Annotated in this window: 94 protein-coding genes and 1 pseudogene (1 of these 95 running past the window's edge); 45 read left to right on the top strand and 50 right to left on the bottom strand. The window is 60.2% G+C overall.

Going from position 1 to position 115343, the window contains the following annotated elements; translation table 11 throughout:
- The 8 genes and pseudogenes from pgsA to Q0936_RS08380 all read right to left on the bottom strand — a co-directional run.
- Positions 1 to 495: the 5' portion of a CDP-diacylglycerol--glycerol-3-phosphate 3-phosphatidyltransferase gene (gene pgsA, locus Q0936_RS08415; protein WP_299295293.1), read on the bottom strand. It extends 165 nt beyond the left edge of the window; 495 of the gene's 660 nt are visible here — the first part of the coding sequence; the start codon lies at positions 493 to 495; its stop codon lies off the left edge, out of view.
- Positions 496 to 552: 57 nt separating this feature from the next.
- A complete protein-coding gene (uvrC, locus tag Q0936_RS08410; RefSeq protein WP_299295295.1) occupies positions 553 to 2439 on the bottom strand; it encodes an excinuclease ABC subunit UvrC in 1887 nt (628 codons plus the stop codon).
- 276 nt (positions 2440 to 2715) lie between these two features.
- A pseudogene (locus Q0936_RS08405) lies at positions 2716 to 3501 on the bottom strand (SDR family oxidoreductase); the annotation flags it as partial.
- A gap of 16 nt (positions 3502 to 3517) precedes the next feature.
- A complete protein-coding gene (locus Q0936_RS08400) occupies positions 3518 to 4480 on the bottom strand; it encodes a calcium/sodium antiporter (RefSeq protein ID WP_299141968.1) in 963 nt (320 codons plus the stop codon).
- A 167-nt stretch (positions 4481 to 4647) separates the two neighbouring features.
- Positions 4648 to 5445, bottom strand: coding sequence for a S49 family peptidase (locus tag Q0936_RS08395; RefSeq protein WP_299295298.1), 798 nt, complete (start codon positions 5443 to 5445; stop codon positions 4648 to 4650).
- 69 nt (positions 5446 to 5514) lie between these two features.
- Positions 5515 to 6276, bottom strand: coding sequence for an ABC transporter permease (locus Q0936_RS08390; protein WP_299141971.1), 762 nt, complete (start codon positions 6274 to 6276; stop codon positions 5515 to 5517).
- Positions 6273 to 7211, bottom strand: coding sequence for an ABC transporter ATP-binding protein (locus Q0936_RS08385; protein ID WP_299295301.1), 939 nt, complete (start codon positions 7209 to 7211; stop codon positions 6273 to 6275). Before Q0936_RS08385 ends, Q0936_RS08390 begins: the two co-directional genes overlap by 4 nt.
- 86 nt (positions 7212 to 7297) lie before the next feature.
- The gene (locus Q0936_RS08380; protein WP_299295303.1) at positions 7298 to 7828 is read right to left on the bottom strand and encodes a CoxG family protein; all 531 of its coding nucleotides are present in this window, start codon (positions 7826 to 7828) and stop codon (positions 7298 to 7300) included.
- Between the two features lie 109 nt (positions 7829 to 7937).
- Here Q0936_RS08380 and Q0936_RS08375 point away from each other — a divergent pair, with 109 nt between their 5' ends.
- Positions 7938 to 8921 carry a DMT family transporter gene (locus Q0936_RS08375; RefSeq protein WP_299295306.1) on the top strand — a complete coding sequence of 328 codons (984 nt, stop codon included), beginning with the start codon at positions 7938 to 7940 and terminating at the stop codon, positions 8919 to 8921.
- Between the two features lie 15 nt (positions 8922 to 8936).
- On the opposite strand, the gene Q0936_RS08370 is transcribed toward Q0936_RS08375, so the two are convergent.
- The gene (locus Q0936_RS08370; protein ID WP_299295308.1) at positions 8937 to 9902 is read right to left on the bottom strand and encodes an NADPH:quinone oxidoreductase family protein; all 966 of its coding nucleotides are present in this window, start codon (positions 9900 to 9902) and stop codon (positions 8937 to 8939) included.
- Positions 9903 to 9917: 15 nt separating this feature from the next.
- Positions 9918 to 10082, bottom strand: coding sequence for a hypothetical protein (locus Q0936_RS08365; protein WP_299295310.1), 165 nt, complete (start codon positions 10080 to 10082; stop codon positions 9918 to 9920).
- Positions 10083 to 10215: 133 nt separating this feature from the next.
- Here Q0936_RS08365 and Q0936_RS08360 point away from each other — a divergent pair, with 133 nt between their 5' ends.
- Positions 10216 to 11934 (top strand): adenylate/guanylate cyclase domain-containing protein, encoded by a 1719-nt coding sequence (locus Q0936_RS08360; protein ID WP_299295312.1) that lies wholly within the window; start codon positions 10216 to 10218, stop codon positions 11932 to 11934.
- A gap of 95 nt (positions 11935 to 12029) precedes the next feature.
- On the opposite strand, the gene nusB is transcribed toward Q0936_RS08360, so the two are convergent.
- From nusB to Q0936_RS08340, 4 genes are all read right to left on the bottom strand, one after another.
- Positions 12030 to 12500, bottom strand: a complete 471-nt coding sequence (gene nusB / locus Q0936_RS08355; protein WP_299141981.1) for a transcription antitermination factor NusB — start codon at positions 12498 to 12500, stop codon at positions 12030 to 12032.
- On the bottom strand, positions 12497 to 13039 hold the full coding sequence (locus Q0936_RS08350) for a 6,7-dimethyl-8-ribityllumazine synthase (protein WP_299141983.1): 543 nt from the start codon (positions 13037 to 13039) through the stop codon (positions 12497 to 12499). The genes nusB and Q0936_RS08350 overlap by 4 nt, the downstream gene beginning before the upstream one ends.
- Positions 13039 to 14160, bottom strand: a complete 1122-nt coding sequence (gene ribB / locus Q0936_RS08345) for a 3,4-dihydroxy-2-butanone-4-phosphate synthase (RefSeq protein WP_299295313.1) — start codon at positions 14158 to 14160, stop codon at positions 13039 to 13041. Before ribB ends, Q0936_RS08350 begins: the two co-directional genes overlap by 1 nt.
- 171 nt (positions 14161 to 14331) lie before the next feature.
- Positions 14332 to 14919, bottom strand: coding sequence for a riboflavin synthase (locus Q0936_RS08340; RefSeq protein ID WP_299294915.1), 588 nt, complete (start codon positions 14917 to 14919; stop codon positions 14332 to 14334).
- Positions 14920 to 15071: 152 nt separating this feature from the next.
- Here Q0936_RS08340 and Q0936_RS08335 point away from each other — a divergent pair, with 152 nt between their 5' ends.
- The 3 genes from Q0936_RS08335 (at position 15072) to Q0936_RS08325 (ending at position 19676) form a co-directional block, all read left to right on the top strand.
- Positions 15072 to 16364, top strand: coding sequence for a capsule biosynthesis protein CapA (locus Q0936_RS08335; RefSeq protein WP_299294913.1), 1293 nt, complete (start codon positions 15072 to 15074; stop codon positions 16362 to 16364).
- Positions 16365 to 16564: 200 nt separating this feature from the next.
- Positions 16565 to 17647 carry a polysaccharide biosynthesis/export family protein gene (locus Q0936_RS08330; protein WP_299142272.1) on the top strand — a complete coding sequence of 361 codons (1083 nt, stop codon included), beginning with the start codon at positions 16565 to 16567 and terminating at the stop codon, positions 17645 to 17647.
- A gap of 16 nt (positions 17648 to 17663) precedes the next feature.
- Positions 17664 to 19676 carry a capsular polysaccharide biosynthesis protein gene (locus Q0936_RS08325; RefSeq protein ID WP_299294911.1) on the top strand — a complete coding sequence of 671 codons (2013 nt, stop codon included), beginning with the start codon at positions 17664 to 17666 and terminating at the stop codon, positions 19674 to 19676.
- On the opposite strand, the gene ribD is transcribed toward Q0936_RS08325, so the two are convergent.
- From ribD to Q0936_RS08260, 13 genes are all read right to left on the bottom strand, one after another.
- A complete protein-coding gene (gene ribD, locus Q0936_RS08320) occupies positions 19673 to 20779 on the bottom strand; it encodes a bifunctional diaminohydroxyphosphoribosylaminopyrimidine deaminase/5-amino-6-(5-phosphoribosylamino)uracil reductase RibD (protein WP_363323275.1) in 1107 nt (368 codons plus the stop codon). The genes Q0936_RS08325 and ribD overlap by 4 nt on opposite strands.
- Positions 20776 to 21243, bottom strand: coding sequence for a transcriptional regulator NrdR (gene nrdR, locus Q0936_RS08315; protein ID WP_299141995.1), 468 nt, complete (start codon positions 21241 to 21243; stop codon positions 20776 to 20778). The genes ribD and nrdR overlap by 4 nt, the downstream gene beginning before the upstream one ends.
- Positions 21244 to 21370: 127 nt before the next feature.
- Positions 21371 to 21808: a hypothetical protein gene (locus Q0936_RS08310; protein ID WP_299294908.1), complete on the bottom strand. Its 438-nt coding sequence runs from the start codon at positions 21806 to 21808 to the stop codon at positions 21371 to 21373.
- Positions 21809 to 21977: 169 nt separating this feature from the next.
- Positions 21978 to 22406: a hypothetical protein gene (locus Q0936_RS08305; RefSeq protein WP_299294906.1), complete on the bottom strand. Its 429-nt coding sequence runs from the start codon at positions 22404 to 22406 to the stop codon at positions 21978 to 21980.
- A gap of 75 nt (positions 22407 to 22481) precedes the next feature.
- Positions 22482 to 22892 (bottom strand): secondary thiamine-phosphate synthase enzyme YjbQ, encoded by a 411-nt coding sequence (locus Q0936_RS08300; RefSeq protein WP_299378023.1) that lies wholly within the window; start codon positions 22890 to 22892, stop codon positions 22482 to 22484.
- Positions 22889 to 23398 carry a YbjN domain-containing protein gene (locus Q0936_RS08295; protein ID WP_299378020.1) on the bottom strand — a complete coding sequence of 170 codons (510 nt, stop codon included), beginning with the start codon at positions 23396 to 23398 and terminating at the stop codon, positions 22889 to 22891. The genes Q0936_RS08300 and Q0936_RS08295 overlap by 4 nt, the downstream gene beginning before the upstream one ends.
- 5 nt (positions 23399 to 23403) lie before the next feature.
- On the bottom strand, positions 23404 to 25389 hold the full coding sequence (gene rpoD, locus Q0936_RS08290; RefSeq protein ID WP_299142007.1) for an RNA polymerase sigma factor RpoD: 1986 nt from the start codon (positions 25387 to 25389) through the stop codon (positions 23404 to 23406).
- A 129-nt stretch (positions 25390 to 25518) separates the two neighbouring features.
- Entirely contained in the window at positions 25519 to 27480 is a 1962-nt protein-coding gene (gene dnaG / locus Q0936_RS08285) for a DNA primase (protein WP_299297652.1), read from the bottom strand.
- A 42-nt stretch (positions 27481 to 27522) separates the two neighbouring features.
- Positions 27523 to 27822, bottom strand: a complete 300-nt coding sequence (locus Q0936_RS08280) for a hypothetical protein (protein WP_299142013.1) — start codon at positions 27820 to 27822, stop codon at positions 27523 to 27525.
- 40 nt (positions 27823 to 27862) lie between these two features.
- Positions 27863 to 28408 (bottom strand): sarcosine oxidase subunit gamma, encoded by a 546-nt coding sequence (locus Q0936_RS08275; protein WP_299297653.1) that lies wholly within the window; start codon positions 28406 to 28408, stop codon positions 27863 to 27865.
- Positions 28401 to 31334, bottom strand: coding sequence for a sarcosine oxidase subunit alpha family protein (locus Q0936_RS08270; protein WP_299297654.1), 2934 nt, complete (start codon positions 31332 to 31334; stop codon positions 28401 to 28403). The genes Q0936_RS08275 and Q0936_RS08270 overlap by 8 nt, the downstream gene beginning before the upstream one ends.
- Positions 31331 to 31594 (bottom strand): sarcosine oxidase subunit delta, encoded by a 264-nt coding sequence (locus Q0936_RS08265; RefSeq protein WP_299142022.1) that lies wholly within the window; start codon positions 31592 to 31594, stop codon positions 31331 to 31333. The genes Q0936_RS08270 and Q0936_RS08265 overlap by 4 nt, the downstream gene beginning before the upstream one ends.
- Positions 31595 to 31675: 81 nt before the next feature.
- On the bottom strand, positions 31676 to 32929 hold the full coding sequence (locus tag Q0936_RS08260) for a sarcosine oxidase subunit beta family protein (RefSeq protein ID WP_299297655.1): 1254 nt from the start codon (positions 32927 to 32929) through the stop codon (positions 31676 to 31678).
- Between the two features lie 219 nt (positions 32930 to 33148).
- Here Q0936_RS08260 and Q0936_RS08255 point away from each other — a divergent pair, with 219 nt between their 5' ends.
- Positions 33149 to 34042 (top strand): SGNH/GDSL hydrolase family protein, encoded by an 894-nt coding sequence (locus tag Q0936_RS08255; RefSeq protein ID WP_299142027.1) that lies wholly within the window; start codon positions 33149 to 33151, stop codon positions 34040 to 34042.
- Positions 34043 to 34102: 60 nt separating this feature from the next.
- Here the strand turns inward: Q0936_RS08255 and Q0936_RS08250 are convergent, their stop codons facing one another.
- Positions 34103 to 35533 carry a Glu/Leu/Phe/Val dehydrogenase gene (locus Q0936_RS08250; RefSeq protein WP_299297656.1) on the bottom strand — a complete coding sequence of 477 codons (1431 nt, stop codon included), beginning with the start codon at positions 35531 to 35533 and terminating at the stop codon, positions 34103 to 34105.
- Positions 35534 to 35919: 386 nt separating this feature from the next.
- Here Q0936_RS08250 and Q0936_RS08245 point away from each other — a divergent pair, with 386 nt between their 5' ends.
- From Q0936_RS08245 to Q0936_RS08235, 3 genes are read left to right on the top strand one after another with little or no spacing between them, the layout of a single operon-like run.
- Positions 35920 to 37242 carry a Tad domain-containing protein gene (locus tag Q0936_RS08245; protein ID WP_299378017.1) on the top strand — a complete coding sequence of 441 codons (1323 nt, stop codon included), beginning with the start codon at positions 35920 to 35922 and terminating at the stop codon, positions 37240 to 37242.
- A complete protein-coding gene (locus tag Q0936_RS08240; protein WP_299142035.1) occupies positions 37239 to 37778 on the top strand; it encodes a TadE family protein in 540 nt (179 codons plus the stop codon). Before Q0936_RS08245 ends, Q0936_RS08240 begins: the two co-directional genes overlap by 4 nt.
- Positions 37775 to 38326, top strand: a complete 552-nt coding sequence (locus Q0936_RS08235) for a TadE/TadG family type IV pilus assembly protein (protein ID WP_299142038.1) — start codon at positions 37775 to 37777, stop codon at positions 38324 to 38326. Before Q0936_RS08240 ends, Q0936_RS08235 begins: the two co-directional genes overlap by 4 nt.
- Positions 38327 to 38328: 2 nt before the next feature.
- On the opposite strand, the gene Q0936_RS08230 is transcribed toward Q0936_RS08235, so the two are convergent.
- The 4 genes from Q0936_RS08230 to Q0936_RS08215 all read right to left on the bottom strand — a co-directional run bounded on the left by Q0936_RS08230 (position 38329) and on the right by Q0936_RS08215 (position 41962).
- Positions 38329 to 38826 (bottom strand): hypothetical protein, encoded by a 498-nt coding sequence (locus Q0936_RS08230; RefSeq protein ID WP_299297658.1) that lies wholly within the window; start codon positions 38824 to 38826, stop codon positions 38329 to 38331.
- 41 nt (positions 38827 to 38867) lie between these two features.
- The gene (locus Q0936_RS08225) at positions 38868 to 39812 is read right to left on the bottom strand and encodes an NAD(P)-dependent oxidoreductase (protein ID WP_299297659.1); all 945 of its coding nucleotides are present in this window, start codon (positions 39810 to 39812) and stop codon (positions 38868 to 38870) included.
- 80 nt (positions 39813 to 39892) lie between these two features.
- Positions 39893 to 40735 (bottom strand): NAD(P)-dependent oxidoreductase, encoded by an 843-nt coding sequence (locus tag Q0936_RS08220; RefSeq protein WP_299297660.1) that lies wholly within the window; start codon positions 40733 to 40735, stop codon positions 39893 to 39895.
- A 15-nt stretch (positions 40736 to 40750) separates the two neighbouring features.
- On the bottom strand, positions 40751 to 41962 hold the full coding sequence (locus tag Q0936_RS08215; RefSeq protein WP_299142050.1) for an FAD-binding oxidoreductase: 1212 nt from the start codon (positions 41960 to 41962) through the stop codon (positions 40751 to 40753).
- Between the two features lie 198 nt (positions 41963 to 42160).
- On the opposite strand from Q0936_RS08215, the gene Q0936_RS08210 reads away from it, so the two are divergent.
- The 15 genes from Q0936_RS08210 to Q0936_RS08140 all read left to right on the top strand — a co-directional run bounded on the left by Q0936_RS08210 (position 42161) and on the right by Q0936_RS08140 (position 65836).
- Complete coding sequence (locus Q0936_RS08210; RefSeq protein WP_299297661.1) at positions 42161 to 42745, top strand: ANTAR domain-containing protein; 585 nt, start codon at positions 42161 to 42163, stop codon at positions 42743 to 42745.
- Entirely contained in the window at positions 42742 to 43920 is a 1179-nt protein-coding gene (locus tag Q0936_RS08205) for a CmpA/NrtA family ABC transporter substrate-binding protein (protein ID WP_299297662.1), read from the top strand. Before Q0936_RS08210 ends, Q0936_RS08205 begins: the two co-directional genes overlap by 4 nt.
- 236 nt (positions 43921 to 44156) lie before the next feature.
- Positions 44157 to 45527 carry a CmpA/NrtA family ABC transporter substrate-binding protein gene (locus Q0936_RS08200; RefSeq protein WP_299142061.1) on the top strand — a complete coding sequence of 457 codons (1371 nt, stop codon included), beginning with the start codon at positions 44157 to 44159 and terminating at the stop codon, positions 45525 to 45527.
- A gap of 168 nt (positions 45528 to 45695) precedes the next feature.
- Complete coding sequence (locus Q0936_RS08195) at positions 45696 to 46775, top strand: ABC transporter permease (RefSeq protein WP_299378014.1); 1080 nt, start codon at positions 45696 to 45698, stop codon at positions 46773 to 46775.
- 5 nt (positions 46776 to 46780) lie between these two features.
- The gene (locus Q0936_RS08190; RefSeq protein ID WP_299297116.1) at positions 46781 to 48493 is read left to right on the top strand and encodes an ABC transporter ATP-binding protein; all 1713 of its coding nucleotides are present in this window, start codon (positions 46781 to 46783) and stop codon (positions 48491 to 48493) included.
- A gap of 5 nt (positions 48494 to 48498) precedes the next feature.
- Positions 48499 to 50931: a nitrite reductase large subunit NirB gene (gene nirB / locus Q0936_RS08185; protein ID WP_299297118.1), complete on the top strand. Its 2433-nt coding sequence runs from the start codon at positions 48499 to 48501 to the stop codon at positions 50929 to 50931.
- Positions 50928 to 51263, top strand: a complete 336-nt coding sequence (gene nirD, locus Q0936_RS08180) for a nitrite reductase small subunit NirD (RefSeq protein ID WP_299142073.1) — start codon at positions 50928 to 50930, stop codon at positions 51261 to 51263. The genes nirB and nirD overlap by 4 nt, the downstream gene beginning before the upstream one ends.
- On the top strand, positions 51260 to 53863 hold the full coding sequence (locus Q0936_RS08175) for a nitrate reductase (protein WP_299378011.1): 2604 nt from the start codon (positions 51260 to 51262) through the stop codon (positions 53861 to 53863). The genes nirD and Q0936_RS08175 overlap by 4 nt, the downstream gene beginning before the upstream one ends.
- A gap of 23 nt (positions 53864 to 53886) precedes the next feature.
- On the top strand, positions 53887 to 55287 hold the full coding sequence (gene cysG, locus Q0936_RS08170; RefSeq protein ID WP_299297010.1) for a siroheme synthase CysG: 1401 nt from the start codon (positions 53887 to 53889) through the stop codon (positions 55285 to 55287).
- Between the two features lie 124 nt (positions 55288 to 55411).
- On the top strand, positions 55412 to 57025 hold the full coding sequence (locus Q0936_RS08165; RefSeq protein WP_299297012.1) for an alpha-amylase family glycosyl hydrolase: 1614 nt from the start codon (positions 55412 to 55414) through the stop codon (positions 57023 to 57025).
- A 127-nt stretch (positions 57026 to 57152) separates the two neighbouring features.
- On the top strand, positions 57153 to 59372 hold the full coding sequence (gene glgB, locus Q0936_RS08160) for a 1,4-alpha-glucan branching protein GlgB (protein WP_299297014.1): 2220 nt from the start codon (positions 57153 to 57155) through the stop codon (positions 59370 to 59372).
- On the top strand, positions 59369 to 60640 hold the full coding sequence (gene glgC / locus Q0936_RS08155; RefSeq protein ID WP_299297016.1) for a glucose-1-phosphate adenylyltransferase: 1272 nt from the start codon (positions 59369 to 59371) through the stop codon (positions 60638 to 60640). The genes glgB and glgC overlap by 4 nt, the downstream gene beginning before the upstream one ends.
- Positions 60641 to 60643: 3 nt before the next feature.
- On the top strand, positions 60644 to 62092 hold the full coding sequence (glgA, locus tag Q0936_RS08150; protein WP_299297018.1) for a glycogen synthase GlgA: 1449 nt from the start codon (positions 60644 to 60646) through the stop codon (positions 62090 to 62092).
- A 28-nt stretch (positions 62093 to 62120) separates the two neighbouring features.
- Positions 62121 to 64214: a glycogen debranching protein GlgX gene (gene glgX, locus Q0936_RS08145; RefSeq protein ID WP_299297020.1), complete on the top strand. Its 2094-nt coding sequence runs from the start codon at positions 62121 to 62123 to the stop codon at positions 64212 to 64214.
- Positions 64211 to 65836 carry an alpha-D-glucose phosphate-specific phosphoglucomutase gene (locus Q0936_RS08140; RefSeq protein WP_299297022.1) on the top strand — a complete coding sequence of 542 codons (1626 nt, stop codon included), beginning with the start codon at positions 64211 to 64213 and terminating at the stop codon, positions 65834 to 65836. The genes glgX and Q0936_RS08140 overlap by 4 nt, the downstream gene beginning before the upstream one ends.
- Before the next feature lie 3 nt (positions 65837 to 65839).
- Here Q0936_RS08140 and Q0936_RS08135 read toward each other — a convergent pair whose 3' ends face one another.
- The 5 genes from Q0936_RS08135 to Q0936_RS08115 all read right to left on the bottom strand — a co-directional run bounded on the left by Q0936_RS08135 (position 65840) and on the right by Q0936_RS08115 (position 72590).
- Entirely contained in the window at positions 65840 to 69010 is a 3171-nt protein-coding gene (locus Q0936_RS08135; protein WP_299297024.1) for a multidrug efflux RND transporter permease subunit, read from the bottom strand.
- Position 69011: 1 nt separating this feature from the next.
- On the bottom strand, positions 69012 to 70139 hold the full coding sequence (locus Q0936_RS08130; protein ID WP_299297027.1) for an efflux RND transporter periplasmic adaptor subunit: 1128 nt from the start codon (positions 70137 to 70139) through the stop codon (positions 69012 to 69014).
- A 113-nt stretch (positions 70140 to 70252) separates the two neighbouring features.
- On the bottom strand, positions 70253 to 70861 hold the full coding sequence (locus tag Q0936_RS08125) for a ferric reductase (protein ID WP_299297030.1): 609 nt from the start codon (positions 70859 to 70861) through the stop codon (positions 70253 to 70255).
- A 17-nt stretch (positions 70862 to 70878) separates the two neighbouring features.
- Entirely contained in the window at positions 70879 to 71361 is a 483-nt protein-coding gene (locus Q0936_RS08120) for a twin-arginine translocation pathway signal (RefSeq protein WP_299297032.1), read from the bottom strand.
- A gap of 200 nt (positions 71362 to 71561) precedes the next feature.
- Positions 71562 to 72590, bottom strand: a complete 1029-nt coding sequence (locus Q0936_RS08115; protein ID WP_299142136.1) for an extracellular solute-binding protein — start codon at positions 72588 to 72590, stop codon at positions 71562 to 71564.
- 303 nt (positions 72591 to 72893) lie between these two features.
- Between Q0936_RS08115 and Q0936_RS08110 the strand changes: the two genes are divergently transcribed.
- Positions 72894 to 75101, top strand: a complete 2208-nt coding sequence (locus Q0936_RS08110; protein WP_299142141.1) for an NADP-dependent isocitrate dehydrogenase — start codon at positions 72894 to 72896, stop codon at positions 75099 to 75101.
- A 71-nt stretch (positions 75102 to 75172) separates the two neighbouring features.
- Here the strand turns inward: Q0936_RS08110 and Q0936_RS08105 are convergent, their stop codons facing one another.
- Positions 75173 to 76261, bottom strand: a complete 1089-nt coding sequence (locus Q0936_RS08105; protein ID WP_299297034.1) for a mandelate racemase/muconate lactonizing enzyme family protein — start codon at positions 76259 to 76261, stop codon at positions 75173 to 75175.
- 179 nt (positions 76262 to 76440) lie between these two features.
- On the bottom strand, positions 76441 to 77328 hold the full coding sequence (locus tag Q0936_RS08100) for a LysR family transcriptional regulator (protein ID WP_299297036.1): 888 nt from the start codon (positions 77326 to 77328) through the stop codon (positions 76441 to 76443).
- Positions 77329 to 77460: 132 nt separating this feature from the next.
- On the opposite strand from Q0936_RS08100, the gene Q0936_RS08095 reads away from it, so the two are divergent.
- Positions 77461 to 78144 carry a type 1 glutamine amidotransferase domain-containing protein gene (locus Q0936_RS08095; RefSeq protein ID WP_299297038.1) on the top strand — a complete coding sequence of 228 codons (684 nt, stop codon included), beginning with the start codon at positions 77461 to 77463 and terminating at the stop codon, positions 78142 to 78144.
- 269 nt (positions 78145 to 78413) lie between these two features.
- Positions 78414 to 79442, top strand: a complete 1029-nt coding sequence (locus Q0936_RS08090; RefSeq protein ID WP_299297041.1) for a helix-turn-helix domain-containing protein — start codon at positions 78414 to 78416, stop codon at positions 79440 to 79442.
- Here Q0936_RS08090 and Q0936_RS08085 read toward each other — a convergent pair.
- Complete coding sequence (locus Q0936_RS08085) at positions 79427 to 80266, bottom strand: DMT family transporter (RefSeq protein WP_299297043.1); 840 nt, start codon at positions 80264 to 80266, stop codon at positions 79427 to 79429. The genes Q0936_RS08090 and Q0936_RS08085 overlap by 16 nt on opposite strands.
- A gap of 137 nt (positions 80267 to 80403) precedes the next feature.
- Between Q0936_RS08085 and Q0936_RS08080 the strand changes: the two genes are divergently transcribed.
- Genes Q0936_RS08080 through Q0936_RS08070 form a run of 3 tightly spaced genes read left to right on the top strand, consistent with a single transcriptional unit; the run spans position 80404 to position 83539 of the window.
- A complete protein-coding gene (locus Q0936_RS08080; RefSeq protein ID WP_299297045.1) occupies positions 80404 to 82773 on the top strand; it encodes an aminomethyltransferase family protein in 2370 nt (789 codons plus the stop codon).
- Positions 82770 to 83147 carry a hypothetical protein gene (locus tag Q0936_RS08075; protein WP_299297047.1) on the top strand — a complete coding sequence of 126 codons (378 nt, stop codon included), beginning with the start codon at positions 82770 to 82772 and terminating at the stop codon, positions 83145 to 83147. The genes Q0936_RS08080 and Q0936_RS08075 overlap by 4 nt, the downstream gene beginning before the upstream one ends.
- On the top strand, positions 83144 to 83539 hold the full coding sequence (locus Q0936_RS08070; protein ID WP_299297050.1) for a hypothetical protein: 396 nt from the start codon (positions 83144 to 83146) through the stop codon (positions 83537 to 83539). Before Q0936_RS08075 ends, Q0936_RS08070 begins: the two co-directional genes overlap by 4 nt.
- Here the strand turns inward: Q0936_RS08070 and Q0936_RS08065 are convergent.
- On the bottom strand, positions 83536 to 84870 hold the full coding sequence (locus Q0936_RS08065) for an NAD(P)/FAD-dependent oxidoreductase (RefSeq protein WP_299297052.1): 1335 nt from the start codon (positions 84868 to 84870) through the stop codon (positions 83536 to 83538). The two genes, Q0936_RS08070 and Q0936_RS08065, sit on opposite strands and share 4 nt — an antisense overlap.
- 160 nt (positions 84871 to 85030) lie before the next feature.
- Between Q0936_RS08065 and Q0936_RS08060 the strand changes: the two genes are divergently transcribed.
- On the top strand, positions 85031 to 85423 hold the full coding sequence (locus Q0936_RS08060) for a hypothetical protein (protein WP_299297054.1): 393 nt from the start codon (positions 85031 to 85033) through the stop codon (positions 85421 to 85423).
- A gap of 162 nt (positions 85424 to 85585) precedes the next feature.
- Here Q0936_RS08060 and glnT read toward each other — a convergent pair whose 3' ends face one another.
- From glnT to Q0936_RS08040, 4 genes are all read right to left on the bottom strand, one after another.
- Positions 85586 to 86920, bottom strand: a complete 1335-nt coding sequence (glnT, locus tag Q0936_RS08055) for a type III glutamate--ammonia ligase (protein WP_299297056.1) — start codon at positions 86918 to 86920, stop codon at positions 85586 to 85588.
- Positions 86921 to 86989: 69 nt separating this feature from the next.
- The gene (locus Q0936_RS08050; RefSeq protein ID WP_299142181.1) at positions 86990 to 88333 is read right to left on the bottom strand and encodes an FMN-binding glutamate synthase family protein; all 1344 of its coding nucleotides are present in this window, start codon (positions 88331 to 88333) and stop codon (positions 86990 to 86992) included.
- 12 nt (positions 88334 to 88345) lie between these two features.
- Complete coding sequence (locus Q0936_RS08045) at positions 88346 to 89023, bottom strand: GXGXG domain-containing protein (protein ID WP_299297058.1); 678 nt, start codon at positions 89021 to 89023, stop codon at positions 88346 to 88348.
- The gene (locus tag Q0936_RS08040) at positions 89024 to 89953 is read right to left on the bottom strand and encodes a glutamine amidotransferase family protein (RefSeq protein WP_299297060.1); all 930 of its coding nucleotides are present in this window, start codon (positions 89951 to 89953) and stop codon (positions 89024 to 89026) included.
- Between the two features lie 204 nt (positions 89954 to 90157).
- Here Q0936_RS08040 and Q0936_RS08035 point away from each other — a divergent pair, with 204 nt between their 5' ends.
- The 7 genes from Q0936_RS08035 to Q0936_RS08005 all read left to right on the top strand — a co-directional run bounded on the left by Q0936_RS08035 (position 90158) and on the right by Q0936_RS08005 (position 96439).
- A complete protein-coding gene (locus tag Q0936_RS08035) occupies positions 90158 to 91561 on the top strand; it encodes an ammonium transporter (protein ID WP_299142185.1) in 1404 nt (467 codons plus the stop codon).
- A 22-nt stretch (positions 91562 to 91583) separates the two neighbouring features.
- Entirely contained in the window at positions 91584 to 91757 is a 174-nt protein-coding gene (locus Q0936_RS08030; protein ID WP_299142187.1) for a hypothetical protein, read from the top strand.
- Between the two features lie 156 nt (positions 91758 to 91913).
- Positions 91914 to 93065 (top strand): aminomethyltransferase family protein, encoded by a 1152-nt coding sequence (locus tag Q0936_RS08025; protein WP_299297062.1) that lies wholly within the window; start codon positions 91914 to 91916, stop codon positions 93063 to 93065.
- 56 nt (positions 93066 to 93121) lie between these two features.
- On the top strand, positions 93122 to 93718 hold the full coding sequence (dmmA, locus tag Q0936_RS08020; protein WP_299297064.1) for a dimethylamine monooxygenase subunit DmmA: 597 nt from the start codon (positions 93122 to 93124) through the stop codon (positions 93716 to 93718).
- Entirely contained in the window at positions 93715 to 94698 is a 984-nt protein-coding gene (locus Q0936_RS08015) for a PDR/VanB family oxidoreductase (protein WP_299297066.1), read from the top strand. Before dmmA ends, Q0936_RS08015 begins: the two co-directional genes overlap by 4 nt.
- Entirely contained in the window at positions 94695 to 95762 is a 1068-nt protein-coding gene (locus Q0936_RS08010) for a DUF3445 domain-containing protein (protein WP_299297068.1), read from the top strand. The genes Q0936_RS08015 and Q0936_RS08010 overlap by 4 nt, the downstream gene beginning before the upstream one ends.
- Before the next feature lie 53 nt (positions 95763 to 95815).
- Entirely contained in the window at positions 95816 to 96439 is a 624-nt protein-coding gene (locus tag Q0936_RS08005) for a PAS domain-containing protein (protein ID WP_299297070.1), read from the top strand.
- Positions 96440 to 96446: 7 nt separating this feature from the next.
- On the opposite strand, the gene Q0936_RS08000 is transcribed toward Q0936_RS08005, so the two are convergent.
- Entirely contained in the window at positions 96447 to 97076 is a 630-nt protein-coding gene (locus Q0936_RS08000) for an XRE family transcriptional regulator (protein ID WP_299142275.1), read from the bottom strand.
- Between the two features lie 126 nt (positions 97077 to 97202).
- Here Q0936_RS08000 and Q0936_RS07995 point away from each other — a divergent pair, with 126 nt between their 5' ends.
- Positions 97203 to 98201: a GlxA family transcriptional regulator gene (locus Q0936_RS07995; RefSeq protein WP_299378007.1), complete on the top strand. Its 999-nt coding sequence runs from the start codon at positions 97203 to 97205 to the stop codon at positions 98199 to 98201.
- On the opposite strand, the gene Q0936_RS07990 is transcribed toward Q0936_RS07995, so the two are convergent.
- Genes Q0936_RS07990 through Q0936_RS07975 form a run of 4 tightly spaced genes read right to left on the bottom strand, consistent with a single transcriptional unit; the run spans position 98198 to position 103278 of the window.
- A complete protein-coding gene (locus Q0936_RS07990; protein WP_299297074.1) occupies positions 98198 to 98764 on the bottom strand; it encodes a sarcosine oxidase subunit gamma in 567 nt (188 codons plus the stop codon). The two genes, Q0936_RS07995 and Q0936_RS07990, sit on opposite strands and share 4 nt — an antisense overlap.
- A complete protein-coding gene (locus Q0936_RS07985; RefSeq protein WP_299297077.1) occupies positions 98757 to 101702 on the bottom strand; it encodes a sarcosine oxidase subunit alpha family protein in 2946 nt (981 codons plus the stop codon). Before Q0936_RS07985 ends, Q0936_RS07990 begins: the two co-directional genes overlap by 8 nt.
- Entirely contained in the window at positions 101699 to 101968 is a 270-nt protein-coding gene (locus Q0936_RS07980) for a sarcosine oxidase subunit delta (RefSeq protein ID WP_299297079.1), read from the bottom strand. Before Q0936_RS07980 ends, Q0936_RS07985 begins: the two co-directional genes overlap by 4 nt.
- Positions 101969 to 102027: 59 nt before the next feature.
- Positions 102028 to 103278: a sarcosine oxidase subunit beta family protein gene (locus Q0936_RS07975; protein WP_299297082.1), complete on the bottom strand. Its 1251-nt coding sequence runs from the start codon at positions 103276 to 103278 to the stop codon at positions 102028 to 102030.
- A 280-nt stretch (positions 103279 to 103558) separates the two neighbouring features.
- Here Q0936_RS07975 and Q0936_RS07970 point away from each other — a divergent pair, with 280 nt between their 5' ends.
- The 6 genes from Q0936_RS07970 (at position 103559) to Q0936_RS07945 (ending at position 114978) form a co-directional block, all read left to right on the top strand.
- Complete coding sequence (locus Q0936_RS07970; protein WP_299297085.1) at positions 103559 to 104500, top strand: ABC transporter substrate-binding protein; 942 nt, start codon at positions 103559 to 103561, stop codon at positions 104498 to 104500.
- A 99-nt stretch (positions 104501 to 104599) separates the two neighbouring features.
- A complete protein-coding gene (locus Q0936_RS07965; RefSeq protein ID WP_299297087.1) occupies positions 104600 to 105616 on the top strand; it encodes a glycine betaine/L-proline ABC transporter ATP-binding protein in 1017 nt (338 codons plus the stop codon).
- Entirely contained in the window at positions 105616 to 107604 is a 1989-nt protein-coding gene (locus Q0936_RS07960; protein WP_299297089.1) for an ABC transporter permease subunit, read from the top strand. The genes Q0936_RS07965 and Q0936_RS07960 overlap by 1 nt, the downstream gene beginning before the upstream one ends.
- A gap of 167 nt (positions 107605 to 107771) precedes the next feature.
- Positions 107772 to 113618, top strand: coding sequence for a GAF domain-containing protein (locus Q0936_RS07955; protein WP_299297092.1), 5847 nt, complete (start codon positions 107772 to 107774; stop codon positions 113616 to 113618).
- On the top strand, positions 113619 to 113954 hold the full coding sequence (locus Q0936_RS07950; protein WP_299297095.1) for an Hpt domain-containing protein: 336 nt from the start codon (positions 113619 to 113621) through the stop codon (positions 113952 to 113954).
- Positions 113947 to 114978, top strand: a complete 1032-nt coding sequence (locus Q0936_RS07945; RefSeq protein WP_299297097.1) for an adenylate/guanylate cyclase domain-containing protein — start codon at positions 113947 to 113949, stop codon at positions 114976 to 114978. The genes Q0936_RS07950 and Q0936_RS07945 overlap by 8 nt, the downstream gene beginning before the upstream one ends.
- Positions 114979 to 115343: the final 365 nt, after the last annotated feature.

Here is a 115343-nt window from a genome sequence, read left to right as displayed (position 1 = left end):
CGCAACGACAATGTCATCATCCATGCCCCAGACGGACATGCCAAAGTAGTGTTCGAACACGCCCTGGGAAAACAGGACCGCGATTGCGACCATCTGGAGCGTGGTTTTCCATTTGGCCAACTGGGTCACTTTGAGCGTGCCGGCGGTATCGCCCAGAAACTCTCTGAGGCCGGACACGAACACTTCGCGGAACAGGATCATGGTTGCGGGCAAGACCAGCCAGGGCGACCAGGACGAAAACCCGATGATGACCATCAACGCGATCACCACCATCGCCTTGTCCGCGATGGGGTCGAGCATCGTGCCCAGTTTCGTCTGTTGGCCCCATGCGCGCGCCAGATAGCCGTCAAACCAGTCGGTGATCGCAGCCCCTACAAACAGAACAACCGCAAAGATGTCGGCATAGGGGCGCGTGAAATAGAGGAACATCACAGCCACCAGCGGCGCCGCAATCAGGCGCAGTGTTGTGAGGATATTCGGAATGTTCCAAATCATGTCACACCTCTAGCGCGTACAGAGCGGAGCAGGAAGGGGGCGCATGTCACGTGCACCTTACTGATCGTGAAAGAAGTCATAGACCTTTTGCGCCAAGCCTTCGGATACGCCGTCCACCGCCTTGAGATCGGCGAGGTTTGCACGGCTGACCGCTTTGGCCGAACCGAAATGCGCCAGCAACGCCCGCTTGCGCGCCGCGCCGACACCTGGAATGTCGTCCAGCGGGTTTTTCATGTTGGATTTAGCCCGTTTCGCCCGGTGGGTGCCAATCGCAAAGCGGTGCGCCTCGTCGCGCATCCGCTGGACAAAGTACAACACCGGATCGTTGTGCCGCAGCGCAAAGGGGCGTTTGCCGACGCGGTGGAACTCTTCCTTGCCCGCGTCACGGTCCACACCTTTGGCGACGCCGACCATTGGAATGTCCTCGACCCCGTGTTCCGCCATGATCTCGGCCACGGCGCTGACCTGCCCCGCACCACCGTCGATCAAAAGCAGATCCGGCCACATGCCCTTTTGCCGGTCAGGGTCTTCGTTCAACAACCGCTTGAAGCGCCGGTGCAGCACCTCTTTCATCATGCCAAAGTCATCGCCCGGCGTCAGATCCTCGCCCTTGATATTGAACTTACGATAGCTGTTTTTGACGAACCCCTCGGGGCCCGCAACGATCATGCCACCAACGGCATTGGTGCCCTGGATGTGGCTGTTGTCATAGACCTCGATCCGGGTGGGCGGTTCGGACAGATCAAAGGCCTCGGCCAGCCCTTTCAGCAACTTGGTCTGTGTGGCGCTTTCCGCCATCTTGCGTGCAAGGCTCTCGCGGGCATTGCGCAGCGCACTGTCCACCAACTCGGCCTTTTCGCCGCGCTGTGGCACCAGCAGTTCAACCTTGCGCCCCAATTTGCCGCTGAGCGCCTCGGCCATCAGATCAGGGTTTTCGATCTCGTTGGACAGGATCAATTGCCGGGGCGGTTCCTTGGTGTCGTAGAATTGCCCTAGGAACGCCTCGAGCACCTCGGCAGCGTCCACATCGGCACCCACACGGGGATAGAAGTCGCGGTTGCCCCAGTTCTGGCCCGCACGGATAAAGAACACCTGAACACAGGCCTGCCCCTGCTCCATATGCAGGGCGACGATGTCCGCCTCGGTCACGCCGCGGGGGTTGATGCCTTGCGCCGTCTGCACTTGTGTCATCGCGCGGATACGGTCGCGCAACGCCGCCGCACGCTCGAACTCCATCGCCTCAGACGCCTCTTGCATCTGCCCGGCAAGCTTGGCCTGAATGTCCGTCGATTTGCCGGACAGGAAGCGTTCGGCATCCTTGACCGTCTGGGCGTAGTCGCTCTCTGAAATCAGCCCGACGCAAGGACCAGAACAGCGTTTGATCTGATACAGCAGGCACGGGCGGGTGCGGCTGTCGAACACACTGTCAGTACAGTTGCGCAGCAAGAACACCTTTTGCAGCTGGTTCAGTGTGCGGTTCACAGCGCCAGCACTGGCAAAGGGGCCGTAGTAGGCGCCCTTCTGTTTCTTGGCGCCGCGGTGTTTCTTGATCTGCGGATAGACGTGATCGCCCGTCACCATAATATTGGGAAAGGACTTGTCATCGCGCAGCAGCACATTGAACTTGGGCTTGAGCTGTTTGATCAAGTTCTGTTCGAGCAGCAACGCTTCGGTCTCGGTCCGCGTCGTCAGGAACATCATTGACGCGGTCATCGAAATCATCCGCGCAATGCGTCCCGAATGCCCCGACGGCCGGGCATAGTTCGACACCCGTGCACGCAGGTTGCGCGCCTTGCCGACGTACAACACCCGACTGTCACGGTCGAGCATGCGGTACACACCCGGCGAGCTGTCGAGCGTGCGCAAATACGACTGAATAACCTCGTGCCCAACTGGCACAGGCTCTTCAATCTGAGGAGGAGTGGGATCGTCTGGGTTCGCCATTTGATTCGTGATTTGGCTGCACTGATTCAGATGAGGGTTCAAGCAAACTTGCATCCACCAAAGCTGTGGATAAGTCTAAGGACAAGTTCTCGGCATGTGGAAAATATCGTTGTTTTTTCGACCCTTCCTTAAGATGCCTAATTTTTAGGCAATACTCCAAGCTATTGTTTTTGCTACCCTTATTTTTACACTTCTTACAAGTGACTGAAAATAAAGACATTTTGGTAACAGTTTTGTAACGGAAGTTAACGCGGTGCAAAACTCACCTTACGTCAGCTATTCGACCCCCACAACGTCAGGTGTTTCCCACGCCAGATGTTGCCCGCCATCGGTGCACAGCAATTGCCCTGTGACACCCGGCGCATCGAGGAAATAACCAAGCGCGCCCACGATGTCTGCGGGATTGGACCCGCGCTGCAATACGGTCGCGGCGCGCTGCTTGGCAAAGTGTTCCGCGCTCTGACGTCCCCCTTGCAGAGTTGGACCTGGGCCAATGGCATTCACGCGAATGGCGGGCGTCAGCGCCCGCGCACTGGTCTGGGTGAGCGCCCACAGACCCATCTTGGCGAGTGTGTAGGTCATGAACTCCGGCGTCAGTTTGCGCACGCGTTGATCGACCATGTTCACAATGAGGCCCGACGCCTTTGGTTCATTCATGTCATCGGTATCTGGCGTCAGCCCCTGGGCGGCCATGGCCTGTGTCAGCACAAAGGGTGCGCGCAGGTTCGAATGCATGTGTTTGTCCCACGTCTCGCGGGTGGCCGTCTCAACCGTGTCATATTCAAAGATCGACGCGTTGTTGATCAGACAGGTGATTGGCCCGCCCAGTGCATCCACAGCACGACCAAACAGCGCCTGCGTGGCGTCCTCGTCCAACAGATCCGCCTGAAGCGCCACGCCACGCCGCCCCTTGGCTTCGATTTGTGCGACGGTCTCCTGTGCGCCCTTGTCGGAACTGGCATAGTGCACGGCCACATCATAGCCCCGTTCCGCCAGATACACTGCCATGGCCTGACCCAAACGGTGCCCTGCCCCTGTCACAAGCGCGCACGTCATCGCACTCTCCCTTTTTGCAAACTCAGCTCAGTACGATAGCCAAATAGGCCACATACAGGACGGTCAAGATCACGCCCCAAATGCGTGTGATGTCGCGCCGCAAATAGACAAACGGCACCAGCAGGATCGACGCGGCCAGCATGACCCACAGATCGAAGGTCAGGAACGATTGGTCGACCGGGATCGGCCCCACCAGGCTGGCAACACCGATGATGGCCAGCAGGTTGAACATGTTCGAGCCGATCACATTGCCCAGTGCCACGTCCGCCTGGCGGCGCAAGGCGGCCATTACTGTCGTGGCAAGTTCCGGCAAGGACGTACCAACAGCCACGAGGGTCAAACCGATGACTGTGTCGCTGACGCCATAGGTTTTGGCGATGACAGTGGCGTTGTCCACCAAAAGGCTCGCCCCAAGCGGAAGGCCGATCAAACCCAGGACAAGAAACACCGCGATCCGCCATCCGGGCAGGTCCGGGTCCACGCCTTCAATGTCTTCTTCGTCCTCGGAAACGTCTGCACAGGCGGCGCGGTGGCCACGTGCCTCCATCGCTTGGTCGAAAAGGACAAAGGCCAGCGCAGCCAGCAAGACAAGCGCTGCAATCCAGTCGAATACACCGCGAAACGCGAGTGCAATGAACAGGATCGAGGCGGCGATCATGTAGTTATAGCTTTTGCGCGTGTCGCATTCAGACGTGTGCATCGTCGCCAGCAGCGCCGGAATGCCCAGCACCAACAGGATGTTCGCCGTGTTGGACCCAACCACATTCCCGATGGCCAGACCTGGCGCGTCGTCCAGGATCGCCTGAACAGCAATCAGCAACTCGGGCGCGGATGTGCCAAATGCCACGATGGTCAGACTGACGATCAAGGCGGGTACACCCAACCGCAAAGACAAGTTGACGGCGCCTTTGACCAATGAGTCTCCCGCCAAAAGCAGGATCAACAGGCCCAGCCCGCTCAGCAGCCATGGCATAAGTTCTGTCATCCAGACTTACCCCGCCCGCAGGCGCACGGCCCTTTGCCGATACGGTGGCGTCCGCAATCGCATTTTGTCTGTTTCAGACGTTTGCCCCCGATCCAATGCAACTTGCCTGCCATGGCAAGCACACCCATGAAAACGAGGAACAAAACGACGATCTTCGACAACATGCGTTACAGTCCAAACTGGGCATAGGCTGCCCGTTCTTCGATGGAACTGATTGTGTCGTCAACCATTTGTGCGCCGAAGCGCGACAAAAACGAGCGACGGACACCGTAACGCCTCAGTTTGACCTTGTCGCCGAACCGCTCTTTCAGCATCGGGCGGATATGGCCGATCCCATCGATCAGTCCCAGCTCTTTTGCCTTTTGCGCCAGCCAGACTTCGCCCGTGAACAGATCGGCCTCGGCGTCCAGTTTGCCGCCACGCCGCGATTGCACGTGGTCGATAAAATTGGTGTGGATGTCGTCCAACAGCCCTTTGAGGCGGTCGACGTCTTCTGGCTTTTCGGGGCGGAACGGGTCGAGCATCGATTTGGATTTACCCGCCGTGTAGACGCGGCGTTCAACACCCTGTTTCGCCAGAAATTCATGCGCGCCGAAACCGGCGGAAATCACACCAATGGACCCCACCACCGAAGACGGGTCGGCATAGATTTCATCGGCCGCCACGGCAAGCCAGTAGCCACCTGATGCGGCAACGTCTTCGACAAAGGCGAGGACAGGCACATCTTTTTCTTCGGCCAGCCTGCGGATACGCGCGCCGATCAACGAAGACTGTACCGGGCTGCCGCCCGGCGAATTGATTTCAAGCGCGACTGCGGCGGGCTTGCCGCGGGCAAACGCCTTTTCGATCACAGGGCCAAGGGCCTGATCGTTCAGCGTGCCGCGCGAGCCACCGGCAATGACCCCTTGCAGCCGAATGACGGCCACAGTGGGATCGGATGACATGAAGGGGATCCAGCGTTTCATTCTAGCCCATGTAGATTGCGTCCCGCACCCAAACAAGGCCAGCGCCGAAACGAGTTGTCTGCCGCAGCGTTACTGGCGGATGCGCCACCCGGATTTGAAGATCCACCAGACCGCGCCGAGGCAGAGCGTCGTGAACCCGGCAATCGCGATGAGCGATGTCAGAATGGGTACATCCGTGAGGCCAAAGAACGCCCAGCGGAACCCGGAAATCAGATAGACCACAGGGTTGAACATTGAAATCGTCTGCCAGACCGGCGGCAACATCGAGATCGAATAAAAGGACCCGCCCAGAAACACCAATGGCGTCACGATCAGCAGCGGCACCAATTGCAGTTGTTCGAAATTGCCTGCCCATATCCCGATGATAAAGCCGAACAACGCAAAACTGATGCAGGTCAGCACAAGGAACAGGATCATCGCCAGCGGGTGCGCAATCTCGATATCCACGAAAAAGAACGAGGTGATCAGAATGATAACGCCGATGAACATCGCCTTTGTCGCGGCCGCGCCGACATACCCCATGACAATTTCCAGAAAGCTCACGGGCGCTGACAACAATTCATAAATCGTGCCGATGAATTTCGGGAAATAGATGCCGAAGGAAGCGTTCGAGATGCTCTGTGTCATCACGGTCAACATGATAAGGCCCGGCACGATGAATGCGCCGTAGCTCACGCCATCCACTTCTTGAATGCGGCTGCCGATGGCGGCGCCAAAGACGACAAAATAGAGGGACGTCGACAAGACCGGAGAAATCAGCGACTGTGCCAATGTTCGGAAAAACCGTGTCATCTCAAATACGTAGATGGCACTGATGGCGGACCAGTTCATACGGTCACCTCTGCGTTTTCATGGACAAGCGAAACAAAAATGTCTTCGAGGCTGGATTGCCGTGTGACCACGTCGCGCAGTTGCAGACCAGCGTTCGCCACATCGGTCAGCAATTTGGTGATGCCTGTGCGCTCTGCATTGACGTCGTAGCTGTAGACCAGCGTCCAACCGTCTTGCGACAAGGCCAGATCATATCCAGCCAACGCCTCTGGGATCGCATCAAGCTGTGTGGTCAGTTGAACATCCAACTGCTTTTGCCCCATGCGCGCCATCAGCTTGTCTTTGTCTTCGACCAACAGGATCTCGCCCTTGTTGATCACGCCGACACGATCCGCGATGGCTTCGGCCTCTTCGATGTAGTGGGTTGTCAGGATCGTTGTGACACCGTCCGCGCGCAGTTGTTCGACGATGTCCCACATGTCCTTGCGCAGCTCAACATCCACACCGGCCGTCGGTTCATCCAGAAACAGCACCCGAGGTTCATGGGCCAGCGCCTTGGCGATCAACACCCGGCGTTTCATGCCGCCGGACAACTCGCGAATTTGGTTGTCGCGCTTGTCCCACAGCGACAGACGTTTGAGGATGTCCTCGACGGCAGCGTCCTTGCGCCCCTTACCAAACAAACCGCGCGAGAAACGAACGGTGTTGATCACGCGCTCAAACGGTTCCAACGCGATTTCCTGTGGCACGAGGCCAATGAGGCTGCGCGCCTGTCGGTAGTCGGTCAGAATGTCGAAACCTGCGACACTGACCGTTCCGGATGTTGGCATGGTGATGCCGCAAACGGTCGAGATCAGCGTCGTCTTCCCGGCCCCGTTTGGCCCCAAAAGCGCGATGATCTCGCCCTCTTCGATATCAAGGGACACGCCCTTGAGCGCCTCGAAACCGCCGGAATAGGCTTTGCGCAGGTTTTGGATACTCAGGATTGGGGGCATTCTGTCTCCGGGACCGGTTTGTCGCTCAGGTAACGCGCCGCGAACACTGTGACCAGCGCACATGCGCACACTGCGTTGTGCAGTGGTCAGTCCTTGCCGGTCAAACGACCCAGCCAGCCCTTCTTGGTGCCTTCGGCCTCAGTCGTTTGATCCGTAGCGTCTTCATCCGTCGCTTCGGGCGTTTCCAGCGTGTCCTGCAAATTGGTAAAGAACTGGTCGGCCATTTTCTTGGCAAAACCGTCAATGATGCGGCTGCCCAATTGCGCCAGCTTGCCGCCTACTTTCGCTTCAACATCATAGCTGAGTTCGGTTCCGCCGTCGCTTTCGGTCATGCGCACTTCTGCACCGCCTTTGGCAAAGCCCGCCGCTCCGCCCTTGCCCTCGCCTGTGATTTTCAGGCTCTGGTTTTCGACCATCTCGGACAGGGTGACCTGGCCTTTGAATGTCGCTTTGACCGGGCCAACCTTTTGGGTCACGGACGCTTCGAAACCATCTTGGGGATTGCCGGTGACGGCGGTTGCGCCGGGCACGCAAGCCTTGAGCACATCGGGGTTCAACAACGCGGCATAGACCTCTTGCGGGGTGGCCGCGATTTGACGGGTGTCTGACATCTGCATCGGTGCGCTTCCTTGGCTCTTTTGCGTGCTGCAATCATAGCCCAGTCCAGAAACCAACACCACGCAGGAAATCGCGTGACAGCAGGCCGTGACGTGCTAGGGCTGTGCCATGACGCAACCACGGCAGAACCTCGCGGGGATGGGCATCTTGTTTGTCCTCATTGGCGTGTTCTGCATCTCGATCAACGATCTGTTGATCAAGCAGTTGTCGGGTGGTTACCCGTTGCATCAGATCGTTTTTGCGCGCTCTGGACTGGGTATTTTGGTCAGTCTCGTCATTGTGCAATTCGAAGGTGGCTGGGGCATATTGCGCACCCGTCACCCATGGCTACACATGATGCGCGGTCTGTTGATCGTGGTGGCCAACATGACCTTTTTCCTCGCGCTGGCGGTTTTGCCACTGGCCGACGCCACGGCACTGTTCTTTGCGGCACCACTCTTCATCACGCTGCTGTCGATCCCCATTCTGGGTGAGCGTGTCGGACCGTTGCGTTTGACGGCTGTTGCGGTGGGTTTTGCGGGGGTGGTGATCATGCAACGTCCCTGGGCAAATGCGAGTGCCTTGGACGTGAACCGTCTTGTACTGCTGCTGCCCGTTTTGTCCGCGCTGACCTATGCCCTGAACCAGTTGATGACGCGCAAACTAGGCGTAGAAAGCAAAGCCAGCGCGATGGCGGTTTATATTCAGGCCACGTTCATTGTCGTGTCGCTTGCGTTCTACGTGGTTGCAGGGGACGGGCGATTTGCCGCGGGCACCAGCAACGGGTCGGTCATTTTCCTGCTGCGCGCATGGGTTTGGCCCGACGACGCGGACATGTGGGTGTTCTTGGGGCTTGGTTTGAATTCCGCCGTGATCGGATATTGCCTCAGCCAGGCATACCGTCTGGCCGACGCGGCGACGATTGCACCGTTCGAATACATCGGACTGCCCTTAGCCGTCATCTGGGGGTTTGTCGTATTCGGTGACCTGCCGGTGGTCGAGGTTTGGATCGGCATCACACTGATCCTTGGCGCAGGCCTGTTCGTGTTCCTTCGGGAACGACAAAAGGCGCGCGACATGCATCGGCGCCCCATACGTGGTCGCAACGGCTAGCCGGTTAGCGGGTCCTCAGGCATCCACCTGGATCACCACCTTGCCTGTCGCTTTGCGCGTCCGCAGCAGATCAAGGCCCGCATTCGCATCAGCCAAGGGCAAGACGTGACTGACGTGGGGTTTGAGCTTGCCTTGCGCATACCAGGCAAAAAGCTGTTCGAAACTGTCGGTCAGAACCTTGGGGTTCACCCGCATATACCCGCCCCAATAGAACCCAAGCACATGCAAGTTCTTGACCAGCAGGTAGTTGGCGGGGATTTGCGGCACAGTGCCCGAGGCAAACCCCAGCGGCAGCAGCCGCGCTTCGGGGTTGCAGGCACGCAGGGCCGCATCAAAAAGCGCGCCACCAACCGGGTCATAGACGACATCGGCCCCGCCCAGCGCCTTGACGTCCGCCTTGAGGTCACATGTCTCACTGTCCAGTAGGTGATCGGCCCCGGCCCCCTTCGCAATCGCGAGCTTTTCGGCCCCGCGTGCGCAAGCAATCACCTCTGCCCCCATCAGCTTGCCCAGTTCCACAGCCGTCAGGCCCACACCGCCAGATGCCCCCAGCACAAGCAACCGCTCGCCGGGTTTCATATGCGCCTTGTAGTCCAGTGCCACATGGCTGGTGCCATAGGCGACCAGGAAGGCGGCGGCGTCGACTTCAGACATTTCGTCCGGGATTGGCACACAGATATTGGCAGGCAGCGCCGCGTATTCACCCAAGCCGCCAAAGCCCGCATAGGCCGCGATGCGCTGACCGGGTTTGAGGTGCGTGACATCCGCACCAACGGCTTGGATGGTGCCGCACATTTCCATCCCGATTGTCGCGGGGAGCTGTGGTTTTTCCTGATAGGTGCCTTTGACGATCAGCGTGTCCCCAAAGTTGAGGCCGCATGTGTGGACGCGCACCAGCACCTCGTCTGCCTTGGCTGTGGGCGTGTCGATCTCGCGCATCTCGAGCGGCTGCCCCAGGGCGGTGACTTGCATGGCGCGCATTTTGGTATCCCTCGTCTACTGGCCCTCGCGGCCGATTTGCCAGACCTGATAACTGATCTGCAAGGCGCCGAACAGGAGGCCATGGAAGAACCACGGGATGAAGAGCACAAGGACCGCGCCGTCGCTAAGCGCAGCGCGCGTGTAGATCCCCGCGATGTCGAGGAGCCAGATGCCCGTCACGAAGGCGACGTTGGAGGGTGTCGAATGTCCGAGTTGAGCCCACTTTGCCGGATACTACACTCTGTACGAAGGTCCGCATTGATGGTGAGTTGCTTGAGATTACATGCTATGCAGGGATTGCAGCTCGCATCGAATGTGTGACGGCGATTTTGGAAAGTTTCAGTTGAGTTCTTCAGAGCAAAAAACAGTCATTCTGGCGGCGGATATCGTGGGATATTCGCGGATGATGGATGAAGATCACAGTGTCGCGTTAGACGCCCTGAGAAACGTCCGCGACTGTATTGTCGAGCCATCCATTGCAGATGGCGGCGGTGTGGTTATCAAACGTCTTGGAGATGGCTGGCTGGCCGCGTTCGATGAATGCTCGGACGCGTGCGCATCGGCATTAAAGATACAAGACCTGTTAGCCGATGATGGTACCCCAGCACTCCGCATCGGGATTCACCATGGACTGGCCAGCTTTGTGGATGAAGATGTCTTTGGGACCGGAGTCAATATCGCGTCGCGGCTCGAGGCGCTCGCAAAACCGGGCGGCGTCGCCATTTCAGATGCTGTGTTCGCAAACCTGTCCAAAGACTTGCAAGTGTCGTTTGAGAATGCGGGAGCGCGGGTACTCAAGAACATTGCAGAGCCCGTGAAGGTCTGGACGTTTGGTGGCATTCCCCCCACCGAGCTAACATCTGGACCAATTTCTATCCAGCTCGAGAATTTCGTCGAAAAGGCATCACTCAACACCCTTGCCCCGGAGATCGCGGAAGCAACCGCAATCGAGCTCGAGAAGTATCGTTGGCTGCATGTCCTTCGACCGGAAAACGAGGGCGCACTTTCGAAGTATATCTTGAACGGTGCACTGCGCCGGTCCGGGGATCGGATACGGCTCACAGTCCATCTTTCCGCTCGACATGACAGGCGGCGGCTTTGGAGCGAGCGGTTTGATCGGATCGTTGTCGATGAGTTCAAGCTAACAGATGAGCTTGGTTTGGCAATTGCTCTGCGGATCAGCGCAGAGATCGACGCACACGAAAAAGTGCAAGCCCAGGTGCGTCCACCAGAACAGTTGAACGCCGGCGAGCTCAGTGCGCGCGCCAATGATCTGATGTCATCAGGCCTATATAACGCATTTCAGGAAGCGGACGCCATGCTCACGCGGGCGGTTGCGCTCGAACCAAGGAATACATCGGCCCATATACAGAAGTCTTTCGTGGGCTACCGCAAGGCCATGAGCGGCGGGTGGCCGGTACATGCAACGCTCGCGGCGGCATTGCAACCTGCCATGGAAGTCGTTCGGATGGACCCCAAAACGCCGGGTGGCTATGTCATGTTGGCCAGTGTGAACGGCATGATGGGCAATACCGAAGCCGCGCTTGAAGCCGCAGCGCAAGTTGAACGCTTGAATCCAAATGCTTGGGGCGCACCGCATGGAAGATCCATAGCGTACACATTTGCGACGCCAGATTGGGCTCGGATGCACGATCCTGAAGCGTTGCTCGCGATCTCGAACGCAGAACGAACATTGGAGCTGGCGCAATCATCCAAGTTTCGATCTGGGCACCTTTTCTTTCTGGGTATTGGTCAGCTGCTGCATGATGCATCAGACCTACAACTTGGCATCTCCACCTTGGAAAGATCAGCAGGTGCTGCTGGTGCCAATTGGTGGCCAAGCTTGTTTCTCGCTTTGGCAAAACTGCGGCGGGGCAAGAGGCAGATTGCGCAACAGCACATCGCAGCTGCGCATACTCTGTTTCCGGCACTTTCAATGTCAGCCATCGCCGACATTTTCGACAGAAGCCGAGTTTGGCGAGTCTGGCAGACGGAACTGGAGCAGTTGCCCGACCTTGGCTTGTCAACCTAAACGATTGATTCACCCGTTGAGCGTAGGTCCCAATCGTCAACAAGCAGCCGTTGGCGCAACCGCAGCGAAAGCCCCCTTTGTCCGCGCAGCCGACCTTAGAACGCCTCTGGCCGCGCCTCGCGCGCCATATGGTCCAGAACGGCGTTCACGAATTTCGGCTCTTTCCCTTCCGGAAAGAACGCCCGCGCGACCTCAACATATTCCACGATCACCACCTTGGGCGGCGTGCCAGTGTCACGGAATTCGGCCCCTGCCGCACGAAACAGCGCGCGCAACGTCGGATCAATCCGCGCAATCGGCCATTTCGCCACCAACGCCCGGTCCGTCATCTGGTCAATCGGCGCCTGATAGTTCACCGCATCATCCATAACCCGTGCAAAGTGATCGGGATCACCTTCGGTCATCTCGTCGCCCTCATAGGACGCACCAAAGCGGTGGTCCATGAACTCGACCTTGATCTGATCAACAGTCTGCGCGGTCTGTTCCATCTGAAACAACGCTTGAACAGCATAGAGCCGTGCGGCCGAGCGCATCTTGCGTTTCTGGTTGCCCGAAAGGGTCGTCATGCGGTGGTGGATCCTGTCTTGGATGCCAGCTGGTATTCGGTGGCCGGTTTGAACCCGACCCCCTTGCTGGAGCGGCCCCACTTACGGCTGAGTGCGATCAGGTGCAAGGCCGCAGCGGCGGCCCCACCACCTTTATTTTGCTTGGCAGGGTCAGCACGGACCTCAGCCTGTTCCGTGTTCTCGACCGTGAGAATGCCGTTGCCGATACAGAGCCCTTGCAACCCCAAAAGCTGGATGGCGCGAGACGAGTCGTTGCACACCGTCTCATAGTGTGTGGTTTCCCCACGGATCACACAGCCAAGCGCAACATAGCCGTCGAAATTCGACAACCGCTCCGCAATGCCGATCGCCGTCGGAATTTCCAGCGCACCCGGCATCTCAACCAAGTCCCAGGTTCCGCCAGCCGCTTCGATCTCGGCCTTGGCGCCCGCCACGAGGTCCGCGGCGATCTGTTTGTAGTAGGGCGAAACAACGATGAGCAGTTTCACGGGGTCGTCAAACTGCGGACGGTCCAGAACGTGGTGGTCAATGGAAGCCATTAAGTCTCTCCGAGAATGGGGCGCGTGCCAACGATTTCGAGGCCGTAGGCGTCGATGCCCATATAGGTGGTGCGCGGGCTGTCTGTCAGGAGGATCAGGCGCGACAGTCCCATATTCGACAACATCTGTGCGCCAAGGCCAGTGTTCTTGACGATCCGGGGTCCCGCCTCTTCGTCGGTAAAGAGCGACTTGCGCGGCTCACGGAACAGACAGACCACACCGCGACCTTCCTTGGCGATCAGCTCCATCGCGCGGGGAAGCTCACCCACCGGTTTGTCACTGAGACCCAGAATGTCCGTCACTTCGGCCAGCGCATGCGTCCGAACCAGGACCGGGTCATCGGTGGTCAAGTCGCCCTTGGACAGCGTCACATGCTCGATGCCATAGGTCTGATCGGTAAAGATGCGCATGTCCCATGCGCCGCCGTGTTGCGAATGCACCGTGCGCCGGTCCGTCTCAACCACCAGGTTGTCGTGGCGCCTACGGTACGTGATGAGATCGGAGATGGTCCCGATTTTCAGCCCATGCGTCTTGGCGTAGTCAACAAGGTCAGGCAAGCGGGCCATCGAACCGTCTGGGTTCATGATCTCGCAAATGACCGAACTCGGGTAGTGCCCGGCCAGACGCGAGACATCGCATCCCGCCTCGGTATGACCCGCCCGCACCAGCACACCACCCTTGCGCGCGCGTAACGGAAACACATGCCCCGGCGTCGCGAGATCAGCAGATGTCGCCTGCGGGTTCACAAGGGTGGAAATCGTCAATGCGCGGTCGCCCGCAGAAATTCCCGTCGACACGCCTTCCCGCGCCTCGACAGACACGGTGAACGCAGTTTCGTGCCGGGACGAATTGTGCATCGCCATCATCGGCAAACCCAATGCGTCGATCCGCTCGGCCGGCAGGGTAACGCAGATCAATCCGCGCCCATGGGTTGCCATGAAATTGACCGCGGCGGCGTCTGCAAAATTCGCCGGGATCACCAGATCACCCTCGTTTTCGCGATCTTCGTGGTCCACGAGAATGAACATACGGCCATTGCGTGCGTCTTCGATAATTTCCTCAATCGGGGAAATCGCAGCAGCCAGATCGGTTTCAACAGGTCCGGGGGTTTCAAAGCTCATGGGACACCTTCGGCAAAACGTGTTTGCCACATAGAGGATCATCCACACCAATACCAGTGGTGGCGCGCGCACACGCCTTGCGCATCACCCCAAGCCGCCGATGGCATTTTGCGAGCACGCAAAACACCCGACGTCAGAAAAACAGTCAGGCCGCAAGGCCTGTCCGCGAGGTCACGCCTGTTCGGCGAGCCGCGCCACGTAGCGTGCCAACGTGTCGATCTCCAGATTGACGGCATCGCCCAATTTGACGTCGCCCCATGTGGTCACGTCCTTGGTGTGCGGGATAAAGTTGATGCCAAACACGGCCCCTTCGACTTCGTTCACAGTCAACGACGTCCCGTTCAATGCGACAGAGCCTTTGGGCGCAATAAACCGCGCCAATGCGTCCGGCGCGCGCAGCTGCACGCGCGTGCTGTCACCTTCATCCTCAACCGATACAACTTCGGCAACGCCATCCACATGGCCTGATACGATGTGACCACCCAACTCGTCGCCTACCCGCAAGGCGCGCTCCAGATTGACCCGTTTGCCCACGACCCACTGTGACAGGTTGGTTTTTGACACGGTCTCGGCGCTGACCTGCACGTCGTACCAATCTGGCCCCAAATCAACCACAGTCAGGCACACACCGTCAGAGGCAATCGACGCACCCATGTCGATCCCGGACGTGTCATACCCGGTCTGGACGCGGACCCGCAGATCACCGTCCTGTCGGAGGTCCGCAATGGTGCCAATGTCGGTAACGATTCCAGTAAACATGGGGCCATCCTTTTGCTGTAAAGTCTGAGGTAGCCCCGCCGTGATCCAAGAGCAAGAGGGGCGCACATTGCGGAATTTTCCCACTTGAGCCATAAATCTGCCCCAGTCAGGTGTTCATCATAGGTCAAGACATGCCGCGTATCAGGAACCAGATGACACTCCATGCTCCCAAATCCAGGGTTTTCCTGTTCTTGCAGGGCCCCCACGGACCGTTTTTCCACCGCCTCGGCGCGATGTTGCGCCGTGCTGGTGCGACGGTGTGGCGCGTCGGTTTCAACGCGGGTGACCGCGCGTTCTGGTTCCACCCACGCAGCTATATCCCCTATCGCGGCAAAGCCGCCGACTGGTCCGACACGTTTACAACGCTGATCGAGACCAAGGGCGTTACAGATATCGTTCTTTATGGAGATGTGCGCCCCATCCACGCCCAAGCCGTCGCCGAAGCCAAACGGCGCGGCATCACCGTCCACGTTTTTGAAGAAGGGTACATGCGCCCCTATTGGGTGACCTACGAACGGGGCGGCACCAACGGCAACTCGCGCCTGATGGACATGGGCGTGGACCAGATGCAGGCGGCCCTGGCCATGTCCGACATGGAAGCGCCTCTGCCACCCGGTCATTGGGGCGACATGCGTCAGCATGTTTTCTACGGCGCGCTCTACCACTGGTTTGTGCTGTTCCGGAACGGCGACTACCGCAACTTTCAACCGCACCGCGCCCTGAGCGTGGCACATGAGTTCAAGCTCTACCTACAGCGCCTGTTGCTGATGCCGTTCCATATGCTGGACCGGATGCAGGCCACCTTGCGCATTCGCTATGGCGGTTTCCCCTACCACTTGGCCATGCTGCAACTCGAGCACGACAGCAGTTTCCAACAACACTCGCCCTTTAACAACATGACCGAGTTTCTTGACCTTGTGATCAAAGGCTTTGCCGAAGGCGCGCCGGGGCACCATCACCTTGTTATCAAGGCGCATCCCCTCGAAGATGGCCGTTCCCCCATCCGCAAAACCATCCGAGCACTCACCCGCGACCACAATCTGCGTGGGCGTGTACACTACGTACGAGGTGGCAAGCTGGCGCAATTGCTCAATGACGCCCGCAGCGCGGTCACCGTGAATTCTACCGCCGCACAACAGGTTCTGTGGCGCGGCATCCCGCTCAAGGTGTTTGGGCGCGCCGTTTTTGCCAAGCCTGAGTTCGTCAGCGATCAGCCCCTGCCCGAGTTCTTCTCCGGCGCATCGCGCCCGGACAATCGCGCCTACAAAGACTACCGGCGCTACCTGTTGGAAACCAGCCAGTTGCCCGGCGGTTTCTACTCCGCGCGTGGTCGTCGCCAACTGCTGCGGCAGGTGGTCGACATGATGCTGTCCCCCGAAGATCCATATGATGCGCTGGCCTCTGGCACCGCGGCCCCACGGCAACAGTTGCGGTTGGTCAAGTAACGACCACTACCCCTATGGCTAGATTTTATCGTCCAAGTCCGGTAGTTTGAGTACAAATCAACGGCGGAAAACCGTCGGAAAAAACAAAAATGCTGCGGAACAATCCGTGGTTTGAGGCAGAACAAGAACAGGTCGAGGAGACCGTAGCAGTGATTTTCCAATCATTCCGCTGGGCGCGTGCTGGCGCGCTGTTGGCCATTTTGGGTATCGTTTCCTCGTGCGGGTTGCCGCAGGTCGGCCCCAGCAAACGCGAGATTTTTTCCGGCTCGGTTCAACAGGAAGGCGACGCATTCATCGTTTCGGTCAACGACCGCGTGACGCGCGCCACGGCTGTGACACCTGCGCTGGGGTTCAGCCAGGAATTCATCAACGCGGGCGTGATCGGTTCCGACACAATCCGGCCGGGCGATGTTTTGGGCCTGACCATCTGGGAAAACGTGGACGACGGCTTGTTGGCCGGAGAGGCGCAAAACTCCACGATCCTCGAAGAGGTCCAGGTGGACGGTGCAGGCTTTATCTTTGTGCCCTATGCTGGCCGCATCCGCGCCGCGGGCAATTCGCCTGACGCCATCCGCCGTATCATCACAGCCAAGCTCGAAGACCAGACCCCCGACCCACAGGTGCAAGTCCGCCGCGTGGCCGGTGACGGCTCGACCGTATCGCTGATTGGGTCGGTCGGCGGACAAGGTGTCTATGCAATCGAACGCCCGACACGCACCCTGTCCACAATGCTGGCACGTGCTGGCGGCGTGACAATCGAACCCGAAATTGCCCAGATCACCGTGATCCGTGGCACAATGCGCAGCCGCATCTGGTTCCAGGACCTCTATGACCACCCAGAACTGGACATCGCGTTGCGCGGCGGTGACCGGATCCTGGTCGAAGAGGACACCCGCGCCTTCACCGCGCTTGGCGCAACCGGGGGCCAGGCACGCGTGCCTTTCGAAAGCCAAACGCTCAGCGCGCTGGAGGCCATCGCACAGGTTGGCGGCCTGCAATCGGCCACCGCTGATCCAACGGGCATCTTTGTGTTCCGCAACGAACCGGCCGAAGTCGCAAATGTGGTCTTGGGCCGGGACGACCTGATTGGCGCGCAACGCCTCGTCTACGTTCTGGACCTCACGCAGCCCAACGGCATGTTCCAGGCGCGTGATTTTGTGATCCGCGATTCCGACACGATCTACGTCACCGAAGCGCCGTACACGCAATTCACCAAAATCATCAGCGCCCTGACCGGGCCGCTGGGATCGGTCAACACCTTGTCCAGCCTCGCGGGCAACTGACCACAGAGGTGGCCGATTGACCCATCATTCCGATCCAGCCGCCGGACCTGAAAAGGCCCGGCGGCTTTACGTTTACAACGGCGGTTTTCTGACCCAATCCCGCGTGCGGCGTATTCTGCAGTTGTCCGGCTACCGGATATCGCTGGGGCGCCCCGGCCCGGATGATCTGGTTGGGGTGTGGGGCAATGCACCCACCGCCCATCGCGGCGAAGCCGTTGCCGAAAAGCGTGACGTTCCCGTTGTCCGGATCGAAGATGCATTGCTGCGGTCCCTGTTTCCCGGTCGCGCCGGTGGGCCACCTCTGGGTCTGATGATCGATCACAAGCGCTCGCATTTTGACCCCTCCGCCCCGTCAGACCTGGAAACCATCCTGTCGACGCACCCTTTGGATGACACGGCGCTGTTGAACAGGGCGCGTGGTGCGATGGCGCGGATAATCGAGGCGCAACTTTCCAAATACAGCGCCTTTGACCCTTCCATACCCGCCCCTGCACCCGGCTATGTGCTTGTCATCGACCAGACCCGCGGCGATGCCGCAGTCACGGCATCCGGCGGCGATCGCAACAGGTTTCTCGAAATGCTGTTCGTCGCGCAGGAAGAACACCCCGGCGCTCGCATCCTGATCAAGACACATCCCGAAACCGCCCAAGGCTATAGGCAAGGCTATTTCGATGCCGCTGACACAAACGATCGGATCAGCCTGATTGACACAGCGATCAGCCCCTGGACACTCATGGAGGGCGCTATCGCCGTCTACACGGTGTCGTCCGGGTTGGGGTTTGAGGCCATCCTCGCAGGACACAAACCGCGCACGTTCGGACAACCCTTTTACGCGGGTTGGGGGCTGACGCAGGACGAATTCCCCGTGCAACGCAGGCAACGTACCCTGACGCGCGCCCAGCTCTTTGCCGGTGCGATGATGCTATATCCCAAGTGGTACGACCCGTTTCGCGATCAGTTGTGCACGCTCGAGACTGCCATCGAAACATTCGCGGCGGACACACGCGCCTGGCGGGACGATCACGCCGGTTGGGTTGCCAGCGGCATGCGGATGTGGAAACGCCGCCCACTGCAACAGGTTTTCGGGCGGCATACACCCATGCAGTTCGATGACAATCCCGCAACAGCGCGCGTCACTGGCCGACCCTGGATGGTTTGGGCGGGAAAGGCCGATGTCGGCCATGACGGTGCCGTAAGGGTCGAGGATGGCTTCCTCAGGTCAAAGGGCCTTGGTGCCGCGTTGGTGCCGCCCTTGTCGCTCGTGACCGACGATCTGGGCATATACTACGATCCGCGCCGTCCAAGCCGGTTGGAAAAGATGATCCAGATGCGCCGTACTTTACGCCCCGATCAGACCCAGCGCGCCGAGGCACTGGTCGCTGCGCTGACGCGCGGCGCGTTGAGCAAGTACAACCTCGGGGGCTCAGTTCCTACCCTGCCAGATGGGCCGCGTGTGTTGGTTGTCGGACAGGTAGAAGATGATGCATCAATTCGAACAGGGGCCGGTACAATTAAGACCAACCGCGATCTGTTGGTCGCGGCGCGCGCGGCACATCCAGATGCCACGGTGATCTACAAGCCCCACCCAGATGTAGAGGCGGGTCTGCGAACCGGGGCCTTTGACGCAAGCGATTTGGCTGATGTTGTCGCCGACACGGCGGACATTTCTGCGCTGCTGGAGCAAGTGGATACATTGTGGACGATGACCTCACTCACAGGTTTTGAGGCGTTGCTGCGTGGCGTGGATGTGGTGACCACCGGCGCTCCGTTTTATGCGGGTTGGGGACTGACCCGCGATCTTGGCCTAGTGCCACCCAGACGGCGGGAGGACATTTCCCACTTGGGTCTGGTCCACGCGACATTGATAGACTACCCGCGCTATTTCGATCCAGTCACGCGCCTGCCCTGCCCGGTTGAAGTGGTCGTTGAACGCTTGGCCGGGGGCAATGTGCCAGGACCCAGTGCCGCAAATCGCGTTCTGTCAAAGCTCCAGGGGCTGTTCGCCAGCCGTGCCCATTTGTGGCGCTAGACCACGTGAGGCCGCGTCCAGACGTGGCAAATATCTGGACCGATCTGCCTTAAATCCAGCAATTTGAACCGCGCCGCCTCCGACAGGTTGCGGAGGCCCAAGGCGCCAATGTTCGGCAACCCTTCGGCACCGATGGTCAGTCCAGCGGTGAATCCAACCAGACGGTCCACAAGATCCGCCTCGATCAGGGAGGCGGCCAGCGCACTGCCGCCTTCACAAAACACGCGCGTCAGCCCGTGGTCACCAAGTTTTTGCAACACGTCACGCGGATCCAGTTGGCTGCCACGGGTCGCACAAGGCAGCAACTGCGCGCCCAGATCGCGCCACGTGTCTTGCAACACCGGATCGGCATCCTGACCGTGACACAGCAAAACGGGCACCTCTGTCGTCGTTCGGGCCAGTACACCCATCAACGGGATATCCAGCCGCCGCGACACGACAACGCGCACGGGCTGCGGCACATCCCCCAACCCACGAACCGTCAGGGATGGATCATCATGGCGCGCAGTGCCACCACCGACCATCACCGCATCATGGCGCGCGCGCATGGCGTGGACGACGCGGCGCGCAGGCGCGTCAGTGATCCATTGGCTTTGGCCCGTTCCCGTGGCGATACGGCCATCAAAGCTACTGGCCAGTTTAAGCGTGACGAGCGGCCGACCAAGATCCGTTCGCAGGAAGAACCCTGCATGATCATCCTGGGCTTCTGTCGCGCAAATGCCGGTTTCTACGGCAATCCCGTTCTGCGTGAGAATGGACACCCCCGCCCCATCGACACGGGAGTCACTGTCCTGAACGGCGACAACAACCCGCGCAACACCTGCCGCAACAAGCGCCTCGGCACATGGGGGCGTTTGCCCGTGATGCGCACAAGGTTCCAGCGTGACATAGACCGTTGCGCCACGCGCCAGCGCGCCGGCCTGTGCCAATGCGACGACCTCGGCATGCGGGCGACCGCCCGGCTGGGTCCAGCCGCGGCCAACAATCCTGTCTTGGTTTACAATCACGCACCCCACAGCGGGGTTAGGCCACGTCAGCCCCTGCCCCCGACGACCGAGGCCAAGAGCAAGGCGCATGTATCTGGTGTCTGACGCTGCCGTCACTCTTCCGAAGGCGTGTCGGGGCGCAATTCCTGAACGAACTTGTCAAAGTCGTCAGCCGCCTGGAAGTTCTTGTACACACTCGCAAAGCGGACATAGGCCACCGTGTCGATCCTGTGCAGCGCTTCCATCACGATTTCACCAATCTGCTTGGATTGGATATCGGTTTCGCCCATGGATTCCAGTCGCCGCACAATGCCCGAGATCATTTGATCAATCCGCTCCGGATCAATGGGGCGTTTCTGCATCGAAATACGGATCGAGCGTTCCAGCTTGTCCCGGTCGAAATCCTCGCGCTTGCCGTTGGACTTGATCACAACGAGATCGCGCAATTGAACCCGCTCATAGGTGGTAAAACGGCCCCCGCACGCCGGGCAAAACCGCCGACGCCGAATGGACACGTGGTCTTCTGCTGGGCGGCTGTCTTTTACCTGAGTGTCGATATTGCCGCAAAACGGACAGCGCATCGCGCATCCCCCTTTGTTCTTTCTGCCTGTATGGGGGTTTTCCCCCTATTCCGCGAAACTATAGGGGGTTGTCTAGGTTTTGGGTAGAGGGGAAATGACACCGCAAGATACGCGGTACCACTTCAGGTTAACGCCGGACCAGAGTGTTCGGTCCAGTGCGCAGCTTTAAATTCGGGAATTGGCTGCACTGCGCATAAGCGTGCGTCATTGAAAACGTCAGGCCAGCCTGCCGGACACTTAACGAAACGCCTCCGAATGCACCCTGGACCGGGGCTGTTGTGAACACGACACCGCGGCGTCCGGGTGTAGATTGTGCCGGGCCACGTGGTGTTTCGATGGCCAACGTGCCACCGCGCGCGCCCAAGACCTTGCGGGCATAGAGACCTGCGGCGCACCACATTTGAGAGTTCCCCGCGCCATCCGCCTCGACGATCTCAAAGGACTGCGGACCAATCTGCGCCGCTGGCAGCGTGTACCGTTGGCGCCTCTCAAAGTCCTGCGCTGGCGCGAGTGTTGGCGCGGTTGCGGCAAAAGCCATTGCGGCGAAAAAAGCATGTTTGAACATCAACCTATCTCCTTTGCCATTTGACATGGGGTGTCACAGCGACTTTCGAAAATCACTTTGGTGCAATCAGGAAATCGATTATAACCCATTGATTTCAGCGTTTTGTTCGGCATCACGTCTCGGCTCACCAGACGCCTTTTCACAGCGCCACACTGCATCGTGCACAGGTTTACAAGCGATTTTCCCGAATATTCACGGTCAAGCGCGGCGTTCCACGGCAGAGCGCGTAGGCATGCGCCATGCTGAATACCTTGCCCGCGCGCCGCACACCTTGGGAAAAGGACGAAAACGCACCGTCCACGGGTTGGGTCGTGAAAATGACACTCTTGCGACCGCGAATACGCTCGGAGTCGCTGCGTCCCTTGAGGATGTAAAGAGACCCACCGCGTTGGCCCAAAGTCTCGCGGGTATACACCCCCGCCGCACACCACAACGCGGTGCCACCTGCCCCATCGTTTTCGACCACTTCGAATGTGTTCGCATCGATGGGAAATATAGGTATGTCAAAACGGTCCCGGCGCACAAATTGCTGTGCCTCACCCAAGGTCGGCAGAGTTACAGCGGCGGCAAGCACAACGGCAGCGATAGGGCGCATCATGTCGGATCTCCTTTGCAACAGACTTAAGGTGCCGGATCACAAAACCCAAATCATGTTTTTGCGTTGTGTTTTTGATCAGGCCAAATGACCGATCACCGTTCGTTTTTTGGGCGCGTCGCGATGTTCGAAAAGATAGATGCCTTGCCACGTCCCTAAAACCGGCTGCCCGTTCATCACCGGGATCGTCAAATTAACGGGCAGCATCGCGGCCTTGATATGCGCGGGCATGTCATCCGGTCCCTCATAGGTATGTGTGAGGTAGTCCATCGACGGGTCCGTCGTGGGTGGCACCAGACCGGCAAAAAAGTTCTGCAAGTCAACCTGCACTTCGGGATCCGCGTTTTCCTGGATGAGAAGCGAACACGACGTGTGCCGGACAAATAGGGTCAGAAGGCCCGTACCAGTTGTCCATGCACAGACGTCTTGGGTAAACTCGTACAGTCCCGGCCCGGTCGTTTGGATTTCGAATGTCTTGAACGCAGTCACAGGACGTCGTCGCCACCACATGTCGCGACTCGGTTTGGCGTTTCATCCGCTTCAAAAACAGCGTCGCGGAAATCGGCCAATGCTTCGCCCCAAAACTCAATTTCTTCGATGAAGTGAGACACTTCGCGTTTTCGATCCACAAAAATGTAGTGGTCAATCACGGGATCGCATTGGGCATTGGAATAGGCGCGCCCGATATATGCGTCAGAATTCCATCGGTTGAGCACGTCAAGCGCGACGCCATTTTCGACGTCGAACCACGCGGTGAGCAGCAGACCGAAACAGTCGCGACCATCGCTGCAACCATAGAATTTCACCGAGAAATAGATGCCGCCGATCCCGGTTTCGATCACCGGTCGATTGCGATCATCCTTGGTCAGTTGCGAACGGAACCCTTCCTGGCGCAATGCAACGGCAACAGCGGCAGGATTGTCGAGCCGCACGATAGGAGACGTGTCCGCCAGAGCAGTGTTGGCCATGACGGCCAACACCAAAGCAGCGGACATCCGCTTCACTGGTCGAGGAAGCTGCGCAACTTGCGGCTGCGGCTCGGATGCTTCAGCTTGCGCAGCGCCTTCGCTTCGATCTGACGGATACGTTCACGCGTCACGCTAAACTGCTGACCCACTTCTTCGAGTGTGTGGTCGGTATTCATGCCAATGCCAAACCGCATACGCAGCACACGTTCCTCACGTGGTGTGAGCGAGGCCAGAACGCGTGTCGTGGTTTCCTTGAGGTTTTCCTGAATGGCGCTGTCCAATGGCAGCACGGCATTCTTGTCCTCGATAAAATCACCAAGCTGGCTGTCTTCCTCATCGCCGATGGGGGTCTCTAGGCTGATCGGCTCTTTGGCGATTTTCATCACCTTGCGAACCTTCTCAAGCGGCATTTGCAGCTTTTCAGCCAGTTCCTCGGGTGTCGGTTCGCGCCCGATCTCGTGCAGCATCTGCCGGCCCGTACGGACCAGTTTGTTGATCGTTTCGATCATGTGCACGGGGATGCGGATGGTACGTGCCTGATCCGCGATGGACCGGGTGATCGCCTGACGGATCCACCATGTGGCGTAGGTCGAGAACTTGTAACCACGGCGGTATTCGAATTTATCGACCGCCTTCATCAGACCGATGTTACCTTCCTGGATCAGGTCGAGGAATTGCAGGCCACGGTTCGTGTATTTCTTGGCAATCGAGATGACGAGGCGCAGGTTGGCTTCGACCATTTCTTTCTTGGCCTGACGGGCTTCTTTCTCGCCTTTCTGGACCTGTTGCACGATGCGGCGGAATTCGGAGATGTCGAGGCCGACATACTGACCAACTTGTGCCATGTCGCTGCGCAGTTCTTCGACCTTCTCGGCAGAGCGTTCGATGAACATCTGCCAGCCGCGACCGGACTTGCCACCCATTTCTTCGAGCCAGCCGGGATCGAGTTCACGACCGCGATATGCGTCCACAAATTCCTTGCGGTTGATACGGGCTTGGTCCGCCAGCTTCACGATTGCGCTGTCGATCTGCATGATGCGGCGGTTGATGCCATAGAGCTGGTCGATCAACGCCTCAATCCGGTTGTTGTGCAGGTGCAGTTCATTGACCAGCAACACGATTTCGGACCGCAGTTTCTGATAGGTGTCTTCATCGCCCGAGCTGAACGAACCGTCTTCGTTCAACGTGGCCGAAATCCGGCTGTCCTGCATTTCGGACAGTGTCGCGTAATCCGATGCAATGATGTCGAGCGTTTCAAGCACCTGAGGCTTGAGCGCCGCTTCCATCGCGGCCAGTGACATGTTGGCCTGATCGTCTTCGTCGTCGTCATCGTCTTTGGCGATGGGGTTGCCGTCCGCGTCCAGTTCCGGACCCGCATCAGCCTTTTCTTCGGTCTTGGCGCTTGCATCCACGACCGGTTCGGAGACTTCTTCGCCCTCTTCACCCATCTGATTGCCGAACGTCGCCTCAAGGTCGATGACGTCGCGCAGCAGGATCTCTTCGCTCAGAAGTTCGTCGCGCCAGATTGTAATCGCCTGAAAGGTCAGCGGGCTTTCGCACAGCCCGGCAATCATCGTGTTGCGGCCAGCCTCGATACGCTTGGCAATCGCAATCTCGCCCTCGCGAGACAGCAGTTCGACGCTGCCCATTTCGCGCAGGTACATCCGTACGGGGTCGTCCGTGCGGTCGAGTTTTTCCTGGCCAGTGGCGCCCAGCGTCAAATCGCGGGTGCCTTCGGTCGTTGTGACCTCGGTCGACCCTTTTTGCTCTTCTTCTTCGGCTTCTTCGTCTTCGATGATGTTGATGCCCATTTCGGACAGCATCGACATCACGTCTTCGATTTGTTCCGAACTGACCTGGTCGGGAGGCAACACAGTATTGAGCTGATCATAGGTGATGTAACCCTTTTCGCGGGCTTCACCGATCATCTTTTTGACGGCGGCCTGACTCATATCGAGCGAATGCTCGTTGTCGTGGTCGTCCGTCTTGGCGTCTTCGTTCGTGTCTTTCGCGGCCATACTGGGCTCCTCTACCGGGGCTCCTTGGCGATTCGCTTGCCCGAATCGCTTCCGAGAATCATTTAGTGCTCTGGGTGATTCGACCACCCCATTACAGTCTTTTTCCTAAGGAATCGCGGCCAAAACGCATCACCGCTCTGGCTTGGCAAATCTGATCTGGTCCATCAAGGCCGCAAACGCATCCCGTTCACTGCGATTGATTCGGGCGCCGTTGTCGCCAGTTTCGTATTCGGCATTGTCCTCTTTGCCACTTCGGGTTGCATCCGATGCAGCAGCAGCAGCCTGGCTGAGCCGCCAGGTCACGCCCTCATCGGCGACCCCTTCAAGGTCTTGGACCGCATCTGCGATCTCGGCATCCAACCCTTTTGCCGCGCTGAGTTTTGCAAGCTCTTCGGCCACGGTCATGCGGGCCATCTCGGCGTTGCCTGGTGTGCGGATGCAAGGGACTATCGCGACATGGCGCGATCCCATGAGGTTATCAAGGGCATCCGGGCCTAGTACGCTCAAAATCTTTTCACGCAACACCTCGCGGCCCGTGTGTCCGTGGCGAAGAATCGTGTCCCGCAGAACGGCATGATCCGGGTCTGCGCAGGTCAAACCCTCGAGACCGGTTTCAAACTCCTCGACCACTTCGGGTGTATTGGCCAACACCGCGAGAATAACCTCTTCTCGCAAACGATCCGTGATCTGATCACCCCCGGATGCCAAAGCGGAGGATTTGGTCGAAGGCATAGGTGTGGGCGGCGCTTGCCAGCCGCGACCAGCTTGCCACGTCCGACCCGTGCCAGCCGCAGGTCCACCGCGCTGAGGCCGAAACAGGTCCCAACGCAAATCCTTGATTTCCTGACCGTAGTGCTGGCGGATTGACGGATCCTGGATCAGCTTGATCTTGTCACGCAGGGCCTTGTCCAGCGCGGCTTTGCGCTCGGGGCTGTCGAACACTTTGCCTTCGGTCTCACGTTGCCACAGCAGGCGCACCATCGGGATCGCCGTATCCAGCAGTTTCTGTAACGCGCCAGCGCCCTGCGCCTTGAGCAGATCATCTGGGTCCTGCCCTTGGGGCATCAACGCAAACCGCAAGGATTTCCCCGCCTCGAGCAGTGGCAGGGCGAGATCGATCAACCGCATCGCCGCGCGCAAGCCTGCTGTGTCACCGTCCAGGGCAATGATCGGTTCGGGCGAAACGCGCCACAGCATGGCAAGCTGGTGCTCGGTGATTGCCGTCCCCAATGGCGCCACAGACGCGCCAAACCCGTGTTCGGCCAGCGCAATGACATCCATATAGCCCTCTGCCACGATCAGAGGCTGCCCCTTGCCCGCCGCAGTCCGTGCGGGGCCGTGGTTGTAAAGACTCCGGCCTTTGTCGAACAGTTCCGTCTCAGGTGAGTTCAGGTATTTCGCATTGTCGTTCGGGTCCATCGCCCGCCCGCCAAACGCAGTGCACCGCCCGCGCGCGTCACGGATCGGGAACATGATGCGCCCGCGAAATGTGTCGTAGGGCTTACCGCCCTTCTGGCTGGGCTTGGCCAAGCCCGCACCAAGGATCAGCTCATCTTCGATGCCCTTGGCCTTGAGAGCATCCCAAAGGCCTTGCCACGTGTCAGGAGCAAAGCCGATTTCCCACCGGTCCTGCGCCGCAGGATCAAGGCCGCGTCGGTCCAGGTAGGCACGCGCATCCGATGCCACAGCCGTCTTGAGTTGCAGGCGAAAATGCTGAACGGCGAGTTCCATTACGTCCGCCAATTGCGTCCGTTTGTCCGCCTTTTCCTGTGCACGGGGGTCACGTTCGGGCATCGGCATGCCCGCCTCCCCCGCCAATATCTCGACCGCTTCAATGAAACTTACGTTTTCAGTCTCGCGCACAAAGGAAATGGCGTCGCCCTTGGCGTGGCATCCAAAGCAATAGTAATAGCCCTTGCGATCATCGACGTGAAAACTTGCGGTTTTTTCATGGTGAAAGGGGCATGGGGCCCACAGATCTCCCTTGCCCTGATTGGACTTGCGTGCATCCCACATGACTTTGCGCCCGACCACCTGTCCCAATGACAGGCGCGTGCGCAATTCGTCCAGGAATCCGGGGGGCAGGCTCATGCCTTTAATATTGGGTCGCGCGCACCGAGAGTCGAGTCCGGCCTACTGCTGAAGGCACAGTTCGGTCCACGCGTCAGCAAGGCTTTCGTTACGAATGATCTTACGCTTTTGCTCGTACACCCACGGGGCGATCAGCGGGATCGCATTGTTGTACTGTTCGGGCCATTCCGGCGATTGCGCGATAATGTGGTCCTGCACTTCACGCTCTGGAACACGGTCAAGCCGCGCTTGCTGAACGGCGGCCACAACATCCGCCTGATAGCCACAGCTTTCCGCAGCGTCCTGCGCAAATGCGGGTGCGGAAATCAGCGACAGGGCAACGGTCAGGGCAAAACGGGTCATGGCAGGCTCCGGAGCAACATGAAGGAATCGATACGAGACTTTACCCCCGCGCCGCGACGCTTGCCATGGCCCTTTCCATATCGTGAAGCATGGTGCCCGCCATTGAACGAAACACCATGATCAGAAAGCTGTCAGCGCCAAGGCGGGTGACGGAACCGTTCATATGCTGAACCTGCGTGCGCGCTGTGTGGCCACGTTTGAAATTGGCAGCCGCCAGATCCACAGGCACCAGCCGTGCCAACACGTCCTCGGCGCCATCCCCCGACAGCTGTACAGTGGTCCACGCATCCGTCTGATCCGTCAGAGCCGCGTGTTCCGCCAGGTCGTGCGATGGCTCCGGCCCGGCAAGCAGCACCATATCCCGCCCGAACCAGATGGCCCGCGCGCCGTCCTTGCCGGTCATCCGCCCGGCTGACGGCCACGCCATGCCATGCGCTGCCTTGAGGGCAGCACCAGCCGCTGGAACACGGCCCGCATATGGCGAGATGGACGTTAGCCACCCGAGGTCCACCTCGGTCATAGTGGTCTGACCAATCGTGCGAGGAACGGCCCCGTAGAGCGGCGTTTGTGCAATCAATTCAGTCACGTGTGCGTCCTCCGTCCGGGTCAAAAAACACAGGCTCACACAGTTCGACCCGTGTTTGGATACCGCGCACGTGGTCGACCATGTTCAAGACCTCTCCCTTGCGGATCAAACCGTCACGTACGAACCCAAGGCCGATGAAGTGGCCCAGCGTCGGGGAAAATCCGACGGATGTCACATATCCCTGATCATGCGCACGCACAGGCTCTGCCCCGTCCGCGTAGATATGCGCGCCAGCAGTCAGTTGTTTGACTGGCCCAATGGGTTTGAGCCCCACCAACTGCGCGCGCCCTTCTTCCACCAGCCCCGGACGCGCGGCCATGGTTTTGCCGATAAAGTCCTTCTTCTGCGACATCATGCGCTCCATACCGATATCACCAGCCGTCACACGGCCATCAATTTCAGCGTGCGTGATGAACCCCTTTTCAAGACGCAGAACATTGAGCGCCTCCATGCCATAAGCGCCGCCGCCCGTCTCTTTGGCACGCGCAACCAGCAGGCGGAACAGGCTGTCGCCATAGCGCGCGGGCACAGCGATTTCATAGGCATGCTCGCCCGAGAACGAGATGCGGAACAATCGCCCTGCCACGCCAAGAACACGTACCGGGCCGCATGACATGAATGGCCAGGTGTCGTTGTCGATGGGGCTGTCCAACAGACCATTCAGCAACGCACGCGACTGCGGGCCAGCCACGGCAAATTGCGCCCATTGCTCTGTCACTGACACAATCCGCACATCCCATTCCGGGTGCAGCGCCTGCGTTGCGAACTCAAGATGACGCATCACCTGACCCGCAGCGGCGGTGGTTGTCGTCATGACGTAATGGTTTGCCGCCAAACGTGCAGTTGTGCCGTCATCCATGACAAAACCGTCTTCGCGCAGCATCAATCCGTAACGCACCCGCCCTTCCTTGAGGGTCGAGAACATGTTGACGTAGACAAAATCCAACAGCTTGGCGGCATCGGGACCCTGAATATCAATCTTGCCCAGGGTCGAGACATCACAGACCCCCACTGCGTCACGCACAAAACCGACCTCACGATCACAGGATTGGCGCCAGTTCTTTTCGCCGTCCTGCGGGAAATAGGACGGCCGATACCAAAGCCCCGCCGCAATCATCGGCGCGCCGGCATCGACAGTTGCAACATGGCTCGTTGTTTTGCGTTCCGGGGCAAAGCCAGCGCCCTGCGCACCAGCCCCAAGTGCCGCCAAGGCGACGGGGCTGTAAGGTGGGCGGAACGTGGTTGTCCCGGTCTCAGGTATCCCGCGACCCGTCGCATCCGCCAAAAGAGCAAGGGCAGTCACGTTGGAGTTCTTGCCTTGATCCGTCGCCATACCTTGCGTGGTGTAGCGTTTCATATGTTCGACAGAGGTAAAGTTCTCCTTTGCGGCCTGTCGCACGTCCTTGACGCTAACATCGTTCTGGAAATCCAGCCACGCACGCCCCTTGCCGGGAACCGCCCAAATCGGCTCAACCACGTATTCTGTATTCTCAGTGTCGGGCAGCGCCACCTCCGGCGCTTTAAGGCCAAGTGCCTCCAGGCTCGTCCTGGCAGCGGCGATGCCTTCGGCAAAACACTGGCTGGTCGAAAACGCACCATTGCAGGCCCCCGCTGTTTCCATGCCCGGTATTGCGCCCGGCGTTGGCACAAAGCTGATCAGATCGGCGTTCCAGCGCGGCCTACCATTCATATGGCACGTCAGATGGATAGTTGGGTTCCAACCACCGGACACGGCGAGACAATCGGTTGCGATCTTTTCCTGCCCAGCGCCGGTTTGTATCGAAATGGCGTTCAGGCCCCCACGACCGGCCGTGCCATTGACGAGGCCGCCAGCAATCAGCTTGTAATCCCCAAAGGCCTTGGCATCCTTGCGGCTGTCGACAACGGCAGCAACGTGGACACCGGCATCCTGCATATCCATCGCCGTTCGGTGCGCGTCATCATTGTTGGCGAAAACGGTCACCGCCTTGCCCGGTGCGACGCCCCAGCGGTTGAGATAGGCACGTACCGCACCTGCCGCCATGATGCCTGGTCTGTCGTTGTTCTCGAATGCGATATGCCGTTCGATGGCGCCTGCGGCGAGCACCGACCGTTTGGCCACGATCCGCCAAAAGGTCTCTTTGACCCCGCCTGCGGGCACTGTGGCCACATGATGCGAGACACGTTCCAGCGCGCCAAAAGTACCACCATCGTACGCGCCGGTTACTGTTGTTCGTCGCATCAAACGCACGTTGTCCATCGCGGCCAATTTCGCCACGATACCAGCCGCCCAGTCCGCGCCGGGTTGCCCCTCAACCTCATGGGTTTCAGCATTCAACCTGCCGCCCATAATGCTGTCTTCATCCGCGAGGATGACCTGAACTCCCGCCTGCGCCGCAGTCCACGCGGCCATCAACCCCGCAGGTCCGGCCCCAATCACCAGAACATCACAAAACGCGTAGGCCTTTTCATAATGGTCGTCATCTTTGTCCTTCGCCAACGCTCCCAACCCAGCCGCTTTACGGATCACAGGCTCGTACAGTTTTTCCCAAAAGGCGCGCGGCCACATGAAGGTCTTGTAGTAAAACCCAGCGCCCAGAAACGGTGCGGCCAGATCGTTCACACTCATCACGTCCAACGCCAAAGAGGGCCACGCATTCTGGCTGCGCGCTTCGAAGCCGTCGTAAATCTCTTGCACCGTGGCGCGCACGTTGGGGTCAGTTGCGGGGCCGGTGCCAATTGTCACCAAGGCATTTGGCTCTTCGGAACTGGCGGTCAGTATCCCGCGCGGACGGTGATATTTGAATGATCGCGCAACCAACCGAATGTCATTGGCAAGCAGTGCAGAGGCCAGTGTATCCCCCGGATGCCCGCGGTAGGTGTTCCCATCAAAGCGGAACGAGACAGATTGCCTCCTGTCGACCAGCCCCCTGTCCTTGACCCTCATCGCTTGACCTCCAACGCCAAAACCGCGCCTTTGACGTCGTGCGATCCAGTGTGCCGCGTCACGACGAGCCATGCACCGCATCCCGCGTCATGACTCCACAGCTCCTCGAGGTCCCCTGCCGGGTTGTCGCGCAAATGCAGATAGTTGTCCCAGGCGGCTTCTCCTGCGTCTTCTGCTGGCCGGCGCAACATCTCTGCCGCCCCCTGATAGTAAAACTCGCGCACGTCCCGTGCGCCGCAGATCGGACAAGGCAGCCGCATCAGAGGTCTCCATTCGGGCGGCCATAGCACCCGGTCAGTTGTCTTGGATATATCGTATCAAGGGTCATCATGATTGCGCCCTCAATGCAGGTTGTGTTGAGAGCCAGTGGACTCTTCGTCCATGATCCCCCGTCCAGTGCGGAAGCGGTCCAGCCGGTGCTGTACTGTTGTGGGATGCGGATTGCCCGTTGCCAGCAGGTGCGCAAAGGTATGGCCGGACGCAGGCGTCGCCTTGAAACCGCCATAGCACCAGCCCGTGTTGACAAAGAGCCCGTCTATGTCCGTTTTGTCCATGATGAACGACCCATCAGGTGACATGTCCATGATGCCCCCCCAACTGCGCAGCATCTTGGCCTTGCCAATCTGGGGCATGAGCGTCATTGCGGCCTCGGCCACGTGCTCAACCAGCGGCAGGTTACCGCGCGCAGCATAGCTGGCATACATGTCCAGATCGCCGCCAAAGACCAACCCACCCTTGTCGGACTGGCTGATATAGAAATGCCCCATTCCATAGGTCACAACGTGATCCAGGCAGGGCTTCAACCCCTCGGTGACAAACGCCTGCAAAACGTGGCTTTCGATAGGCAAGCGCAGGCCCGCCATCGCGGCCACTTGGCTGGAACGGCCTGCGGCGACCATGCCCACTTTCTTGGCGCGAATGGGGCCGCGTGTTGTCTGGACGCCTTTGACAACGCCGCCAACAACATCAATGCTGGTCACCTCGCATTGTTGGATCAAGTCAACGCCGCGCGTGCTCGCCGACCGGGCATAGCCCCAGGCAACGGCGTCATGGCGCGCCGTGCCGCCACGTCGATGATAGAGACCGCCAAAAATTGGAAAACGCGTCTGATCAAAATCGATCATAGGCAGCATCTTACGCACCCCGGCCGCATCCAGCATTTCGGCATCATCGCCCTGACCAACCATCATGTTGCCGCGGCGGACAAACGCATCACGCTGACCGTCGGAATGCACCAGATTGACGATACCACGCTGTGAATGCATCACGTTGTAGTTCAGGTCTTCCTCCAACCCTTCCCACAACTTCAGCGAGTGCGAATAGAATTCCGAATTGCCGGGCAGCATATAGTTGGCGCGCACAATCGTCGTATTCCGCCCAACGTTGCCGCCGCCAAGATACCCTTTTTCCAGAACCGCAACATTTGTCAGCCCATGCACCGACGCCAGGTAGTGCGCCGTGGCAAGGCCATGACCACCACCGCCGATCAGTACGATGTCATACTCCGCCTTGGGTTCCGGGCTGCGCCAATGCGGTCCCCAACCCTTGTTGCCGGTCAAACCTTCCTTCAGGACCCTTAGCCCGGAAAAGCGCATGCGTACCTCCACCCCGTCTGTGCCTCATCGGTCGACACCGTGAAGACGGTCATACCCTTGGACATCCCACGATTTGTATCAAGGAGGTTTGCAACACGGGCCACAGTTTTCGTCATACGCCGGTCAGACAGCGACCGTTTCATGCGATGACGCAAATTTGGCTGTTTTGTGTAGGGCAGATGGGTTTCAATACGGTACCGGAACCAAGAGTACGCATTCATGCTTCTTTCTCTTTTGCGCAAATTTGCATTTGCCTGTCTTTTGCCATCTGCGGCGCTGGCACAATCGGCGGATTTTCAATCCCCGTCGATTGTCATCCTGGGCGACAGCCAAATCCCGTTTGGGTCCGGACCGGTGTTCCTCGACTTTTTCGAGAACATCAAAACACATTGCCCGCCGACGCCTGCGCAAGCGGCCAACCTCGAAGTGCTGGCGGACATGAAGGTGGCCGTGATCGGCGTGAGATCAACGTCCCTGCATTCTTGGACCGCCAAGATGGGCAAGGCGAAAGGTGCCATTTGCGACGTCGACCCCAAATGGAAAGTCAATGCGGGCACGTATGGTTTCATCAACACCACAGGCAACAAGTACAAACAGATCGGCAAGGGCGATGCCTATCAGTTCTGCGAGCGGGACAAATCGGCGTTTCAGGTCATGTTCCGCCCGGACTACTATGCCCCCAAGCTGATCTTGCTGTCATTCCTGGGCAACTCAGCCAAACGCTGGGCATCCAGCCTTGAAAAGGCAATTCAGGACGTGCAGCGGATGAACGAACAACTGCCACCCGGCACGCCATGTATCTTTATGACAACCGCGCCGAGCTATTCGAAAAAGATCACCGACCTGAGGCTCAAGGCGCAGAAGAATGTCAAACGCGCCTTTGCCGAGACAGGCAGCCAGTGCAGTTTTGTCGAAGGTGCGACCCCAGAAACCGTTGCGGCCAATCAGGGCAATCGAAAGTACTTTCGAGTGAACAAGTCGGGCAAGGTCAAAGACCCGTACCATCCGAACGAAAGGGCGGCCAAAACCTTCTTTATGATCGCCATGGATGACATCTGCACCGCAGTCTACGATCAGATCGACGATGCGATGCCCGAATTGGCCAAAAGATAGGCCCGTACGGTTTGCACCGGCACAGGGCCGATGCAAACACGATTTATGTGGCCGGCCGGCTCACAGCCCCTTGGCGCGATAGCTGTCCGCCACCTTGCCAATGGAAACCAGATACGCGGCCGTTCGCAGGTCATCAACGTCGCTGCGTTCGTGCCAGACGGACGCCATTGACTGATAGGCTGTGCGCATCGTGTCATCGAGGCCGGACCGAACCAATTCCAACTCGCCAGCACCGCGAAGGTACTTGTCCTTGAAATCTGGCGTCATGCTCCATGCATCGCCCAAGTGGTGGCTTAGGCGTTCAAGCTCGTCGACAACCAATTGGTGCCGCGCCTCTTCCTGACGACGCTGCATGCGACCAAACCGGATATGGCTGAGGTTCTTGACCCACTCGAAATAGGACACCGTCACCCCGCCTGCATTTGCGTACATGTCCGGGATGATGACCGTGCCTTTGTCCCGCAGGATGGCATCAGCACCCGCGCTGACCGGACCATTCGCAGCCTCGATGATCAAAGGCGCCTTGACGTTTGCGGCGTTGGACAGGTTGATCACACCCTCAAGCGCGGCAGGAATAAGGATATCACAATCCGCTTCCAGCACGCTGTTGCCGTTTTCGACGAAAGTCCCAACTGGGCATCCCGACACACCGCCATGGCCCGCAATCCAGTTGCGCACGGCTTCGACATCCAAACCATCCGGGTCAGTCAGCGCCCCGTCACGTTCGATGATGCCGACGACAGAGCACCCGTCCTCTTCGGCCAGAAACTTGGCCGCGTGATACCCCACGTTGCCCAGGCCCTGAACAACGACGCGCTTGCCGTCCAACGAACCGCTCATGCCCGCCTTGGCAACGCCTTCGCTGTCACGGAAAAACTCGCGCAAGGCATATTGCACACCGCGCCCTGTTGCCTCCGTCCGGCCCTGAATCCCGCCCGCATTGGTCGGCTTCCCAGTAACACAGGCCACACCGTTGATGTCTGTCGTGTTCATGCGTTTGTACTGATCCGCAATCCACGCCATCTCACGCTCGCCCGTTCCCATGTCGGGGGCGGGTACGTTCTGGCTTGGATTGATCAGATCGCGCTTGATCAACTCGTAGGCAAAGCGCCGGGTGATCTGTTCCAATTCGTGATCGTCGTACTCGCGCGGGTCGATGCACAACCCACCCTTTGATCCGCCAAATGGCGCTTCGACCAGAGCGCATTTATAGGTCATCAGTGCCGCCAGCGCCTCAACCTCGTCCTGGTTCACGCCCAAGGCAAATCGAATGCCGCCTTTGACCGGTTCCATATGCTCGGAGTGAACAGACCGATAACCGGTAAAGGTCTGGATCTGCCCCCGAAGCCGAACGCCGAACCGCACGGTATAGGTCGCATTGCACACCCTGATTTTTTCTTCCAGCCCAGGTGGCAGGTCCATCAACGCCACTGCGCGGTTGAACATGATGTCAACACTTTCGCGGAAACTAGGCTCGTTGGGGGTGCTCATCCGGGATCTCCTTCTTCCGGTTCGACTCGCATTGCACGCAGTCTGTGCGCCCAGCCTATGATGGTTCCGTTAATCAGTGCGACTTTTTTGTGCAGATTTTAGAAACTCCACATTCTGACCTCAATAATTAACAGATCGTAAACAGTGGACCAAACGGGGCCGCATTGACGCCAACCGACCTGCAATCACCTTGGAGGTTCCGCCCTTTTGCCCAATTTCGAACACAATCCGCCGCCACACCGACCCTTGGACCAAAAGGCCCCATGGCCCCGGAAACCAACGAACAAACAAGGTGTATCATGCCTAAGAACTCGACATCGAAATTGGCCATCTGGTCGGCGCTGAAACACAGCACTGGCAGATTTGCGCGTGAAGAAACGGGCACAATGACAATGTTCGCCGTCATGATGCTCATGATGATGTTGCTGGTTGGCGGCATCGGCGTCGACCTGATGCGCAACGAAATGGAACGCACCCGTGTGCAGGGCACATTGGACCGCGCCGTTTTGGCCGCCGCCGATCTGGACCAGACGCTGGAACCCAAGGCGGTTGTCGAGGACTACATGGCCAAGTCGGGTCTCGCCGAATACGCAGTGTCCGTCGACCCTGACACGGGCCTCAACTACAAAACCGTTGTCGCACATACCAACGGATCGACGCCGACACAGTTCATGCGCTTGATGGGTGTCCCAACCCTGCCGGTGCCCGTCCGCAGCGCGGCCGAAGAACGTATTTCAAACGTCGAGATTTCGATGGTGTTGGATATCTCTGGCTCAATGGGCTGGAACAACAAGATGGACAACCTGCAAGACGCGGCCAAGACATTTGTCGACACCGTCATCCGGGAGGAAACCGACGACCTCATCTCGATGTCGTTGATCCCCTACACCGCTCAGGTGAACGCGGGCTTCCCGATCTTTGACGAGTTGTCGATCAATGACCTGCACGCCTTTTCCTACTGCGTCGACTTTGAAATCGAAGACTTCGATGTCGCCGGTCTCGACCTCGACGAAGACTATGAGCACATGCAGCACTTTGAAGAAGGCTGGAACTGGTCCAACCCGATTGGAAACCCCGGTTGCCCGCAGCAAAACTACGAAGAGATCATGCCGTTCAGCCAGGATGCGAACAACCTCAAGGCACGCATTGATCAGTATCGCGCACGTGCAAATACGTCGATCCACCTGGGCATGAAATGGGGCGTTGCTATGCTGGACCCCAGCTTCAAACCCATCACTCAGGCGCTTTCGTTGGAAAACCGCATCGACGCGGCCTTTGCCAGCCGACCTGCGGCCTATGACGACGTGGAAACGCTGAAAACAATTGTTCTGATGACCGATGGTCAGAACGTGAACACGACACGTATTCAGCCTGCGTACTACGCAAGCGCAAGCCAGCGTGTGCATTGGTCAAGGTACCCGCTGTACTGGTATCTGAACAACTACGTTTGGAACAACTGGGACAACTGGCGCTACACCAAATACACGTCCGCACAGGCCGATACCATGCTGGGCAACATCTGTGACGCGGCCAAAGCCAAAGGCATCGTGGTGTGGTCTGTCGGCTTCGAAGTGACCAACTTCTCTGCCGGGATCATGGAAGACTGCGCCTCGTCCCCCTCTCACTTCTTCCGGGTGGAAGGTGTCGAGATCAGCGAAGCCTTTGAGGCAATCGCCAAGCAAATCAACCAATTGAGGCTGACCCAATGATACGCAAAGCCACACAGTTCCTGCGCCGTTTCCGCAAAGAAGAAGACGGGCAAATGATGGTCGAATTCGCACTGGCGGTGCCACTGATCTTCACCATGTTCCTGACATCGGTCGAGATGGGCATCTATGCGGTCCGCCAGAACTTCCTTGATCGGGGTCTGGACATGGCAATCCGTGATGTCCGGCTGAACACCGGGGCGAACTATACGCACAAACAGATCAAGGACCGGATTTGCGGCTACGCGGGGTTCCTGACCGATTGCGACGAAGCACTCAAACTGCAGATGACGCCGATCAACCCACGGTCGTTCAGCGGCTTTGCCGGTTCGGCGGAATGTGCCGATGTGTCCTTGCCGGTTACGCCGTCTCTGACATTTGTGCACGGCAGTGAACACCAGCTTATGCTGATGCGGGCCTGCTACATGTTTGAACCAGTCTTTCCGACAACCGGTTTGGGATACGCATTCACCAAAGACGGCACTGGCCGCGTGAAAATGGTCTCGCTCTCCGGATTTGTACAGGAGCCAAGCACATGATCCGCCTGCTCAACCACCTGCGCCGATTTCGGGACGACGAGAAAGGCAGTATCGCGGTCGAGACCGTTCTGATCCTGCCTATCCTGTTCTGGGCCTATCTTTCGATGTTCGCGATCTTTGACGCCTACCGTCAGCACTCGCTGAACCAAAAGGCGGCTTACACGCTTGGCGACATAATCTCTCGCGAGACGACGCCGCTGGACAACTCGTACCTCAACGGCACACGCGAAATGCTGGCCTATTTGACCGCGAACCCAAAGGCCGATGTGGCCATTCGTGTGACCAGCGTGCGGTACGACGCCAACAACAAGGTCTACAAGCGGGATTGGTCCAAGCGGAAAGGCTGGATGCCGACCCTGTCGAACAACGCTGTGAAAGCGCTCAAGGACGACCTGCCCATCATGCCGCACAACGAACGGGTGATGGTTGTGGAAACCTTCGTGAAATACGACCCGCCGTTCAAAACCGGGCTGCAAGAGCGTGAGATCCACAACTTTGTCTTTACGCGGCCGCGCTATGCACCCCGCGTGCTCTGGAGCAACGACTAAGCCTAGTGGACATCCCGATCTGCGATCATGGCCGAAATCATCTCGGCCATGAATTTCGCCTGGTGACCGGGCGTCATACCGCCCACACCGACGCGGCGGCCCATACGCCACCACAAGCCCGGCCGCCACGTGCGTGGTCCGGGTGTATTCAATCGCAACAGGAAGCCGTTTGACGGTTTGAACGCGAACATCCCGCGGTCTATCATCTGGATGTCATCGGTCCGCGCCAAAACAGTGCCGCCGCTGTCGCGCAGCTCCAGCATCGTCAGTTCAAGCGACATCGCCGTGGCTCGGCGCATTTGTTCTGCGATCCAGATCGAAACACCGCCAAGCGCAAAAAGAAACACCTGCCAACCCAGTGCTGGCGGCTGCACAATTGCCACGTAGATGACAAGCAGCGACAAGATCCACAACGACCCGATCCCCAAAATACGGCGGCCGGGCGAGGCTGTGATCGTGGCAAGAACGCGGTGCGGGTCAGACGTATCAATTGGTAACATGCGGTGCCTCTAGCCCGCAGCGTCGCCGCTCACAAGGTCTGTCACCTGCGAACGATGACTTCGGCGCCTTGTTCCTCGGGCTCATCATCTGTCATTTCGGATGGAAAACCCGGTGCAGTGACGTCCAAACCTGTCGCTTCTTCGAGACGTTTGATGATGTTGGGCGACAATTCACGCGGACCAAACCGCGCAATGCCGTCATTGAAAATTTCGATCAACAGGGGATTGAGTTGCAACGGCACCCCTGCCCGGTCTGCCACATCCTGAAACAGCCCGATGTCTTTCGCGACCAAGTCCATGGTGAACGATATGTCCCGGCTGCCATTCAGAATGACCTGGCTTTCAGTCTCATGCACGAAAGACGTGCCAGAACTGATGGCCATGGCCTCATAGGCCACACCCAGATCCATGCCCGCACCCTTGGCAACAGTCAGTGCCTCCGCACAGCTCACCAAGTTCGCCGTCGCGAGGTAGTTTGTCAGAACCTTCAGAACAGACGCACTGCCCAGCTCGCCAGTGTGCAACACGCGCCGGCCCATGGTGGTCAAGAGCGGCAGGATACGATCAAAGGTTGGACGGCCACAGCCCGCAAAGATGCTGATGTTGCCCGTATCTGCACGGTGGCACCCGCCGGATACCGGGCAATCGACAGCAGCCCCGCCCGCATCAATCACCTGTGCGCCGATGCGTTTGACCTCGGCCTCGTCGGTCGTCGACATCTCCATCCAGATCTTGCACGGCCCGATATGCGGCAACATCTCAGCCATCACCGCAGCGGATGCCGCCGGGCTGGGCAAGCAGGTGATCACGGCATCACAGTCCTGCATCAACTGCGCGGGGCTTTGACCGTCACGCGCTCCATCGGCCACTTTTCCAGCGACAAAATCCGCGTTCAGATCGTGGACGGACACGTCATATCCGTTGCGGATCAAACTGCCTGACAGTTTGCCGCCCACATTGCCCAATCCAATAAACCCAACTCTCATGCCATTTCCCCGTCTGAGTGTTGCCGCTCACTCAAACGGCGCGCGTTGGTGACTGTCCGTTCTGTTTGCGACACACATGGTCAAGACGGGTCGTCGTTTTTGTCCTTGTCAAAATTGAACAAACCCATCGCGCTGTTGCCAAGCGGAATACCCGCAAACGGTCCGCCGTGCCGGTAGTGGGACGGGTCCTGCGGATCAAGCGGTTCGGACGACGCATAGATCTCTTCGGCGAACTGTTCGGCGTTGTCCCGCGGCCGATACCCCAAATGGCGTGCCCCCGAGTTATCCACGGGCGCGCGGTCGTTGTCGGACACGCCATAAACGATGGAAAATCCTGTAATCGGCGTATCGATCGCGCGTTTCACCAACAGGATCATATCATCAAAGCTGAGCCAGCTGCCAACGGCGCGAGGATTTGTGACCTTGGCACAGCTCAGGATGCGCAAGCATACGGATTCCAGACCGCGTTTTTCCCAGTACATGCGCCCGAGATCCTCGGCGAAACACTTGGCCAGCCCGTAAAACGTGTCTGGCCGGTGCGGCACGTCGATGCCGATGGCCTCATTCTTGGGATACATGCCAACCGCATGGATGGACGAGGCATAGACCACGCGCCGCACCCCATGTTTATACGCCGCCTCCCAGACATTGTACGCGCCGATGAAGTTTGGGCCCAGCAATTCCTCAAACGGGGCTTCGTCAACCAGCGCGCCGAAATGGATCACCATGTCCGCACCTTCAAGCAGCGGGCCAATTTCGTCCATCTGCCCCACGTCTGCTTTGACATAGGTTTCGTTCGCGGCCAGATCGCCCAGATCATCGACGATATCCGTGCTCACCAATGTATCGCACATCGCCGCCAACGGCCCGCGAAGATGGGCTCCGAGATTGCCAGCAGCACCCGTGAGAACCAGTTTTTTCATGTCGTTTCCTTTCGGTCAGATGACCGCCTTTTCGATAATCGGAGTGCCGGCAGGAATGCGGGCATAGTTGAACGGTGTCAGATCGAGCGTCCGGTAGGCGCCATAGGTCAGCCATTCGGCGGTGCCACGGCCCATCGCAGGCGATTGTTGCAAGCCGTGGCCAGAAAACCCGTTGAGAAAGACAAAATTCTCAACTTCAGTGTGCGAGCCCAAAATCGCGTTATGGTCAAAGGTGTTCATCGCATAGTGGCCACCCCACTCGGACGTCACCTTGATCGCCTCGAATTGGGGGATGCGGGTCGCGAGGGCGGGCCAGATGTGATTTTCCCAAAGGCTGTGATCCATGTCGTAATCATCAAATCCCACAGCCGGGTCGACATCCCCGTGACCACCGGCCTGATAGGTGCCACCGCCAACCTCACGCACGTGGACACCGGATGGGTCAATTGTCAGTGGCAGGTCACGGTCCAGAGGATGCGCCGCCGTGAACATCCATGTGAACCTCTTGCGCGGCTCGACCGGCACGGTGATCCCCGCCATTTTGGCGGTGCGGTCTGCACGCGGACCCGAGGCGTTGACCACCTGCCCGCATGACACGACCTCACCACTGGCCAGCGTGATGCTTTCCACGCGGGATCCGGACGCATTTCGGGTCATCGCGACGACCTCGTTCTGTATGTATTCGACACCGCGTTCCCGCGATTGTCTGTGCCACCAGTCGAACAAAGCCGCCCCGTCAAAATACCCTTCATCCACTGTGTTGATCGCGCCCACAACAATGTCGTCCACGTTGTAAAACGGATAGGCTTCCTTGATCTGCTCCGGCGAAAGCAACCGTGTCGCCGCACCTGCCGCGTTCTGCACCTCGACGCTTTCGCGCAAGGTTTCGGCAAACCCCGCGTTGTCTGCAAAATACATGTACCCGAAATTGTGGATCGACAGGTTTGGCACCCGGTCGTCGCCACCCATGTAAGTCCTGATATTCTTGACAAAATCGGCCGCAAATTGGCTGATCCGCACGTTAAGCTCGGTCGAAAACTGCTGCCGCATGCAGCTGTTGGTGTGTGATGTCGAACAGGCTTCGTAGGTCAAATCGCGTTCAACAACCAGAACGCGACCATCGAAATCGGCGTTGTCGCTCAGAAACCAGGCGGCGGACGCTCCCATGATCGCACCACCAACGATGACAACGTCGTAGGTATCATGTGTAGGTGTTTGAAGTGCCATGTGCGCCGTCCTCTGCGATCTCAATCGTCGCACCTTGGAATACTTCGCGAAAACGCACCAGCCGGTTTTTTACAGTGCGCCCGAAAAACAGGCAGGCCGCCGGTTGCGCAGTCGCCACCGCACAACATCCCCCCGCGATGCCCGGCCCGAGACAACGGGCCATGGCACCTCTTGTGGCGCTGTGATCAGTGTCCGCCCGTGAGCAAAGACATGAAAATCGCCGTCATCGAATCCGACCGTGCGCGGGCCATCGGGATCATCGACGCACTCAAAGAAGACGGCTGGCAGGATGTTGTTGTTCTGGGCGACGTTACGGGGTTGGCCCGCAAGCTGGCCGCGCTGGAACCCGACCTCGTCTTGATCGATCTGGACAATCCCAGCCGCGATGCGCTCGAACAAGTCAGCGCCGCTTCGGACCCGCAGGGCCGTCCGGTTGCCATGTTTGTCGACAGGTCCGACGATGAGATGACCAAGGCCGCCGTTGCCGCCGGTCTCTCGGCCTATGTGGTCGGAGAGTTGCGGCCCGAACGCATCCGCCCCGTGCTCAAAACTGCAATTGCCCGGTTCCAGATGATGAGCCAGATGCGTCTGGAACTCGCCGCTGCCAAACAGGCGCTGGCCGACCGCAAGACGCTGGACCGTGCCAAAGGCATTCTGATGCGCGCCAAGGGATTGGGCGAAGAAGACGCCTATGCGCTGCTGCGCAAAACGGCGATGTCGCAAAACCGCAAGGTCATCGACGTGGCGCAAGCCCTGCTGACAGCATCGGATCTGTTGGGATGACCGGGCGCCCTTTGAATTGCGGGTATGTGCCCCTTGTCGACTGCGCCCCTCTTATCGTTGCGCAGGAATTGCGCTTTGCCGCAGATGAGGGGATCACCCTGAACCTGTTGCGCCAACCCTCATGGGCGGCCCTGCGTGACTTGCTCGCCTTGGGGCATCTGGACGTGGCACATATGTTGTCGCCCATGCCCACCGCCATGTCACTTGGCCTCAGCGGGCCGGCGGCGCAAATCGACGCCCTGATGGTTCTGTCCGCAAACGGCACCGTGATCGGCGTGTCGACGGATATGGCCAATGCGATGCGCGCCACAGGGTGGACAGGCGGCTTTGACAACCCGCGCGCCACGCTGACGCCCTTATTGACCGCACTGGACCGACCTCTGCGCGTTGGCGTCCCATTTCCTTATTCAATGCACAGGCTTCTTTTTGACTATTGGGTCAGGAACGCGCCTGTCGTGGGTGCATCAGACATTCGCATCGTGACGCAGCCCCCACCGCTCATGGCCGAAGCCGTTCAGGCCGGAGAGATCGATGTGTTCTGCGTCGGCGAACCCTGGGGATCTGTCGCTGTGACTGCAGGTGTCGGGGAACTTGTGCTGCCGGGCGCTGCAATCTGGGCCAACGCGCCGGAAAAAGTACTGGCTGCCCGTCGCACTTGGGTCGATGACAACGCAGAAAGCGTCGGCGCGCTGATGCGGGCGGTGGTGCGCGCGGCGCAATGGTTGGATCAACCCGACAACCGGATGCTGGCCATCGAAATCCTGGCCCGAAGCGCACATCTCGATCTGCCAGTGGCCGCCATTGAACACGCGTTGACCGGCCGCTTTGCCACACGCGCAGGCGCAGATCCGGTACATGTGCCGAATTTTGTCCGCTTTCACACCAATGCCACCACGTTTCCATGGCGCAGTCAGGCGGCGTGGATCGGCAGCGAGATCAGCCGCCTGACCGGAATCGACAAAACTCACGCTATCTCAACTGCGCAATCGACCATGCGCCCGGATTGCTATCGCACCCATCTGGGCGCGATGGGGGTCGATATGCCCGGCGCATCGGCAAAAATCGAAGGCGCGCTGACCCATCCAACTGCGGTCGCGTCGACACGCGGGCAGATGATTCTTGGACCGGATGCTTTCTTTGATGGCAAAACCTACGACTTTGCGCCGAAAAACTGATCAATAAATGTGCAGTTGCTGCACCGCGGCAAAAATCTGGCAAAAAGTGCACAAACCCGTTTGGCCCACCAACCTTCAGCACGCTAACTTCATCTCAATAAGCAACGATGCTTTACACCATGCCTCCGCAGATGGGGGCATTTTACAAGAGCAAAGCCGCTCGTTCCGGGTCACGCGTTCCTCCTCCCTCGCGTCCGGATCGGGCGGCTTTTTTATTTGCCGAAAGGACCAACAGGATGACACGTCTCTTTGCTGCTGCCGGAACGCTTGCCGCGCTCATGGGCTCAGCCGCCTATGCCGAATTGCTCGATCTTGAAAAGGACGAGCTGAAGTTCGGCTTTATCAAGCTGACCGATATGGCGCCGCTCGCCATCGCATACGAGAATGGCTACTTCGAAGACGAAGGCCTATTTGTTACTCTCGAAGCACAAGCCAACTGGAAAGTGCTGCTGGATGGTGTGATCGACGGCCAGTTGGACGGCGCGCACATGCTGGCCGGTCAACCGCTGGCGGCGACCATTGGCTACGGCACAGAAGCGCATATCATCACGCCCTTTTCGATGGACCTGAACGGCAACGGCATCACCGTTTCCAATGAGATCTGGGAAGAAATGAAACCCCATGTGCCGCTGATGGATGACGGTCGCCCACAGCACCCGATCAGCGCCACAGCCCTCGCGCCTGTGGTCGAGGACTACAAGGATCAGGGCCTGCCCTTCAACATGGGCATGGTGTTCCCGGTCTCTACCCACAACTACGAAATCCGGTACTGGTTGGCCGCTGGTGGTCTTGAACCAGGTTACTACAGCCCCGAAAACATCAGCGGCCAAATCGGTGCGGATGTCCTGCTGAGCGTCACACCACCCCCACAAATGCCCGCCACAATGGAAGCTGGCACAATATATGGCTACGCCGTGGGTGAGCCATGGAACCAGCAAGCCGTGTTCAAAGGCATCGGTGTGCCGGTCATCACTGACTACGACATGTGGAAGAACAATCCGGAAAAAGTGTTCGGCATCACCAATGAGTTTGCTGAACAGTATCCGAACACCACCACAGCCATCACCAAGGCGCTGATCCGCGCAGCGATCTGGTTGGACGAGAACGACAACGCCAACCGTCCCGAAGCGGTCGAAATCCTCAGCCGGTCGGAATATGTCGGCGCGGATTACGAAGTGATCGCCAACTCCATGACCGGGTTCTTTGAATTCGAAAAAGGGGATCGTCGCCCAGCGCCCGACTTTAACGTGTTCTTCCGCTACAACGCGACCTACCCGTTCTATTCCGACGCCATCTGGTATCTGACCCAGATGCGCCGCTGGGGTCAGATCGCCGAGGCAAAGTCTGACCAATGGTATTTCGACGTGGCGGCCAAGGTCTACAAACCCGAAATCTACCTCGAAGCCGCTCGCATGCTGGTCGACGAAGGCCTCGCTGACCAGGCGGACTTCCCTTGGGACAGCGACGGTTTCAAAGCACCGACACCCGCGGCCGATATCATCGACGGGATTGCCTATGATGGCAAAGCACCCAACGCCTATATCGACAGCCTGCCCATCGGCCTGAAAGCCGACCAGAAGGTGATCGGGAACGCCGTCGAAGGGTGAACCACATAGCGGGTGGGCGGCTTCGCCCACCCCATGCTGCAATGCAGAATTTTCGACGTCTCAAACGCTTCTGCACAGCAAATAGGCACCCAACAGCACAGCGCACGCGATCACGCACATCACATGGGGTGCCCAATGCCCCGCCTGACACTGCCAGGAGACCCTGACATGACTGCCATAGACCCATCCGAGCTGGATGCCGCCGCCCGCGACGCGCGCAAGCAACGGACATTCACCCGCATCAACGCCGCCGACAAATGGTTTCAGGTTCTCGGCCTCAGCTGGCTGACCCCGGTTCTTAAGGCGGCGGCGGGCGACAACCCCAAAGCCCAAGGCAAGGAAATTTGGCGGCTGCTCGGGGTACCACTTTTGGCCATTGCGCTGTTCATGGCATCATGGGCCACGCTGGCGCCAACGGTGCAAACATCCCTGGGCGCGATACCGGGGCCTGCGCAGGTATGGGAGCAGGTCGGCAACCTGCACGCAGATGCCCAACGTGAAAAAGAGAAAGAGGCCGCGTTCTACGTGCGTCAGGATGAGCGCAACGCCAAGCTGATTGCAGATGGTCGCGCTGACCGCGTCAAGGAACGTGTCTATACCGGCAAACCCACCTATTACGACCAAATCTGGACATCAATCCTAACCGTATTCTTCGGGTTCCTGATCGCCTCGATCGTCGCCATCCCGCTGGGAATTGCGGCTGGTCTCAGCCCGATGGTCAACTCTGCCATCAACCCGCTGATCCAGATCTTCAAACCCGTGTCCCCGCTGGCGTGGTTGCCGATTGTGACCATGATCGTTTCGGCCACCTATGCCTCTGACGGCTGGTTCGCCAAGTCGTTTCTGACCTCTGCGATCACGGTGACCTTGTGTTCGCTATGGCCCACGCTGATCAACACGGCCCTTGGTGTGGCGAGCATCGACAAGGATCTGGTGAGCGTGTCGAAGGTGTTGAAAATGAACACCTGGACCAAGATCACCAAACTGGTCCTGCCCTCGGCCCTGCCGCTGATTTTTACCGGCCTGCGTCTGTCGCTTGGTGTGGGCTGGATGGTTCTGATCGCCGCCGAAATGCTGGCGCAGAACCCCGGATTGGGCAAGTTCGTCTGGGATGAATTCCAGAACGGGTCCTCTCAATCCCTCGCCAAGATCATGGTGGCCGTGTTCACCATCGGCATCATCGGCTTCCTGCTGGACCGTCTGATGTACGCCATCCAGTCCATGTTCACCTTCACGAACAACCGGTGATCGCCATGAGCATGCTCGAGTTCAAAAACGTATCAAAGTCCTTCACCGTTGGCACCGAACGCACGGACGTGTTGAATGACATTTCCCTGACCGTGGAGGAGGGCGAATTCCTCGTCCTCCTCGGCTTCTCCGGAACCGGCAAGACCACGTTAATCAACCTGATGGCCGGGCTGGACACGCCCACATCCGGCAGCGTGACGTTCCGCGGCGCACCGATCACTGGTCCGGGCCCCGAACGTGGTGTCATCTTTCAGAGCTATTCGCTGATGCCATGGCTGACTGTGAACGGAAATGTCGGACTGGCGGTCGACACCATCTTTCCCAACCTTTCCAAGGCTGAACGCGCAGAAAAGGTCGCACATTACGTCGAAATGGTGGGGCTGGGACACGCAGCCACCCGCCGCCCCGCCGAGCTGTCAGGGGGGATGCGCCAACGTGTGAACGTGGCCCGTGCGCTGGCGATGAACCCAGAGGTTCTGTTGCTGGACGAACCTCTTTCCGCGCTTGATGCCCTGACCCGCGCGAACCTTGCGGACGAAATCGAACATATCTGGGAAGCGGACAAGAAAACCTGTGTGCTGATCACGAACGATGTGGACGAGGCCATCATCCTCGCCGACCGGATCATTGCCTTGAACCCCGACGGCAGCCTTGGCGACGCGTTCCAGGTCTCTATTCCACGCCCGCGCGACCGGATGGAGATGAACCACAACGAAACGTTCAAGCGCCTGCGTGCGGACGTGACCAAGTACCTGATGGATGTCGGCATCGAGGCCAAGGTCGAAGGCACCAAGCTTTTGCCCGATGTGACGCCCATCCACGGCGTGCCAACGGCGGTGGCCGATGCGCAAAAGGGTATGATCGAAAACCGGTTCCTGGATTTCAGCCAGCTTCACAAAGTGTATCCGACCCCGAAGGGTCCGTTGACCGTGGTCGAAGACTTTGACCTCAAGATCAACCGGGGCGAATTTATCTCGCTCATCGGGCATTCCGGTTGCGGCAAATCAACAGTCCTGACCATGGCCGCGGGCTTGAACGACATTTCAAAGGGCGCGATCAAACTGGATGGCCGCCACGTTGAGGGCGCGGACCCGGAACGCGCCGTCGTGTTCCAGTCGCCAAACCTCTTTCCTTGGCTCTCTGCCAAGGAGAACGTCGCCATTGGCGTCGACAAGGTCTATCCCAAAGCCTCGCGCGCGGAACGGCAGGACGTCGTCGAATACTATCTCGAACGCGTGGGTCTGGCCGATGCGATGGACAAACAAGCGGCCTCTCTGTCCAACGGGATGAAACAAAGGGTCGGCATCGCCCGCGCCTTTGCCCTGTCACCCAAACTTTTGTTGCTGGACGAACCCTTTGGCATGCTCGACAGCCTCACACGGTGGGAGCTGCAAGAGGTCCTGATGGAGGTGTGGAGCCGCACCAAAGTCACCGCCATTTGCGTCACCCACGACGTGGACGAAGCGATCTTGCTGGCCGACCGCGTGGTGATGATGACCAACGGGCCGCAAGCGACCATTGGCAAGATCGTGGATGTCGACCTGCCTCGCCCGCGCACGCGCAAGGCGCTGCTGGAGCATCCGGATTACTACAACTACCGGCAGGACGTGCTCGATTTCCTTGAGGAATACGAACACGGGGCCAAGCCGAAACCACCTGCCAACGGAACAACAAAGCCACCCGCCAATGGCGGCGGCAAAGCGATCGCAGCGGAGTGAAAGAGATGACACAGAACATCATCGTCATTGGGGCCGGCATGGCGTCTGGCCGCGCGCTAGAGCATCTGTTCGACGCAGGCGCGGACGTCAACGTCACCCTGTTCAACGCTGAACCGCGTGGCAACTACAACCGCATCATGCTGTCGCCGGTTCTAGCGGGCGACAAGACGTACCAAGAGATCGTCACCCACGACGCCGATTGGTACGAGGCCAACGGGGTTACGTGCCGCTTTGGTGAACGGGTCGCGTCGGTGGACCGTGCGGCCAAGACCGTCACGGCAGAGAACGGCGATGTCCTGCCCTATGACAAGCTGATCTTTGGCACCGGATCGAACCCCTTCATGATCCCCCTGCCCGGTCACGATCTGGACGGCGTGATTGCTTACCGCGATCTGGAAGACACCGAGTTGATGATGTCGATGGGTCCACACAACAAAGTTGTGGTTATCGGTGGTGGTCTGCTGGGTCTGGAAGCTGCCGCAGGCATGGCCGCGCGCGGCGTAGATGTCACCGTGGTTCACATCATGGGTCACCTGATGGAACGTCAACTGGACGAGGCCGCAGGTTACCTCTTGCGCAAAGCGTTGGTGGACAAGGGCATCACCGTGCTGTGCCAGGCAAATTCCAAGGAAATCCTGGGCAAGGACGGCAGGGTCAAAGCCCTGCTGCTGGACGATGGCACCGAATTGCCTTGCGACCTGCTGGTGATGGCCGTGGGGATCCGCCCGAACATCGCGCTGGCGGTAGATGCGGGGCTGGCAGTCGGCAAAGGTATCCATGTGGATGACCAGATGCTGACGTCTGACGAAAGCATCCTCGCGGTAGGTGAATGCGTCGAACACGATGGCGCAATCTTTGGCCTTGTGGCACCACTCTATGATCAGGCCAAAGTCGCCGCCCAAACGATCATGGGCGAAGAGGCGGCGTTTGTTCAAAAGGAACTCAGCACCAAGCTGAAGGTCACGGGCTGTGACCTGTTCAGCGCGGGCGACTTCACCGACGGCGAGGGGCGCGAAGACATCGTGTTCCGTGATCCGGGGCGCGGCGTCTACCGCAGGCTGGTGATCGAAAACAACGTGATCGTCGGCACTGTCATGTATGGCGACACGGCCGACAGCAACTGGTTCTTCGGCCTGATCCGCGACAAGACCGACATCGCAGACATGCGTGAGACGGTGATCTTTGGTCCTGCCTACCAAGGGGGTGCCCCCGTGGACCCTTTGGCAGCCGTTGCAGCCTTACCGCGTGATGCGGAAATCTGTGGCTGCAACGGCATTTGCAAAGGAACAATCGTCGACGCCATCGAAGGTGGGGCAACCGACCTCGGCGCAGTGCGCGCCGTCACCAAGGCGTCAGCCTCCTGCGGGACGTGCACCGGCTTGGTCGAACAGGTTCTGGCCGTCTCACTCGGCGACGATTTTGTGTTGTCGGGGGCGCAGCCCATTTGCGGCTGCACCGACCTGACGCACGAAGACGTGCGCCGGATGATCAAAAGCCAGGAACTGAAATCCATGGCTGCTGTCTGGCAGGAATGCGCATGGAAAACCGTGGACGGATGCCACGTGTGCCGGCCCGCGCTCAACTACTACCTGATCGCGGATTGGCCGTTGGAGTATCTGGACGACCCGCAATCGCGTTTCATCAACGAACGCAAACACGCCAACATCCAAAAGGACGGCACATTCAGCGTTGTGCCGCGCATGTGGGGTGGGATCACAACGCCCGACGAATTGCGCGCCATTGCCGATGCCGCCGACAAATACGATGTGCCGACCGTTAAGGTCACAGGCGGACAACGGATCGACCTTTTGGGCGTCAAAGGCGAGGATCTGCCCGATATCTGGGCGGATTTGAACGCTGCGGGCATGGTCTCTGGCCACGCGTATTCCAAAGGTCTGCGCACCGTCAAAACCTGCGTCGGGACCGATCACTGCCGCTTTGGCACACAGGACTCGACCGGCCTGGGTATCAAGCTTGAGCAAGCCCTCTGGGGGTCGTGGACCCCGCACAAGCTCAAGTTGGGCGTGTCAGGATGCCCGCGCAACTGCGCCGAAGCGACCTGTAAGGACATCGGGGTTGTCTGCGTGGACAGCGGCTTCCAGATCGGCATCGGCGGCGCCGCCGGGATGGATGTGCGCGAAATCGAACGGTTGATCGATGTCGAAACCGAAGAAGAGACGATGATCGTCATCAAGGCCATGACCCAGCTATACCGCGAAAATGCCCGCTACCTCGACCGCATCTACAAATGGATGAACAAGGTCGGGCTGGACTGGATACGCGAACGCATTGCTGACCCGGCAGAGCGCGCAACCTTGGCTGCACGCTTCGATCTGTCCCAAACCGTCTATCAAAAAGACCCCTGGGCCGAACACGTACAACAAAAAGCTGCGATCTACAGACCCGTCGCCAATCTGGCTCTGGAGGCTGCGGAATGACCGACTGGACCGATATTGCAGCCCTCGACGACATCCCCCAACGCGGCGCGCGGGTGGTCAAGACACGCGATGGATGCGTTGCCGTGTTCCGCACAGCGGCGGACGAAGTGTTCGCCCTCGACAACGCATGCCCGCACAAGGCCGGGCCACTGTCCGAAGGGATCGTGCACGGCGCAGCGGTGACCTGTCCGCTGCACAACTGGGTGATTTCGCTCGAAACCGGTTTGGTTCAGGGCAATGACACCGGACAGGTCGCAACCTACCCCGCGCGGGTCGAAGGTGGTCGCATCCTGCTCGACGCCGCCTTCCTGCGCGCCCGGAGTGCGGCATGACCACTTGCACGACCTGCCCGTATTGCGGCGTGGGGTGCGGCATCCTCGCCGATGCTGACGGCACGATCACAGGCGACCCCGATCACCCTGCAAACTACGGGCGGCTCTGCTCCAAAGGGGCCGCGCTGGGTGAAACGATCGATCTTGATGGGCGGCTGCTTGCCCCGCGCGTGTACGGCTCAGACACCGATTGGGACACCGCCATTGATATGGTGGCTGACAAGTTCCGCACCGCGATCCGCGACCATGGCCCTGATTCCGTTGCGTTTTACGTGTCGGGGCAGTTGCTGACGGAAGACTACTACGTCGCGAACAAGCTGATGAAAGGCTACATCGGATCGGCGAACATCGACACAAACTCGCGGCTTTGCATGGCGTCGTCCGTGGCAGGGCACAAACGCGCCTTTGGCTCCGATACGGTGCCCGGCACATACGAGGACCTCGAACACACCGACCTAATCGTTTTGGTCGGTTCCAACCTGGCGTGGTGCCACCCCGTCCTGCACCAGCGCATCGCAGCGGCCAAGGCTCAGCGCCCATCGCTGCGCGTGGTCAACATCGATCCGCGCCGCACCGTAACCTCCGACCTCGCCGATCTGCACCTTCCCATAGACGCAGACGGCGACGTCGCACTGTTCAACGGGCTGCTGGCCCATCTGGCACTGACCGGACGGATCGACGATGCCTTTGTCGACGCCCATGTCGACGGCGCGCAGGCAGCCATTGCGCAAGCGGCCGACACCGATCTGCGCGCCACAGGCCTCAGCGCCGATCTGCTGCACCAGTTCTACGCCATGTGGGCAGGCACCGAAAAGGTTGTCACCATCTATTCCCAAGGCGTGAACCAATCGACAAGTGGCACGGACAAGGTCAACTCCATCCTGAATTGCCACCTTGCCACGGGCCGGATCGGACGGCCCGGTATGGGGCCGTTCTCTGTCACGGGCCAACCCAACGCGATGGGCGGTCGCGAGGTGGGTGGCCTCGCCAACATGCTGGCCAATCACCTCGACATCGAGAACCCAGAACATCGCGACACAGTCCAGGGGTTCTGGAACAGCCCAACCATCTGCACACAGGCGGGTCTCAAGGCGGTCGACCTCTTTGACGCCTGCGCGGATGGCCGGATCAAGGCGCTGTGGATTATGTCCACCAACCCGGCCGTCAGCCTGCCCGACGCAGGCCGCGTGGCTGAAGCCATCGCAAACGTCCCCTTTACCGTCGTGTCGGACATCATGGCCCATACTGATACTGGCGATCTGGCGGATGTTCTGTTGCCTGCAACGGGCTGGGGCGAAAAGGACGGCACAGTCACCAATTCCGAACGCCGCATGTCCCGCCAACGCGCGTTCTTGCCAGTGCCGGGTATGGCGCGCCCCGACTGGCGCATCATTTGTGATGTTGCGGCGGCCATGGGCTGGGCGGATGGGTTCAACTTTGACAGTCCCGCCGACGTGTTCCGCGAATACGCCCGTCTGTCCCAAGCCGCCGCACCGCACGGGCGGGACTTTGACATTTCGGGCCTGCGTGATGTGTCCGATGCGGACTACGCCAACTGGAAACCCATGCAATGGCCGGTGCCGTCCGACGGCGAACAGGGCGGTCGTTTCTTTGCGGATGGGGCGTTTTTCCACCCGAACGGCAAGGCACGGATGCTGCCGCTCACCGCGCCGCAAACGTCTGCGGGCACGGGCTTTCGACTAAACACGGGGCGCAACCGCGACCAGTGGCACACGATGACCCGCACCGGCAAATCCCAACGTCTGGGCAGCCACCTTGCGGAACCCTATGTCGAAATCCACCCCGATGACGCCCAGAGCCTCGGGCTGGACGTCGCGGATATCGTTGAGCTGCGCAAGGGCGACACGGACCACACCCTGGCCCGCGCTCTGGTCACGACACATGTGGCACCCGGCACGCTCTTTGCGCCCATCCACTGGACCCGCCAGCGCAACGGCAGCGGCCCGATCAATGCGGTGGCCCATGTCGGTGTCGATCCCGTCTCCGGTCAGCCCGCGCTCAAGGGCGGGCACGTGACCGCACGGCGCTACGCCGCCACATGGTACGGCTTTGTCGCCTCCGCAGTCCCGCTTGCCCCGCAATGCGCATATTCTGCGGTGTCCCGCACCGAGACCGGGTGGCGTGCGGAGCTGGCCGGACAAGGCACGATGCCCAGCCCCGAAGACTTGATGCAGCACATTGCAACGGACTTGCAGGGTTCAACCAGTATGCTCGACGATGTGGAGACCGGCATCCGCCGAATGGCATGGTCTGACGATGGGCGCATCACCGGCTTGTTGTTTCTGGCCCCCGCACCTGTGGCAGTGTCCCGTGTCACTGCCATTTCAGCCATCGGGACAGATATCGCGCCACTCGATGCCTTGGCGGGCCGCGCCCGCGCAACCGCAGATGATCCCGGCGCCACCGTGTGCGCCTGCATGGGAGTCGGCGTGAACCACGTCCTGCGCGCAGTCCAAGAGGGTGCCAGCACCGTCGAAGCGATTGGTTGCGCGACCACTGCAGGTACAAATTGCGGTGCTTGCCGACCCGAACTGGCGCGGCTCTTGCCGCCAGCGGTCAAGGCGCTCGCCGCCGAATAGCCATCGAACCCGGAGCCCATGCCATGAAGACCTTTCCAATGTTCTTGACCATGACCGATCGCCGCGTGGTGATCGTGGGCGGCGGCGAACAGGCGACACAGAAATGCCGCCTCATCCTCAAAACCGAAGCGCATATCGATATTCTGGCCGAAACACTGGACGTGGAATTGCAAAGCCTGGCTCAGGCGGGTCGGATAAGCTGGCACAAGGGGCCAATTGGTCCGGCCCGGTTTGCCGGCGCCGCCCTGGTGTTCGTGGCGACAGGATGCCCCGGCATGGATGCTTGCCTGCATATGCTGGCCAAGGCGTCTGGCGCAGTCGTCAACGTGGTGGATCAACCTGATCTCTGCGACGCAATCACGCCCTCCATCGTGGATCGTGACCCGGTTATCGTCGCCATCGGGACCGAGGGCACCGCCCCCGTCCTGGGCCGTCAGATCAAGACCCGGATCGAAGAGATGCTGGAACCCAAACTGGGTGACTTGGCAGCTCTGGCGGGTCGGTTGCGTGGGTTTGCCGCCGACCGTTTGGGGCCACGTGCCCGGCGCGACCTCTGGGCTTGGGTGTTTGGTAACTTGCGGGCCCAACACGCCCAAACCGGCGATGCCGCCGTCGCACGCATCATCAAAACCGCAATCGCGTCGGGTGGCGCCCCCGCAGCCGCCCCCGCCCCGGTCGCACTGGTCGGTGCAGGCCCCGGTTCCAGCGATCTGATCACCCTGCGCGGTGTCAAACGCCTGCAAGAGGCCGACATCATCTTTTACGACCGGCTTGTCGATCCGCAGGTCCTCGAACTGGCCCGCCGCGACGCCGAGCGGGTCTATGTGGGCAAGGCACCGGGATGCCACAGCTGGCCACAGGACAAGATCAACGCCGTTCTCGTCTCTGCCGCGCGCAGGGGACAACGTGTCGTCCGCCTGAAATGCGGCGATCCGGGCGTTTTTGCACGAGGCACCGAAGAGGCCGAAGCCCTGCAAGCCGCCGGTTTGGACTACGAAATTGTACCCGGTGTCACCGCCGCCAGCGGTGCAGCCGCTGCCGTGGGCGGGTTCCTGACAGAACGCGGCAAAACCGACACGCTGGTTCTGACAACGGGCCGACTGGCCGACGATGGTGACACGCCCGACTGGGTGCAGCACATCACCAACCGCAGCAACGTCGCCGTCTACATGGGCGTGCGCGCGGCGGGCCGCATCGTCGAAACCTTGCGCAAGGCCGGGCTGGCCCAGCGCATACACGTCACGGTCGTGGTGAATGCGCAGCGCCCGGACCAGCAGGTCCTGCACTGCCTCGCCACAGCGCTCGAAGCGACACTGGCCGAGGCAGGCGTTGACGCGCCCGCCATCCTGTTCCTGCAACACAACCATGACATCGCCCTGCCGCAGCCCGTCGATATCACCACGGTCACACGCATGGCCGTGTGACACCTCTGGTTTTCGAACTCTGACGGCACCGCAACTGATGTGTTGACCATTCCGAGCTGTGTCTCTAGCGATAGTATCCAAAGCGCTTTAGATTGCGGAAATTGTCGGCTTGGGGGAATACAGAATGCGGGAATGGTGGCGGGATGCGGTAATTTACCAGATCTACCCTCGGTCGTTTCAAGACGACAACGGCGACGGCATCGGCGACCTGATAGGCATCACCCGCAGGTTGGATCACGTGGCCTCGCTTGGCGTGGATGCGATCTGGCTTTCTCCGTTCTTTGCGTCCCCGGACAAGGACATGGGATACGACGTATCCGACTACACCAGCGTCAGCCCGCTGTTCGGCACCATCGAGGATTTCGATGCCCTTGTGACGCGCGCGCACGACCTGGGGCTGAAAGTGATCATCGATCAGGTGCTGTCCCACACGTCGGACCAACACGACTGGTTTCTCGAGAGTAAAAAGGACCGCACAAACCCCAAGGCCGATTGGTATGTCTGGGCCGACCCGCGCCTTGACGGTGGACCACCAAACAACTGGCCTTCGGTCTTTGGCGGCTCTGCATGGATGTTCAGCCCTTTGCGCCGTCAATACTACCTGCACAACTTCCTGACGTCGCAACCCGACTTGAACTTTCACAACCCCGCGGTTGTCGACGCGCTGCTGGGTGAGATGAAATTCTGGTTGGAACGCGGTGTCGACGGCTTCCGCTTGGACACGGTCAATTTCTACGTCCACGATGCCAAGCTGCGCGACAACCCGGCGGCTGAATATGACGACATGCCTGGGCATCCTTACGGGGCCCAAATCCATATGTATTCCAAATCCCGCCCCGAAAACCTGAACGTCTTGCGCCGCTTGCGCGCGCTGACGGATCAATACCCGGACCGGATGATGATCGGCGAAGTTGGCGATGACGGCATCCGTCAGGTCGAACTGATGGCGCAATACACCAGCGGCAGTGACAAGCTGCACATGGCCTATTCCTTCGCCCTGCTCAGCCACGATCACACGCCGGATCATTTCCGCCGCTGCATCCAGGGCTTTATGAACGAGGCACCGGACGGATGGCCGTGCTGGTCGTTCTCCAACCACGATGTTCAGCGTCACGTGACCCGCTGGGCCACCGACCCCACGATGCAGGACACGGTCGCCAAACAGGCGATCAACATGCTGATCTCTTTCCCTGGCACCCTTGGCATCTATCAAGGCGAAGAGGTTGGCCAGACCGAAACCGACATCGAATTTCACGAACTGACCGACCTCGGCTACATCGACTTCTGGCCCGACAATAAAGGGCGCGATGGGTGCCGGACGCCGATGGTGTGGGACGCTGATGCGCCGAATGCCGGTTTCTCGGAAGGTGATCCGTGGCTGCCGGTCAAGCCGCCACAGGCCGCACGCGCCGTGGCCGGGCAAGACGCGCAAAACGACTCCGTTCTCAACACCTACCGCGCTGCACTTGCCTATCGGAAATCGCGTCCAGAATTGCGGCTTGGTAATACCACTTTTCCAACGCTGCCCGACCCGTTGCTCGCGGTCAGCCGTACGTATGAAGGTATCTGCCTGACCGGTGTCTTCAATCTCTCGGACATGGCTCAAACCATCCAACTTGCCGAAGGAGCTAAGGCCACTGGCCCGCTGTCGGGTGAGGTAACGGGCTCGGAACTTATCCTGCCAGCATTCGGTTTTGCCTATGTCGAGACCACCGCCGACACGGCGGCGTTTGCATAAAGGCCCAGTTGCGGGCGTCAAAGAAAGTACGACGCCCGGTGAAAACTGCGCTAGGCTATCAGGTATTGAAAGGTTTGCGGCCCCCAGCATGGGCCGTGACCGAAAGTGAGAAAGATAAAAAGTTGTAATGCCAAGAAGCAAAACGTCCCAAGATGCACTGCGCGCGGCCCCACCTGCTGACGTTATGTCCGCGCTGGTGGCCGGGCAGTTGGCAGAGCCGTTTCAGTATTTGGGTCTGCGCGAACATCCCGACGGCTTTGCCCTGAACGTATTTGTACCCGGCGCGGACGAGGTGACCTGCATCACCGGCAAATCGTCGCGCACTCCGATGGTGCCTGTGGCAGAAGCGCCCGGACTGTTTTCGACCATGCTGCGCAAGGCGCAACCCTACCGCGTCACCGCCCGCAACGGGGAAACAACCTGGACATTCGAGGACCCATACCGCTTTGGCCAGGTGCTGTCGGATGACGACATCTACTACCTCGGCGAGGGGTCCATGCACCGTTTGTGGTCGGCTTTGGGCGCGCACGTCATCACCCACGAAGGCGTGGACGGCGTGCATTTTGCCGTTTGGGCCCCCAATGCCGCACGCGTCGCGCTGGTCGGTGACTTCAACGTCTGGGATGCCCGGCGCCACGGGATGCGGCGTCTCGGCCAGTCGGGGATATGGGAGATCTTTGTCCCCGGCCTTCAGGTGGGCGATGTTTACAAATATGCGATCCATGGCCCCGATGGTCAGGCGCTGCCGCTCAAGGCGGACCCGGTCGGGTTTGGATCAGAGCACCCGCCCCGCACCGGGTCGGTTGTGCGCGATCTCTCCGGCCACACATGGGACGACGCACGCTGGATGGCGGACCGGTCCAACCGTCACGACATCGACACCGCCATCAGCATCTACGAGGTCAACCTCGCCAGTTGGAAACGCGCGCCGGGCAATCGGCCCCTGTCCTATACCGAACTGGCCACGGACCTCGTCGACTATGTGGCCGACATGGGCTTTACGCACATCGAGCTGATGCCCATCACCGAACACCCCTTTGACGGGTCCTGGGGCTATCAGCCCATCGGCATGTACGCCCCAACTATCCGCCACGGCACGCCGGACGAATTTCGCGCGCTGGTCACGGCGGCCCACAACAAGGGCCTGGGCGTCCTGTTGGATTGGGTGCCGGCGCACTTTCCCCTCGACGAACACGGTTTGGCGCAGTTCGACGGCACACATCTCTACGATCACGCAGACCCGCGCGAAGGGTTTCACCAGGACTGGAACACCGCGATCTACAACTTCGGGCGACGCGAGGTCGTCAACTGGATGCGCTCGAACGCACTCTATTGGCTCGAGGAATACCATCTGGACGGTTTGCGCGTCGATGCCGTCGCGTCGATGCTCTATCGCGACTATTCCCGCGCGGATGGCGAATGGGTGCCGAATGCAGACGGCGGGCGCGAGAACTACGAAAACATCGCATTTCTGCGCGACACCAACAGTTTCGTCTATGGCGAACTGCCCGACATCATGACCGTCGCCGAAGAAAGCACTGCCTTTCCCGGTGTGTCACGGCCCGTGTACCTCGGCGGTCTCGGGTTTGGGTTCAAATGGAACATGGGCTGGATGAACGACACCTTGCGGTACATGCAAGAGGACCCGATCAACCGCAAACACCACCATCACCTGATGACCTTTGGCATCCACTATGCCTTTTCCGAGAATTTTGTCCTGCCGATCAGCCACGACGAGGTCGTCCACGGCAAGGGGTCGATGCTGTCCAAGATGCCCGGCAACACATGGGAAAAGTTCGCCAACCTGCGGGCCTACTACGGCTTTATGTGGTCCCACCCCGGCAAGAAACTGCTGTTCATGGGACAGGAATTTGCGCAAGCCGCCGAATGGAACCACAATCAAAGCCTCGATTGGCATCTGCTCGATGATCCGGACCATGCGGGTGTCCAGCGGCTCGTCCGCGACCTGAACCAGCTGTACCGGACCACACCGGCATTGCACCGCAATGACGTCCGACCGGGCGGCTTTGCCTGGCTCGACGGCGGCGATACCGAACATTCGGTCTACGTTTACCAACGCAACGGCGATCCCGACGAACCACGTGTGGTGGTCGCGCTGAACATGACGCCGGTCGAACGCACAGACCACCGCATCGGATTGCCCGGAACCGGATACTGGCGCGAAGCGTTGAACACAGATGCAACCGAATATGGCGGCGGGGGGCGTGGCAATCTGGGAGGCGTGCGCACCGACGACACCGAGTGGATGGGCCAGGCCCAATCTGCGCGGGTCACACTGCCGCCGCTGTCGGCGGTGATACTGATCGAAGGGGAGGACGACACATGAAACCGACACCTAATCACAGGCTGTCAAACCGGGCCATGGCCTTTGTGCTGGCCGGTGGACGCGGCAGCAGGCTCAAGGAGCTGACCGACAACCGCGCCAAACCCGCCGTCTACTTTGGCGGCAAGACACGGATTGTCGATTTCGCCCTCTCGAACGCGCTCAATTCCGGCATCCGGAAAATGGCCATCGCAACCCAATACAAGGCACACAGCCTGATCCGTCACTGCCAACGCGGCTGGGGTTTCCTGCGCGCTGAACGGAACGAATACCTCGACATCCTGCCCGCGTCGCAACGTATGAACGACGAAAAATGGTATCTCGGCACAGCCGACGCCGTCGCCCAGAATATCGACATCGTTGACAGTTACGGCGTTGATTTCATTGTCATCCTGGCAGGCGACCACATCTACAAGATGGACTATGAAATCATGTTGCAACAGCACCTCAACGAAGGTGCTGACGTGACCATCGGGTGCCTGACCGTCCCACGCATGGAAGCCACAGCCTTTGGCGTCATGCACTGTGACACCAAGGACCGGATCACCGATTTCCTGGAAAAGCCCGCCGATCCCCCCTGTATCCCCGGCGACGAAGACCACGCCCTTGCATCGATGGGCATCTACGTCTTCCGTTGGGAGTTCCTGCGCGATCTGCTGCTCAAGGACATGGCTGATCCGAACTCCAGCCACGACTTCGGCAACGACATCATCCCCGAGATCGTCAAAAACGGCAAAGCGGTGGCGCATCGCTTCGAAGACAGCTGTGTGCAGTCGGGCCTCGAAACCGAACCCTATTGGCGTGACGTTGGTACGGTGGATGCGTTCTGGCGCGCCAATATCGACCTGACCAAATTCACCCCGCCTCTGGATCTCTATGACAACAGCTGGCCGATCTGGACATATGCCGAAAGCGTGCCACCCGCCAAATTCGTCCACGACGAAGAGAAAAGGCGCGGCATGGCGGTATCATCTATGGTGTCGGGGGGATGTATCATCTCCGGCTCCGAAATCAGTGAATCGCTCTTGTTCACCGGCGTGCGCAGCCACTCGTTTTCCTCGATGCACCAGGTCGTGGCCCTTCCTTACGTCGAGGTTGGCCGCGAGGCCCGCCTGAGCAAATGTGTCGTCGACCGTGGTTGTGTGATCCCGCCCGGTCTTGTTGTTGGCGAGGACGCCGCCGAAGACGCCAAGTGGTTCCGCCGCACCGATGACGGTGTGGTGTTGATCACGCCTGCAATGCTCGCCGCGCGCGCCGCCGCACTGGACTGACCGATGCGCCACGTCCTGTCCGTGACATCAGAATGCGTGCCGCTGATCAAGACCGGCGGACTGGCAGACGTTGCGGGCGCCTTGCCCGGCGCCCTGTCGGGGCACGGGTGGCATATGCGCACCCTGTTGCCCGCCTACCCCGGCCTTATCAAAAAGGTAGATGCCCGTACGGTCGTCTTTACCTTTAAGGCGCTGATGGGCGGGCCGGCGCGGGTGCTGGCCGGAACGACGGGTGGCATTGATGTTCTGCTGTTGGACGCGCCGCATCTGTTTGACCGACCTGGCGGGCCTTACGGAAACCCAACGGACTTCAGCGACAACCCCGTGCGCTTTGCCGCGTTGTCTTTCGCCGCCGCACAGATCGCGGAGCACGGTCTGACGGATGGATGGCGTCCACAGGTTGTGCATGCACATGATTGGCAGGCCGGACTGACGCCCACCTATCTCAAGATTGCGGGCGTGCACGACGTGGCGACAGTGATGACGGTGCACAACATCGCCTTTCAAGGGCTCGCACCCGCCGCGATGCTGGGCACTATGGATCTGCCCCTGTCCGAATACACCGCCGAAGGGCTGGAATACTGGGGGCAGATCAGCACGCTCAAGGCCGGTCTGGTCGACGCCGGGGCCATCACAACCGTCAGCCCAACCTATGCCGCCGAACTCATGCGTTCCGATTTCGGCATGGGCCTCGAAGGGGTCATGGCTGCGCGGTCCGACCGGCTGTCTGGTATTCTGAATGGCATCGACATGGAGGTCTGGGACCCCGCGCAAGATCCCCTGATCACGCCCTATTCCGCCGCCTCTCTCAAAGGCAAGTCGGCCAATCGCAAGGCGCTGATTGCCGAATTTGGCCTCTCTGCCGTCAATGGCCCGCTCGCCATTATCGTCAGCCGCCTCACCGCGCAAAAGGGTATGGACCTGGTCGCGGCGACCGCCGCTCAATTCGTTGAGGCCGGTGGCGCACTTGCCATTCTGGGCAGCGGCGACCCCCAGATCGAAGATCAGATGCGGCTGCTGGCGCGCAACCATCCCGGCAAGGTCGGCCTGCGGATCGGCTATGACGAGGCACTGTCACATCGCATGTTTGGCGGCGGTGACGTGGTGCTTGTGCCTTCGCGCTTTGAACCTTGCGGCCTGACGCAACTCTACGGCCTGCGCTACGGCACTGTGCCGGTTGTCGCCGCAACCGGCGGATTGGCCGACAGCGTGATCCACGCCAACGTCATGGCCCGTTCCAGTGGTGTCGCCACCGGGTTTCAGTTTCACCCCGTGGACGAAATGGCACTGGCGCACTGCTTGCGCGACGTGATTGCACAGTTTTCGCACAAATCAGGGTGGACCCGCATGCAAAAACGCGGAATGAAGCAGGCATTGGGGTGGGAGGCCTCGTCCGCGGCCTATGCCGCCCTCTATGAGAACCTGACCGATGAATGTCGCCGCGCAACATAACCTGCCCAAGACGTTGAAAAACCATTCCATGTCTGCCGGACGTCCCTCGCCCATAGGCGCGACGTTCGACGGCGAAGGCGTCAATTTCGCCGTCTTCTCTGAACATGCGGAACAGGTGGAGCTGTGCCTCTTTGATTCCGATGGCTGGATCGAGATTGCGCGCATCCCGCTGATGGAACGCGACGGGGATGTCTGGCACATCCACATCGCCGGGCTGACGCCGGGCACCGCATATGGCTACCGCGTGCATGGGCCATACGACCCGGAGAACGGACACCGGTTCAACCCGAACAAACTGCTGCTGGACCCTTATGCAAAGCGTCTCACAGGCGATCTCGCCTGGAATGACGCGGTGATGGGCTACACCATCGGCGCCAAGACCGCCGACCTCAGCTTTGATCGGCGCGACAGCGCGCGTTACGTGCCGCGATCGGTGGTGGTGGACCCCAGCTTTCAATGGGGCAACGACAGCCCCCCCGAAATCAGCATGTCCGAAACGCTGATCTATGAGGCGCACATAAAGGGCATGACCGCCGAGTTTCCCGGCCTGCGCCGCAACGAACGCGGGCGGTTCCTGGGTATGGCAAGCGAACCGGTGCTGGAACACCTAACCAAGCTGGGCGTGACCACGGTCCAATTGATGCCGGTCCATGCCTTTCTCGACGACAAATTCCTGGTCGACGCCAACCTCAGCAACTACTGGGGCTACCAATCCATCGGCTTTTTCGCGCCCGAACCCCGGTACATGGACGCCGCCGGGATCTGGGAATTTCAAACGATGGTACGGCGGTTCCACGCCGCCGGGATCGAGGTGATCCTCGACGTCGTCTACAACCACTCGGGCGAGGGCAATCACCTGGGCCCAACCCTGTCGTTCCGTGGCCTTGATAACCTGTCCTACTACCGGCTCCTCGATGGGGGGCGCCACTATGTGAATGACACCGGCACCGGCAACACGCTGAACGTGCGTCACCCCATGGTGCTGCGCATGATCATGGACAGCCTGCGCTATTGGGTCGAAGTGATGCACGTGGACGGGTTCCGTTTTGACCTCGCCACCGTGCTGGGGCGCGAAATCGAAGGGTTCAACCGCAACGGTGGATTCCTCGATGCGCTGGGGCAGGACCCTGTCCTGAACCGGGTCAAACTGATCGCCGAACCCTGGGACCTTGGGCCGGGGGGCTACCAACTGGGCAACTGGCCACACCCGTTCCTCGAATTCAACGACCGCTTTCGCGACGGCATCCGCAAATTCTGGCGCGGGGATGCCGGAATGACTGGCAAGCTGGGCCGCTGCCTCCTGGGCAGTGCCGACACCTTCGACCATTCGGGCCGTGCGGCCACGTCATCGATCAATTTTGTCACCTGCCATGACGGCATGACCCTGCGCGACCTGGTCAGCTATGACCAGAAACACAACACCGCCAATGGCGAGAACAACCGCGACGGCACAAACAGCAACCATTCCGACAACATGGGCGTCGAAGGTCCAACCGATGATGCAGACATCGCCGTCGCCCGCGCGCAACGCCAACGCAACTTCCTCGCCACGTCCTTTCTGTCCCAGGGCACGCCATTCCTGCTGTCGGGGGACGAAATCGGCAACACCCAGTCGGGCAACAACAACACCTTTGGTCAGGACAACCCGCTAGGGTGGGTGAACTGGGCCGACACCGACGACGAACTGCTCGATTTTGTCCGGCGGCTGACCCGGCTGCGGCGCGACAACAAGGTGCTGCGGCAAACGCGGTTCCTCCACTCGCGCCCCCGCAGCAAGGATGGCAAACCCGATGTGTTCTGGCGCTTGCCCAACGGCCAGCCCCCCACCCGCGAGGAATGGGAAGACCCCAATACCAAGGCCATCTGCGTCGAATTGCGAACCTCGTCCACGACACCGCCCTACGCGGCGTCGGATGACGTTATTTTCCTCGTCTTCAACACCGGCCCCGCGATGGAGGCACAGCTGCCGCCCTGCGCACCCGACCGGACCTGGGAAAAGACGCTGGACACTGCGACCCCCGCGGATGGGCCGATCTGTATTTTTGGACGCGATGTGCCCGTGGCGGCAGCATCCGTTTGTGTTTTCACGCTGACCCCCATTACCCAAGAGGATTTTCCATGACTGCCAAGACGATCACTACGACGCCAATTGATGGGCAAAAGCCGGGCACGTCTGGATTGCGCAAAAAGACGCGCGTGTTCATGGGCGCGCATTACCTCGAGAACTTTGTGCAGGCCATGTTTGACGGTGTGGGCGGCGTAGAAGGCAAGGTGCTGGTGGTCGGCGGCGACGGCCGGTTTCACAACGACACGGCAACGCAAACCATCCTCGCCATGGCCGCTGCCAACGGTGCCAGCCGCGCCATTGTCGGTCAAAATGCCCTGCTGTCGACACCGGCCGCGTCCAACCTGATCCGCACCCGCAAAACCGATGGTGGCATCATTCTCTCGGCCAGCCACAATCCCGGTGGCGAAGACGAAGATTTCGGGATTAAATTCAACATGCCGAACGGTGGCCCCGCCCCCGAAGGCGTGACAAACGCCATCTTTGCGCGGACCAAGACGCTGGATGCCTACCACATCCTCGATGCAGCGCCGGTGGATCTCAGTCAGATTGGCACCACGCGCCTGGGTGAGATGGAGGTCGAAATCGTCGACCCCGTCGCGGCCTATGTGGACCTGATGCGCGACCTCTTCGACTTTGACGCCATCGGGCGGATGATCGCGGGCGGCTTGGCCGTGCGCTTTGACGCCATGTGCGCCATCACGGGCCCATATGCCCGCGCCATTTTGCAGGACGCACTTGGCGCGCCGTCTGGCACAGTCACCCATGGCACGCCGCTGCCCGACTTTGGCGGGATGCACCCGGACCCCAACCCAACCTGGGCGCATGAACTGATGGACGAGATGATGGGACCAAACGCGCCCGGTTTCGGCGCGGCGTCTGACGGTGACGGCGACCGCAACATGATCGTCGGCCCCAACTGCTATGTCAGCCCCTCCGACAGCCTCGCCGTGATTGCAGCCAACGCGCATCTGGCACCCGGCTACAAGGACGGGCTGAAAGGCGTCGCCCGTTCGATGCCCACGTCCGCCGCCGTTGACCGCGTGGCCGAGGCGCTGGGCATCGACTGCTACGAAACACCTACGGGCTGGAAGTTCTTTGGCAACCTGATGGACGACGGTCGCGTCTCGCTCTGCGGCGAAGAAAGCTTTGGCACCGGGTCAGACCATGTGCGCGAAAAGGACGGTGTCTGGGCCGTGTTGATGTGGCTGAACATCATGGCGGCCACCGGCAAATCCGTGCCTGAACTGATGCAGGATCACTGGTCCCGGTTTGGGCGCAACTACTACTCGCGCCACGATTTCGAAGCCATCGAGACCGAAAAAGCCGATGCGTTGATGTCGTCCCTGCGCGGCAAGCTCGCTGGTTTGCCGGGGCAGAGCATCGGGCCCTTTGTTGTCGAAACCGCAGACGACTACGCCTACCTCGATCCCGTCGACGGCAGCCGGTCGGAACAACAGGGCGTGCGCGTCGTGTTCGAGGGGGGCGCACGGTTTGTGGTGCGCTTGTCCGGGACAGGCACCAGCGGCGCGACCCTGCGGCTTTATCTCGAACGTCTCGACACCGAGCATCTGGATCTTGAACCGCAGGCCGCTTTGGCAGACGTCATTGCCGCCGCGCAGGATGTGATCGGCATCGCGGCACACACGGGCCACGATGCACCTGACGTCATCACCTGACGCTTATTCCGCAGCCACATCCGACCCACCCGGCTGCGCGTCCGCGCGCACCGGGAACAACCTGCGGATGGCCACGTAAAAGACGGGTGTCAGGAACAGGCCCAAAAGGGTCACCACCGACATGCCGAAAAACACCGCCGTGCCAAGCGCTTGACGCATCTCCGATCCCGGACCCGTCGCAATCATCAACGGAAGCACGCCGAGAATAAACGCAAAAGCGGTCATCAGGATTGGGCGCAACCGCAGCGTACTGGCCTCAATCGCCGCATCAACCGGCGACAGCCCGCGCTCCTCTTGCGCCTGCTTAGCGAATTCCACGATCAGGATCGCGTTCTTGGCCGCAAGACCGACAAGGACGATCAGCCCCACCTGCGTCAGGATGTTGTTGTCCATGCCCCGGTACATCACCCCCAGCAGCGCGCCCAGAACGGCCAGCGGCACAATCAGCACGATGACAACCGGCAATGCCCAGCTTTCGTAAAGTGCAGCAAGGAACAGGAACGCAAACAGTATCGAGAACGCAAAGATATAGGCTGCCGTGTCGCCCTGCTCACGCTCCTGCAACGCCAGTTCGGTCCACTCGTAATCCAGCCCCGGCGGCAACACCGCATCAGCCAGCTCTTCCATTGCGATCAACGCGTCGCCCGTCGACACACCTGGTGCTGCCGAACCCTGAACTGGCACCGACACCTGTTGGTTATAGCGTTGGACCAACGCAGGCCCGGCCGTTTCCCGCACCGTGACCAATGTGCCCAACGGGACAAGCGAGCCTGTAGCGGACCGAACGCGCAAGCTGCGGATGTCCTCCTCGTCCAATCGGAACTGCGAATCCGCCTGCGCTCGCACCTGAAACAACCGCCCAAACGCGTTGAAGTCGTTCACATAGGCCGACCCAAGGTTGATGGACAACGCCTCAAAGATGGCGCCAATCGGCACGTTCAGCATCTGTGCCCGCACCCGGTCAATTTCGAGATAGAGCTGCGGCGACCCAGCCGAGAACGTGGTGAACACACCCTGCACCTTGTCCGACTGCCCTGCACTGCCCATCACCGCATAGGCGGAATTGAGCACCCGCAGCATGTCCGCGCTTTCCGTTTCGCGCAGTTGCAGCTTGAACCCACCACCCGTGCCAACACCGCGCACAGAGGGCGGCGCAATCGCAATGATGAACGCCTCGCGCAAGGCTTGCATCCGGCCAAACAACTGCCCGACGATGGCCTGTGCCCCCAGACCGCTCTCCGCCCGGTTCTCGAAACTGTCAAAGGTGGTAAAGATGACGCCCTGGTTGCTCGCATTGGTAAACGTCGCCCCCGAGAACCCGGCAAAGGCAACCGCATTGGTCACGCCCGGCGTGTCCAGCGCGATCTCGGTGGCTTGCTGGATGATGGCATCCGTCCGGTCCAACGACGCCCCATCCGGCAATTGCACAACCACGATGGCATATCCCTGATCCGCATCTGGAATAAACCCGGTCGGCACCTGCATGTTGACCCAATACGTCGACCCCAGCAGCCCGGCAAAGACGAGCAAGGACAAAACGATCATCCGTGTCGACCCAACCAGAACCTGCACCACGCGGCCATATGCGCGCGACACCGCGTCAAAGCCGCGATTGAACCCCGCCGCCAGCGGGGCCGTCACCAAGGTGATGGGGTTGCGCGACGGGCTGTCGCTGTGCGGCTTGAGGATCGCGGCGGCCATGGCCGGCGACAGGCTGAGCGAGTTGATGGTCGAGATCACAGTGGCCACGGAAATCGTCACCGCAAACTGGCGATAAAACTGCCCGGTGATGCCCGGCACCAGCGCCGCTGGCACAAACACCGCAATCAGAACCAGCGAGGTGCCGATGATGGCGCTTTGCACCTCGTCCATGGTCCGGGCCGACGCATCGCGCGGCGTCATGCCATTTGCAATGTTCCGCTCTACGTTTTCCACAACGACAATGGCGTCATCGACCACAATACCAATCGCGAGGATCAGCCCAAACAGCGTCAGCAGGTTCAGCGAATATCCAAGCGCCAACATCACCGCGAACGTACCGATCAACGAAACCGGGATCGCCAAGAGCGGGATCACAGCCGTCCGCCAGCTTTGCAGGAACACCAGAATGACTGCCACAACCAGCAACACCGCCTCAAACAGGGTCTGGTAAACCGCGTTCACAGACGCCTCGATAAACTCGGTCGGGTTGTAGACAACCTGGTACTCAAGCCCCTCGGGGAAATCCTCTGACACCTCTTCCATGACGGCCAGAATCTCGTCCGCCGTCGCCAATGCGTTCGACCCCGGACGTTGGAAGATGCCCAGCGCAACCGCTGGTTTGTTGTTCAAATACGAGTTGTTCACATAGGACCGCGCGCCAATCTCAACGCGCGCCACGTCACGCACACGAACGACGCGACCATCTTCGGTCGACTTGACGATCACGCGCCCAAACTCGCGCGGGTCTTCCAGACGTCCCTGCGTGGTCAGCGTCACTTCGAATGCGCCGCCCGTGGCGTTGGGGGGCGCACCAAGCGACCCTCCAGACACCTGCACGTTTTGCTCGCGCAGCGCGGCAACAACGTCACCCGCCGTCAGGGCAAGGGCACCCAATTTGTCCGGGTCGAGCCAGACCCGCGCCGAAAATTCGCGCTCACCAAAGATCAGCATATCGCCAACCCCGTCCAACCGCACGAGGCGGTCACGCACGCGCGACCGGGCATAGTTGGACACGTACAATTGGTCGAAACTGGCGTCGGGCGACAGCATGTGCACAACCATCATCAGATCGGGCGATGACTTGGTTGTGGTCACACCGAGGGATCGTACCTCTTGGGGCAGGCGCGGCTCTGCGATGGCCACCCGGTTCTGCACCAGCACCTGCGCCGCGTTCAGATCGGTTCCCAACTCGAACGTAATGGTAAGGGACATGGACCCGTCTGCCGTCGAATAGGACGACATATAGAGCATGTCCTCGATCCCGTTGATCTCCTGCTCCAGCGGCGTGGCGACGGTGGCGGCAATGGTGGCCGCATCCGCGCCCGGATAGGCGGCACGCACCACAATCGAAGGCGGCGCAATTTCGGGATATTGTTCAACAGGCAGCTGGAAATAGGCCAACAGGCCCACAATCGTCATTATGACGGAAATGACGATGGCAAAGACGGGGCGGTGTACGAAAAAGCGGCCCATATCAGTTTTCTGCTACCAGCGGCAGTTCCACCACATCGGGCGAAACGACACTGCCGGGGCGCGCGCGCATCAGGCCTTCGATCACGATGGTTTCGCTGCCGTCCAACCCGTCACGCACCACACGGTAGCCGTCGATGCGGGGGCCGGGTCGGATGGGCAGTGGGATGACGTTGCCTTCGGCATCCAGCGACATCACCAAACGGCGGTTCTGGTCCGACACAATGGCCGCATCCGGGATCAGGACCCCGTCATAGGGCAGCGATCCGGGCACATTGACCCGGCCAAACAGGCCCGGCGTGAACACTTCGTCCGGGTTTGGCAAAACGGCACGCACGCGCATCGTGCCCGTGGCCTCGTCGATGCGGTTTTCCGAGAAATCAAGCTGACCCTCTTGCGGCGGTATCCGCGCATCCGACAGCGACACACGGACGTTCAGGCCGCTCGCACCTTCTTGCAGGACCGAACCGCGCGCGCGGGCGTCGCGGGCATAGGCCAGGAAATACCGCTCATCGATGTCGAACAGGAAATGGATCGGGTCGGTGGCCACGATGGATGTCAGCAAGGTCTCGTTGGCATTGACCAGGTTGCCTGCATCAATCAGCGCCTGATCAATGCGCCCGGCCATCGGCGCGCGGATTTCAGAGTATTCGAGGTCCAGCTCGGCCAGCTCCAGCGCCGCGCGGGCCTGCTCAAGCGCGCCCTGCGACGACAGGAACGCCTCGCGCCGTTCGTCGACCACGCTTTGCGGGATGGTGCCGTTGCCGATCAACGCCTCGGCGCGCTGCAATTGCTCTTCGGCAAAAGTGAACGTCGCCTCGGCCACATCAATCTGCGCCCGCGCCTGCCGCAGTGCGGTTCGGAACTGGCGCTGATCGATGGTGAACAACAGCTGATCCTTTGCGACCAGACTGCCGTCGGTAAAGTGTATCTCATCGAGGAAACCGGATACGCGCGCCCGGACGTCCACCTCGGCGGATGCCGCGAACCGGCCCACAAATTCATCATCTTCGACAATTGTCTTCACCACCGGTTTCGCCGCCGTGACGGGGGGCGGTCCTTGCTGGGCAAAGGTGGGTCCCGCGCACAAGGCCCAAAACAGCAAAACGGCAGATCGAAGGGAGAGTCGCATCATCAATTCCTTGGACAGAGAATATCTTGTCGTATGTTGCACTATCTTGCGACAGGCGTGCGACATCAATCGCACATAGGGTGCACATACCGCCAGTCAATGCCGCAGTGCAGCTAAGGCAGGCCTTTGCGCATGCGCCAGACGCGCCGCCACGTGCGCCCACACACCCAAAGCATCGCCACCAAAGCCGCACCGCACAGCGCCCACTTGGACACCAGCCCCATCGTACCTTCGATCAAAAGCGCATGAACCACGCTGGCAACAACAGCAACGGCCACCACGGATGTATGCAGACCCGCCCAAACGCGCCATGACAGGCGAAACACCCGCCGGATCACCACCAGCGCCGCAGCCGCAAGAACAGCCAGTGTTCCGATCACACCCCAAACCGAAAATGGCGTCGGTGAACGCAACAGCAGCGCGTCCACAACGTCCGGCGGGCTGGTCACCCACAGCGCGCCGATATGAACCAGAACGGCGATGCAAATGACGCCGCCAAGCACGCGATGCACCCTGCGCCCCAATTGCCCCTGCACCACCCCGCTGACAAGCAACGGCTGCACGAGCAACAGCGCCATCCCGACAATTCCGGCAAAACCCGCCGCAATATAGACCGGCTGTCGCCACGCCAATTGCGGGCTGTTGGCCGCGTCAAGGACAGGCACCAACACCGCCAGCCCCAAAAGGCCCCAGACAAGCAGCGCACGCGGTGATCTGGCCAACGAACGCACCGCAGTCTTCAGGCCGGTTGCAGCACGAAATCCGCCGACAGGCTGGTGTCACTGGAACTGGCCATGACCGGGCGCAAAAAGACGGTGGCAAATTCGGGATCATCATAGGCCAAATGCGCGTGCGCCTGACCAAAGGCCGGCACGATCTGCGGCATCTCCAGACGGAAAACGCCCTGACTGTCGGTCAAGGTCGCCCCATGGCTCTGAGGATCACGCTCGTGACCTTCGGTGGTGTGCGCCCAAATCTGTATGCGAATGCCGTCCAGCGGCGCACCATCTCCGGCGCGGCGCACGGTTCCCGACATCCAGAACCCACCGCCACCGATCCGTTCCACGATTGGCGCGCCCGGGCGGTAGTTGTTGGACCCGCCCCGCATGGTCTGCGTCGGGGACAACCCCTGTGACACGGCTGGCGACATCAGACCCGTGGTCGCGACAAGCGCACCGGCGCCCGCAATCACTGTTCGGCGTGTTGGATGTAAAAGCGACATGGCGTACTCCGATCCAAATGGCATGCAAAGGGCGCAACACCCGCGCCCAGACCAACAAGATAGCAGCCGCCGCCCGTTTTCGAGACCCGAAAACCCGCACGCACCAAAACGTGAGCGACACCATGCTCAGGTCCGGCACCTTTGCCTTGCGGATAGGCAAGCAGGACCCCGGCACACGTCGCGCCGGGATCCCACGGGACTTACTTCCAACCCACCTGGTTGAAAATGCGCTGCGCGGTCGGCACGTTCTGGGCCACGGCACTCAGGTCGACAGCATCCGGACGGAACAGACCCAAGGTCGCCACGGAGGCGCTCAACCCGACGCCCGGCACAGCCGGATATTCGTCATTGCCCGCCGAGAAATATTGCTGCGCCTGATCAGAGGCGAGATATTCGAGGAACTTGACCGCGTTGTCCTTGTTGGGCGCATGCGCCGCAACACCACCGCCAGACAGGTTCATGTGCGCGCCTTCGGCATTCTGCGCCGGGAACACCCAACCGATGTTCGCGCGTTGCTCTTCCGACAGACCATCGACATCCCGACGCACGGCACGGGCAAAATAGTAGGTGTTCGAGATCGAGATATCGCACTCGCCCGACACCAGCCCACGCAACTGATCCGTGTCACCACCCTGAGGGTCGCGGGCAAAGTTGTCGACAACGCCCTGCGCCCACGCGGTCGCCGCCTCTTCCCCGTGGTTCTGGATCACTGCGGCCAACAACGTCTGGGAATAAACATTCGACGACGAACGGTGACACACCAGACCCTTGTACGCCGGATCGGCCAGCTCAACATAGCTCTGTGGCGGTGTTTCAACGTCCGCCTTGTCGTAAAAGATGATGCGCGCACGCTGGCTGAACCCGAACCACTGGTTGTCATCATCCTGCAGGCTGTCGGGAATACGTGCTTCGAGGGTCTCGCTCTCGACCGATTGCAGGACGCCAGCAGTCTTGGCGCGCTCAAGGCGGGATGTGTCCACCGTCAGCAATACGTCAGCAGGAGAGTTGGCACCCTCGGCCTGCATCCGGGCAATCAGCTCGTCCGCCTTGCCTTCGATGCGGTTGATCACGATGCCGGTTGCATCGGTGAAATCAGAATAGAGACGTTCGTCAGTGTCATAGTGGCGTGACGAATAAAGGTTCAGCTCGCCCTCGGCAGACGCAGCAGGCGCGAGAACGGTCATCAGGGCTGCTACGGAGATAGGCAGCATATGGGAAGAACGGGTCATGGTGACTCCAGCATTGATTGTTTACTGAAACACTCAGAAATCATTTCGCGACTGAAATCAAGGTCTCTGACTATTTTTGTCGGATTTTTTTCTGCGCGGCTGAAAAGTCGGCACTGCACCTTTGGTCGGCGCCACCCGCCGCGTCCTCATGCACCTTTGCGAAATGGCCGCGCGCGACATAAACACTGTCCCAATCGCTCGGGAACAGGCCGGGGCGCGGCGTTATATCTCACCCGCGCGCTGGACGACCCAAGCTTGGCATACTATGGCATACCGCAACCGACAGCAAAGGGCCCGCGCACAATGACCGATCAGAACACCCCCGACATTATCTACACCAAAGTGGATGAAGCGCCCGAATTGGCGTCCGCATCCCTGTTGCCCATCATCCAGCGATTTGCCGCCGCCGCCGACGTCAAGGTCGGCCAGCGTGACATTTCTCTCGCCGGTCGCATCCTGGCCGCCTTTCCCGAAAGCCTGTCCGACGATCAGGAACAGGGCGACGACCTTGCCTTTTTGGGTGAACTGGTGAAATCCGCACAGGCCAATGTGGTCAAATTGCCAAACATCTCTGCCTCTGTGCCGCAGCTTGTGGCCACGATCAAAGAACTTCAGGGACAGGGCTTTGCCATCCCCGACTATCCCGAGACACCCGAAACGGACGCCGAAAAGACCGCGCGCGCCCGCTATGATGCCATCAAGGGGTCTGCCGTGAACCCGGTTCTGCGCGAGGGCAACTCTGACCGGCGCGCGGCCAAGGCCGTCAAAGCCTACGCACAGGCCAACCCACACCGGATGGGTGAGTGGACTGCCGACAGCAAAACGCGCGTGTCCTCGATGTCGGGCGGTGACTTCTTCTCCAACGAGACGTCGGCCACAATCACCCGCGATGCGACAGCCAAGATCGTGCATGTTGCAGCCGATGGCACGGAAACCGTCCTAAAGGACGGCATCGCCTATCCCGCAGGCACCGTGATCGACGCCACCTTCATGTCCGCCAAGGCACTGGACGCGTTTCTCGCCGACGAGATCGCCAAGACCAAGGCCGAAGGCACGCTGTTCTCGTTGCACATGAAAGCCACGATGATGAAGGTCTCCGACCCGATCATCTTTGGCCACGCGGTCCGCGCATTCCTCGCACCGGTCTTTGAGGCACATGGCGCGGAACTGGCCGCACTGGACGTCAATCCGAACTCTGGCCTGGGCGACCTGCTGGACCGGGTCAAGGACAACGCCGACATCATGGCCGCCATCGACAAGGTGATGGCCGATCGCCCACCCATGTACATGGTCGATTCCGATCGCGGCATCACCAACCTGCACGTGCCCTCGGACGTGATCATCGACGCCTCGATGCCCGCGCTGATCCGCGCCGGTGGCAAGGGCTGGGGCCCGGACGGCAGTGAGTCCGACGCCAACTGCGTCATCCCCGACAACTCCTACGCGCCCGTCTACGATGAGACGATCAAGTATTTCAAAGAGACCGGCAAACTGGACCCCGCAACCTGCGGCACCGTCCAGAACATCGGTCTGATGGCCCAAAAGGCCGAGGAATACGGCTCGCACCCAACAACGTTCGAGATGCCCGCCAACGGCACGGTCAACATGATCCTCGACGACGGCACCGTTTTGCACACGCACAGTGTGGAAACGGGCGACATCTGGCGCTCCGCCTCCGCGCGCAAGGCCCCGATCGAAGACTGGGTCAACCTCGCCATCTCGCGCCAAAAGGCCGAAGGCTGCGAGGCAATCTTCTGGCTGGACGCGGACCGTGCGCACGACGCCGAGCTGATCAAATACGTCACCCCGATCCTCGAAGCACAGGGTGTGGCGGACAAGTTCAGCATCATGGCACCCCGCGCCGCCACCCGCGCCGCGTTCGAGACCATCCGCAAGGGTGAAAACTCCATCGCGATCACAGGCAACGTGCTGCGCGACTACCTGACGGACCTGTTCCCCATTCTGGAACTGGCCACGTCGGCCAAGATGCTGTCCATCGTCAAGCTGATGCAGGGCGGCGGCCTCTTTGAGACCGGCGCAGGCGGCTCCGCCCCCAAACACGTGCAGCAGCTGATGGAGGAAAACCACCTCCGCTGGGACTCACTGGGCGAGTTCTGCGCGCTGGGCGAAAGCTTCATGTTCCTCGCGGATGCCAATGGCAACGCCAAGGCGCGCGTGCTGGGTCAGGCCGTCGAACAAGCCACCCAAGGCATCCTCGACCACGGACGCAGCCCGGGCCGCAAAGTCGGCCAACCCGACAACCGCGACAGCCACTACTGGTTCGCCCGCTACTGGGCCGAAGCCCTGGCCGCACAATCGGACGATGCCGAGCTTGCCGCGCATTTCGCCCCCATTGCCACGGCACTGGCAGACGGTGAAACGGCAATTGTCGGTGAACTCGCCGCCGTGCGCGGCCAAGCGGTCGATCTGGGCGGCTACTACCACACCGATGCCGCCAAAGTGGCCGACGTCATGCGCCCATCGGCAACACTGAACGCCATTATCGGCTAAGGCCCAAAAACACATAGGCGGCGCGCGGCACATGGACCGGGCGCCGCCCGCAAACGGCAACCCTCTGCGCCTCAGCCAGTCAGCAGGTTTGCCGCCTCCAGCTTGTCCCAATCAAACACCACACCAATCCCCGGCTCGGATGGCGCCTGCGCAAGGTGATCGCGCACCTGCAACGGCTGCTGGGTGTATTCGTCAATCGGGAATGAATGCACCTCAAGCCAGCCCGAATTCTGCCGCGCCGACACGAGGCTGACATGCAGTTCCTGCATCCCATGACTGCACACCGGCACCCCATGATGCTCTGACAACGCGGCCACTTGCAGAAACCCGGTGATGCCGCCGCAATTCGAACCGTCGGGCTGGATGAAACTCAGCTTGGACTGATCGAACGCATATTCAAATTCGTGGATCGTGTGCAGGTTTTCCCCCATGGCAAGCGGGCACCCAGTGGCGTCCACGATCTGCGCATAGCCCGCGTAATGATCCGGAATGATCGGCTCTTCGAACCAAAGAATGTTATGTTCCTGAAAGGCGCGCGCGGCGGCAATCGCCTGCTCCACGCCCATCGAATAATTCGCATCGACCATCAGCGCGACGTCCGGGCCAATCAGATCACGCACCGCCGCAACACGTGCCACATCATCGTCCCGACCAACCTTGATCTTGACCCCGTTGAACCCGCGCGACAGATAGCCCTCTATTGATTTCAACAACTTGGGCAATTCGAACCCCAGGTCGATCCCGCCACAATAGGCCTTGCAGGCCGCGCCAGCCCCGCCTGCCATTTGCCACAGCGGCTGACCCGTGCGCTTGCCGCGCAGATCCCAAAGCGCGATGTCCACCGCCGAAATCGCAAACGACGCGATACCGCCTCGCGCAACATAGTGGACGTGCCACTGCATCGCGTCATAGAGCGCCTCAACATCCGTCGCGTCCCGACCGATCAGAAACGGCGTCAGGTCATGTTCGATCATGGCCTTGATCGCGTGGCCGCCCTTGCCGCCGGTATAGGTATACCCCGTCCCCGTGCTGCCATCCTCCAGGTGCACCGTCGCCGTCACCAGTTCAAAGAAATGGTGATCACCGTGTTTGGCATCCACCAGAACCTCGGCCAATGGGACGTGGAACAGACGCGTTTCAATCGCTGCAATTTGGCTCATGGGTCTCTTTCGCGCTCCGCTTGTCCCGACATAATTTGCGCCCACAGCAGGATCACGGCGCACCGACAGGCACGGCCGTTCACCCTTTGCCAACAGGCGCTGAACCGGACCGTACCGCGCCCCGTCTCAAAGTTCAAAAAGTTGGCAAAAAATCACGAAAATGGCGCGCCTGCTACGGTTCACATCCGGTTTGCCGCCATGCTGTCCAGCAAGTAGTTGATCGCCGCGCGCACATGCCGGGGCATCAACCTGCGATCAGGATAGACAATCCAATGCGATCTCGAATGATCCTCGAACCCGTCGAGGATGCGACGCACGCGCCCCGCATCCAGCAGTGGTTTGAGGTTCTCAACCGGTGAATAGGCAATGCCAAACCCTTTGTCCGCAGCCTCCAGCATGATCGGGATGCTGTTGGTCCTGACCCGCCCATTCACTTTCACGCGGATGTTTTTGCCGTTTGCCGGATCACAGAAAACCCATGTGTCGTTGTTGGAAATCAGACAGGAATGGTGGCGCAGGTCACTGGGGTGGGACGGCACGCCATGTTGCGCCAGATACGCCTCTGACGCGACACAGGCCAAGCGGTGCGTGGCCAGCTTGCGCGCGACCAGCGAACTGTTGGTCAGTTGCCCGTACCTGAGCGCAAAGTCATAGCCTTCGGCGATCAGATCCACATTGCGATTGTTGAAATCCGCCTCCAGCGTGACGCCTTCGTTCCGGGACACAAATTCCAGCAGCTTGGGCATAACAACCGTCTCGGCAAAAGGCCCCGCCGCCGACACCCGCAACAGGCCTTTGAGATCGGCAAAGTCTCCGGCGATGGATTGGTTCACCGCATCGAGGTTCGCCATCAATTCGTCGACGCGGGCAAGGTAGTCAGCGCCAAGGTCCGTCAGCCGCACCTTGCGCGTGGTGCGGGCCAACAGCTTGACGCCCAGCCGGTCCTCAAGGGCCTGTACCTGCCGGGACACATGCGACGTGGACACGTTCAGCCGCTGCGCCGCCGCGGTAAAGCTTTCGGTCTGCGCGACCATCGAAAATTCTTCCAATCCTTCCCAATCGGGCATGCCGCCTCCATCTTTGCTGTTGTGCAATAATGTATTGCCAAATGGGCTTCTTGTCTCAGCCTTGCAACGACAAATATTCGAGAAACAGAAGAGGCCGCCTTCTGCGCCTTCGCAAAAGTCATAGGACATCACATGACCAAGAAAATCCTGATGGTTCTCACATCCCACGACAAACTCGGTGACACGGGTGAAAAAACCGGCTTCTGGCTCGAAGAATTCGCAGCGCCCTATTTCGCCTTCCGCGATGCAGGCATCGACGTCGAACTGGCCTCCCCCGCAGGTGGCCAGCCCCCGCTTGACCCCAAAAGCAACGTCCCCGATTTCAAGACCGACGACACCCACCGTTTCGAGGCGGACGCAGAGGCCAAGGCGCTTTTGGCGAACACCAAAAAGCTGGCCGATGTGCGCGAGGCCGATTACGACGCGATCTTTTACCCCGGCGGTCACGGCCCGATGTGGGATCTGGTAAACGACCAGACCTCCATCGACCTGATCGAAGCGTTCTGGGCGCAGAACAAGCCCGTCTCCGCCGTCTGCCACGGCCCGATTGTGCTGGCCAATGCCAAGGATCCGCAGGGCGAATACATCGTCAAAGGCCGCAAGGTCACCGGCTTTTCCAACACCGAAGAAGAGGCCGTGGGCCTGACCAAGGTGATGCCGCAACTGCTCGAGGACACGCTGATCGCGCGCGGCGGGCAATATGCGAGCCTCGAAGACTGGACCGCCCACGCCCAGCGCGATGGCAACCTGATGACTGGGCAAAACCCGAACTCATCCCACGCTGTCGCCGAACTGGTGGTCGAGGCGCTCAAGTAAGCGCTTTTCACAACCGCACGGTCCGGGCAGTGACATCTGCCCGGACCACAGCCGCCAAACAACAACTCACACCATCAGTAAAAAAAGTTGCATTTAAAGAATAATTGCGCAACGGTCTTCCAGATATTCGCAGCTGCCAAGACCTATACGTACCGTGAAACACAACACCCACCAGCGCACCGCCACAGCCCGCCAACCGAGCGCAGCTCAGGCACGCCTGCACAATCACAAAATCCAGACCCACAACGCACACCCGAGGGTCGGGTAAGATGGGCAAACCCGACACCCGCTTTGACGTGGCCGCACAGATCGACGCCAATGTGCAATCGCGCGTGATCGAAATCCACATGGGCAAAGGCTTCAGCGGGCTAGAGCTCACCTCGATCACCCACGTGCTCAACACCGCCAACACGCTTCTGGGGCGCGCACTCTTCTCCTGGCGCTTCAGTACCGACACCCCAGGCCTCGTCACCAGCGACCAGGGCGCACTGGTGCGCGCGGAACCGGCCATTGTCGACCACCGCCTGCCGGACATGATGGTCGTGGTTGGCGGCAAAGGGGCCGCGAACGGCAGCTGGCTGACACGCGCCCGCGCGATGCAGCGCAAGGCGCGCACAGTCGTCCTGCTGTCGGACGCCGCCACCGCGTTCATCAAGGCGACCAAGGCCCCCAGCGGCCACGTGACAACCCACTGGCGCGACATCACGCCCTTGACCGAAACCGGCTACCACCCGAAACTCACATCCCACCTCAGCGAAAACTCCGACGGGATCATCACCGCCGCTGGCGCCGGCGCCACGCTCGAACTGATGGTCGGCCTCGTCGCGCCCTATCTGACCAGCCCGCAAGTGGCCGAACTGGGCAATCACCTGCTGCTCCAGACCATCCGCAAAAGCGACGCCGAGCAACCCAAATGCATGGCCGACAACGAAGGGCTGTTCGACGCCCGCCTGACCGAGGTGATCCGCCTGATGGAGGATACGGTCAACGAACCCATGTCCATGACCCAGATCACGGCCCAGGTCGGCTATTCCACCCGCCACATGGAACGCGTCTTTCGCACCACGTTCAACGACACCCCGGCCCGGTTCTACAAACGCCTCCGCGTCAAACGCGCCCGCACCATGATCGAGGAATCGCTGCTGCCGATGATCGACATCGCCATCGCCTGCGGGTTCGGATCATGCACAACAATGGCCAAGGCGGTCAAAGCGGAATACGGCGTCACACCCTCACAAATGCGGTCACGCAAAAGCATCCAGTTGCTGACCTATGCGGGCCGTCAAACGGCCAGATAACCAATCGCCGCAAACACGATCAGAATCCCGACCCACTGGATGCGGGCCACCGCTTCGCGCAGGAAAACAGCGGCGAGGATGATGGTCAAAACCCCGAATGTCGACGCCGCCACCGACGCAAACGCCGGATAGGCAAACGATCCCGCCAGCATCACGGCCCCAATGGCGATGGCATCCAGCACCCCCATCACCACCAGAATGGGCAAGGCCGACGCCGGGGGCATCACGGGCTGGCGCAACACCACGGCCAACAGGCCAACAACCGCAACCGCCCCGACCCGTGCTGCCGCAATCGCTGTCATCTCGGCCCCGCCTTCGACCGACAATTGCCCCATCGCAAAAGACACAGAAAATCCAACAGCCGCCAATACCGACCACATGATCGCCGCGGGCTGCGCTCCCGCGCCATCCTCATCTTTGGACGTCGCCGCAACAAAACCGCATCCCGCCACAACAATCAGCACCGCACCCCATTGCAGGACGGTGACCTCTTGCCCGTTCATCACCGCCCAACCAACCGACAGGATGGGAAAGGCCGCGACAATCGGCGCGACAACCCGCACCGGCCCAATCGCCAAGGCCCGGTAAAACGCGGCCCCCGTCAGGCCAAAAATGACGCCCGACGCCGCCGCATAAAGACCCGCGTTCCCGGCAAGCCCACCAGCCCCAAGGATCAACGCGAGGCCCGTGGTCGCAATGCACCCACTCACAAGCACCGGAAAAAGCGACTGAAACACCCCCACCCGTTGCGAAATGTAGCGCACCAGCGTGTCATGCACGCCCCAACACAGGGCCGCAATCAGGCCAAGGGTCAGCGCGCCCATGGGCTGACCACCGCTGCGGGGATTGATTTTCTCACGGCGCGATGCCCCTTTTGTTTGCAGCGGAACGGTGTCCCGAGTATTCTCACAGTTAAATATTTATTCCGCTAGTGCAAATTCGCACAGCGTGGGAGGCGCATATGCTCGACACCCCATATCCGAATGTAAGGCCCGGTCCACCGCGCCCAAGCCAGATTATCCAACCTGCGCAATTTTCCATGCCACGGGGCACCGAACGCTATGTGGTGCAAGGCGGCGGCGCGGTCCTGATCCCGGTCGAGGCCGGGGATCAGGTGACCGTCATCAATGACGAAGGCGGACAGGTCTGCGAAGTGGTCTGCGCCGATGCGCAGGGCCGCGCGGATGACAGCCTGCTGGACCGCCCTGCCGATGCGCCCGCCGACGGATTGCGGGCCTTGCTAACGGGCCATGATCAATCCCTGCGCGGGCTGCGCATGGGGCTCGACGCCCGCAAGATCGACATGGCCGCCGCGCGCGCCGTGCGCCTGTTCGATGCAGGCACCCGCGCCAAGGCCGAAGAGGCGATGCGCGTTCTGCGTGACGGTACGCTGATCATCGCAGCCCCCGGCGACGCCATGGATTTCGAAGCGCAGGATACCGTGACCCCCCTGACCGTGCTGATCCAGCGCGCCACGATCAAAAGCCACGTGAAATTCGAATTGCCCGACCCGCTGGCCGACCCTGTGGCCGACATCCGTGTCCACACCCAAACGGCCGAGGCGTTCTTTGTCAAAGCGGGCGACTACATCCAGATCATCGACGTGGATGGTCGACAGTGCACGGATTTTGAATGCTTTTCCGCGCGCAAACTCGACAAGGGCATCGAACACGCGCTCGACGTCACAACTACCCGCACGCTGATGGGCCACGCCTATCCCATGCCTGGTCTGCACGCGAAATACTACGATCAGGAAATGCTGCCGCTGGTCGAAGTGGTGCAAGACACCTGCGGACGCCACGACGCCTTTGCGCTGGCTTGTTCCGCCAAATATTACGACGACATCGGCTATCCCGGCCACGCCAACTGCTCGGAAAACTTCAACACTGCGCTGGCTGAGTTCAACGTCACGGGCCGCCCCGGCTGGATGGCGATCAACTTCTTCTTCAACACCTTTCTCGACGAACACGGCGTGATGTATTCGGACGAACCATGGTCGCGCCCCGGCGACTACGTTCTGCTCCGCGCGCTCACCGACATCGTCTGCGTGTCCTCCGCCTGCCCCGACGACACCACGGCGGCCAACGGCTGGAACCCCACCGACATCCACGTGCGCACCTATAGCGGGCGCGAGACCTTCCAACGCAGCGTCGCCTACCGGCCCACCCCTGATGCGGACCCCAAAATGACCAAACAAACCGGCTTTCACGATCAATTCGCCAAGCACACCCGGAATTTCATCGAATACAACGGCTACTGGCTCGCCAACTGCTTTGCCGAGGCTGGCCCGATCGAGGAATACTGGGCCTGCCGCCAAAAGGCCGTGATCATGGACCTGTCGCCCCTGCGCAAGTTCGAGATCACGGGGCCGGACGCCGAAGCGCTCTGCCAATATGTCTTCACCCGCAACATGAAAACGCTCGCTGTCGGCGGCGTGGTCTACACCGCCATGTGCTATGAAAACGGCGGCATGATCGACGACGGTACCGTATTCCGGCTGGGCAAGGACAACTTCCGCTGGATCGGCGGCAACGACTACGGCGGCGACTGGCTGCGCGAACAAGCGAAGAAACTGGGGCTCAAGGTTCTCGTCCGCTCCTCCACCGACCAGCTGCACAACGTCGCCGTCCAGGGACCAGAAAGCCGCGACCTCTTGCGCAAGATCGTCTGGACCGCGCCGCACAACCCCGAATTCGACCAGTTGGGCTGGTTCCGCTTCACCCCCGCCCGGCTCAACAACGAAAGCGGCACGCCCTTCGTGATCTCGCGCACCGGCTACACGGGCGAGCTGGGCTACGAGGTGATGTGCCACCCCAAACACGCCCCCGAACTCTTCGACGCGATCTGGGAGGCGGGGCAAGACCACGGGTTGCGCCCCATGGGGCTAGAGGCGCTCGACATGGTGCGGATCGAGGCGGGGTTGATCTTTGCCGGCTACGATTTCTCCGACCAAACCGACCCGTTCGAGGCGGGGATCGGCTTCACCGTCCCGCTCAAATCAAAACCCGACGACTTCATCGGGCGCGACGCCCTGATCCGGCGCAAGGAACACCCCAGCCGCAAGCTCGTCGGCCTCGACATCGACAGCAATGTGCAGGTCGATCACGGTGACTGCATCCACATCGGACGCGCCCAGGTGGGCGAAGTCACGTCCTCCATGCGCTCGCCCCTGCTGGACAAGAACATCGCGCTGGCCCGCATCGACGTGGCCCATGCGGACACTGGCACACAACTGGAAATTGGCAAACTCGACGGCCAACAGAAACGGCTGCCTGCCACAATCGTCCCCTTCGCCCACTACGACCCGAAAAAAGAGCGGCCCCGCTCATGATCCGCCGCGCGTTCATCGTCGGCCTCATCGCCCTCGCCCTGCCCGCCCATGCCCAGTCGGTCAAACTCAAGGCGCACGAAATCGACGCGCTCCTGTCCGGCAACACCGCTATCGGCAAATGGCAGGGTCAAGCATACCGCCAATACTTCTCCCCCGACGGCACGACCATCTACGCGCAACAGGGCGCGCGGTCGGCCCTCGGCCAATGGCGCATCGACGCGGACAAAGACGAATACCAAAGCATCTGGCCCCGCGATGCCGACTGGGAAGGATGGTTTGTGATGGAATGGGACGGCACGTTCTACTGGGTCAGCAAGAAAACTCCGCCAACGCCCTTCAAACTGGTCGAAGGCGAACAGTTGGTCGCCCCATGATCCGCGCCACACTCTTGTGCCTCGCCTGCGCAACCATCGCCCACGCCGACACGTTCTGCGCCAGCCTGACAGATCAACACGCAACCCTTGCCCTGCCGGACGGCACCAAGGGCACATGCAGCACATCGCTCGATCTCTCGGGCACACGCGCGCAGAATTGCCGCTGGCCCTTCGCCTACCGCGCACCCGAAGCCACAGAGGCGTTCAACGCGGTGCTACAGGCCACGACAGCTTGCCTTGATGTGCAACCCGTCTCGGATCAGGACGTGAACCACCCCGACAGCTACGACTTGCGCACGTTCCACACTGACACCGCGCAGATCGCGGTGTCGATCAAAGACAAAGGGGCGCTACAGCAAACCTATGTCTTCCTGCGGATCGCAGCACCCTAGTTCTGCAAATACACTTCCAGACTATCGTCCAGCGCATCCACCCACGGCGTGTGGTGCTTGGGCGCCATGGTCCCGGTTATCACCGACGCATAACCATTGTCGCGGAACGTCATGATCCCCTGTTTCTTGTGACCTTTCCACGCCTTGAACGCCTGACAGGCCCCCTCGACGTCAAAGGACGGGTAATCCGTCTCGGCGATCAACTCCTTGATGTAGTCACCCTGATACCAGATCGCGTCATAGTCGTCCTCGCCCGCATCCTCGCGCGCCACACGGTCGACCACGTCGGCCTCCATCTCGGCCTTTGACGGCATCGCGATCTTGCCCATGATCACATCCCGCGCCCACCAGGCCTGCGCGTCAAACATGTTAAAGGTGAACCACTGGTCCTGCATGCCAAGGTAAAACAGCGCCGGATTGTCCACAAACGCGACCCCTTTATAGAGGTCCGCCGTCGCCAGCCGGTTCGCCGTCTTCAGGCGCAGATCCTCAGCCATGAAGGGGAAATGGTGCTGATAGCCGGTGCACAAGATCACCGCATCCACATCGCGGCTGGTGCCATCCTTGAAGTGCGCCGTTTTGCCGTCAACATGCGTCAGCAGCGGAACCTCGGCCCAGTTGTCGGGCCAATCATACCCCATCGCCGCCGTGCGGTGTGACACGGTGATCGACTTCGCACCGTACTTCCAACACTGCGAGCCGATATCTTCGGCGGAATAGCTGGTGCCGACGATCAGAATATCCTGATCCTTGAACTCCAGCGCGTCACGGAAATCATGCGCGTGCAGCACGCGGCCCTTGAACGACTCGAATCCCGGAAATTCCGGCACGTTCGGCGTTGAAAAGTGGCCCGAGGCACAGATCACGTGATCGAAGGTTTCGGTATATTCGTTGTCCGCAGGCAGGTCCTTGACCGTCACACGGAACATGCCGTCCTCAAATTCAACCCGGCGCACCGCCGTCTCGAACCGGATCCAATCGCGCACACCCGCCTTTTCAACACGACCTTGGATATAGTCGAACAGCACCGCGCGCGGCGGGTAGGATGCGATCTGCTTGCCGAAATGCTCCTCAAAGGAATAGTCGGCAAATTCCAACCCCTCTTTGGGACCGTTCGACCACAGATAGCGGTACATCGACCCGTGCACAGGCTCGCCATATTGGTCCACGCCCGTGCGCCAGGTGTAGTTCCACAACCCACCCCAATTCGACTGTTTTTCAAAGCAGACGATCTCGGGAATATCCTCGCCGTTTTTCTTCGCGGACTGAAAAGCGCGCAATTGTGCCAGACCCGAAGGCCCCGCCCCGATGATGGCGATACGTTTGGGCATTTTGCGACTCTCCTGGCTGTTTGTGCGATGATCCAATTCCACCGCCATCGCCCCTACAAGTCAACAATTTTGAACCACAGTAAAATGTGTTTCGTGCGATTTGCGGTGTACTTGAGTGGGATTTGAGCGGATGATTGCGCCTGAACAGACGGGATAGACCATGACCAAACCGCATTTCAGTTTCTGGATCATCGCCGGGCTTGGATTGGCGTGGAACCTGATGGGGTGCCTCAACTTTGTCACCCAGATGAACCCGGATGCCGTGGCCCAGATGCCCGAGCTTTATCAGCTGATCATAGCCGTGCGCCCGCTGTGGGCCACGCTGGCCTTCGGCTTTGCCGTCTTTGCCGGGGCGGTTGGGTGCATCCTGCTGCTGCTGCGCAGGCGGATGGCCACCTCCGCGCTTTTTGTGTCGCCGTTGGCCACCGGCATCACCATGGTCCAGACGGTTTCGGTGGTCGGCATGTCCCCCAGCACGATCCTCGCCTTGCTGGTGGGTGCTGCGCTGTTTTGGTACTCTACCATCGCCGCGCGAACAGGGTGGCTGCGCTAGAAAACGCGACCGCCCGCCATCTGCGTCAGGGTGCCAGACATCCGGTTAAGATCACCCAAACGCACCGCGCGCAGAACCAAGTGTTTGATCCCGCGCGCAGATTTCGAAATCGCAAAGAATGGGTAACCGCTGCGAACAGCCTGTCCCCGCGGGGACACCCGCTCAGATATCGAGCGTGTTGTCCTTTTCCCACTGCGAGAAGTGCGAGGTAAAGTCGTTCCACTCCTGCGTCTTCATCTTGACGTAAGAGGCCGAGAATTCCTCGCCCATCGCCGCCTTCAATCCCTTGTCCTTGTCGTATTCGCGCAAGGCATCTAGCATGTTCAACGGCAGCTTTGGCGCACCGCGCACCTTGTGCCCTTCGGCGTACATGTCGATGTCGTGACGCTTGCCGGGGTCGGCCTGCGTGCGGATACCGTCGAGACCCGCCGCGATGATCACCGCCTGCAACAGGTAGGGGTTCGTCGCCCCGTCGGGCAGGCGCAGTTCGAACCGGCCAGGACCCGGCACGCGCACCATGTGAGTACGGTTGTTGCCCGTCCACGTCACCGTGTTGGGCGCCCATGTGGCCCCCGACATCGTGCGCGGCGCGTTGATGCGTTTGTAACTGTTCACGGTCGGGTTGGTGATCGCGGCCAGCGCGCTGGCGTGCTTCATGATACCGCCGAGGAAGTGGCGGCCCTTTTCCGACAGACCCAGCTCTGCCGTCTGGCTGCTGTCATTGGGTTCCATCGCAAACACGTTGGTCTTGGCATCAGCACCGGGCGCGTCCCAGACAGAGATGTGGGCGTGGCACCCGTTACCCGTCAAACCCTCAACCGGCTTGGGCATGAAGGTGGCGCGGAAGCCGTGTTTCTCGGCCACAGACTTGGTCATGAACTTGAAGAAAGAGTGCTTGTCGGCGGTGCGTAACGCGTCGTCGAACTCCCAGTTCATCTCGAACTGCCCGTTCGCGTCCTCGTGGTCGTTTTGGTACGGTCCCCAGCCCAGTTCGAGCATGTAGTCGCAAATCTCGCGCACCACGTCATAGCGGCGCATCACGGCCTGCTGGTCGTAGCAGGGTTTGGCCGCCGTATCGAACGGATCGCTGATCTGGTCGCCTTCGGGTGTCAGCAGGAAGAACTCCGCTTCGATCCCGGTCTTGACGTGCAGCCCTTCGGCGGCGGCCTCGTCAATCAAGCGGCGCAGCACGTTGCGGGGGGCTTGGGCGACGTCCTCGTCCTCCATCACGCAGTTGCCAGCGACCCACGCGACTTCTGGCTTCCACGGCAACTGGATCACCGAGGACGGGTCCGGCACGGCCAGCATGTCGGGATGCGCGGGCGTCATGTCGAGCCAGGTGGCAAAACCGGCAAAGCCCGCGCCGTCCTCTTGCATGTCGGCAATGGCCTGGGCGGGCACCAGTTTGGCCCGTTGACCGCCAAAGAGGTCGGTGAAGGAAATCATGAAATATTTGACGCCATTCTCGGCGGCGAACTTGGCAAGATCAGTGGTCATCTGTCTGTTCCTGTTGGTCTTTATGTGGCGAGGGCGCGTGCCGTGATGGCCGCGCCCTTCGTTAGGAATTTAGTAAGAGGTGCCGGGCTTGCCGGGGTACCAGTCTGTCCCGGCGAGCGGGATTTTCGCCATGGCCGCAGCCTCAAGCGTCAGCGCGCAGAGGTCTTCGGGCTCAAGATTGTGCAGGTGGTTCTTGCCGCAGGCGCGCGCGATGGTCTGCGCCTCGAGCGTCATGACCTTGAGATAGTTGTTGAGCCGCCGCCCCCCTTCGATGGGATCAAAGCGTTTCATCAACTCAGGGTCCTGCGTGGTGATGCCTGCGGGGTCCTGCCCCTCGTGCCAGTCGTCATAGGCCCCGGCAGTGGTGCCGAGCGCGTTGTACTCGGCCTCCCACTTGGGATCGTTGTCGCCGAGCGCGATCAGGGCGGCAGTGCCGATGGCAACGGCGTCTGCGCCAAGCGCCATGGCCTTGGCCACATCCGCACCCGTACGGATGCCGCCGGAGACAACAAGCTGCACCTCGCGATGCATGTCGAGGTCCTGTAGCGCGCGCACGGCTTCGCGGATACAGGCGAGAATGGGCTGACCCACATGTTCGATGAACACATCCTGCGTCGCCGCCGTACCGCCCTGCATCCCGTCCAGCACGACAACATCCGCGCCGGCCTTGACCGCCAGTGTCGTGTCGAAATAGGGACGCGCGCCGCCGACTTTGATATAGATCGGCTTTTCCCAATTGGTGATCTCGCGCAGCTCAAGGATCTTGATTTCCAGATCGTCGGGGCCGGTCCAGTCGGGGTGCCGACAGGCGGACCGTTGGTCGATCCCCTTGGGCAGGTTGCGCATTTCGGCCACGCGGTCAGAGATTTTCTGACCCAGCAGCATGCCGCCGCCACCAGGTTTCGCGCCCTGCCCCACCACAATCTCGATCGCGTCGCAACGGCGCAGATCGTCAGGGTTCATGCCGTAGCGTGAGGGCAGGTACTGATAGACCAGCTTGTTGGAATGGCCGCGCTCTTCCTCGGTCATGCCGCCGTCACCGGTCGTGGTCGAGGTGCCTGCCATGGTGGCCCCACGGCCCAGTGCCTCTTTGGCACCGCCCGACAGCGCGCCAAAGGACATGCCCGCGATTGTGACCGGGATGTCGAGCTTGATCGGGTTTTTGGCAAACCGGGTGCCCAGCGTCACGTTGGTGTCGCAGCGTTCGCGGTATCCTTCGAGCGGGTAGCGGGACATGGACGCGCCCAGAAACAGAAGGTCATCGAAATGCGGCAGCTTGCGTTTGGCCCCGCCACCGCGAATGTCATAGATGCCTGTGGCCGCCGCACGCCGGATTTCGGCGTTGACGGGGTTGGAGAACGTGGCCGACTGGATCGGCATCGTGCGCGGAGCACCGTTGTGGTCATCTTTCATGTGTCGGCCCCCTTAGTACGCGTTGTCGATGTTGAAATTGTAGAGCTGGCGGGCCGAACCATAGCGTTTGAACTCGGACGCCTTGGCGTCGCAGCCGCCGCGTTCCAGCAGCTCTTCGAGCAGTGCGATATGTTCGGGGCGCATCTCTTTTTCGATGCAGTCCGCACCGAGGGATTTGACCGATCCGCGCACAAACAGCCGCGCCTCATAGAGCGAGTCGCCCAAGGCTTCGCCTGCATCGCCGCACACCACGAGGTTGCCCGATTGCGCCATAAAGGCCGACATGTGCCCGATGTTGCCGTGCACGATGATGTCGATCCCCTTCATCGAGATGCCGCAGCGCGAGGAGGCGTTGCCCTTGATCACTAGCGTGCCGCCGTGGCCGGTGGCGCCTGCGTATTGCGAGGCGTCCCCTTCGACGACAACCATGCCGGACATCATGTTTTCGGCCGTGCCCGGCCCGACAGAGCCGTGCACGTGCACGGTCGCCTGCTTGTTCATGCCCGCGCAGTAGTAGCCGGTGGAGCCTTTGATATTCACCTCGATCGGGGCGTCGAGGCCCACGGCGATGGCGTGGCTGCCCTTGGGATTCACGATTTCCCAATGGGTCTGGTTTGTGTTGGCGGCCTGGGCATGAAGCGTGGAATTGAGTGCACGCAGGCCCTCGGCCTCAAGGTCAAATGTTTGCATTTACGCCGCTTTCTCTTGCGCGGTTGGGGCCGCGTTGTGCGACCAGAAATAGACGGTTGCGGGTTCGGGTTCCCACACTTTGGCGGTCTCGATCCCCGGCAGGTTCACGAGCGCGCGGTATTCGGAGCCGAAGGCCACATATTGATCGGTTTCAGCCATGACGGCGGGCTTGCAGGCGATGGGGTCACGGACCACGCCAAACCCGTCCTTGGTGCCGACAACAAAGGTAAAGAACCCGTCGAGGTCATCGAGGCTGGAGGTCAGCGCCTCGCCAAGGGTCGCGCCGGTTTGCATTTTCCAGGTGAGGTAGGCGGCGCCGACTTCGGTGTCGTTTTCGGTCTCGATATGCACGCCGAGGCGGCGCAGTTTGCGGCGCAGCGAGTTGTGGTTGGAAAGCGATCCGTTGTGCACAAGGCACTGGTCGATCCCGGTGTTGAACGGGTGTGCGCCCATAGTCGTCACAGCAGATTCGGTCGCCATCCGTGTGTGGCCGATGCCGTGCGTGCCGGACATTTTGCGGATATCGAAGCGGTCTGCCACATTTTTAGGCAGCCCGACTTCCTTGTAGATTTCCAGTGTTGAGCCGTGGCTCATCACCCGCACACCGGGGCGGATTTCGCCCAGAATTTCGCGCGCCGCAGCCACCTGATCGGCCTGAATGGAGAGCACCGCGTGGGTGTCTTTGATGGCCATCGACACCTTGCCCTTGATGCGCTTGCGCAGGTCGTTGTCGAGCTTGTCAAGGTCGACATCGGGGGTGTCTGACTGCACCGTCAGTTTGGCGTTACCCGTTGTTTCCTCACCATAAATCGCGATGCCCGCGCTGTCGGGGCCGCGGTCGGTCATGGTGATCAGCATGTCGGTCAGCATGTCGCCAAGCTGCGGCTCCAACGAGGTGTCTTTCAGAAAAAGTCCGACGATCCCGCACATGGCGAAGGCCCTCCCAAAAAGTGATCTGTCGTTCGACTCGAACGCTATCACCGTTACAGCACATGCTCAACCAAAGGGAAACTAATTTTCACTTCAGTTAAAAAAAGAGTCGCCAGAAGAAACCTGTCGTGGTTCAATTTGGCCAGCGTCGCGCAGTGCAAACGACGGCGCACAAAAGCCAACAGTCCAACACGGGGGTTCATCGTGGAAGAGCAAATCGCAGAGCTGACGGCACAGATTGCCGCGCTCCAGAGCAAAAGTGGTACGACCAATACCATGTTTGCCGAGACATTCTATTATTTGACCATCCCGCTGATGATCATCATTCATGCGGGGTTTCTGGCCTATGAAATGGGGGCATCGCGTCTCAAGAACGTGCTGAGTTCGGGGGTCAAGAACATCCTCGCCTTCGCGTTCATGATCCCGACCTTCTACTTCTTTGGCTGGTGGGTCTATTGGGGTTTCCCCACGGGTTTGCCGGGCGCACCGGGGCCTGCGGGTATCTCGGGCGTGGAATACGCCAACGGTATTGCATGGGGTTGGGGTGAAAGCGCGCAGTACATGGGGCCGAACATCGCGGATCAGGCATCCGGCGTGTTTTTTGGTGCCTTTGCGTTGTTCGCCGCGACCACAGCCTCCATCATGTCGGGCGCCGTGATCGAGCGCATCCAGACCGTCGGCTTTGTTATCCTTGCTGTCGTCCTTGGGTCGTTCGCCTGGGTCGTGGCCGCCGCTTGGGGCTGGCACGCAGATGGCTGGTTGGTCACGCAATGGGGCGTGCATGACTTTGGTGCGGCGGGCCTTGTGCACGCGGTCGCCGGGTTCTTTGCCCTGGGCGTTTTGATCAACCTTGGGCCACGTATCGGCAAGTTCAACGCCGATGGCAGCGCCAACCACATCGCGGGCCACAACATGCCGCTGACGGTAACCGGCCTGATGCTGATCATCGTGGGCTTCTGGGGTTTCCTCATGGCGTGCGTTATCGTGCCCGGCGAGGCGTGGAGCTGGTTTGCAGACAAGCCGTCCACCATCTACGGCACACCCATCACTTTGTCGGCGCTGTCCTTCAACATCCTGATGGCGGTTGCAGGCGGCATCATCGGTGCATGGGTCCTGACACGTGATCCGTTCTGGATGATGTCGGGCGCACTTGCGGGGATCATCTCGACCGCTTCGGGCCTTGATATCTACTTCCCTGCGCTGGCCTTTATCATCGCCTTCTCGGCGGGTGTGATCCTGAAACCCTGTGCCACATGGCTGGAAAAGCGCGGCATCGACGATGCGGTGGGCGCGGTTACCGTGCACGGCACAATCGGCCTTTATGGCGTGGTTCTGCTGGGCGTGTTCGGCGCAGGTTTCCCTGCGTTGCAGGGTGCGGCGGGCGAAGTGCCGACAATCAGCCTGATGGGCCAGATTGTAGGGGCTGTTGTCTTCTTCCTGCTTGGGTTCGTGCCGGGATACGTGGTGTCGTTCATCCTGAAAATGTTCGGCATGCTGCGCATCCCCGAGGGCGCAGAGGTCGCAGGCATGGACATGGTCAAGGTGCCAGCCGAGGGCTATCCCGAAGGCATCCCCGCACCTGGCGTCAACCTGGCGCCCGGCGAGTAATCGAACAGAAAAGGAGAAGACCATGGGTTTTCCATATGACGAAGCAAGCTGGTCGGTTGTCGACGGGGCCATGTTCATGGGGTGGGGGTCGGCCATGCCGGGCCTCTACACCCTGATCGCAGCCGTGATTTGCGTGGCGGTTCTGCTCTTTGGGCAAAAGACCGAGAGCGCCAAGACCAAGCAATTCGAGAAGTAGGCACGCCAGACGTGCGTGAGGGGCGGCCAGTGGTCGCCCCTTTTCCGTTCATCATTTGCCCAACAGGAAAAAAAGTTGCATCGTATTCTTGCTTTTCAAAATGGGCTGAGGCTCAATACGTCGCAACAAGACTCATAACGAACAGGGAAAAACACCATGGCCATTCTATGGAGAACATCGGCACTTGCCGCACGCCACGCCGAGATCGGTGGAGAGCTGGAAGACTGGAATGGCATGGGGACCGCATGGTTCTATGACAACACGCCCGAGCGTGCCAAAGCCGACTACGAGGCGATCCGCACCAAGGCGGGCCTGATGGACGTGTCGGGCCTGAAGAAGGTGCATGTGGTGGGCGAGGACGCCGCCTATGTCATTGACCGTGTGACCACCCGCAACGTCGAAAAGATTGCACCGGGCCGCGCGGTTTACGCTTGTATGCTGGATGATCGCGGTTTGTTTGTGGACGACTGTGTGATCTATCACATCGCCGTCAATTCCTGGCTGGTCGTGCATGGCACGGGCATCGGGATGGAGCAGTTGACGACTGTGGCTGCGGCCAAGAACTGTTCCGTGATCATGGACGACGATCTGCACGACATGTCGTTGCAGGGCCCCAAGGCGGTCGATATCCTCGCCAAGGAGATCCCCGCCATCCGCGATCTGGCCTATTTCGGCATCTGGCAGGGGCGGCTCTTTGGTCGCGACGTGATGATCTCGCGCACCGGGTACACCGGTGAGCGCGGGTACGAGATTTTCTGCCGCGCCAAGGATGCGGTGCATATCTGGGACAACGTGCTTGAGACTGGCGGCGACGATGTGCGTCCGACGCAGTTCAGCACGCTCGATATGCTGCGGATTGAAAGCTATCTGCTGTTCTATCCCGGCGATAACTCGGAAACCTTCCCCTTTGCCGATGGCGCGCCTGCGGGCGACAGCCTGTGGGAGCTGGGTCTGGATTTCACCGTCTCGCCCGGCAAGGAGGGCTTCATCGGGTCCGAGAACCACTATGCGATGAAGGGCAAGGAGCGGTTCAAGATCTACGGTGTGCAGTTGTCAGGCGGTGCCATGGATCAGATGGAAATGTTCGCGCGTGTGCACGCGGACGGGAAGGACGTGGGTGTGATCACCTATGGTCTGTCATCCGAGTTGAACGGCTATTCCGTCGCCATTGCGCGGCTTGATCCGTCGGTGGCAAGCCCCGGCACCAAGCTGACCGTTGTGCAGCCGGATGGCACCGAACTGGCCGCAACAGCGGAAGAAATGCCGTTCTATGACAAGGACAAGACGATCCGCACCGCTAAGGGCTGATTTCCAAGGGGGCGCACGGTTTGTCCGGGCGCCCTTTTCACGTGACGAGGACAGGTATGTCGAAGTTTGAATTTCCCCCGTCGATCAAGAGCAGGCCGGTTTATGGCACGCTGGAGGCGCGTCCGGGCAAGGCGCATCTGATGATCGCGGATGCCGAAGGGGCCGAGGCGATCCTGGGGATCGCGACGCCCGATCTGATGGCCAAGACCCACATCATCTATATTCCGCGCGGCACTGCGTTCGCTGACCAGTTGCGCGCCCTGAACCCCGCGCAGTTTTACGAGGGGCCGAGTTACGCCGCCGCTGTGTCCCGTATCCGCCGTGTGTTGCAGGACGCGCATATGGGCTTGCAGGTGTACCTGACCGGGACCGAAGGGTTGATGGGTCAGGCCCAGAACGAGGCGATGATGGCGGGTATTCCGCACACCGCCATTCAGACCGAACATCGCGGGTCTGTCGCGCGCCGCATGCAATGCGTGCATTGCAAGGGTATCACCGAGGACGTTGAAACCGATCCGTTCGTGTGCAGCCATTGCGGGCTGAACCTGTTTGTCCGTGACCATTACTCGCGCCGTCTGGCCGCCTATCAGGGTGTCTGCATCGACGCCGAAGATCCGGGCAATGTGCCCGCGCCAAAGGGGATCTACGAATGAGCGCCGCCCCGCAAAAAGCCAAACCCGGTGCCGAGAAGATCGACGTGGTTGTGTCCGCTGTCGTGCCGTTGAATGATCTTGTCACGCGTTTTGAGTTTCAGCGTCGCGATGGCGCGCAGTTCCCGCCGTTTTCCGGTGGTGCGCATACGGTTGTGACCATGCAGGACGGGGATCGCGCCCGCCTGAACCCTTATTCGCTGATGTCGGACCCTGGCGACCTGTCCACCTACGCCATTTCCATACGTCGCGATGACGAAGGGCGTGGAGGCTCGCTCTTCATGCACCGCAACGTGTCCGTTGGGGACGAGATGACGATCACCTATCCGGTGAACCTGTTCTCTCTCGATCTGCGGGCGCGCAAACACGTGTTTTTCGCAGGCGGCATCGGCATCACACCTTTCATGTCCATGATCGCGCAGCTTGAGCGGATGGGAGGCGCGTGGGAGTTGCACTATGCCTGCCGGACCGAGGCGCTGGGAACTTATGTGGACCAGCTGACCTACAAGCATCCCAACAAGGTGCATGTGTACTACGACGATCAGAGCCAGGCGATTGATCTGGAAGGGTTGCTGGACGGGCAGCCGCTCGGCACCCATGCTTATGTCTGCGGGCCAAAGGGCATGATCAATTGGGTCCACGCCACGGCCTCAGCCGCCGGGTGGCCCGACGATCATGTGCATTCCGAGGAATTCCTGGCCCCTGCGCCCGGCGTGCCCTTCGAAGTGCGCCTGTGCAAATCCGACAAGACCATCACCGTGGGCGAACACGAAAGCCTGCTGGAAGCCATCGAACGCGCCGGGGTCGAGGCCCCATTCCTGTGCCGGGGCGGATCCTGCGGGCAGTGCGAAACGGATGTGGCGCGCGCGGATGGTGAGTTTATCCACCGCGATCACTGGCTGGAAGAGGATCAGCACGCGGCAGGCAAAAAGATCATGCCCTGCGTCAGCCGCTTTATCGGGACATTGGAGCTTGAACGATGACCATTCAATTCAACGACGAGACGTTCCGCGACGACTATTCGTTCCGCAACTCGGACTGGGCGATCAAACGCTTTCCGTTCCCGTTCCACGAAGACAGCTACATGTATGCCGTCAACATGGAGCAGCATCGGGGCGGGCCCGAGGGGTCGGTCTATGAAAAGCGGTTCGATGTGGACGAGCACTACGTGGCCGAGATGCGCGACCGGGCGATGGTGCTGGCCGATGATCCGCTGCGCTGCCAGTCGCTGCCGCATATGACGCTGGCGGGGTGGGACCTGTTGGAGCTGATCATGGTGTCGAAGTCCGAGGATTACCCGGACCTGTTCGAGCTGCACCGCGATGGCGATCAGTGGCGCTGGGTGAACAAGCCCCTGGGCATTGATGACACGTTCACCTTTCTGGACGAAACCACCCTGCCCTATGGCCCGATGGAATATATCACGCGCCAGACGCAGGGCGATTTCTGCGTGCTGGATCAGCGCGACAACAACCTATGGATGGACGCAGGGATGGTGACGACCCAGGCCGATTGGAGCCTTGATTTCGACATCGGCATGAACTTTTTCGAATGGCACGCGCCGGTGCCGTTGGCCCATGAAAAGGGCATCTTTGTCCGCGCGCTGAAGTTCCTGCTGAACATCCAGCAGGGCGCGCCCGCGCGGCGGCTCAACTGGACGATGACAGTCAATCCGCTGCTGGATACATCGCCCGAAAACTACCACAAGTGGGGCATTCAAAAGACCACGCTGACGCCCGAGAATATCGGCGCGAAACAGCACTTGCGGGTCGAATTGCAGACGTTCTTCCGCCTGCCACGGTCCAATGCGCTGGTGTTCCCGATCCGGTGCTATCTGTGCAGCTTTCAGGACTTGATGACGATGCCCAAATGGGGCCGCCGCCTGCACCGCGTGGTGCGCGACCTGCCGGTCGAGTTGGCGACCTATAAGGGGTTCATCGACAACCGGCCCATGATGCTGGATTACCTGTCGAAATTCGATGATGGGTTGCCCACCTCGCCCGGCGTCTGGCCCGATGCCGAAACGGAGCCGCCGCTGTCCACCTGATAACGTCTTGTTAGCCATTATTGGGTAGCGTCCTCCAATCCGTTGGAGGGCAAATGGACAGCATTTTCGAAAGTGTGTTCGGCGATATACATGCCTTTGTCTATCGCTGCCGAAACGACAGCGATTACACGATGGAGTACATGACCGACGGCGTGGAGCGGATCACTGGCTATGCCAAAAGTGAGATCCTGCACAATGCGGGCGTGTCCTATGTGGGGCTGACGCCTGAGATTGACCGCGACCGGGTCTTTGGCGAGGTCGACGCGGCGATTGAGGCGGGCAAAAGCTGGGACATGACACACAGGCTGGTGCACCGGCAGGGCCACCACGTGTGGGTGCGCGAACGCGGCACAGCGATCTTTGAGGATGGCAAATTGAGCCACCTGCAAGGGCTGGTGGTGGGAGCCGAAGCGGAATCAGCCCTGCGCGAGTCGCTGGAGCATCGGATTGCGGAAATTGAGGCGGCCAGCTCAAATATCGTTGGCCTGACCCAGCAGATCACCGGATCGGTACGGGCGCTGTCGATGCTGTCGGTGAACGCCCGGATTGAGGCCGCACGCAGCGGCCCGGCCGGTCAGGGGTTTGCCGTTGTTGCCAATGAAATCAAGACGTTGGCCGATCAGAACGCCAGATTTGCAGAACAGATCACCGACCAGGTCCACAACATGGGGCATTGATGCGCGCTCAGGCGTTTTGGGGATAGCTGATCACGGACAGGTAGCGCGCGGGCAACGTCACCAGTTTTTCGGGCCCGTGCGGGGCATCCGCGTCAAAGAACAGCGTGTCACCCGGTCTGAGCGCATAGACATCATCGCCGTGGCGGTAATCCACCTCGCCTTCGAGCATGTAAATCGTTTCGATCCCGCCATGCTGGAAGGTGGGAAACACGTCTGATTCCGCGGTGAGCGTGATCAGGTACGGCTCAACAATCACGCCTGACGCGTTGGAGCCGATATGGCCCAAAAGGTTGTACTGGTGGTTGGCGCGCGTGCCCTCGCGGTCGATGGTGACGCCTTCGCCCGACTTGGTATGCACCGCCTGGCGGCTTTCCTCGAACCGGCGGAAAAAGCTGGTGAGCGGCACGGAAAGCGCGTTGGCCAAAAGTTGCAGCGTGGTCAGCGACGGAGAGGTGTTGCCGTTCTCGATCTTGGACAGCATCCCGATGGACAGACCGGTAATCTGCGCAAGCTCGGCCACGGTGATTTCCTGTTTCCGGCGAAATGCGCGCACTTCGCGGCCAATGGCCACCTCCAGCACCTTTTCCCGCTCGCCATCGCGCGTTCTGTGCGGGTCTTGCGTCAGTTTATTGACCATTTCCGGTTCGATTTTTTCTACGTTCACGTTGTCCGCTTTCTAAGCAGCCCATTACCGCTAAACAATTCCGTTCTCGGCCTATATTTGAGTACCATACGGCAGTTTTTTCACGAGAGAACCTAAAAGTTGAATGGCAGTGAAATATTCAAAGTCGGTTTTCTGATCTTTCCCGGCTTTCCGATGGCCTGTCTGACCTCGATCATCGAGCCGTTGCGCGCCGCCAACGAGATCGCGGGCGTCGAGGTTTTCGATTGGGACGTGGTGTCGGAAAGTGGTGCGCGCACGATCTCGAGCGCGCGTGTGGCGTTTGAGCCGGATGCGCGGCTTGCCGATGTGGGCGATGTGAGCCTTCTGTTTGTGCTGGGCGCGCCGACCAGTGCGTTTGAGGACGCAAGGCAGGGCAACGGGGCGTTGCGCCGTCTGGACCGGCATGGTGTCACCCTTGGTGCCATCAGTGGCGGGGTCTTTGCGCTGGCCCGCGCCGGTCTGATCGAGGGACATCGGTGTTCGGTGCATTGGTGCTATGAGACTGCGTTTCGCGACGCGTTTCCGCATATTGAGATGACCGGCGACGTGATCACCGTGGATCGCCGCCGCATCACCGTGTCCGGCGCCGCCTCTGCGTTTGATCTGGCGTTGCAGTTGATCGAGGATCGGTTGGGGGCGCACATGGCGCATGAGGTCGCCTGTTGGTTTCAGCATGCGACGATGCGCGGGCACGGGGTGCAGCAGCGTATCCCCATGCGTCCAAGTGCGGCACCCGATCTGCCCCCGCTGGTGGCGCGCGCCGTGGCACTGTTTGCCGCCCATATGGAGCAACCGATTTCCGTGGCCGAGGTCGCAGCGCAGCTACAGGTGACCCCGCGCCAGGTCGAACGAGCGTTCAAGAAAGCCACGGGGCAGAGCCCCACGCATTACTATCGCAGCATGCGGATGAAAGCCGCGCGGCAACTGGTGCTGTATTCCAAGCAGAGCATGTCGCACATCGCGCAGGCGGTTGGATACACCTCGGCCACGCCCTTGTTGACGCACTACCGCGCGGCGTTTGGGGTGAACCCGCAGGAGGACCGCAGGCAGATCAACTCGTTCCGCGTGCAGGGCAACGTGCCCTTGCCGCCGGCCTAGAGTGCGGACGCCATTGCCGTGGTGATGGCGTGGTGCAGGGATCCGGCGGACGCGCGTGGCCCGAGGATACGCACCGATTGACCGGCCTCTGTACTGATCACGAAACATCCCAGGTGGTGAATGGAGGTGCGCGTTGCGTTGGCAGTGTCAAACCGGGTCAGGTCGATATTGCAGAGCAGTTCCAGCACCGCATTGATACGCGGCCCGGTCAGGTCAAAACATACCCATGCGTCGGTCTGTTCGGTCACTGAGGCGGCGTCGGTCAAATGCGCGTTGACATCGGCGGCGATGTCCTCGTGCGTGTTGAAATCGGCGCTGAGCATCCATTGATTTGGTCCTGTCCAGAGCGCGGCATAGGGGTCACCGGACGACGCGCGACCCGGTTCGGGTGCCGTGGCGCCCAGCAGTTTCGCCAGACGCGTGGCGCACAGGTCCTCTTGCCCGACCCGTGCGGCGACGGAGGCCAGAGACACATCCGGCACTTCGGTCAGGGTCACGTCGCCCACCGTGTCGGTGCGCGGTGCTGTTCCGCCAAGGGCGGTGATGGGGGTCAGATCATGCACGGACACGCTCTCCTTCCGGGTCGACGAAATGGGCGGAGACGACCTCGACCTTGACGGTCAGATCGGTGACAGGGGACACGAGGCGCAGGGTTTCGCCCATACGATTGCCCCCGTCCTTGAGGAACCCAAGGCCGATCATGCTGCCCAGCGTGGGGGAATAGGCGGCGGAGGTGACATAGCCCTGATCATGCTTGGCATCGACGGGGCCGGTGGCGTTCATCAGGTGCCCACCCGCCGTCACCTTGTCACCCGCATCGACGGGTCGCAGGCCCACTTGCATCAGCGCGTCCGCCTCGTTCAGGCCGGGGCGTTCGGAGAGCTTTGATCCGATACTGTCCTTGGCCTTGGACACCATCCGCCCCATGCCGAGGTTCAGTGCGGTGGTGGTGCCGTTGAGTTCATTGCCCGCCGCGTGCCCTTTTTCGATGCGCATCACCCCGAGCGCTTCGGTGCCATATGGCGTGACGTCAAATTCCTCGCCCTCCTCCATCAGCTTGCGCATCAGCGCGTCGCCGTAGCGGGACGGCACCGCAATCTCGAAAGCCAATTCGCCGGAGAACGAGATGCGGAATAGCCGCGCGCGCAGGCCACCGCAGACGGTGATGTTGGCGCAGGCCATGAAGGGGAAGCCTTCGTTCGAGATGTCGTAGTCGCTGTCCACAATCTTTTGCAGCAGGCGGCGCGAGTTTGGTCCCGCCACGGCATATTGCGCCCACGCCTCGGTGGTGGAGATCAATTGCACATCCGCGTCGGGCATCAGGCATTGGCGGACGAATTCCATGTGCTGATAGACCTTTGCCGCATTCGCGGTGGTCGTTGTGACGACAAACTGGTCCTCGGCCAGACGCGCTGCGGTGCCATCGTCCATGGCGATCCCGTCTTCACGCAGCATCAGGCCATAGCGCGTCTTGCCCACAGCCAGTTTTGCAAAGCCGTTGCAGTAGATTTTGTTGAGGAACGTGGCCGCATCCGTGCCCTGCACGTCGATCTTGCCCAGCGTCGTGCAGTCGCACACGCCGACGGACGCCCGCGTGGCGGTGACCTCGCGGTCCACTGATTGCCGCCAATGGGTTTCACCGGGCAGCGGGAACCACTGCGCGCGCAACCAGTTGCCGACCTCGACAAAGACCGCGCCGCGTTCCTTGGCCCAGAAATGCGAGGGGGTCAGGCGGGTCGGGTGGAACTCCTTGCCCCGCATCCGCCCCGCCAGCGCGCCGATGGCCGTGGGGGTGTAGGGCGGGCGGAAGATGGTGGTGCCGACCTCGGGGATCGACTTGCCCGCAAGCTCGGCCATGATGGCGAGGCCGCCCATGTTCGATGTTTTGCCCTGGTCGGTGGCCATGCCGAGCGTCGTGTAGCGCTTGAGGTGTTCGACGGAGCGGAACCCTTCCTGATGGCTGAGTTTGACGTCTTTGACCGTGACGTCATTTTGTTGATCGAGCCAGGCGCGGGAGCAGCCCTCGACATACCAGAATGGGGTCTGGGTTATGGGAGCATCTTCGGCGTCCGGCACGGCGGGCGCGCGGCCTTTGATACCTAGTGCTTTGCGCGCTGCGTCTGCCCCGGATTTGAGCGCACCGTGGGTCGAGAACGTGCCGTTCGCGGCACCTGCAACCGTCATGCCGGGTGGCAGCGTGCCGCCGGGGACGAAGGCGGCCAGCGTGTCGTCCCATGTGGGCCGACCCCGCTGGTGGCAGGTCAGGTGCACGTTCGGGTTCCAGCCGCCCGACACGCCCAGCGCGCCGCACTCAACGGTGCGGTTGCTGCCATCGGACAGGGTCACTTCGGCAAAGGTGAGGCCAAGCCGCCCCTTGGTGTCGCTGATTTGTGCGCCCCGCAGGACTTCGTAGTCGTGGCTGCGCGGAGCGTCCGGGCGCGTGTCGATCACGGCGGCGATCTTGACCCCTTTGGTGTGCAGATCCTGCGCGGTGCGGTGGCCATCATCGTTGTTGGTAAAGATCGCGATGCGTTGGGCGGGCGTGGCGGCCCAGCGGTTGGCGTATGCGCGCAAGGACGCCGCCAGCATGATGCCCGGGCGGTCGTTGTTTTCGAACGCGATGGGGCGTTCGGTGGCCCCGGCGCAGAGCAGGGTCTGTTTGGCATAGATGCGCCAGAGAATTTGGCGGGGTTTGCCGGTGGGCGGTGTGGCGAGGTGGTCACTGATCCGCTCGACTGCGCCGTAGATGCCGTGATCAAAGGCCCCGATCACCGTGGTGCGGGGCATCAGGCGGACATTTGGAAGGGCGCTGAGTTCGGCAACCGTGTGCGCGGCCCAATCGGCCCCGGTCATATCCGCGATGTTGAGGGTTTCGGCGTTCAGCCGCCCGCCCATGCGGAAATCCTCATCCGCGAGGATGACATGTTTGCCCGCACGCCCTGCGGTGAGGGCGGCGTTGAGGCCAGCAGGCCCCGCGCCGATGATCAGCAGATCGCAGTGGCGGAACCCTTTGTCGTATTCATCGGGATCGGCCTGCATCGAGAGAGAGCCGAGACCGGCGGCTTTGCGGATGATCGGCTCGTAGAGCTTTTCCCAGAAGGCGGCGGGCCACATGAAGGTCTTGTAGTAGAACCCCGCCGTCAGGAAATTCGAGAACCGGTCGTTGATCGCCATCGCGTCAAAGGCGAGGCTGGGCCAGCGGTTTTGCGATTTTGCCGCCAACCCCTCAAACAGTTCTGCAGTGGTGGCGCGCGTGTTGGGTTCCTGCCGCGCGCCGCTGCGCAATTTGACGATGGCGTTTGGTTCTTCGGACCCGGCGGTCAGGGGGCCACGCGGGCGGTGGTATTTGAACGATCGCCCCATGAGACGCACGTTGTTGGCCAGCAGGGCAGAGGCCAGCGTGTCACCGGGGTGGCCCGCGTATGTCTTGCCATCAAAGGTGAAGTTGAGCGTTGTGTTGCGGTCGATCTGCCCACCATCGAGGCGGTTTTTCTGGGTCATTTTGGTGCCCCCCTGCGCGCGAGTTCCACGGCAGAGATCTCGTGCGTGGTGGTGTCGCGCGTGACGATCAGGATCGAACGGTCGCCGCCCTCGTGAAACCACAGCTCGCGGTGCGTGCCTGCCGGGTTGTCGCGCAGGTAGGCGTAGTCGTGCCAGTCGTCGGCGCTGGCCGTTTCGGGGTCGGGGCGGTTCATCAGTTCCGCGGCACCCAGATAGACGAATTCGGCGCTGTCGCGGGGGCCAAGAAGGGGGTGATTGATGATCATGTGCAGCCCCTTTTGCTGAGCGGTGTGCCGTGCATATTTTTGGAACAATGAAGCATGGGTCAGTGCAGATTGGGCTGATTGCCCATCCCTTTTTCGTCGATCATGTGGCCGGTGCGGAACCGGTCGAACCGGTAGGCGGTGGCGGTGTCGTGGGGTTCATCGCGGGCCAGGAGGTGGGCGAAGGCGTAGCCGGAGGCGGGTGTGGCCTTGAAGCCGCCGTAGCACCAGCCGCCGTTGAAATAGAGGCCGTCGATATGGGTGCGGTCGATGATGGGGGAGCCGTCCATGCTCATGTCCATAATGCCGCCCCACATGCGCAAGAGCCGCGCGCGTCCGATCATCGGCATGATGGCCATGCCGCCTTCGCAGACGTCCTCGACCACCGGCAGGTTGCCGCGTTGGGCGTAGGAATTGTAGCCGTCGATGTCGCCGCCAAAGACCAGTCCGCCCTTGTCGGATTGCGAGACATAGAAGTGGCCCGCGCCAAAGGTGATGACGCCGGGCAGGACGGGTTTGAGCCCTTCGGAGACGAAGGCTTGCAACACGTGGGATTCGATGGGCAGGCGCATGCCGGCCTTGGACATCAGGCGGCTGGAATTGCCTGCGACGGCGCAGCCGACGCGGCCCGCGCCGATGAAGCCACGGGACGTTTCGACCCCGAGGCATGTGCCGTTTTCGATGCGAAATCCGATGACTTCGCAGTTCTGAATGATGTCGACGCCCCGGCTGTCCGCTGCGCGCGCGTAGCCCCATGCGACGGCGTCGTGGCGCACGGTGCCGCCGCGCCGTTGGGCCAGCCCGCCCTTGATCGGGAACCGCGCGTCGTCGAAGTTGAGGAACGGGTATTCCTGTTTGATCTGCGCAAGGTCGAGGTATTCGGCATCTGCCCCGTTCAGGATCATGGCATTGCCGCGCCGAATGAAGGCGTCGCGCTGCGCATCCGAGTGGATCAGGTTCATGATGCCGCGCTGCGACACCATGGCGTTGTAGTTCAGGTCCTGCTCCAACCCTTCCCAGAGCTTGAGCGAGAACTCATAGAACGGCTCGTTGCCATCGAGCAGGTAGTTCGAGCGGATGATCGTTGTGTTGCGTCCGACATTGCCGCCGCCGATCCAGCCTTTTTCGATAACGGCCACGCGGTGCTGGCCATAGACGGAGGCCAGATAATGGGCCGTGGCCAACCCGTGCCCACCACCGCCGATGATGACAATGTCGTAATGCGCCTTGGGCTCGGGATCGCGCCACGCCGGTTTCCAGCCTTTGTGACCCGTCAGTGCTTCTTTTATGACCTTGAACCCTGAATACCGCATGAAATCGGACCTCCTGCCCCACAACTACGCGACTTTATGGACTAAACCGACTTTGAGACGCGACATGGAGACGTCCAAATCGGACATCACGGCTCATTTTTGAACAGTGAGCCCGATCACAAACACATCTCTAAAAGAAAAAAACTTGCTTGATAGGAAAAAAATGCAAGAGTGGTGGCGTGAAGAAATGGCGCGCGGATCGGATTCGATGTCCGGGATGCGAAAAGACCATTCGTCATCATCAAGCGACGCAAAAGTCGCGATCCACTGGGAGACTACAATGAACAAATTTACAACGGCGTTGACGGCAGGCGTCTTGGCGTTCGCGCCCATGACGCTTTTGGCCGAAGACAGCAGCGACCCCATCGTGATCCCGATCCACAACTGGTCATCGCAGATCGTGATGAGCCACGTGGTTGGCCAGATCTTTGAATCGATGGGCAACAATGTCGAATTCGTCACCACCGACAGCCAGGCCGTCTATGAGTCGGTCCGCATGGGCGATGTGACGCTGGAACTGGAAGTCTGGGAAGGCGCGTTTGGCGCGTCCTTCCGCGCCGCGCTGGAAAAGGGCGGTCTGCACGATGCGGGCGACCACGATGCGGTCACGCGCGAGGACTGGTGGTACCCGATGTGGACCAAGGACGCCTGCCCCGGCTTGCCAAGCTGGGAAGCGTTGAACGACTGTGCTGCGCTGTTTGCGACGGCTGAAACCGGGGACAAGGGCCGCTATCTGGATGGTCCCGTGGACTGGCTGAAGCACGGTCAGGAACGTGTCGAAGCACTGGGCATGGACTTTGTCGTGGTGAACGCGGGTTCTGCGGCTGCTCTTTGGGCTGAAATCGGCGCGGCCGAGGCTGACAAGCGCCCGGTCGTCGTGTTCAACTGGACGCCCAACTTTGCCGAAGCCGTGTGGCCCGGTGAGTTCGTCGAATTCCCCACATGGGTAGACGGCTGCGACAAGGACCCCGCCGTGGGCCCGAACAAAGACGCGCTTTATGACTGCGGCAACCCCGCTGACGGCTACCTAAAAAAGGCGGCATGGGACGGCATGAAGGACAAGTGGCCCGGCGCCTATGACGTGCTGACCAAAATTTCCTTCACCAACCCGCAGATCGCCGAAATGGCGCGTCTGGTCGACGTCGAGGAAATGGAGCCCGAAGAGGCTGCCGCCGAGTGGCTGGAAGCGAACCCGGACATTTGGCAGGGCTGGACCTCGTAAGGTCGTCCAAAACTGTTGAAGACTTTCGCCCGTCCGGGGTTACACTCCGGGCGGGCGTTTTAAACACCGACAGTGCAGTCGGTGAGGAGAGAGCACAGCATGACCGCCGACATCGTGATTTCCTGCAAGAACGCCTGGAAAATCTTTGGCTCTGATCCGCAGAAATATCTGAAATCCATGCCGTCCGGGCACAGTTTCGATGACATTCGGGCCGATGGGTACATCGCCGGGGTCAAGGACGTGTCGATTGATGTGAACCGGGGCGAGATGCTGGTGATCATGGGGCTGTCGGGGTCCGGCAAGTCGACGCTGGTGCGCTGTTTTTCGCGGTTGCATGACATCACCGGCGGTACGATCACCGTCGAGGGGCAGGACCTGATGTCGCTGTCTGAAAAAGAGTTGATCGAGTTGCGCCGCAGCAAGATGGGCATGGTGTTCCAGTCCTTTGGCCTGCTGCCGCATCGTACCGTTTTGGAGAACGTCGCGTTTCCGCTGGAGATGCGGGGGCAGGACAAGCACACGCGGCGCGAACGCGCGCTGGAGGTGGTCAAGCTGGTGGGCCTTGAGGGGCGCGAGGAGTATTTCCCGCGCGAATTGTCCGGCGGACAGCAGCAGCGTGTGGGCATTGCGCGCAGCCTCGCCATTGAGCCGGACATCTGGTTTCTGGACGAGCCGTTTTCCGCGCTTGATCCGTTGATCCGGCGCGAGATGCAGGACGAGTTTCTGCGCCTGCAGGGCATGTTGGGCAAGACCATCGTGTTCATCACCCATGACTTTGACGAGGCGCTGCGTCTGGCCGACCGGATTGCCATCATGAAGGACGGCGCGGTTGAACAGTGCGACACACCTGACCAGATCGTGCTGAACCCCGCCACGGAATATGTGCGCAAGTTCACCGAAGAGATCGACAAGGCCCGCGTGGTTCACGCGGGCGTTCTGGCCCACGCAGGCACGCCGGGCGAAGGCGATCCGGTGGATGCCACCGCGTCCGTTCAGGACCTCGCCCGCCTGCTGGTGCAGGACACACGCGCCATCATCCCGGTTGCCAAGAGTGGCAAGGTGATTGGCGGCATGGACCGTGCTGCGGCGCTGGAAATCCTGCTGGAGGCCAGCTGATGGCCGATATCACCGGCGATCTGAAGGCCGACACCTCTGGCCCGGCGCAATGGACGCGGGGCAAGTGGGCCACGATCCTGTTGCTGGTGGCGGTTGTGATGACCCTGCTGCGCTATGCCGGGTTGTTGCCTGACATTTTGCACCGCATCCCCGAGGCGTTGATCCCGCCCTTTGCCACGTGGCTCGATGTGTTCTTTAACTTTGTGAAGGACGATCTGGGGCTGCTGACGTTGACGCGGACGCTGACCGAAGGGTTGGAGTGGTTGCTGGACGTGACCGCGAACCTGATGTTTGGCAAGCGGCGTTGGCCGCATCTGGGCCCGATCCCTTGGACGGCGGTGGCGGGTGTAGCGGCCGTGATCGGCTATTACCTTGGCGGTTGGCGCATGGCGCTGCTGGGGGCTGGCACCTTCATCTGGACCGCGCTGATCGGTCAGTGGAAGATTGCGATGGAGACCATGTCGGTGCTGATGGTTGCGGCCCCGCTTGCGTTCTTTATCGGTCTGGGCCTCGGCATCCTTGCGTGGAAATACGTGGCGGTGAACCGGGCCATCAAACCGATCCTGTCGGTGCTGCAGACCCTGCCCTTTTTCACTTACCTGCTGCCCGCCGTGATCTTCTTCAAGGTCGGGCCGACAGCGGGGGCCGTGGCAACGACGATCTATGCCATCCCGCCCATGATCCTGATGACGACGCTGGGCCTGCAAAAGGTGCCGTCCGAGGTGGTCGAGGCGGGCAATATGAGCGGCTGCACCAAATGGCAGCTTCTGCGCCATGTCTATCTGCCTTCGGCCCGGACCGAGATCCTGGTGGGCGTCAATCAGGTCATCATGCTGTGTCTGGCGATGGTGGTTCTGACCGCCTTTATCGGGATGCCCGGCCTTGGGGCCAAGTTGCTGGCGATGATGGGCAGTTTCAAGCTGGGCCGGTCGTTTGAGATTGGCGTGACCATTGTACTGCTCGCCGTCACGCTGGACCGCATGTCAAAGGCGTGGGTGATCAAACAGCCCGAGCATTTCGAGCGCGACACACCCTGGTGGCGCAGGCACATCGTGCTGCTGACCGGGATTGGTGTCTTTGTCTTTTTCTGCATTGCGGCCCAGTTCGTGCAGGTTTTTGCCGAGATCGGGCGCAAGCAGAACTTTAGCCAGGGCAAGGAAATCGACACGGCGATCAAGGCGTTCCTGGCCTTTGATCCGGTCCAGAACACCACGCAGGCGATCCGCTATGTGCTGAACGTCTGGATCCTGAACCCGTTCCGCGATTTCCTTTTGTCTATCCCGACGCCAGCGTTCATCCTGCTGGTCGTCGCCTTTGCCCTGTCACTGGGCGGTCGCAAGCCCGCGATCTATGCGGCGATCTTCTTTGGCCTTGTGGCGCTGTCGGGATGGTGGGACCGGTCGGTCATCACGCTCTATTCAGTGATCTCTGCCGTCACTCTGGCGCTGCTGATTGGCGTGCCCTTGGGCATCGTGGCGGCGCGGTCCGAGAAATGGTCGCAACGCGTGCTGTTGGCCTGTGACACGGCGCAGACGTTCCCCAGCTTTATCTACCTGATCCCGGCCATCATGCTCTTTGGCATCACGGCGACATCCGTTGTGATGTCGATCCTGATCTTTGCGATGGTGCCGTTGACGCGCTACACGATCGAAGGGTTGCGCACGGTGCCACCGGAGATGACCGAAGCCGCAGACATGGCCGGTGCCACGCGGATGCAGAAATTGGTGAAAGTGCAATTGCCACTGGCCCTGCCCACGATGGCCGTGGGGTTCAACCAGGCGATCATGTTTGCGTTTTTCATGGTGATCATCGCGGCCTTTATCGGCACGCAGGATCTGGGTCAGGAATTGCAGCGCACCCTTGCGGGCACCGATCTGGGCAAGAACTTTGTCCTGGGGATATGCGTGTCGCTGATGGCGCTGACCTTTGATCTGACGATCATGAAATGGGCAACGGATCGCAAAAAGGCGCTTGGCCTGCCCGATTGATCCAAACCAACGGAGGCCAGCTTTGGCCATGCAATAGGACGGAAGGCCTGGGTAAAACCACCCTTGCCGTCCGCCCCGCCTGCCGCCGGATTTGGCTTTCTTTGCAATGCACTTGGCACTAGCGTAGCTGTATTCTTCTAGTCATTTTTCAGTGTTGGCGATGATCCGTGACGCAAAGCGATCCAGATAACTCACGTGGCACGGACAGTGCGGCATCCGATGTGGGTGCGCATTTCGCGGCGACCGCAGAGATTTTGCGGCTGATCGGGTCGTCGCGCGACGATGAAACACCGATCTTTGAGGCGATCATCAAGCACAGCCAAACCCTGTGCAATGCGCCAATGGCCGGGCTGATCCTTGCCAAGGCAAATGACGAAGCGCAGCAACTGGCGGCATATGCGGGCGTCAATCCGCAGGTGGTCGAACTGTTTGAAACGGGTCAGATGAAGGTTGATCCGGGTCTGTCCTATGCGGCGCGGTGTATCGTTGAATGCAAGCTATTTGCCTTTGAGGATATGGGGCAAAGCGATCTCTACCAAGCAGACAGTCCCATTGTCCGGGCCATGGTGGATGACAACGGCATTCGCAGCGTTCTCTTTGTGCCATTGGTGCATGAGGGTGCGGCCCTTGGGTTGATCACGCTGTTTCGCGTGGACATTGACCCGTTTTCGGACAGTGAAATTGCCCTGATCGAAACCTTTGCCGGTCAGGCGGTTATCGCGATTGAAAACGCGCGCCAGTTTCGCAGATTGCAGGGGCAATTGCAGCGCGAAGCGGCAACCAGCGAGATCCTCAGGGTCATCAGTCAAAGCCGTGATGACGATGGGCGGGTGTTTGATGCCGTGCTGGCGCAAGCCGCACAGGTTTGTGCCGCAGATCAGGCCGCATTGATTTTGGCGACCGCCGACCGGACGCATGGTCGGTTGATCGCCGATTGGGGCCACAAGCAAACGGCGATGAAAATCGGCACGGAGTGGCCGATTGAAGGGCCGTTGTCGGCCAACAAGGCTATTCGCACCGGCAAAGTTGTACGCATCGACGATTATGCGGACACTGACTTTTACCGTTCTGGTGACCCGATTGCGGTCAAGATGGTGGATGTCGAAGGGATACGGTCGCGTGTGGCTGTACCACTGATGCAGCAGGGCAAGGCCATCGGCGCGATTGGCCTCAGTCGCAGGGAGGTGCGCCCGTTCACGGATGACGACATTCAACTGCTCGAGCAGTTCGCGCAACATGCCGTGATCGCCATCGAGAACACGCAACAATTCCGCGCCCTGCAACAGCGTTTGGAAAAGGAGCAGGCGACAGCCGAGGTGCTGTCCGTCATCAGCCAGTCGCGCAGTGATGACGCCCCCGTGTTTCAGTCCATTCTGGAGAACGCAAGCCGCCTGTGTGGGGCGCAGCTTGCGTTTCTGAGCATCGCAGACCCCCAGCGCACGCGGGTGCGCGTGCCTGCGCATATTGGCACGACCTCGGCGTTTGCGTCGGATCTGGAGGGATTTGACGAGCCGATCACGCGCACGGATCTGGTTGCAATCGGTCCGATTGTCCGGGGGCAAGTGTTTCGTCAGGACGACATAACCGACGACCCACTTTACACCGAAGTGCGTGACCCCAGACGGGTGCAAATGGCAGATGTCGAGGGCGCGCGCTCTGTCCTGGTGGTGCCCTTGTTGAAGGATAGCGTCGGGATTGGCGCGATTGTGCTGTACCGCCGCGAGGTGCTGCCGTTTTCGGACGAGGACGTCGAACTGGTCAGCACGTTTGCCGCCCAAGCTGTGATCGCGATTGAGAATGTCCGGCAGTTTCAGGATTTGCAGGTTTCGCTGGAACAGCAGCAAGTCAGCGGAGAAATCCTGAGCGTTATCAGTCAGTCCGTCGAAAACACGCAACCCGTGTTTGACCGCATCACCGAGGCCGCGACCAAGCTGTGTGATGTGCGGTGCTGCATGCTGTATCAGTTCGAGGATGACCTTGTTCATTTCAAAGCCAGTTGCGGGTTTGAACAGGACTACATGGCCGCATATGCCAAAAACTGGCCTGCGCCCGCGGCGGAAGGGTCCATGACAGGCGCCGTTCTCGCCAGCGGCACCCTGCAGCATTTTGAAGATACCCAAGCCGAGACGTATTACGATCATAAAACCGCGCGTGCGTTCGGATATCGCCATCTGGTCGGGTTTCCGATCCACGTCGGCAAACGCGTCTGGGGCTGCATTGTTCTGGGGTGGCCGGATGGTGAGACGCCGCAGAAATCACATATCGACCTTGTCACGACGTTCGCGGATCAGGCCGGCATCGCGATCCAGAACGCGCAGTTGTTCAATGAAACAAACGAAGCGCTGAAACGTCAAACGGCGAGTGCAGATATCCTGCGTGTGATCAGCGAAACGCAGTCTGACCTGGCCCCGGTGTTCGACGCCATTCTCAGTCGCGCGGCAGAGCTGTGCGATGCGCCCATGGCGAGCCTCAACATCTTGAACAACGATGGCACCTTTGCTGATCTGGTGGCCCACCACGGCGACAAGCTGGATGTCCTGGAACCTGGCGTCACAAGCTGGCCCATGGGAACGGGTTTGACCGTGTCCGACAGTATCCTGGAAAGACGGCCGATCCAGATTGACGATTTGAAAGATACAAACGGCTACCGGGCGGGTGATCCGGTCAGGTTGCAGGCGGTCGACGAAGAGGGCGTGCGGACCTTTATGGCCATCCCCTTGCTCCATCAGGGTCAGGGCATCGGGTGTATCGCGCTGTACAAGCGGCAGGTGAAACCGTTCAGCGAAGATGACATTGCGCTGCTGGAAAGCTTTGCCGATCAGGCGGTGATCGCGATACAAAATGCGCGTTTGTTCAACGAGACGCAGGCGGCGTTGTCGCGCCAGACGGCCAGCGCGGACGCCTTGCGCGTATTGAGCCAGTCACCGACGGATGCGACCCCGGTTTTTGAAGAGATCGCGCGAGCCGGTGTTCGGCTGTTGGACTGTGATGGGGCTGCGTTCTTGTTGCGCCATGGGATGACTGACACGTTCTCTCCGCTTGTTGGGGCGTGGCGCGATGGGACATTGATGGATGGGCTCGACCCCACCCCTGCCAAAATCGAGCCCGCGATGAACTATCCCTCACGGGTTTTGACAGACGGCAAGATGATCCATGTGCCCGACACAAGCCAGATCACGCCATTGCCGGGTGAATTGGTGATGTTCGAGCGGTTCCAGATCAAGTCGATCATGTTTCTCCCCTTGCTGCGGGATGGTTTCACGGTCGGTTTGTTGATCTTCCACCAGAGCAAAGCGCCACGCGCATTCACGGATGATGAAATCGCCCTGGCAAATTCGTTTTGTGATCAGGCTGTCATCGCCATCGAAAATGTCCGGCTGTTCAACGAAACCCAGACGGCCCTGTCCCGGCAAACCGCCAGCGCCGATGTGCTGCGCGTGATCAGTCAGTCACCCGACAGCGCCATCCCGGTGTTCGAGGAAATCGTGCAGGCGGCCATTCGGTTGATCGACTGTGATCTGGCGATTGCGGGCCAGACTGACGGCAAGGAGGTCTGGCAAACCGCCGTTGCGACGCCGCAAGGTCTGGAGGCATCTATTTCGGATGCGCGTGCGCCCATGATCGCAGCGGACAACGCACCCGCGCAAGCGATGCTGCTTGGCCAGACATTACAGCATGAAAGACATCGCACCGACGGATTGTCGCCGCGCGACAAGGAACGGGCCGACAAACACGGGTTCAACATTGGCCTACACGTTCCGATGATGAAAGAGGGAACGCCGCTCGGCGCGCTGACGTTTGTGCGCAAGAAAGACATCCCCTTTACCAAGGAAGAGATTGCTGTCGCAGAGTCATTCGCGGATCAAGCGGTGATCGCGGTCGAGGGTGTGCGGCTGTTCAACGAAACGCAAAACTCACTGGCGCGGCAGACGGCAAGCACCAATGTGCTGCGGGTGATCAGCGAGTCCCCCACCGACACAACCCCGGTGTTCGAGGAAATCGTGCAGGCGGGTGTCGCGCTGGTCGATTGCCAGATGGTCGGTGCCACGATCATGGACAGCGATCACATCAGGGTGGTGGCGCGCGCCACGGCAGACGGGCTGGTTACGATCGACGAGACAAACAATTCCTTTCCGTTTGACCCTGAGAACAACTTTCCCAGCCGGGTTCTGGAAAGCCGGTCGGTTCTGCATCTGCCTGACTGGGACAAGATCGAACTGTCGGAGTTTGAACAGCGCACCTATGAAACCCATCACGTGCGCGCCACGTTGATGATGCCCTTGCTGCGCGGCGACACCTGTTATGGGGTGATGCTCTTTGTCCGGGACGAGGCGCGGGCCTTTAGCGAAGACGAGATTGCAGTGGCGCAGTCGTTCTGCGATCAGGCGGTGATTGCAATCGAGAACGTGCGTCTGTTCAACGAAGCGCAGGCGGCCCGCGAGGCGGCTGAGACGGCCAATGAGGCCAAGAGCGCGTTCCTTGCCACGATGAGCCACGAAATCCGCACGCCGATGAATGCGGTCATCGGGATGAGCGGGTTGCTCATGGACACGGACCTGAACGCCGAGCAGCACGACTATGCCGGTACGATCCGCGACAGCGGCGATGCCCTTCTTGCGATCATCAACGAAATCCTCGATTTCTCGAAGATCGAGGCCGGGCAGATGGACATCGAGAACCATCCTTTCGATCTGCGCGAGTGTATCGAATCCGCCTTGGATCTGGTGAGCGGGAAAGCTGCGGAAAAGCAGTTAGAGATCGCGTATCTGATGGATGATGCCGTCCCTGTGGGGATCAATGCGGACGTGACACGCTTGCGGCAAATCTTGCTCAACCTGTTGTCCAATGCGGTCAAGTTCACGGAGGCGGGCGAAGTTGTCGTGACCGCAACCGTCACCCCCGGCGAGGGCGAGGATCAGATGCTGACCTTTGCCGTGCGCGACACGGGCATTGGGCTGACAGAGGCCGGGATGAAACGGCTGTTTCAGTCCTTTAGCCAGGCGGACAGTTCGACCACGCGCAAATACGGCGGCACGGGCCTTGGCCTCGCAATCTCGAAACGGCTGGCCGAGTTGATGGGCGGCACCATGTGGGCCACCAGCGACGGCGAAGGCAAGGGATCGGTCTTTCACTTCACCATGCGTATGCGCCCTGCCCCGCTGCCAAAAACCAAGGCACGCAGTCTGATCGGAGAGCAATCGGAACTGGTTGGCAAACGGATCATGGTCGTGGATGACAACGCCACAAACCTCAAGGTTCTGTCGTTGCAGACCGGGAAATGGGGTGCGGTAACCGAAGGGTTCTTGAACCCGCAAGACGCCGTTGCCGTCCTGAAGGATGGGACGCAGTACGACCTCGCCGTCCTCGATATGCACATGCCGCAGATGGATGGGATTGCGTTGGCAAAGGCGATCCGCACGCTTGGCAACGTAATGCCTCTGGTCTTGTTCAGCTCTTTGGGCATTCGGGAAGAAACGGCAGAGGGCGACCTGTTTGCTGCACACCTCACCAAGCCGCTGCGCCAGTCACATCTGTTCGATACGCTGATCACCCTCTTTGCCCCCAAAGAGATCACCACAAAGAAAGCCAGACGGCCCGCAAAGCCCGTGTCGGACCCGGAGATGGCCCAAAACCATCCCCTGCGCATTCTGCTGGCCGAAGACAATCTGGTGAACCAGAAACTCGCGATCCGGTTGTTGGAACAGATGGGGTATCGCGCCGACCTTGCGAGCAACGGGGTCGAAGCACTGGAGAGCGTGGCAAGGCAGACCTATGACGTTGTGCTGATGGATGTGCAGATGCCCGAGATGGATGGGCTGGAGGCCGCGCGCCAGTTGAACAGGATTTACACCAAGGATCGTCCGAAAATCATAGCAATGACTGCAAATGCCATGCAGGGAGACCGTGAAATGTGTCTTGAGGCCGGGATGGACGACTATATCGCAAAACCAATTCGGGTGGATGTGCTCACCCAGGCTTTGTTGAACACAACACCGCGACACCAGGACACTTGAATGACGCATGATGATTTGATCGACCCATCGGTTTTCGAAGAGTTGCAGGACGCAATGGGAGACGATTTTGCGGCCGAATTGCTCGAAACCTTTCTGGACGACGCCGTGAACATGTTCGCCGAGCTTACGCAGGCGGTGCAGGCAGGAGACACCGACAGCTATCGCCGCGCCAGCCATTCCCTGAAGTCGAACGCGCAGACCTTTGGTGCAACGGCGTTGGCCGAAAAGGCGCGCGAGATGGAGTTATCAAGCGGGATTGATGCGGACGCGGCGGACGCGCTCAGCGCTCTGTTTCAGCAGACAAAAACCCGGTTGGAAGGCTTGCTGGATGAGTGACACGCGCGGCAAGCTTTTGATCGCTGACGACAATAAGGTGAACCGCCTGCTGATGACGCGCAGTGTCGAGCTTTTGGGACACGAGGCGGCTGTCGCTGAAAATGGCCGGATCGCGCTGCAGATGCTTGGGGAGGCGGAATACGATGTGCTCTTGCTGGACATCGAAATGCCCGAGATGGACGGGTTCGAAGTGCTCGAGGCGCTCAAGGCCGATCCTCTGCTCAGGGACATCCCGGTCATTGTGACCTCTTCCCTCGAGGGACTGGACAACATCGTACGCTGCATCGAATTGGGCGCCGATGACTATATCCCCAAGCCCGTGAACAAGGTGCTCTTGAAGGCCCGGCTTGGCGCGTGCCTCGAACGCAAGCGCCTCTACGACGAACAGAAGCGCCTGTTGAAACGTTTTGCCACAGAGGAAGTCGCACAGGACTTGCAGACGTCCGGCTTTGCGATTGGCGGGCGCCGGGTGAATGCGACAGTCCTGTTCTGCGATATCCGCGACTTCACGGCCATGTCCGAGGACATGGCGCCCGAAGCCACCATCGAGTTGCTCAACACCTATTACACGCTGATGTTCGAAGCCGTGAACAGCCACGGTGGTATGGTCAACCTGATGGTCGGGGACGGATTGATGGCCCTGTTCGGCGCGCCACAACCCTTGGAACACCCCGCCCAGAGCGCTGTTTCAGCAGCGCAGGACATGTTGGCCATGATCGACATGCTCAATGCCGAACGTGTTGCTATGGACGAGCCAGAACTGCGTGTCGGTTTCGGCATTGCAACCGGCGAGGTCGTCGCGGGCTATGCCGGCACAGAGGCGCGCGCGACCTACACCTGCATTGGCAAGACCGTAAACCTGGCCGCACGCCTGGAGGCGCACACAAAAGACGTCGATCGGAGTATTTTGATGGACCGCACAACGTGGTCCAGTCTGGCGGATAGATCGACGTTCGACGAAATTGCGCCGACGGTGTTCAAAGGGTTTTCAAGCGAAACGCGGGTTTTCTCGGCATTGCTATGACGTGAGGGCGCGGCGAGACACTGTGCGTCGCTATACCACCTCTGAAGCTGAGCGACCATGTTCACTATCCCAACACCGCCAAGGGGCTATTGGTCAAAAGTCCATGCTGGACGCAAATTCTCAAAGCTACAACTGCCCAGTCGCCCGTTAGGTATGTCAATTTTAGTGAGACTTGGTAGGCCTCGTCGTTTTGAACGCGCACCTCACACTTGCGTCGATGAGAGGCTCGCAGAGGTAAGAATACGAGTAGCAGCGACAATCAATCGCCAAAGCCACCTAGGGCCAGGACTCATTGAGTGTCAAAGCCAGTAGATAACGATTGCCGCGAGGGCGATTGCTGAAAGGAAGACCTTTGGGCACCTGTC

The organism is uncultured Tateyamaria sp., from assembly GCF_947488715.1.
GTDB lineage: Bacteria > Pseudomonadota > Alphaproteobacteria > Rhodobacterales > Rhodobacteraceae > Tateyamaria.
The sequence above is the reverse complement of the archived record's forward strand: the minus strand, read 5'-3'. Positions and strand labels throughout refer to the sequence as shown.

Excerpts from the sequence above, each read along its gene's own strand:
- uvrC (WP_299295295.1), bottom strand. The coding sequence starts at position 2,439 with ATGGCGAACCCAGACGATCCCACTCCTCCTCAGATTGAAGAGCCTGTG.
- Q0936_RS08400 (WP_299141968.1), bottom strand. The coding sequence starts at position 4,480 with ATGACAGAACTTATGCCATGGCTGCTGAGCGGGCTGGGCCTGTTGATC.
- Q0936_RS08395 (WP_299295298.1), bottom strand. The coding sequence starts at position 5,445 with ATGAAACGCTGGATCCCCTTCATGTCATCCGATCCCACTGTGGCCGTC.
- Q0936_RS08390 (WP_299141971.1), bottom strand. The coding sequence starts at position 6,276 with ATGAACTGGTCCGCCATCAGTGCCATCTACGTATTTGAGATGACACGG.
- Q0936_RS08385 (WP_299295301.1), bottom strand. The coding sequence starts at position 7,211 with ATGCCCCCAATCCTGAGTATCCAAAACCTGCGCAAAGCCTATTCCGGC.
- Q0936_RS08380 (WP_299295303.1), bottom strand. The coding sequence starts at position 7,828 with ATGCAGATGTCAGACACCCGTCAAATCGCGGCCACCCCGCAAGAGGTC.
- Q0936_RS08375 (WP_299295306.1), top strand. The coding sequence starts at position 7,938 with ATGACGCAACCACGGCAGAACCTCGCGGGGATGGGCATCTTGTTTGTC.
- Q0936_RS08370 (WP_299295308.1), bottom strand. The coding sequence starts at position 9,902 with ATGCGCGCCATGCAAGTCACCGCCCTGGGGCAGCCGCTCGAGATGCGC.
- Q0936_RS08360 (WP_299295312.1), top strand. The coding sequence starts at position 10,216 with ATGTGTGACGGCGATTTTGGAAAGTTTCAGTTGAGTTCTTCAGAGCAA.
- nusB (WP_299141981.1), bottom strand. The coding sequence starts at position 12,500 with ATGACGACCCTTTCGGGCAACCAGAAACGCAAGATGCGCTCGGCCGCA.
- Q0936_RS08350 (WP_299141983.1), bottom strand. The coding sequence starts at position 13,039 with ATGGCTTCCATTGACCACCACGTTCTGGACCGTCCGCAGTTTGACGAC.
- ribB (WP_299295313.1), bottom strand. The coding sequence starts at position 14,160 with ATGAGCTTTGAAACCCCCGGACCTGTTGAAACCGATCTGGCTGCTGCG.
- Q0936_RS08340 (WP_299294915.1), bottom strand. The coding sequence starts at position 14,919 with ATGTTTACTGGAATCGTTACCGACATTGGCACCATTGCGGACCTCCGA.
- Q0936_RS08335 (WP_299294913.1), top strand. The coding sequence starts at position 15,072 with ATGACACTCCATGCTCCCAAATCCAGGGTTTTCCTGTTCTTGCAGGGC.
- nrdR (WP_299141995.1), bottom strand. The coding sequence starts at position 21,243 with ATGCGCTGTCCGTTTTGCGGCAATATCGACACTCAGGTAAAAGACAGC.
- Q0936_RS08310 (WP_299294908.1), bottom strand. The coding sequence starts at position 21,808 with ATGTTCAAACATGCTTTTTTCGCCGCAATGGCTTTTGCCGCAACCGCG.
- Q0936_RS08305 (WP_299294906.1), bottom strand. The coding sequence starts at position 22,406 with ATGATGCGCCCTATCGCTGCCGTTGTGCTTGCCGCCGCTGTAACTCTG.
- Q0936_RS08295 (WP_299378020.1), bottom strand. The coding sequence starts at position 23,398 with ATGTCCGCTGCTTTGGTGTTGGCCGTCATGGCCAACACTGCTCTGGCG.
- rpoD (WP_299142007.1), bottom strand. The coding sequence starts at position 25,389 with ATGGCCGCGAAAGACACGAACGAAGACGCCAAGACGGACGACCACGAC.
- dnaG (WP_299297652.1), bottom strand. The coding sequence starts at position 27,480 with ATGAGCCTGCCCCCCGGATTCCTGGACGAATTGCGCACGCGCCTGTCA.
- Q0936_RS08280 (WP_299142013.1), bottom strand. The coding sequence starts at position 27,822 with ATGACCCGTTTTGCCCTGACCGTTGCCCTGTCGCTGATTTCCGCACCC.
- Q0936_RS08270 (WP_299297654.1), bottom strand. The coding sequence starts at position 31,334 with ATGAGGGTCAAGGACAGGGGGCTGGTCGACAGGAGGCAATCTGTCTCG.
- Q0936_RS08265 (WP_299142022.1), bottom strand. The coding sequence starts at position 31,594 with ATGCGGCTGCCTTGTCCGATCTGCGGCGCACGGGACGTGCGCGAGTTT.
- Q0936_RS08260 (WP_299297655.1), bottom strand. The coding sequence starts at position 32,929 with ATGCGCTTTTCCGGGCTAAGGGTCCTGAAGGAAGGTTTGACCGGCAAC.
- Q0936_RS08255 (WP_299142027.1), top strand. The coding sequence starts at position 33,149 with ATGCTTCTTTCTCTTTTGCGCAAATTTGCATTTGCCTGTCTTTTGCCA.
- Q0936_RS08250 (WP_299297656.1), bottom strand. The coding sequence starts at position 35,533 with ATGAGCACCCCCAACGAGCCTAGTTTCCGCGAAAGTGTTGACATCATG.
- Q0936_RS08245 (WP_299378017.1), top strand. The coding sequence starts at position 35,920 with ATGACAATGTTCGCCGTCATGATGCTCATGATGATGTTGCTGGTTGGC.
- Q0936_RS08240 (WP_299142035.1), top strand. The coding sequence starts at position 37,239 with ATGATACGCAAAGCCACACAGTTCCTGCGCCGTTTCCGCAAAGAAGAA.
- Q0936_RS08235 (WP_299142038.1), top strand. The coding sequence starts at position 37,775 with ATGATCCGCCTGCTCAACCACCTGCGCCGATTTCGGGACGACGAGAAA.
- Q0936_RS08230 (WP_299297658.1), bottom strand. The coding sequence starts at position 38,826 with ATGTTACCAATTGATACGTCTGACCCGCACCGCGTTCTTGCCACGATC.
- Q0936_RS08225 (WP_299297659.1), bottom strand. The coding sequence starts at position 39,812 with ATGAGAGTTGGGTTTATTGGATTGGGCAATGTGGGCGGCAAACTGTCA.
- Q0936_RS08220 (WP_299297660.1), bottom strand. The coding sequence starts at position 40,735 with ATGAAAAAACTGGTTCTCACGGGTGCTGCTGGCAATCTCGGAGCCCAT.
- Q0936_RS08215 (WP_299142050.1), bottom strand. The coding sequence starts at position 41,962 with ATGGCACTTCAAACACCTACACATGATACCTACGACGTTGTCATCGTT.
- Q0936_RS08205 (WP_299297662.1), top strand. The coding sequence starts at position 42,742 with ATGACCGGGCGCCCTTTGAATTGCGGGTATGTGCCCCTTGTCGACTGC.
- Q0936_RS08200 (WP_299142061.1), top strand. The coding sequence starts at position 44,157 with ATGACACGTCTCTTTGCTGCTGCCGGAACGCTTGCCGCGCTCATGGGC.
- Q0936_RS08195 (WP_299378014.1), top strand. The coding sequence starts at position 45,696 with ATGACTGCCATAGACCCATCCGAGCTGGATGCCGCCGCCCGCGACGCG.
- Q0936_RS08190 (WP_299297116.1), top strand. The coding sequence starts at position 46,781 with ATGAGCATGCTCGAGTTCAAAAACGTATCAAAGTCCTTCACCGTTGGC.
- nirB (WP_299297118.1), top strand. The coding sequence starts at position 48,499 with ATGACACAGAACATCATCGTCATTGGGGCCGGCATGGCGTCTGGCCGC.
- nirD (WP_299142073.1), top strand. The coding sequence starts at position 50,928 with ATGACCGACTGGACCGATATTGCAGCCCTCGACGACATCCCCCAACGC.
- Q0936_RS08175 (WP_299378011.1), top strand. The coding sequence starts at position 51,260 with ATGACCACTTGCACGACCTGCCCGTATTGCGGCGTGGGGTGCGGCATC.
- cysG (WP_299297010.1), top strand. The coding sequence starts at position 53,887 with ATGAAGACCTTTCCAATGTTCTTGACCATGACCGATCGCCGCGTGGTG.
- Q0936_RS08165 (WP_299297012.1), top strand. The coding sequence starts at position 55,412 with ATGCGGGAATGGTGGCGGGATGCGGTAATTTACCAGATCTACCCTCGG.
- glgB (WP_299297014.1), top strand. The coding sequence starts at position 57,153 with ATGCCAAGAAGCAAAACGTCCCAAGATGCACTGCGCGCGGCCCCACCT.
- glgC (WP_299297016.1), top strand. The coding sequence starts at position 59,369 with ATGAAACCGACACCTAATCACAGGCTGTCAAACCGGGCCATGGCCTTT.
- glgA (WP_299297018.1), top strand. The coding sequence starts at position 60,644 with ATGCGCCACGTCCTGTCCGTGACATCAGAATGCGTGCCGCTGATCAAG.
- glgX (WP_299297020.1), top strand. The coding sequence starts at position 62,121 with ATGTCTGCCGGACGTCCCTCGCCCATAGGCGCGACGTTCGACGGCGAA.
- Q0936_RS08140 (WP_299297022.1), top strand. The coding sequence starts at position 64,211 with ATGACTGCCAAGACGATCACTACGACGCCAATTGATGGGCAAAAGCCG.
- Q0936_RS08135 (WP_299297024.1), bottom strand. The coding sequence starts at position 69,010 with ATGGGCCGCTTTTTCGTACACCGCCCCGTCTTTGCCATCGTCATTTCC.
- Q0936_RS08130 (WP_299297027.1), bottom strand. The coding sequence starts at position 70,139 with ATGCGACTCTCCCTTCGATCTGCCGTTTTGCTGTTTTGGGCCTTGTGC.
- Q0936_RS08120 (WP_299297032.1), bottom strand. The coding sequence starts at position 71,361 with ATGTCGCTTTTACATCCAACACGCCGAACAGTGATTGCGGGCGCCGGT.
- Q0936_RS08115 (WP_299142136.1), bottom strand. The coding sequence starts at position 72,590 with ATGACCCGTTCTTCCCATATGCTGCCTATCTCCGTAGCAGCCCTGATG.
- Q0936_RS08110 (WP_299142141.1), top strand. The coding sequence starts at position 72,894 with ATGACCGATCAGAACACCCCCGACATTATCTACACCAAAGTGGATGAA.
- Q0936_RS08105 (WP_299297034.1), bottom strand. The coding sequence starts at position 76,261 with ATGAGCCAAATTGCAGCGATTGAAACGCGTCTGTTCCACGTCCCATTG.
- Q0936_RS08100 (WP_299297036.1), bottom strand. The coding sequence starts at position 77,328 with ATGCCCGATTGGGAAGGATTGGAAGAATTTTCGATGGTCGCGCAGACC.
- Q0936_RS08095 (WP_299297038.1), top strand. The coding sequence starts at position 77,461 with ATGACCAAGAAAATCCTGATGGTTCTCACATCCCACGACAAACTCGGT.
- Q0936_RS08090 (WP_299297041.1), top strand. The coding sequence starts at position 78,414 with ATGGGCAAACCCGACACCCGCTTTGACGTGGCCGCACAGATCGACGCC.
- Q0936_RS08085 (WP_299297043.1), bottom strand. The coding sequence starts at position 80,266 with ATGGGCGCGCTGACCCTTGGCCTGATTGCGGCCCTGTGTTGGGGCGTG.
- Q0936_RS08080 (WP_299297045.1), top strand. The coding sequence starts at position 80,404 with ATGCTCGACACCCCATATCCGAATGTAAGGCCCGGTCCACCGCGCCCA.
- Q0936_RS08075 (WP_299297047.1), top strand. The coding sequence starts at position 82,770 with ATGATCCGCCGCGCGTTCATCGTCGGCCTCATCGCCCTCGCCCTGCCC.
- Q0936_RS08070 (WP_299297050.1), top strand. The coding sequence starts at position 83,144 with ATGATCCGCGCCACACTCTTGTGCCTCGCCTGCGCAACCATCGCCCAC.
- Q0936_RS08065 (WP_299297052.1), bottom strand. The coding sequence starts at position 84,870 with ATGCCCAAACGTATCGCCATCATCGGGGCGGGGCCTTCGGGTCTGGCA.
- Q0936_RS08060 (WP_299297054.1), top strand. The coding sequence starts at position 85,031 with ATGACCAAACCGCATTTCAGTTTCTGGATCATCGCCGGGCTTGGATTG.
- glnT (WP_299297056.1), bottom strand. The coding sequence starts at position 86,920 with ATGACCACTGATCTTGCCAAGTTCGCCGCCGAGAATGGCGTCAAATAT.
- Q0936_RS08050 (WP_299142181.1), bottom strand. The coding sequence starts at position 88,333 with ATGAAAGATGACCACAACGGTGCTCCGCGCACGATGCCGATCCAGTCG.
- Q0936_RS08045 (WP_299297058.1), bottom strand. The coding sequence starts at position 89,023 with ATGCAAACATTTGACCTTGAGGCCGAGGGCCTGCGTGCACTCAATTCC.
- Q0936_RS08040 (WP_299297060.1), bottom strand. The coding sequence starts at position 89,953 with ATGTGCGGGATCGTCGGACTTTTTCTGAAAGACACCTCGTTGGAGCCG.
- Q0936_RS08030 (WP_299142187.1), top strand. The coding sequence starts at position 91,584 with ATGGGTTTTCCATATGACGAAGCAAGCTGGTCGGTTGTCGACGGGGCC.
- Q0936_RS08025 (WP_299297062.1), top strand. The coding sequence starts at position 91,914 with ATGGCCATTCTATGGAGAACATCGGCACTTGCCGCACGCCACGCCGAG.
- dmmA (WP_299297064.1), top strand. The coding sequence starts at position 93,122 with ATGTCGAAGTTTGAATTTCCCCCGTCGATCAAGAGCAGGCCGGTTTAT.
- Q0936_RS08015 (WP_299297066.1), top strand. The coding sequence starts at position 93,715 with ATGAGCGCCGCCCCGCAAAAAGCCAAACCCGGTGCCGAGAAGATCGAC.
- Q0936_RS08010 (WP_299297068.1), top strand. The coding sequence starts at position 94,695 with ATGACCATTCAATTCAACGACGAGACGTTCCGCGACGACTATTCGTTC.
- Q0936_RS08005 (WP_299297070.1), top strand. The coding sequence starts at position 95,816 with ATGGACAGCATTTTCGAAAGTGTGTTCGGCGATATACATGCCTTTGTC.
- Q0936_RS08000 (WP_299142275.1), bottom strand. The coding sequence starts at position 97,076 with ATGGTCAATAAACTGACGCAAGACCCGCACAGAACGCGCGATGGCGAG.
- Q0936_RS07985 (WP_299297077.1), bottom strand. The coding sequence starts at position 101,702 with ATGACCCAGAAAAACCGCCTCGATGGTGGGCAGATCGACCGCAACACA.
- Q0936_RS07980 (WP_299297079.1), bottom strand. The coding sequence starts at position 101,968 with ATGATCATCAATCACCCCCTTCTTGGCCCCCGCGACAGCGCCGAATTC.
- Q0936_RS07975 (WP_299297082.1), bottom strand. The coding sequence starts at position 103,278 with ATGCGGTATTCAGGGTTCAAGGTCATAAAAGAAGCACTGACGGGTCAC.
- Q0936_RS07970 (WP_299297085.1), top strand. The coding sequence starts at position 103,559 with ATGAACAAATTTACAACGGCGTTGACGGCAGGCGTCTTGGCGTTCGCG.
- Q0936_RS07965 (WP_299297087.1), top strand. The coding sequence starts at position 104,600 with ATGACCGCCGACATCGTGATTTCCTGCAAGAACGCCTGGAAAATCTTT.
- Q0936_RS07960 (WP_299297089.1), top strand. The coding sequence starts at position 105,616 with ATGGCCGATATCACCGGCGATCTGAAGGCCGACACCTCTGGCCCGGCG.
- Q0936_RS07950 (WP_299297095.1), top strand. The coding sequence starts at position 113,619 with ATGACGCATGATGATTTGATCGACCCATCGGTTTTCGAAGAGTTGCAG.
- Q0936_RS07945 (WP_299297097.1), top strand. The coding sequence starts at position 113,947 with ATGAGTGACACGCGCGGCAAGCTTTTGATCGCTGACGACAATAAGGTG.